The organism is Kribbella sp. NPDC055071 (assembly GCF_053608045.1).
The window spans coordinates 213,320-326,972 of record NZ_JBSGUS010000005.1; the positions used below are offsets into that span (position 1 = coordinate 213,320).

107 protein-coding genes and 1 tRNA gene (2 of these 108 cut by a window edge) are annotated in these 113,653 nt (G+C 68.0%); 78 read left to right on the forward strand and 30 right to left on the reverse strand.

From position 1 onward, the window contains the following. Positions 1-363 carry the 3' portion of a CinA family protein gene (locus ACWF4Z_RS11350; RefSeq protein ID WP_452242872.1) on the forward strand. The gene continues 141 nt to the left of window position 1, outside the view, so 363 of the gene's 504 nt are visible here — the last part of the coding sequence; its start codon lies off the left edge, out of view; its stop codon occupies positions 361-363. A gap of 163 nt (positions 364-526) precedes the next feature. Beyond that, on the forward strand, positions 527-817 hold the full coding sequence (locus ACWF4Z_RS11355; RefSeq protein WP_137254617.1) for a helix-turn-helix domain-containing protein: 291 nt from the start codon (positions 527-529) through the stop codon (positions 815-817). 149 nt (positions 818-966) lie between these two features. Here the strand turns inward: ACWF4Z_RS11355 and ACWF4Z_RS11360 are convergent, their stop codons facing one another. The 3 genes from ACWF4Z_RS11360 to ACWF4Z_RS11370 form a co-directional block, all read right to left on the reverse strand. Beyond that, positions 967-1,428: a DUF4262 domain-containing protein gene (locus ACWF4Z_RS11360; RefSeq protein WP_452242873.1), complete on the reverse strand. Its 462-nt coding sequence runs from the start codon at positions 1,426-1,428 to the stop codon at positions 967-969. 192 nt (positions 1,429-1,620) lie between these two features. Continuing rightward, a complete protein-coding gene (locus ACWF4Z_RS11365) occupies positions 1,621-2,406 on the reverse strand; it encodes a DNA-formamidopyrimidine glycosylase family protein (protein ID WP_452242874.1) in 786 nt (261 codons plus the stop codon). 15 nt (positions 2,407-2,421) lie between these two features. After that, a complete protein-coding gene (locus ACWF4Z_RS11370; protein ID WP_452242875.1) occupies positions 2,422-6,999 on the reverse strand; it encodes an ATP-dependent helicase in 4,578 nt (1,525 codons plus the stop codon). A gap of 121 nt (positions 7,000-7,120) precedes the next feature. Between ACWF4Z_RS11370 and ACWF4Z_RS11375 the strand changes: the two genes are divergently transcribed. Both ACWF4Z_RS11375 and ACWF4Z_RS11380 read left to right on the forward strand, forming a co-directional pair. Beyond that, positions 7,121-8,299 (forward strand): LppM family (lipo)protein, encoded by a 1,179-nt coding sequence (locus ACWF4Z_RS11375; RefSeq protein ID WP_452242876.1) that lies wholly within the window; start codon positions 7,121-7,123, stop codon positions 8,297-8,299. 2 nt (positions 8,300-8,301) lie between these two features. Then, on the forward strand, positions 8,302-8,496 hold the full coding sequence (locus ACWF4Z_RS11380; protein ID WP_452242877.1) for a DUF3046 domain-containing protein: 195 nt from the start codon (positions 8,302-8,304) through the stop codon (positions 8,494-8,496). Between the two features lie 7 nt (positions 8,497-8,503). Here ACWF4Z_RS11380 and ACWF4Z_RS11385 read toward each other — a convergent pair whose 3' ends face one another. Both ACWF4Z_RS11385 and ACWF4Z_RS11390 read right to left on the reverse strand, forming a co-directional pair. Continuing rightward, positions 8,504-9,064 carry a GrpB family protein gene (locus tag ACWF4Z_RS11385; RefSeq protein ID WP_452242878.1) on the reverse strand — a complete coding sequence of 187 codons (561 nt, stop codon included), beginning with the start codon at positions 9,062-9,064 and terminating at the stop codon, positions 8,504-8,506. A 43-nt stretch (positions 9,065-9,107) separates the two neighbouring features. Next, positions 9,108-9,899 (reverse strand): hypothetical protein, encoded by a 792-nt coding sequence (locus tag ACWF4Z_RS11390; protein WP_452242879.1) that lies wholly within the window; start codon positions 9,897-9,899, stop codon positions 9,108-9,110. Positions 9,900-10,148: 249 nt separating this feature from the next. On the opposite strand from ACWF4Z_RS11390, the gene recA reads away from it, so the two are divergent. The 9 genes from recA to rny all read left to right on the forward strand — a co-directional run bounded on the left by recA (position 10,149) and on the right by rny (position 20,262). After that, positions 10,149-11,249: a recombinase RecA gene (gene recA / locus ACWF4Z_RS11395; protein WP_452242880.1), complete on the forward strand. Its 1,101-nt coding sequence runs from the start codon at positions 10,149-10,151 to the stop codon at positions 11,247-11,249. 230 nt (positions 11,250-11,479) lie between these two features. After that, positions 11,480-12,025 (forward strand): hypothetical protein, encoded by a 546-nt coding sequence (locus tag ACWF4Z_RS11400; RefSeq protein WP_452242881.1) that lies wholly within the window; start codon positions 11,480-11,482, stop codon positions 12,023-12,025. A 647-nt stretch (positions 12,026-12,672) separates the two neighbouring features. Next, positions 12,673-13,167, forward strand: coding sequence for a regulatory protein RecX (locus ACWF4Z_RS11405; protein ID WP_452242882.1), 495 nt, complete (start codon positions 12,673-12,675; stop codon positions 13,165-13,167). 215 nt (positions 13,168-13,382) lie between these two features. Then, positions 13,383-14,483, forward strand: coding sequence for a serine hydrolase domain-containing protein (locus ACWF4Z_RS11410; RefSeq protein WP_452242883.1), 1,101 nt, complete (start codon positions 13,383-13,385; stop codon positions 14,481-14,483). Between the two features lie 49 nt (positions 14,484-14,532). Continuing rightward, entirely contained in the window at positions 14,533-15,054 is a 522-nt protein-coding gene (locus ACWF4Z_RS11415) for a pyridoxamine 5'-phosphate oxidase family protein (RefSeq protein WP_452242884.1), read from the forward strand. 280 nt (positions 15,055-15,334) lie between these two features. Then, positions 15,335-16,762: an alkaline phosphatase family protein gene (locus ACWF4Z_RS11420; RefSeq protein WP_452242885.1), complete on the forward strand. Its 1,428-nt coding sequence runs from the start codon at positions 15,335-15,337 to the stop codon at positions 16,760-16,762. Positions 16,763-16,840: 78 nt separating this feature from the next. Continuing rightward, positions 16,841-17,275, forward strand: a complete 435-nt coding sequence (locus tag ACWF4Z_RS11425; protein ID WP_452242886.1) for an MmcQ/YjbR family DNA-binding protein — start codon at positions 16,841-16,843, stop codon at positions 17,273-17,275. Between the two features lie 105 nt (positions 17,276-17,380). Further along, positions 17,381-18,028, forward strand: coding sequence for an Rv0909 family putative TA system antitoxin (locus ACWF4Z_RS11430; protein ID WP_452242887.1), 648 nt, complete (start codon positions 17,381-17,383; stop codon positions 18,026-18,028). A 542-nt stretch (positions 18,029-18,570) separates the two neighbouring features. Then, positions 18,571-20,262 carry a ribonuclease Y gene (gene rny / locus ACWF4Z_RS11435; RefSeq protein WP_452242888.1) on the forward strand — a complete coding sequence of 564 codons (1,692 nt, stop codon included), beginning with the start codon at positions 18,571-18,573 and terminating at the stop codon, positions 20,260-20,262. Here the strand turns inward: rny and ACWF4Z_RS11440 are convergent. Next, complete coding sequence (locus ACWF4Z_RS11440; RefSeq protein WP_452242889.1) at positions 20,243-20,626, reverse strand: nuclear transport factor 2 family protein; 384 nt, start codon at positions 20,624-20,626, stop codon at positions 20,243-20,245. The genes rny and ACWF4Z_RS11440 overlap by 20 nt on opposite strands. A 45-nt stretch (positions 20,627-20,671) precedes the next feature. On the opposite strand from ACWF4Z_RS11440, the gene ACWF4Z_RS11445 reads away from it, so the two are divergent. Next, the gene (locus ACWF4Z_RS11445) at positions 20,672-21,163 is read left to right on the forward strand and encodes an N-acetyltransferase family protein (RefSeq protein WP_452242890.1); all 492 of its coding nucleotides are present in this window, start codon (positions 20,672-20,674) and stop codon (positions 21,161-21,163) included. Here ACWF4Z_RS11445 and ACWF4Z_RS11450 read toward each other — a convergent pair. The 3 genes from ACWF4Z_RS11450 to ACWF4Z_RS11460 form a co-directional block, all read right to left on the reverse strand. Next, the gene (locus ACWF4Z_RS11450) at positions 21,160-21,444 is read right to left on the reverse strand and encodes a DUF6458 family protein (RefSeq protein ID WP_452242891.1); all 285 of its coding nucleotides are present in this window, start codon (positions 21,442-21,444) and stop codon (positions 21,160-21,162) included. The two genes, ACWF4Z_RS11445 and ACWF4Z_RS11450, sit on opposite strands and share 4 nt — an antisense overlap. Before the next feature lie 73 nt (positions 21,445-21,517). Beyond that, positions 21,518-22,681 carry an acyl-CoA dehydrogenase family protein gene (locus tag ACWF4Z_RS11455; RefSeq protein ID WP_452242892.1) on the reverse strand — a complete coding sequence of 388 codons (1,164 nt, stop codon included), beginning with the start codon at positions 22,679-22,681 and terminating at the stop codon, positions 21,518-21,520. 12 nt (positions 22,682-22,693) lie between these two features. After that, the gene (locus ACWF4Z_RS11460; protein WP_452242893.1) at positions 22,694-23,275 is read right to left on the reverse strand and encodes a DUF1707 SHOCT-like domain-containing protein; all 582 of its coding nucleotides are present in this window, start codon (positions 23,273-23,275) and stop codon (positions 22,694-22,696) included. A 139-nt stretch (positions 23,276-23,414) separates the two neighbouring features. Here ACWF4Z_RS11460 and ACWF4Z_RS11465 point away from each other — a divergent pair, with 139 nt between their 5' ends. From ACWF4Z_RS11465 to trxA, 7 genes are all read left to right on the forward strand, one after another. Beyond that, positions 23,415-24,251, forward strand: coding sequence for an FHA domain-containing protein (locus tag ACWF4Z_RS11465; RefSeq protein ID WP_452242894.1), 837 nt, complete (start codon positions 23,415-23,417; stop codon positions 24,249-24,251). Between the two features lie 46 nt (positions 24,252-24,297). Then, complete coding sequence (gene dxr / locus ACWF4Z_RS11470; protein ID WP_452242895.1) at positions 24,298-25,518, forward strand: 1-deoxy-D-xylulose-5-phosphate reductoisomerase; 1,221 nt, start codon at positions 24,298-24,300, stop codon at positions 25,516-25,518. Continuing rightward, on the forward strand, positions 25,515-26,825 hold the full coding sequence (locus ACWF4Z_RS11475; RefSeq protein WP_452242896.1) for a M50 family metallopeptidase: 1,311 nt from the start codon (positions 25,515-25,517) through the stop codon (positions 26,823-26,825). The genes dxr and ACWF4Z_RS11475 overlap by 4 nt, the downstream gene beginning before the upstream one ends. Positions 26,826-26,848: 23 nt before the next feature. Continuing rightward, positions 26,849-28,000: a flavodoxin-dependent (E)-4-hydroxy-3-methylbut-2-enyl-diphosphate synthase gene (gene ispG, locus ACWF4Z_RS11480; protein ID WP_452242897.1), complete on the forward strand. Its 1,152-nt coding sequence runs from the start codon at positions 26,849-26,851 to the stop codon at positions 27,998-28,000. 239 nt (positions 28,001-28,239) lie between these two features. Next, positions 28,240-28,788, forward strand: coding sequence for a nucleosidase (locus tag ACWF4Z_RS11485; protein WP_452242898.1), 549 nt, complete (start codon positions 28,240-28,242; stop codon positions 28,786-28,788). Positions 28,789-28,851: 63 nt separating this feature from the next. After that, positions 28,852-29,220, forward strand: a complete 369-nt coding sequence (locus tag ACWF4Z_RS11490) for a MerR family transcriptional regulator (protein ID WP_452242899.1) — start codon at positions 28,852-28,854, stop codon at positions 29,218-29,220. Beyond that, on the forward strand, positions 29,213-29,548 hold the full coding sequence (gene trxA / locus ACWF4Z_RS11495; RefSeq protein ID WP_452242900.1) for a thioredoxin: 336 nt from the start codon (positions 29,213-29,215) through the stop codon (positions 29,546-29,548). The genes ACWF4Z_RS11490 and trxA overlap by 8 nt, the downstream gene beginning before the upstream one ends. A gap of 35 nt (positions 29,549-29,583) precedes the next feature. Here the strand turns inward: trxA and ACWF4Z_RS11500 are convergent, their stop codons facing one another. Further along, positions 29,584-29,943, reverse strand: coding sequence for a nuclear transport factor 2 family protein (locus tag ACWF4Z_RS11500; protein WP_452242901.1), 360 nt, complete (start codon positions 29,941-29,943; stop codon positions 29,584-29,586). A 122-nt stretch (positions 29,944-30,065) separates the two neighbouring features. Between ACWF4Z_RS11500 and ACWF4Z_RS11505 the strand changes: the two genes are divergently transcribed. The 10 genes from ACWF4Z_RS11505 to ACWF4Z_RS11550 all read left to right on the forward strand — a co-directional run bounded on the left by ACWF4Z_RS11505 (position 30,066) and on the right by ACWF4Z_RS11550 (position 37,820). Next, positions 30,066-30,230 (forward strand): ribbon-helix-helix domain-containing protein, encoded by a 165-nt coding sequence (locus ACWF4Z_RS11505; RefSeq protein WP_452242902.1) that lies wholly within the window; start codon positions 30,066-30,068, stop codon positions 30,228-30,230. Further along, on the forward strand, positions 30,227-30,859 hold the full coding sequence (locus ACWF4Z_RS11510; protein ID WP_452242903.1) for a VOC family protein: 633 nt from the start codon (positions 30,227-30,229) through the stop codon (positions 30,857-30,859). The genes ACWF4Z_RS11505 and ACWF4Z_RS11510 overlap by 4 nt, the downstream gene beginning before the upstream one ends. Then, a complete protein-coding gene (locus ACWF4Z_RS11515) occupies positions 30,856-31,332 on the forward strand; it encodes an N-acetyltransferase family protein (RefSeq protein ID WP_452242904.1) in 477 nt (158 codons plus the stop codon). The genes ACWF4Z_RS11510 and ACWF4Z_RS11515 overlap by 4 nt, the downstream gene beginning before the upstream one ends. An 18-nt stretch (positions 31,333-31,350) precedes the next feature. Beyond that, positions 31,351-32,607, forward strand: a complete 1,257-nt coding sequence (locus tag ACWF4Z_RS11520; protein ID WP_452242905.1) for an MFS transporter — start codon at positions 31,351-31,353, stop codon at positions 32,605-32,607. A gap of 46 nt (positions 32,608-32,653) precedes the next feature. Next, a complete protein-coding gene (locus ACWF4Z_RS11525; protein ID WP_452242906.1) occupies positions 32,654-33,478 on the forward strand; it encodes a GNAT family N-acetyltransferase in 825 nt (274 codons plus the stop codon). Positions 33,479-33,488: 10 nt separating this feature from the next. Beyond that, a complete protein-coding gene (locus ACWF4Z_RS11530; RefSeq protein WP_452242907.1) occupies positions 33,489-33,854 on the forward strand; it encodes a DoxX family protein in 366 nt (121 codons plus the stop codon). 91 nt (positions 33,855-33,945) lie between these two features. Beyond that, a complete protein-coding gene (locus ACWF4Z_RS11535; protein WP_452242908.1) occupies positions 33,946-35,709 on the forward strand; it encodes a proline--tRNA ligase in 1,764 nt (587 codons plus the stop codon). A 38-nt stretch (positions 35,710-35,747) separates the two neighbouring features. Next, on the forward strand, positions 35,748-36,557 hold the full coding sequence (locus ACWF4Z_RS11540) for a sulfite exporter TauE/SafE family protein (RefSeq protein ID WP_452242909.1): 810 nt from the start codon (positions 35,748-35,750) through the stop codon (positions 36,555-36,557). 9 nt (positions 36,558-36,566) lie between these two features. Then, on the forward strand, positions 36,567-37,328 hold the full coding sequence (locus tag ACWF4Z_RS11545) for a methyltransferase domain-containing protein (protein WP_452242910.1): 762 nt from the start codon (positions 36,567-36,569) through the stop codon (positions 37,326-37,328). Between the two features lie 81 nt (positions 37,329-37,409). Continuing rightward, complete coding sequence (locus ACWF4Z_RS11550) at positions 37,410-37,820, forward strand: ester cyclase (protein ID WP_452242911.1); 411 nt, start codon at positions 37,410-37,412, stop codon at positions 37,818-37,820. A 3-nt stretch (positions 37,821-37,823) separates the two neighbouring features. Here ACWF4Z_RS11550 and ACWF4Z_RS11555 read toward each other — a convergent pair whose 3' ends face one another. Further along, positions 37,824-38,954 (reverse strand): cytochrome P450, encoded by a 1,131-nt coding sequence (locus ACWF4Z_RS11555; RefSeq protein WP_452242912.1) that lies wholly within the window; start codon positions 38,952-38,954, stop codon positions 37,824-37,826. A 17-nt stretch (positions 38,955-38,971) separates the two neighbouring features. Next, entirely contained in the window at positions 38,972-39,694 is a 723-nt protein-coding gene (locus ACWF4Z_RS11560) for a hypothetical protein (protein ID WP_452242913.1), read from the reverse strand. Positions 39,695-39,900: 206 nt separating this feature from the next. Here ACWF4Z_RS11560 and priA point away from each other — a divergent pair, with 206 nt between their 5' ends. From priA to ACWF4Z_RS11585, 5 genes are read left to right on the forward strand one after another with little or no spacing between them, the layout of a single operon-like run. Then, a complete protein-coding gene (priA, locus tag ACWF4Z_RS11565) occupies positions 39,901-40,638 on the forward strand; it encodes a bifunctional 1-(5-phosphoribosyl)-5-((5-phosphoribosylamino)methylideneamino)imidazole-4-carboxamide isomerase/phosphoribosylanthranilate isomerase PriA (RefSeq protein ID WP_452242914.1) in 738 nt (245 codons plus the stop codon). After that, the gene (locus ACWF4Z_RS11570) at positions 40,635-42,935 is read left to right on the forward strand and encodes an HAD-IB family hydrolase (protein WP_452242915.1); all 2,301 of its coding nucleotides are present in this window, start codon (positions 40,635-40,637) and stop codon (positions 42,933-42,935) included. The genes priA and ACWF4Z_RS11570 overlap by 4 nt, the downstream gene beginning before the upstream one ends. After that, positions 42,935-44,134, forward strand: a complete 1,200-nt coding sequence (locus tag ACWF4Z_RS11575; protein WP_452242916.1) for a zinc-dependent alcohol dehydrogenase — start codon at positions 42,935-42,937, stop codon at positions 44,132-44,134. Before ACWF4Z_RS11570 ends, ACWF4Z_RS11575 begins: the two co-directional genes overlap by 1 nt. Positions 44,135-44,173: 39 nt before the next feature. After that, positions 44,174-45,754, forward strand: coding sequence for a lactate racemase domain-containing protein (locus ACWF4Z_RS11580; protein ID WP_452242917.1), 1,581 nt, complete (start codon positions 44,174-44,176; stop codon positions 45,752-45,754). Next, a complete protein-coding gene (locus ACWF4Z_RS11585; protein ID WP_452242918.1) occupies positions 45,754-46,686 on the forward strand; it encodes a lysophospholipid acyltransferase family protein in 933 nt (310 codons plus the stop codon). Before ACWF4Z_RS11580 ends, ACWF4Z_RS11585 begins: the two co-directional genes overlap by 1 nt. A 42-nt stretch (positions 46,687-46,728) precedes the next feature. On the opposite strand, the gene ACWF4Z_RS11590 is transcribed toward ACWF4Z_RS11585, so the two are convergent. Continuing rightward, positions 46,729-47,340: an ArsR/SmtB family transcription factor gene (locus ACWF4Z_RS11590; protein ID WP_452242919.1), complete on the reverse strand. Its 612-nt coding sequence runs from the start codon at positions 47,338-47,340 to the stop codon at positions 46,729-46,731. Between the two features lie 83 nt (positions 47,341-47,423). Between ACWF4Z_RS11590 and ACWF4Z_RS11595 the strand changes: the two genes are divergently transcribed. Continuing rightward, the gene (locus ACWF4Z_RS11595) at positions 47,424-48,635 is read left to right on the forward strand and encodes an aminopeptidase (protein WP_452242920.1); all 1,212 of its coding nucleotides are present in this window, start codon (positions 47,424-47,426) and stop codon (positions 48,633-48,635) included. A gap of 70 nt (positions 48,636-48,705) precedes the next feature. On the opposite strand, the gene ACWF4Z_RS11600 is transcribed toward ACWF4Z_RS11595, so the two are convergent. Beyond that, a complete protein-coding gene (locus tag ACWF4Z_RS11600; RefSeq protein ID WP_452242921.1) occupies positions 48,706-50,223 on the reverse strand; it encodes a M1 family metallopeptidase in 1,518 nt (505 codons plus the stop codon). A 128-nt stretch (positions 50,224-50,351) separates the two neighbouring features. On the opposite strand from ACWF4Z_RS11600, the gene hisF reads away from it, so the two are divergent. The 4 genes from hisF to ACWF4Z_RS11620 all read left to right on the forward strand — a co-directional run bounded on the left by hisF (position 50,352) and on the right by ACWF4Z_RS11620 (position 53,770). Continuing rightward, positions 50,352-51,113, forward strand: a complete 762-nt coding sequence (hisF, locus tag ACWF4Z_RS11605; protein WP_452242922.1) for an imidazole glycerol phosphate synthase subunit HisF — start codon at positions 50,352-50,354, stop codon at positions 51,111-51,113. Beyond that, on the forward strand, positions 51,110-51,580 hold the full coding sequence (locus ACWF4Z_RS11610; RefSeq protein ID WP_452242923.1) for a MarR family winged helix-turn-helix transcriptional regulator: 471 nt from the start codon (positions 51,110-51,112) through the stop codon (positions 51,578-51,580). The genes hisF and ACWF4Z_RS11610 overlap by 4 nt, the downstream gene beginning before the upstream one ends. Before the next feature lie 79 nt (positions 51,581-51,659). After that, on the forward strand, positions 51,660-52,172 hold the full coding sequence (locus ACWF4Z_RS11615; protein ID WP_452242924.1) for a MarR family winged helix-turn-helix transcriptional regulator: 513 nt from the start codon (positions 51,660-51,662) through the stop codon (positions 52,170-52,172). Then, positions 52,169-53,770: an MDR family MFS transporter gene (locus ACWF4Z_RS11620; RefSeq protein ID WP_452242925.1), complete on the forward strand. Its 1,602-nt coding sequence runs from the start codon at positions 52,169-52,171 to the stop codon at positions 53,768-53,770. The genes ACWF4Z_RS11615 and ACWF4Z_RS11620 overlap by 4 nt, the downstream gene beginning before the upstream one ends. Here ACWF4Z_RS11620 and ACWF4Z_RS11625 read toward each other — a convergent pair. Then, positions 53,767-55,023: an MFS transporter gene (locus ACWF4Z_RS11625; RefSeq protein ID WP_452242926.1), complete on the reverse strand. Its 1,257-nt coding sequence runs from the start codon at positions 55,021-55,023 to the stop codon at positions 53,767-53,769. The genes ACWF4Z_RS11620 and ACWF4Z_RS11625 overlap by 4 nt on opposite strands. 19 nt (positions 55,024-55,042) lie before the next feature. Further along, complete coding sequence (locus tag ACWF4Z_RS11630) at positions 55,043-55,630, reverse strand: ArsR/SmtB family transcription factor (RefSeq protein WP_452242927.1); 588 nt, start codon at positions 55,628-55,630, stop codon at positions 55,043-55,045. Positions 55,631-55,705: 75 nt separating this feature from the next. Between ACWF4Z_RS11630 and ACWF4Z_RS11635 the strand changes: the two genes are divergently transcribed. Next, on the forward strand, positions 55,706-56,695 hold the full coding sequence (locus ACWF4Z_RS11635) for a sigma factor-like helix-turn-helix DNA-binding protein (RefSeq protein WP_452242928.1): 990 nt from the start codon (positions 55,706-55,708) through the stop codon (positions 56,693-56,695). Here the strand turns inward: ACWF4Z_RS11635 and ACWF4Z_RS11640 are convergent. From ACWF4Z_RS11640 to dacB (ACWF4Z_RS11650), 3 genes are all read right to left on the reverse strand, one after another. Then, a complete protein-coding gene (locus ACWF4Z_RS11640) occupies positions 56,658-57,599 on the reverse strand; it encodes a GNAT family N-acetyltransferase (protein ID WP_452242929.1) in 942 nt (313 codons plus the stop codon). The two genes, ACWF4Z_RS11635 and ACWF4Z_RS11640, sit on opposite strands and share 38 nt — an antisense overlap. A gap of 376 nt (positions 57,600-57,975) precedes the next feature. Beyond that, complete coding sequence (dacB, locus tag ACWF4Z_RS11645) at positions 57,976-59,535, reverse strand: D-alanyl-D-alanine carboxypeptidase/D-alanyl-D-alanine endopeptidase (protein ID WP_452242930.1); 1,560 nt, start codon at positions 59,533-59,535, stop codon at positions 57,976-57,978. A 146-nt stretch (positions 59,536-59,681) separates the two neighbouring features. After that, on the reverse strand, positions 59,682-61,271 hold the full coding sequence (gene dacB, locus ACWF4Z_RS11650; RefSeq protein WP_452242931.1) for a D-alanyl-D-alanine carboxypeptidase/D-alanyl-D-alanine endopeptidase: 1,590 nt from the start codon (positions 61,269-61,271) through the stop codon (positions 59,682-59,684). Positions 61,272-61,537: 266 nt separating this feature from the next. On the opposite strand from dacB (ACWF4Z_RS11650), the gene ACWF4Z_RS11655 reads away from it, so the two are divergent. From ACWF4Z_RS11655 to ACWF4Z_RS11665, 3 genes are read left to right on the forward strand one after another with little or no spacing between them, the layout of a single operon-like run. Next, on the forward strand, positions 61,538-63,652 hold the full coding sequence (locus ACWF4Z_RS11655) for an alkaline phosphatase family protein (protein WP_452242932.1): 2,115 nt from the start codon (positions 61,538-61,540) through the stop codon (positions 63,650-63,652). A gap of 3 nt (positions 63,653-63,655) precedes the next feature. Further along, entirely contained in the window at positions 63,656-64,420 is a 765-nt protein-coding gene (locus tag ACWF4Z_RS11660; protein WP_452242933.1) for an MBL fold metallo-hydrolase, read from the forward strand. After that, positions 64,417-65,025 carry a DedA family protein gene (locus tag ACWF4Z_RS11665; protein ID WP_452242934.1) on the forward strand — a complete coding sequence of 203 codons (609 nt, stop codon included), beginning with the start codon at positions 64,417-64,419 and terminating at the stop codon, positions 65,023-65,025. Before ACWF4Z_RS11660 ends, ACWF4Z_RS11665 begins: the two co-directional genes overlap by 4 nt. Here ACWF4Z_RS11665 and ACWF4Z_RS11670 read toward each other — a convergent pair. Further along, positions 65,011-65,652: a TIGR03085 family metal-binding protein gene (locus ACWF4Z_RS11670; RefSeq protein ID WP_452242935.1), complete on the reverse strand. Its 642-nt coding sequence runs from the start codon at positions 65,650-65,652 to the stop codon at positions 65,011-65,013. The two genes, ACWF4Z_RS11665 and ACWF4Z_RS11670, sit on opposite strands and share 15 nt — an antisense overlap. Positions 65,653-65,808: 156 nt before the next feature. Here ACWF4Z_RS11670 and ACWF4Z_RS11675 point away from each other — a divergent pair, with 156 nt between their 5' ends. Then, a complete protein-coding gene (locus tag ACWF4Z_RS11675; protein WP_452242936.1) occupies positions 65,809-67,656 on the forward strand; it encodes an ABC transporter ATP-binding protein in 1,848 nt (615 codons plus the stop codon). Then, positions 67,653-69,449 (forward strand): ABC transporter ATP-binding protein, encoded by a 1,797-nt coding sequence (locus tag ACWF4Z_RS11680; protein ID WP_452242937.1) that lies wholly within the window; start codon positions 67,653-67,655, stop codon positions 69,447-69,449. Before ACWF4Z_RS11675 ends, ACWF4Z_RS11680 begins: the two co-directional genes overlap by 4 nt. A 96-nt stretch (positions 69,450-69,545) precedes the next feature. Here the strand turns inward: ACWF4Z_RS11680 and ACWF4Z_RS11685 are convergent, their stop codons facing one another. Both ACWF4Z_RS11685 and ACWF4Z_RS11690 read right to left on the reverse strand, forming a co-directional pair. Beyond that, positions 69,546-69,854: a Fe-S cluster assembly protein HesB gene (locus tag ACWF4Z_RS11685; RefSeq protein WP_452242938.1), complete on the reverse strand. Its 309-nt coding sequence runs from the start codon at positions 69,852-69,854 to the stop codon at positions 69,546-69,548. 223 nt (positions 69,855-70,077) lie between these two features. Further along, positions 70,078-71,058, reverse strand: a complete 981-nt coding sequence (locus tag ACWF4Z_RS11690) for a hypothetical protein (protein WP_452242939.1) — start codon at positions 71,056-71,058, stop codon at positions 70,078-70,080. 247 nt (positions 71,059-71,305) lie between these two features. Here ACWF4Z_RS11690 and ACWF4Z_RS11695 point away from each other — a divergent pair, with 247 nt between their 5' ends. Continuing rightward, the gene (locus tag ACWF4Z_RS11695; protein ID WP_452242940.1) at positions 71,306-72,172 is read left to right on the forward strand and encodes a GNAT family N-acetyltransferase; all 867 of its coding nucleotides are present in this window, start codon (positions 71,306-71,308) and stop codon (positions 72,170-72,172) included. Here ACWF4Z_RS11695 and ACWF4Z_RS11700 read toward each other — a convergent pair. After that, complete coding sequence (locus tag ACWF4Z_RS11700) at positions 72,169-73,281, reverse strand: dipeptidase (protein WP_452242941.1); 1,113 nt, start codon at positions 73,279-73,281, stop codon at positions 72,169-72,171. The two genes, ACWF4Z_RS11695 and ACWF4Z_RS11700, sit on opposite strands and share 4 nt — an antisense overlap. Before the next feature lie 37 nt (positions 73,282-73,318). Between ACWF4Z_RS11700 and hisI the strand changes: the two genes are divergently transcribed. The 13 genes from hisI to ACWF4Z_RS11765 all read left to right on the forward strand — a co-directional run bounded on the left by hisI (position 73,319) and on the right by ACWF4Z_RS11765 (position 83,902). Continuing rightward, on the forward strand, positions 73,319-73,648 hold the full coding sequence (gene hisI / locus ACWF4Z_RS11705; RefSeq protein ID WP_452242942.1) for a phosphoribosyl-AMP cyclohydrolase: 330 nt from the start codon (positions 73,319-73,321) through the stop codon (positions 73,646-73,648). Then, positions 73,645-75,138: an anthranilate synthase component I gene (locus ACWF4Z_RS11710; protein WP_452242943.1), complete on the forward strand. Its 1,494-nt coding sequence runs from the start codon at positions 73,645-73,647 to the stop codon at positions 75,136-75,138. The genes hisI and ACWF4Z_RS11710 overlap by 4 nt, the downstream gene beginning before the upstream one ends. Further along, on the forward strand, positions 75,135-75,677 hold the full coding sequence (locus tag ACWF4Z_RS11715) for a Trp biosynthesis-associated membrane protein (RefSeq protein WP_452242944.1): 543 nt from the start codon (positions 75,135-75,137) through the stop codon (positions 75,675-75,677). The genes ACWF4Z_RS11710 and ACWF4Z_RS11715 overlap by 4 nt, the downstream gene beginning before the upstream one ends. A gap of 55 nt (positions 75,678-75,732) precedes the next feature. Next, the gene (locus ACWF4Z_RS11720; RefSeq protein ID WP_452242945.1) at positions 75,733-76,002 is read left to right on the forward strand and encodes an HGxxPAAW family protein; all 270 of its coding nucleotides are present in this window, start codon (positions 75,733-75,735) and stop codon (positions 76,000-76,002) included. 12 nt (positions 76,003-76,014) lie between these two features. Further along, positions 76,015-76,821 (forward strand): indole-3-glycerol phosphate synthase TrpC, encoded by an 807-nt coding sequence (gene trpC / locus ACWF4Z_RS11725; protein WP_452242946.1) that lies wholly within the window; start codon positions 76,015-76,017, stop codon positions 76,819-76,821. A 76-nt stretch (positions 76,822-76,897) separates the two neighbouring features. Next, positions 76,898-78,109, forward strand: a complete 1,212-nt coding sequence (gene trpB, locus ACWF4Z_RS11730) for a tryptophan synthase subunit beta (RefSeq protein WP_452242947.1) — start codon at positions 76,898-76,900, stop codon at positions 78,107-78,109. Next, positions 78,102-78,926, forward strand: a complete 825-nt coding sequence (gene trpA, locus ACWF4Z_RS11735; protein ID WP_452242948.1) for a tryptophan synthase subunit alpha — start codon at positions 78,102-78,104, stop codon at positions 78,924-78,926. Before trpB ends, trpA begins: the two co-directional genes overlap by 8 nt. Positions 78,927-78,933: 7 nt before the next feature. Next, a complete protein-coding gene (locus ACWF4Z_RS11740; protein WP_452242949.1) occupies positions 78,934-79,590 on the forward strand; it encodes an SCO family protein in 657 nt (218 codons plus the stop codon). Then, a complete protein-coding gene (locus tag ACWF4Z_RS11745) occupies positions 79,587-80,072 on the forward strand; it encodes a MauE/DoxX family redox-associated membrane protein (RefSeq protein WP_452242950.1) in 486 nt (161 codons plus the stop codon). Before ACWF4Z_RS11740 ends, ACWF4Z_RS11745 begins: the two co-directional genes overlap by 4 nt. Next, a complete protein-coding gene (locus ACWF4Z_RS11750) occupies positions 80,069-80,776 on the forward strand; it encodes a thioredoxin domain-containing protein (RefSeq protein WP_452242951.1) in 708 nt (235 codons plus the stop codon). The genes ACWF4Z_RS11745 and ACWF4Z_RS11750 overlap by 4 nt, the downstream gene beginning before the upstream one ends. Before the next feature lie 107 nt (positions 80,777-80,883). Then, positions 80,884-81,963, forward strand: coding sequence for a prolipoprotein diacylglyceryl transferase (lgt, locus tag ACWF4Z_RS11755; RefSeq protein ID WP_452242952.1), 1,080 nt, complete (start codon positions 80,884-80,886; stop codon positions 81,961-81,963). Between the two features lie 49 nt (positions 81,964-82,012). Further along, positions 82,013-82,681, forward strand: coding sequence for a VIT1/CCC1 transporter family protein (locus ACWF4Z_RS11760; protein ID WP_452242953.1), 669 nt, complete (start codon positions 82,013-82,015; stop codon positions 82,679-82,681). Between the two features lie 42 nt (positions 82,682-82,723). Further along, on the forward strand, positions 82,724-83,902 hold the full coding sequence (locus ACWF4Z_RS11765) for a hypothetical protein (protein ID WP_452242954.1): 1,179 nt from the start codon (positions 82,724-82,726) through the stop codon (positions 83,900-83,902). Here the strand turns inward: ACWF4Z_RS11765 and ACWF4Z_RS11770 are convergent. Further along, the gene (locus tag ACWF4Z_RS11770) at positions 83,874-84,902 is read right to left on the reverse strand and encodes a 1-aminocyclopropane-1-carboxylate deaminase (protein ID WP_452242955.1); all 1,029 of its coding nucleotides are present in this window, start codon (positions 84,900-84,902) and stop codon (positions 83,874-83,876) included. The genes ACWF4Z_RS11765 and ACWF4Z_RS11770 overlap by 29 nt on opposite strands. Before the next feature lie 54 nt (positions 84,903-84,956). Between ACWF4Z_RS11770 and ACWF4Z_RS11775 the strand changes: the two genes are divergently transcribed. Then, complete coding sequence (locus ACWF4Z_RS11775; protein ID WP_452242956.1) at positions 84,957-85,766, forward strand: hypothetical protein; 810 nt, start codon at positions 84,957-84,959, stop codon at positions 85,764-85,766. Here ACWF4Z_RS11775 and ACWF4Z_RS11780 read toward each other — a convergent pair. Next, positions 85,703-86,557 carry a phosphotransferase family protein gene (locus ACWF4Z_RS11780; protein WP_452242957.1) on the reverse strand — a complete coding sequence of 285 codons (855 nt, stop codon included), beginning with the start codon at positions 86,555-86,557 and terminating at the stop codon, positions 85,703-85,705. The genes ACWF4Z_RS11775 and ACWF4Z_RS11780 overlap by 64 nt on opposite strands. A 275-nt stretch (positions 86,558-86,832) precedes the next feature. On the opposite strand from ACWF4Z_RS11780, the gene gltB reads away from it, so the two are divergent. The 4 genes from gltB (at position 86,833) to pyk (ending at position 96,040) form a co-directional block, all read left to right on the forward strand. Beyond that, positions 86,833-91,371 (forward strand): glutamate synthase large subunit, encoded by a 4,539-nt coding sequence (gene gltB / locus ACWF4Z_RS11785; RefSeq protein ID WP_452242958.1) that lies wholly within the window; start codon positions 86,833-86,835, stop codon positions 91,369-91,371. Further along, entirely contained in the window at positions 91,371-92,837 is a 1,467-nt protein-coding gene (locus ACWF4Z_RS11790; protein ID WP_452242959.1) for a glutamate synthase subunit beta, read from the forward strand. Before gltB ends, ACWF4Z_RS11790 begins: the two co-directional genes overlap by 1 nt. Before the next feature lie 89 nt (positions 92,838-92,926). Then, positions 92,927-94,477 (forward strand): metallophosphoesterase family protein, encoded by a 1,551-nt coding sequence (locus ACWF4Z_RS11795; RefSeq protein ID WP_452242960.1) that lies wholly within the window; start codon positions 92,927-92,929, stop codon positions 94,475-94,477. Positions 94,478-94,588: 111 nt separating this feature from the next. Continuing rightward, entirely contained in the window at positions 94,589-96,040 is a 1,452-nt protein-coding gene (pyk, locus tag ACWF4Z_RS11800) for a pyruvate kinase (RefSeq protein WP_452242961.1), read from the forward strand. Between the two features lie 49 nt (positions 96,041-96,089). On the opposite strand, the gene ACWF4Z_RS11805 is transcribed toward pyk, so the two are convergent. Further along, a complete protein-coding gene (locus tag ACWF4Z_RS11805; protein ID WP_452242962.1) occupies positions 96,090-96,830 on the reverse strand; it encodes a transcriptional regulator in 741 nt (246 codons plus the stop codon). A gap of 47 nt (positions 96,831-96,877) precedes the next feature. Next, positions 96,878-96,952: transfer RNA gene (locus ACWF4Z_RS11810), tRNA-Leu, on the reverse strand. Between the two features lie 74 nt (positions 96,953-97,026). On the opposite strand from ACWF4Z_RS11810, the gene ACWF4Z_RS11815 reads away from it, so the two are divergent. The 7 genes from ACWF4Z_RS11815 to ACWF4Z_RS11845 all read left to right on the forward strand — a co-directional run bounded on the left by ACWF4Z_RS11815 (position 97,027) and on the right by ACWF4Z_RS11845 (position 104,772). Then, a complete protein-coding gene (locus tag ACWF4Z_RS11815) occupies positions 97,027-97,794 on the forward strand; it encodes a transcriptional regulator (protein WP_452242963.1) in 768 nt (255 codons plus the stop codon). Positions 97,795-97,806: 12 nt separating this feature from the next. Then, positions 97,807-98,400: an ANTAR domain-containing response regulator gene (locus tag ACWF4Z_RS11820; RefSeq protein WP_452242964.1), complete on the forward strand. Its 594-nt coding sequence runs from the start codon at positions 97,807-97,809 to the stop codon at positions 98,398-98,400. Between the two features lie 192 nt (positions 98,401-98,592). After that, the gene (locus ACWF4Z_RS11825) at positions 98,593-99,822 is read left to right on the forward strand and encodes a branched-chain amino acid ABC transporter substrate-binding protein (protein WP_452242965.1); all 1,230 of its coding nucleotides are present in this window, start codon (positions 98,593-98,595) and stop codon (positions 99,820-99,822) included. Positions 99,823-99,907: 85 nt separating this feature from the next. Continuing rightward, positions 99,908-101,224, forward strand: coding sequence for a branched-chain amino acid ABC transporter permease (locus ACWF4Z_RS11830; RefSeq protein ID WP_452242966.1), 1,317 nt, complete (start codon positions 99,908-99,910; stop codon positions 101,222-101,224). Further along, complete coding sequence (locus ACWF4Z_RS11835; RefSeq protein WP_452242967.1) at positions 101,221-102,936, forward strand: branched-chain amino acid ABC transporter permease; 1,716 nt, start codon at positions 101,221-101,223, stop codon at positions 102,934-102,936. The genes ACWF4Z_RS11830 and ACWF4Z_RS11835 overlap by 4 nt, the downstream gene beginning before the upstream one ends. Next, positions 102,933-103,940 carry an ABC transporter ATP-binding protein gene (locus ACWF4Z_RS11840; protein WP_452242968.1) on the forward strand — a complete coding sequence of 336 codons (1,008 nt, stop codon included), beginning with the start codon at positions 102,933-102,935 and terminating at the stop codon, positions 103,938-103,940. Before ACWF4Z_RS11835 ends, ACWF4Z_RS11840 begins: the two co-directional genes overlap by 4 nt. A 115-nt stretch (positions 103,941-104,055) precedes the next feature. Continuing rightward, complete coding sequence (locus ACWF4Z_RS11845; RefSeq protein ID WP_452242969.1) at positions 104,056-104,772, forward strand: ABC transporter ATP-binding protein; 717 nt, start codon at positions 104,056-104,058, stop codon at positions 104,770-104,772. 191 nt (positions 104,773-104,963) lie between these two features. Here the strand turns inward: ACWF4Z_RS11845 and ACWF4Z_RS11850 are convergent, their stop codons facing one another. Continuing rightward, positions 104,964-105,704 (reverse strand): DUF554 domain-containing protein, encoded by a 741-nt coding sequence (locus ACWF4Z_RS11850; protein WP_452242970.1) that lies wholly within the window; start codon positions 105,702-105,704, stop codon positions 104,964-104,966. Between the two features lie 116 nt (positions 105,705-105,820). Between ACWF4Z_RS11850 and ACWF4Z_RS11855 the strand changes: the two genes are divergently transcribed. After that, a complete protein-coding gene (locus ACWF4Z_RS11855; RefSeq protein WP_452242971.1) occupies positions 105,821-106,462 on the forward strand; it encodes an N-acetyltransferase family protein in 642 nt (213 codons plus the stop codon). Here ACWF4Z_RS11855 and ACWF4Z_RS11860 read toward each other — a convergent pair. Beyond that, positions 106,425-106,847 (reverse strand): hotdog fold thioesterase, encoded by a 423-nt coding sequence (locus tag ACWF4Z_RS11860; RefSeq protein WP_452242972.1) that lies wholly within the window; start codon positions 106,845-106,847, stop codon positions 106,425-106,427. The two genes, ACWF4Z_RS11855 and ACWF4Z_RS11860, sit on opposite strands and share 38 nt — an antisense overlap. A gap of 101 nt (positions 106,848-106,948) precedes the next feature. Here ACWF4Z_RS11860 and polA point away from each other — a divergent pair, with 101 nt between their 5' ends. Then, positions 106,949-109,651 carry a DNA polymerase I gene (gene polA / locus ACWF4Z_RS11865; RefSeq protein ID WP_452242973.1) on the forward strand — a complete coding sequence of 901 codons (2,703 nt, stop codon included), beginning with the start codon at positions 106,949-106,951 and terminating at the stop codon, positions 109,649-109,651. Positions 109,652-109,739: 88 nt separating this feature from the next. On the opposite strand, the gene ACWF4Z_RS11870 is transcribed toward polA, so the two are convergent. Then, complete coding sequence (locus ACWF4Z_RS11870; RefSeq protein WP_452242974.1) at positions 109,740-110,210, reverse strand: NUDIX hydrolase; 471 nt, start codon at positions 110,208-110,210, stop codon at positions 109,740-109,742. A gap of 254 nt (positions 110,211-110,464) precedes the next feature. Here ACWF4Z_RS11870 and ACWF4Z_RS11875 point away from each other — a divergent pair, with 254 nt between their 5' ends. The 3 genes in view from ACWF4Z_RS11875 to ACWF4Z_RS11885 are tightly spaced (at most 6 nt apart) and all read left to right on the forward strand, a layout consistent with a single transcriptional unit that may run on beyond the window. Next, a complete protein-coding gene (locus ACWF4Z_RS11875) occupies positions 110,465-112,216 on the forward strand; it encodes an extracellular solute-binding protein (RefSeq protein ID WP_452242975.1) in 1,752 nt (583 codons plus the stop codon). A gap of 5 nt (positions 112,217-112,221) precedes the next feature. Then, complete coding sequence (locus ACWF4Z_RS11880; protein ID WP_452242976.1) at positions 112,222-113,136, forward strand: carbohydrate ABC transporter permease; 915 nt, start codon at positions 112,222-112,224, stop codon at positions 113,134-113,136. A gap of 6 nt (positions 113,137-113,142) precedes the next feature. Further along, positions 113,143-113,653, forward strand: partial view of an ABC transporter permease gene (locus ACWF4Z_RS11885; protein WP_452242977.1) — the 5' portion only. 464 nt of this gene lie beyond the right edge of the window; only the first 511 of its 975 coding nucleotides appear in the window; the start codon lies at positions 113,143-113,145; its stop codon lies off the right edge, out of view.

Here is a 113,653-nt window from a genome sequence, read left to right on the forward strand (position 1 = left end):
GTGTCGGCGGTCTACCGAGGCGGTGTGGTCGTCTACGCGACTGACCTGAAGGCCAAGCTTGCGGGCGTGCCTGAGGACCTACTGGCCGCTGTGGGGCCAGTCCATCCGGACACGGCCGCTGCACTGGCCACAGGGGTCCGAGAGCGGCTAGAGGCCACCTACGGGCTCGCAACGACCGGCGTGGCAGGCCCAGACCCCCAAGCCGGTATCCAGGCCGGCACTGTGTACGTAGCGGCGGCCGGACCGGGGTCTGTGCAGGTGCGGAAGCTACAACTGACCGGCGACCGGGCAAATGTCCGCCGGGGGAGCGTAGCGGCTGTTCTGGAACTCGGACTGGCGCTGGTGACGGAAGAACTCGACTGATCGGCGTGTTGAGACCAGCATGGGAACAGGTAGGGCAGACTGGCGCAACGCACCGAAGGTGGACATTGCGAGGAGTAGTGACCCAGCAACGGGTACCGTTGGTTCCTACGGTCGAGCTACCGTGCGTGTAGAAACGACTGGACAGGCGGAAGGGAGAAACCTCATGGTGCTGGTTCGTGGCCTGCTGGGCGACGTCCTGCGGCGTAAGCGGCTGCGCCAGGGGCGCACCCTCCGCGAGGTATCCGCCGACGCCCGCGTCAGCCTTGGATACCTGTCCGAGGTCGAGCGTGGTCAGAAGGAAGCCTCCAGTGAGCTGCTGGCGGCAATCTGCACGGCTCTGGACGTGCCGCTTTCCACGGTCTTCGCCGAAGTGAGCGAGGACCTGGCCCGTGAAGAGGCCCTTGTCCTGGCTCACCCGACGATCGAGCCCGAGGTCGTCGCCTCCGCCGCCTGACCGCCCGCACTCCGTGTAGGCCAGGTGAATCGCACCGACCGGGCATTGGTGAACGTTTGCGAGCCCGGCGTCGGCGCGATGAATGCTGGCGCGTCGTGCTGGCTGGACATATCGCGCGTGTCGCTTGTTGAGAGTGGCGAGCTGACACATCATCGAGAGCCTCCGTCCGGGGTATGGCTGGTCGTTGCCGGCTGAATCAGACCTACGCGGCTCGGCCAGATGAGCTGTAGCGCCGGAATCGGAGGATGGCCCGACTGGCGGAACAGGTAGTTCGCCGTGTAGAGATGCGTCGCCGAATCGGGGAAGCGGAGCAGCTCGGCCGGATCCGGCGGCGGGAAGAACTCGGACAGGTCGTCGCCCTCGTCGAAGACCGCCCCCTCCATCACCGCCCAGGCCAGCGGTTTGATCCCCCGATAGGACCAGTCCGCGTCCGTATCGAAGACGATGATCTCCGGATGCCTCTGCAGGCTGAGCCCGAGGGAGTACGCGAACGCCGGATTACGCCCGCCGTCGCCTTCGACGTACTGCATCGACCAGCCGTAGGTCTGGATGTTCTTCTCGATCTGCCGGATGTAGCCCTCATGGGTCACGCCGCCGCACCTGTCGCACATCGGACTCTCCTCTCACTCGAACAAATGTTCGATACGCCAGAGAAGATATCCGTGTTCCGCCCCGTGGCGGCGTTGTCCACAGGCCAGTTTCGGCGGCCGGAGAGTGAGTCAACGGCCAAGAGGTCAGTCGCCGGCGAAGAGGGGAGCCAACGGCCAACGGTGAGTCGCCGGCAAAGGCCAACAGTGGGGAGTTCAGCTCTCGGGTTGGCAGGCGGGGCACCAGTACGTGACCCGATCCCGGGGTGGCTCGCCGAGCATAGCGGTCAGGATCGTCGTACGGCACCGGCGGCAGGGCTTGCCGGGGCGCTCGAAGACCCAGGACCGCTGGCCGGGCCGGTCGACGCCGGTGCTCACCTGTGCCGCGTTGCGCAGGTTGGCCTTCATCAGCCGTCGGCTGAGGTCGACCGCCGCGGGCACGTCCACTGTGGAGACAGCCCGCCACGGATGCAGACCGAGCAGGAAGCAGACCTCGTTGCGGTAGAAGTTGCCGATCCCGGCCAGATTCCGTTGATCCAGTAATGCCTCGCTGACCGTCCGCTCCGGGTCCGCCTCGACGTTGGCGATCGCCAGGTCGCGATCGAACGACGGCGACAGCAGATCCGGCCCGAGATGGCCGACCACGGTGTCCTCGGCATCGGTCGCGATGAGATCGAGCACTGGCAGCCGATAGCCCACCGCAGTCCACGGTGCCGTCTCGAGAACGGCGCGGATCTGGTGATCAGGTCCACCGTGCCGGCGCTCGCCGGGTCGATACAGATGCCAGCTCCCGTCCATCCGGAAATGACTGTGCAGGGTCAGTCCGCCAGATATCCGCATCAGCAGATGCTTGCCGCGGGCAACAACCTCCAGCATCGTCCGGCCGCTGAGATCGGTCGTGGCCAGCGCGGGCACGCGGAAGTCCGTCCGGATCAGCTCCTGGCCGCCGAGCGCCTGGTTCAGGCGCTTGCAGGCTCTCCAGACGGTGTCTCCCTCAGGCATCGCTCGCGTCCGTCGTCAGGCTCGCAGCCGCAGGCCTCGCGGCGTCGCGTGGAAGCCGGCCTTCGCCAGCGCATCGCCGAACGCCGTGTGCCGAACCTGCTCACCATCAGCGGTCTCCACACTCAGCTTCCCGAGCTGATCGTCCCGGATCGACAAGGCAAGCGCGTCGACCGCAGGCTGCAGCAAGTCCGGATCTTCGGTGAAGCTCAGCACGGTCCGCCCACCACGCTCGACGTACACGATCAGTTGCCCGTCGACCATCACGACCAACGCACCGGCCTTCCGCCCAGGTCGGTGACCACCCGTGCTGTCGCGCTCCGGCCACGGGAGGGCAGCCCCATAAGGGTTGGCAGGATCGGACGCCGCGAGCACGACGGCGCGCACCGTCACGTCCCCCTGACGCCCCGAACCACTCCCGGGCAGCTCAGCCAAGGCCCGCAGCCGATCCACGGCACCGGGCAAGGCGAACTGCGCGGCACCCAAGCCCGCCACGAAGTATCCGCGCCGGCACCGCCCGGACTCCTCGAATGCACTCAGCACCTTGTAGACCGCCGCGAACCCGCCCGGCGTCCGCTCGGTGATCACCGAACCCCGCGTGACGATCCCGTACCGATCGAGCAGCGTCTCCGCGGCCGCATGCGCCCGCCGGGTCGTGTCGGCACTACGGGCCGGAAGCAACGACCATCGTCCACCGGCATTCGGCGGGCCGCTGCGTGATGGCATCGCCGGACGCCCCGGGCGTGACGGACGACCCGGCCGCGCGCGAGGCGTCGTACGACGAACTCGGTGACTGCCACGGCCTCCGCCTACGAGTGAGCGGACCGGCGCGAGGGTGTCATTGGTCAGATGGCCTGCCCAGACGAGATCCCAGAGCACGCCGACCAGCGTCTCGTCATCGACCACACCTGAGGTAGCCCCGACGACATCGCTCAGCTGGCGGAAGAAGAACGCGCCACCACCGGCCAAGGCGTCGAGGACGGCTTGATGGGTCTCGCCGAGCTCGAACGCCGGGTCTGGATCCGGCAACGTCAGGTCGCAGTTGTCCGCGAGGTGCAGCGAGACCCAACCATCGGTCCCCGGCAGCGAACCCGATCCGGCCCAAACCACCTCACCGGTCGCCGTCAGCTCGTCCAGCATCGACGGTTGATATCCCGGCACCCGTGCGGGCAGCACGATCGATTCCAGCGCCGACGCCGGCACCGCGCATCCGGCCAACTGCTCGACCGCACCGAGGAGCACGTCGTACCCCCGGCCGCGGCTGCTCGTGATGCCCTGCCATGCGGGCAGGAAGCGAGCGAGCGCCGACGGATCGACCGGCTCGACCTCCTTCCGCAACGCAGCCAGCGACCTGCGCCGAAGCAATCGCAAGACCTCGCTGTCGCACCACTCCAACGCGATCCCGCCTGGCAGGAACTCACCCTCGACCACGCGTCCCGCCGCGCCGAGCCGCCGCAGTGCATCCGTGACGACAGCGACGCCGATCCCGAGATTCGTCGCGAGATCGATGGCCCGGAAGGGACCGTGGGTCCGCGCGTACCGGGAAACCAGATCGCCGAGCGGGTCAGCGACGGGCTCGGCATGCGCCTCCGCGACCCCGGGCGGGAGTGGCACACCGAGTGCGTCGCGCAGCCGAGCCACGTCCTCGACGACTGCCCAACGATGCTCACCGGCGATCCGGACCCGCACGACCCGGCGAGCCGACGCCAAGGACGTCAACCACGACTCAGCATCGGACCCGTCCACACAACGCTGTGATGCCTCTGACAAGGACAGCGGGCCGACCATCCGCAGTACGTCGAACAACCCTTCGGCATCCCGCGCCCGACGATCCTCCGCGAGCCTCTGCAGCTCGGCCTCGGTCCGCAGCACGACCTCCGCGTCGAGGAGCTCGCGCAGCTCGGTCCGCCCGAGCAGCTCCGCGAGCAGACTCTGGTCCAACGACAAGGCCGCTGCGCGTTTCTCCGCGAGCGGACTGTCGCCCTCGTACATGAACGCGCCCACATACCCGAACAGCAAGGACTTCGCGAACGGCGAGGCCTCCGACGTCTCCACCTCGACCACCGAGATCCGCCGTTCGCTGATCCCGGTGAGCAGATCCTTCAACGCCGGCAGGTCGTAGACGTCCTGCAACACCTCGCGCAGGGTCTCGAGCACGATCGGGAACGAGCCGTACTTACTTGCCACGCTCAACAGTTGCGCCGATCGCTGACGCTGCTGCCACAACGGTGACCGGCGACCCGGATTCCGCCGCGGCAAGAGCAGGGCTCGCGCGGCGCACTCGCGGAATCGCGCGGCGAACAGGGCTGATCCGCCGACCTCGGTGGTCACCAGATCCTCGATGTCCGCCGGATCGAACAGCACCAGCTCCGCGCCGGGCGGCGCCTCGTCGGTCTCCGGCAACCGCAGCACGATCCCGTCATCGCCGGAAACAGATTGCGCATCCATCCCGTACCGATCGCGCAGCCGCGCGGCGATCGCCAGTGCCCACGGCCCGTGCACCTGACCGCCGTACGGCGAGTGCACGCAGACCCGCCAATCACCTAGCTCGTCGCGGAACCGCTCCACCAGGATCGTCACGTCATCAGGGACTCGGCTGGTCGCCTCGCGTTGCTCGGCGAGATACGAGACCAGGTTGTTCGCGGCGTACTCGTCGAGGCCCGCGGTCCGCGCGCGCTCGATCGCCTTGCCCGCAGGAAGCGACGCCATCTTCCGCACGAACGCGCCGGTCGCCGCGCCGAGCTCGGCCGGTCGACCGACCGCATCGCCCTTCCAGAAGGGCAAACGTCCCGGCTGTCCGGGCGCGGGGGAGACCAGGACCCGGTCGTGCGTGATGTCCTCGATCCGCCAGCTCGATGCGCCCAGCGTGAACACATCCCCGACGCGCGACTCGTACACCATCTCCTCGTCGAGCTCGCCGACCCGGTGGTTGGTCGACTCGCCGACGAGGAAGACGCCGAACAGTCCGCGGTCCGGAATCGTCCCGCCGCTCGTCACCGCCAGGCGTTGTGCTCCTGGCCGTCCGGAGATCTCGCCACTGACCCGATCGAACACGATGCGCGGTCTCAACTCGGCGAACTCGTCCGAGGGATACCGACCGGACAGCATGTCCAGGACTCCGTCGTACGCAGATCGCGGCAGGGTCGCGAACGGCGCACACCGCCGGACCAAGGCGAACAGCTCGTCGACGTCGATCGAATCCAGCGCGACGATCGACACGATCTGTTGCGCCAGGACATCGAGTGGATTGGCCGGGATGTGCAGGCTCTCGATCAGCCCGTCGCGCATCCGCTGGACGACCACGGCCGTGTCGATCAGATCGCCACGGAACTTGGGAAACAGCACGCCGCGCGACACCGCACCGACCTGGTGACCGGCGCGGCCGACGCGCTGCAGACCGCTCGCAACAGACGGCGGTGCCTCGACCTGGATGACCAGGTCGACCGCGCCCATGTCGATGCCGAGCTCGAGGCTGCTCGTCGCGACCACGCAAGGCAGCCGGCCGGACTTCAGATCAGCCTCGATCAGCGCTCGCTGCTCCTTGCTCACCGAACCGTGGTGCGCCCGCGCGATCAGCGGAGGCGCCGCCAGTGATGCGCCGGACTGAGCCATGACCTGCGCCGGTGAACCCTCGACGGCCAGCTCGAGCTCGGCGCGCTCGGCGGCAATCTCGTTCAGCCGGGCGGTGAGGCGCTCGGCCAGGCGGCGCGAGTTCGCGAAGACGATGGTCGACTTGTGCTGCTCGATCAGGTTGAAGACATGCTCCTCGACATGCGGCCAGATCGAGGCGTGCCGCGGCGGCCCCGCGGCGGATCCGGATGTCTCGATCTCCGTGCTCGCCAGCTCGGCCATGTCCTCGACCGGCACGACAACGCTCAGGTCCCACTGTTTGGTGAACTTCGGCTGCACGACAGTCACCGGCCGCTCGCCACCCAGGAAGCGCGCCACCTCCTCGACCGGCCGCACGGTCGCCGACAGGCCGATCCGCTGCGCCGGCTTCGGCAGCAGCGAGTCGAGCCGCTCGAGTGTGAGCGCCAGATGCGCACCCCGCTTGGTCCCCGCGACCGCGTGCACCTCGTCCACGATCACGGTCTCGACGCCGCGCAACGACTCTCGCCCCTGCGAGGTCAGCAACAGAAAGAGTGATTCAGGAGTAGTGATGAGTACGTCGGAAGGCCGCGTCGCGAACCTTCGGCGTTCGTTGGCAGGTGTATCGCCCGATCGCACCGCGACCTCGACGTCGATCGGCGCCTCGCCGAGTCGCCGCGCGGTCTCCCGGATCCCGATCAGCGGAGCCCGGAGGTTGCGCTCGACATCGACCGCGAGCGCCTTCAGCGGCGACACGTACAACACCCGGCAGCGCAGCTTCGGATCGTCCGGTGGCGGGACCGTGGCCAGCCGGTCGAGTGCCCAGAGGAAGGCCGCCAGCGTCTTGCCCGAACCGGTCGGGGCGACCACCAGCGCGTCCCGGCCGGCGGTGATCGCGTCCCACGCCTCGAGCTGGGCCGGGGTGGCCGCCTCGAAAACGTCGCCGAACCACGCCCGGGTCGCGGGCGAGAACCGGCTCAACGCGCTGGTCTTCTTCACGCTCTCCATCTTGCCGGGTCGCGCCGACAGTTTTCATCGACCCTTGATCGCGTACGTCGATCGCCCGCTGTGAGCAGGCGCTTTCCGTCCGATGCCGAGGTTGTCCCCGTCGTCTGGAATGATCGGCGCCATGATGAACCGCGTACGAGCAGCGCTCGTCGTCGTGGCGTGCCTGGTCGCCCTGACCGGGTGTGTCGAGGTCGACGCCGATCTCAAGATCGGGTCGAACGAGACGGTCTCGGGCAACATGAAGATCGGCGTCGACAAGCAACTGCTGCAGTCCAGTGGCGAGTCGCTCGACAAGGTCCGGAGCCAGATCGAGCAGGGGATCAAGCAGACCACCACCGACGGGGTGACCTGCAAGCCGTTCGAGGACGACAGGTTCGTCGGTTCCGACTGCAGCTTCGAGGGCGTCCCGTTCGACAAGTTGGCAGGGACAAGCGCCGGCGGTGTGACGGTCCACAAGGACGGTGACAAGTTCGTCGTAGCGGTCAAGGGCTCCAATCTCGGCAGTGCGCCGGCCGGCACCCAGCCACAGGTGAACTTCAAGATCACGATGCCGGGCAAGATCCTCGAGCACGACGACGGTGCCGCGATCAGCGGGCGGACCGCGACGTACGACAGCCTCGACAAACTGGGGAAGATTTCGTTGACGTCCGAAGCGGGCAGCAGTTTCCCGGTCTGGTTGCTCGTCCTCATCATCGTGTTGGTGCTGCTGGTGGCGGGTGGCGTCGTGTTCTACGTGCTCCGCAGTCGCAAGGCCAAGGCCCAGCAGGGATACGGGCAGTACCCGGGTCAGTATGGGCAGCCGGGGTATGGGCCGCAGCCTGGTTACGGTCCTCCGGGCGGTCAGTACCCGGGACAGCCCGGGCAGTACGGCGGACAACCCGGTCAGTACGGCGGACAGCCGGGCCAGTACCCGGGTCAGCCTGGGCAGGCGCCGTACCCGGGTGGTCCGGGTGGACAGCCGCAGTACCCTGGGCAGCCTCAGCCACAGCAGGGTCCGGACCAGTGGGGTCCGCAGGGCCAGCCGCCGCAGCAGGGGCACGGTGGCTGGGGTCCGCAGCCGGGCCAAGGTCAGGGACAGGGCCAGCAGCCTGGGCAGCCGCCGCACGGATCACCGTACGGTCAGCAGCCACCGCAGCAGGGCGGTTGGGGACAGCCACCACAAGGCGGGCCGGCGGCGCCTCAGCAGGGGCAACCGCCGCAGCAGCCGGGTGGTCAGCAGGGACAGAGCGGCCAGCAGAATCAGGGCGGGCAGCAAGGACAGGGTGGTTGGGGACAGCCTCCGAAGGACGACAACGGGTAGGCATGAGACTGACGGAGTTCTGGGACCGGATGGATCGACATCTCGGTACCGCCTATGCACGCACCTGGGCCGAGACCCAGGTCGTGCAGGGCCTGAATGGCCGCACGGTGAACGAGGCTCTGGCCGATGGCGAATACCCCAAGACCGTCTGGCGCGCCGTCTGGGCGCACCTCCAACTTCCACCCAACGAACGCTGAAGCCGGCTCAGGCGATCCAGCCGGTTCTGGTGGCCCACTCCTCGGCCGGAAGGTAGATGAGGTCGCAGACCGGATCCTTCAGATCGGTGTAGTCGCCGATGTCGAGCTTCAGGCTCGCGGCCTGCCGCTTGAAGCTGCCGTACGCCTGAGCGGTCTCGGGATGACTGCGCAGATAGTCCCGAAACAGCAATGCGTAGCGGTGGTTGGCGCGACCGGCCACCCGGATGTGCAGGTTCACCTTGCGGCGGTACATCGGCTCGACCACCAACCGCTTCACCCACTGCGAGTTGTCGGCAGGTAGCCCGGGGACCGGGTGATCTCGTCTGGGTGGGCGGACGTCCCACTCCGCGGCGACCATGCGCTCCACGACCTCGTCCAACTCGGGTTCCGTTGCGACGGTCACCTGCATATCGATGATGTCCTTGGCCGGCAGGCCCGGTACCGAGGTCGATCCGATGTGGTCGACCCGCTGCGCCGACTCACCCAGCAGGCCGCGGACCACCTGCGCGGTCTTCTCGTACTGTGCCGGCCAACTGTCGTCCGGTCGGGCGATGACGATCCCACTCATGCCGAGATCATCCCAGGACCGCGCCTCGAGACCCAGCGCTTCGTCAGACCGGCTTGATCCGGAACGCGCCGGTGGTCAGTAGGTCTGCGGCCTCGTACGCGGCTTTACGGATGGCTTTGCGCTCGTCGAAGAACCCACCGACCACGCCGATCGCCGGAAGCTTGCCGAGGAGTCGTGCGCCGATACTGCCGCGCGGCCTGTCCTCGAAGACCTCACCGAGCCCTCCGAACAGCTTGCTGATCCGCCACACCAACCGGACGCCCTTACGCAGGCCGGCCTCCTCGGACTCGTCTCCGAACCCCAACTGTTGCGCGACATCCTGGCCGGCCGCGGTCGGGTCGTCGTACTTGAGTACGTCGTCCGGCGTGATCGGACGGTCGGTGAGTACCCGTGCGATGACCGCCGTACGGTCGGCATGCGCTTCTACGCCGTACTCGCGGCACACGGCGCCGATCACCATCGCCTGGACGGTCGCGCCGAGGGTGTCCTTGATCGGCAGCCGGTCGGCCGCCGCACCGCTGATGCGGGGGAGACCCGCGACGACGGCGGCGAATCCGCCGAGGCGTTCGACCCACCAGTCGCAGCGCTTGGCCAGCGGTAGCGTCGGCCACTCGGTGTGCCCAGGCACCTTCATCTGCAGCACCCGGTCGATCGCCAGGATCAGGCCCTTCTCGGCGAGGTTGGGTTGCTCCTGTGCGGAGTACTCGGTCAAGATGCTGCGGATACCGAACGGGTCCTGGGTGCGCAGTGCGTCGAGTACGGCGTCGAGGCCGAACTCGACCCGGCTGAGGGCGAGGACGACGGCGGAGTCGGGGACGTCGGGACGCTCTGTCACGCCCGTCAGCGTAGGTAGTCGGCGGTCCAGGACGGCTGACGGGGCAGGTTCGGCGTGTCACTTGCGATTCGAACACGTGTTCGGGATAGTTTGGCTCCTGAAGGTGCGCCGCACGGCGGAGTTGTCCACAGATTCGAAGTGGCTGCGAAAACTGTCCGACGTGATGGATACCTTCTCTGGCGACACGAGAAGTCCTCCGGGCGGCTGGGACAGCGGCCCCGATTATGAGATGGGTCAGGTGGCAGTCACATGGCTGGTGCAGCGGCGAGTACGGCGAGTACGGCGAGTGCTGAGCGCGCGGCGAGTGATCGCGAGAAGGCGCTGGCGACCGCGCTGACGCAGATCGAGCGGCAGTGCGGCAAGGGTGCGGTGATGCGCCTGGGCGAGCAGGGCAAGGCGCCGGTCGAGGTCATCCCGACCGGGTCGATCGCGCTCGACATCGCGCTCGGGATCGGCGGGTACCCCCGCGGCCGCGTGGTGGAGATCTACGGTCCGGAATCCTCCGGTAAGACCACGGTCACCCTGCATGCGATCGCGAACGCCCAGCGCGCGGGTGGCATCGCCGCCTTCATCGACGCCGAGCACGCCCTCGACCCGGAGTACGCGCGGAACCTGGGCGTCGACACCGACGCGCTGCTGGTCTCGCAGCCGGACTCCGGTGAGCAGGCGCTGGAGATCGCCGACATGCTGATCCGCTCCGGCGCGGTCGACATCGTCGTGATCGACTCGGTGGCCGCGCTGGTGCCGCGCGCCGAGATCGAGGGCGAGATGGGTGACAGCCACGTCGGTCTGCAGGCCCGGCTGATGAGCCAGGCGCTGCGGAAGATGACCGGTGCGGTCAGCGGGACGAACACGACCGTGATCTTCATCAACCAGCTGCGCGAGAAGATCGGCGTGATGTTCGGCTCCCCGGAGACCACGACCGGTGGTAAGGCGCTGAAGTTCTACGCGTCGGTGCGGCTGGACGTCCGCCGGATCGAGTCGCTGAAGGACGGCACCGACGTGGTCGGCAACCGGACCCGCATCAAGGTCGTGAAGAACAAGGTGGCCCCGCCGTTCAAGCAGGCCGAGTTCGACATCATCTACGGCCAGGGCATCAGCCGCGAGGGCAGCCTGCTCGACCTCGGTGTGGAGCAGGGCTTCGTCCGTAAGGCCGGCGCCTGGTTCACCTACGAGAGCGACCAGCTCGGTCAGGGCCGGGAGAACGCGCGGAACTTCCTGCGCGACAACCCTGATCTGGCCAACGAGCTGGAGAAGAAGATCCAGGAGAAGATGGGCATCGGCGCGACCCTCGACCAGCCGGCTGCCGATGCAGCCAAGGCCAAGGCCGAGGTCGACGTCGACTTCTGATCGACTCCCCGTGAGCTCCGATCGACCCTCCGCGGACGGCAGCGTCCCCCGGCCACCGGCCGACGACGCTGCCCCCGCGGCACTCTCCCTACCCCACGCCGACCGCCTCGCCCTGGCCCGAAAACTCCTCGCCCAGGGCATGGCCGAGTCCGCGTCCACACCTCCCACACAACGTAAACCCAAAGCCACCGCGCCCGCCCCCACGCCGGAAGCTGATGCAACGCGCGGCCGTGGACCTCGCACGTCTGACAACCGCCGTACTCGCGGTGCCGACACGGCAACCGACAACAGCCGTGACCACGGTCGCGGCGTTGGCGACGCTGCCAACAGCAGCAGTGCTCGTGATGCTGGAGTTGGCGTTGCAGCTGACAACCGCCGTGGCCACGGTCGCGGTGATGGTGCTGCGGCTGATGACGGCGATGCTCGTGGAGTTGGTGCTGCAGGTGACAGCGGGCGTGCTCGTGATGGTGGAGTTGGCGCTGAGTGGGGTGGTGATGGCGGCTCTGAGCGTGGGAGTCGTCGTACTCGTGGGCGGAGTTCGAGTGCGAGGTCTGCTGACCCTTGGGGTGATGCGGACGACGCCCTGCCTGATGATGCGGCGGCGTCACGTCCGCGGGCGGGCAGAATCCGGCGAACTGCCGGTGCGGAGGATCCGTGGGGTGATCTGGCCGAGTCATCGACGACGCGATCCGCGTCTGCCGCACGTACCGCCGAGCGTCTCGCGCAAGCACAAGCGTTCGCCGAGGACTCACCTGAACCGACCACACCCCAACTAGTTGATCCCTGGGGAGACGCGGCCGCCGCACCGGCCGACAATCCGTCAGACAGGAGGGCGGCCGAAGGACATCGGGCTGACGTCCGCCCAACCGTAGACGAGCGGGCAGACGCGCCTACCGGGGTGTCTCCCAGTTCGGATGAACGGGCGGGCGCACGCCAGGCAGACGAGCACGCGGACGCGGATGCGTCGCACTCGGCAGCCCGCCAGGCAGCTGCGGGTGAACAGGTCGGAGCGCCGGCTGGGTCACGTTCGGTGGTGCGTCGGTCCGCGCATGAGCAGGCGGGCGCGCCGACTGCGTCGGATCCGGCGGTGGGTCGGGCGGCGGATAGGCAGGCGGGTGGTTCGGTTGCGTCCGAGCCGGCGGTTGGGCGGGCGGCGGTGCGTCGTGGGCAGGCGGGTGCGTCGGGAGATGAAGGCTTGGGGGATCAGGCCGTTGGGGCTGGGGGGCCGGGGCGGTCTGCTGACGGTGTTACGCGGCGGGGTGGGAGTGGCAGCGCTGGTCGGGGTGGGAGTGCCGCGTCGGGTGGGAGTGGGAGTGCTGGGCGGAGTGGGAGTGCTGGGCGGGGTGGGGTTCGGCGGCGGGGGTTTGGGGATGGGGGGCGGGGACGGCGGGATACGCCGGAGGAGGTGGGGGATCCGGCGGCGGTGGCTCGGACGATTTTGTTGGACAAGTTGAGTGGGCAGCCTCGGACGCGGGCTGAGTTGGCGGATCTGCTGGCTGAGCGGGAGATTCCCGACGAGGTGGCCGATGAGGTGCTCGACCGGTTTACCGAGGTCGGGCTGATTGACGATGCGGCGTTCGCCAACGCATGGGTTGAGTCGCGGCATCGCGGGCGAGGGTTGGGTAAGCGCGCTCTGGCTCAGGAGCTTCGGCGTCGTGGGGTGGACGACGAGCTGGCGCGGGATGCGTTGGACGAGTTGGATCCTGAGCAGGAAGAAGACACGGCCCGCGCGCTTGTCCGCCGCAAACTGAAGTCGATGCGGTCACTCGATCGTCAGGTCGCCATGCGCCGGCTGCTCGGCATGCTCGCGCGCAAGGGGTATCCCGGCGGTCTGGCCATGACGATCATCAAACAAGAACTGGACACCAACCACGAGGAGTTCCCCCTCCTCGACCCCTCAGGCATCGAACCCGACTAACTCGCGACCTCCGGGATGTTGGATAGGTGACGGCCTCGCAGCCCCAGCCGGCTGAGCGAGCTGTCGGATCACGTGGCTGGCGGGTTATTCGGTGTCTGGGGGTGTGCCGGGTGGCTCGTGAGCCCGGAGTGTGTCGAGACTGGCCGATCAGTTTCGACGTTAGCTCTGACAGGCGGTTGCGGCGATCGGCACGTTGGGATGGGGACCTTGGAGACATGGAGATGAGTGAGGTACAGGAGCGGATTCAGCGCCATATCGATGCACTGGTCGCTGCCGGTACCGAGACCGGCGTGCAGGTTGCGGTGTATCGAGAAGGCGCGCTGATTGTCGACGCCGTTGCCGGCATGGCCGACGCGGCGACCGGGCGAGCGCTTACGTCTCGGACACCGATCTTCAGTTTCTCGACGGGCAAGAACGTGGCGGCCACGCTTGCGCATGTGCTCGTCGCGAAGGGACTTCTCGACTACGACCGACTGGTGACGGACCTCTGGCCCGAGTTCGGTGTCAGCGGCAAGGGGACGGCCACATTGCGGCACGTGCTGACCCACACGGTGGGTCTGCCGGCGATGCCGCGTGAAATTACCCCGAGTGAAATTCCCGACTGGGCAAGGGTTTGTAAGTCACTGGCCGGCGCAGCGCCGCGCTGGCGGCCGGGCGCTGCCACGGGGTATCACTCCTACACGTTTGGCTTCCTGGTCGGCGAGCTGGCCCGCCGGGCGACCGGACAATCCATGAGCGAACTGTTGCGCGAGTGGATCACGACGCCGCTCGATATCGAAGGCGAACTTTACTTCGCCGCTCCACGGGAGTCGCTGCCGGAGTTGGCACGCCTCGAGCAACAAGCCAGCGACTGGTCCGCCGACGCGGACGCGGACGATGATGCGATTCTCGCTCCGTGGGAAAGGCAGCCGAGTGCCGATTTCGGGAACGCGGAGCAGATCCTGCGTGCCGACATACCCTCGGTGGGAATTGCTACGGCCCACGGGCTGGCGGCGATGTACAACGCCGTACTGCGGGGTGATCTCTTCGACTCGGAGCGGTTGGCAGAGCTGTCCGGGCTTGCGTTCGAGGGTACGGACCAGGTCTTCGGCAACCCGGCACGGATGGCATTGGGCTTCCCGATCGGCAGGATCGGCGCACCGGCCGAGGAACATTCCGTGGCGTTCGGCTGGCCGGGCGGCGGCGGGAGCTATGCCTACGCGGACCCCGCCCGCGGAATCGCCTTCGCACTCACGAAGAACCGGCTCGTCCCGACGTTCGACACCGTGCTGTCGGTCAGCGCGCTGCTCGCCGACTCTCTCGCCGAGACCCGCTGAGCCTCACCGCGAGCACCCTGGCCAGATTCGCAACGATCGGAGGAACAACATGCCGACTGGTAGCCCGACCGCGCTCAACCTCACCCTCACGTTTTCTTCGCCAGGCGCCACGCCGACACCGTGGGAAGCGACGGACTGGGCTCTGCGCAGGATCCGGAAATTCCAGCTGTGCACCGTACGTCGAGACGGTCGCCCCCATGTGACACCGGTGGTCGCGATCTGGGCATCCGGCGCAATGTGGTTCACCACCGGAGCCGACGAGCAGAAGGCCAAGAACCTCGACGCCAATCAGAGTTGCGCGCTGACAGCTGGAACAGGCACCCTGACCGGCACCGACTACACCATCGAAGGTACTGCGAGTGCAGTCGTCGATCAGGAGACCAGAGAGGCTGCAGCGACCGCGTTCGAAGACACCTATGGCTGGGAATTCACCGGCGAGGACGGGACCTGGAATCAACTGGGGCAGGCCATTCGCACCGGAGGCGCCCGGCTGTACCGTGTCCAGCCCGACAAGGTGTTTGCCTTTGTCATCGGGAACGAGTCGTCCCAGACCCGCTACCGGTGGGCCTGAGCTCGGCAGGCGCGTGGTTGACGGCGCCGAGGTGGCTTTTCGGCGTGGGGGCGCGGATTTCCTGGATGCTTGCCGGGTCAGGGCGTTCTGGCGGGGTCTGCATCGTTGGTAAGGGCTGTCGGCAACGGGATTAGGGGAGGCTTGGCTTGTTCATCTGGGGGGAAGGTTGTGCTTGGAAACTCGTTCAGCGGCGTTGGGGTGCGGGGCGGGTGGAGGACACCTTCGAGGCGGAATGTCGGTGGTCGGAATCACCGCCTACCCTCCCGAGAGGTTCCGCCCGATGTCCGACTTTTCCCGCCGCCGCTTCCTTGGTGGCGCTGCCGCGTCCGCCAGCCTCGGCGCTGCCGCTGCCCTCATGCCCGCGAGTGTGCAGAAGGCGCTCGCGACCCCGCCGCCGCGGCCGGCCCGGCTGCACGACATCAAGCATGTCGTGATGCTGATGCAGGAGAACCGTAGCTTCGACCACTACTTCGGGACCTTGTCCGGAGTGGCCGGCTTCGACGACCCGCAGGTGATCAAGCTGTCCACCGGCCGCAACGTGTTCCATCAGCCCGATGTCGAGAATCCGGACGGCTACCTGCTGCCGTTCCACCTCGACACCCACTCGACCAACTCGCAGGCGATCCCGTCCACCAGCCACGCGTACTCGGTGCAGCACCAGGCGTGGAACGGCGGCAAGATGGACGCCTGGTTGCCGGCCCACCGCGCGGCCGACAAGGCCAACGGGCCGTACGTCATGGGCTACTACACCCGCGACGACATCCCGTTCCAGTACGCGCTCGCCGACGCCTTCACGATCTGCGACCAGTACTTCTGCTCGGTCCAAGGCCCGACCTGGCCGAACCGGCTGTACTGGCAGACCGGCACCGTCGATCCGGGCGGAACACTCGGCGGCCCGATCACCTCGAACTCGCTGCCGAACGGCGCCTACCGGTGGACGACGTACGCCGAACGCCTCGAGGCGGCCGGCGTCAGCTGGAAGGTGTACCAGGACTCGGTCGGTCTGGGCAGCTACAACATGCTGCCGCACTTCAAGCAGTTCCAGGATGCCGCTCCCGGGACTCCGCTGTACGACAAAGGTATGAAGGTGTCGTCGCTCGGACAGTTCGAGTACGACGCTCTGCACGACCAACTGCCCGCAGTGTCCTGGCTGATGACGGCAGGCGGTGTGTCCGAGCACCCGAAGGAGATGCCGGCCGCCGGAGCGGACTTCGTTGCCTCGAAGATCGGTGCGATCGCGGCCAACCCGGATGTGTGGAAGAAGACCGTCTTCATCCTGAACTACGACGAGAACGACGGACTGTTCGACCACGTCGTTCCGCCGACCGCCCCGGCGGGGACGCCGGACGAGTACGCGCTCGATCTGCCGATCGGCGGCGGGTTCCGGGTGCCGTGCATCATCGTGTCGCCGTGGACGGCCGGTGGTTGGGTGAGCAGCCAGAAGTTCGACCACACGTCGGTGGTGCAGTTCCTGGAGAAGCTGACCGGCGTTCGCGAGACCAACATCAGCCAGTGGCGTCGCCGGACCTTCGGTGACCTCACGTCCGTCTTCCGTCAGAACCACACGGCCAAGCCGCCGCTCCTCCCGGAGACCGGTTCCCGGCTGAACCTGGCGACCTACGAGACCGCGCAGTTCCCGGCGCCGACGTTCCCGGGTGCCGCTCAGGTTGTACCGCACCAGGAGCGCGGCACCCGCCACCGCCTCTGACAGACGGGTAGCAAGTGACCAGGCGATCGCCCCATCGCCTGGTCACGGCACGCTCTCCGCGGAGTAGCGTGCTGGGGCATGGCGACCCTGGAGGACGTGGAGCGGCTCGTCGCGGCCCTCCCCGAGACCGTTGAGGCGACGCGGTGGGGCAGTCGGACCTGGATGGTCGGCGGCAAGGCGTATGCGTGGGAGCGTCCGTTCAGCAAGGCCGATCTGAAGCGTTTCGGTGCCGAGACTCCGCCGGACGAGCCGATCCTGGCCATCCGGGTAGAAGATCTCGCCGAGAAGGAAGCGGTCCTGGCCGAGCGGGCGAACGACGGCTTCTTCACGATCGCGCATTTCGACAACTATGCCGCCGTACTGCTCGAGCTGGAGCGGGTGCCGGTCGACGTTTTGCGTGAGGCGTTGCTGGACGGCTGGCTGGTCTTCGCACCGCCGAAACTGGCCGAATCCCACCTCGTCGCGACGGAGAGTGACCGGACTCGGAGGGGTGCGCGCGGCGAGGGGCGTTGACGGGTGAGTCGTGACGGTGTGTTATCCGAAGTAGGGCCGGTGTTGTGACCGGTCCGTAGGCTGGGCATTTCCGTCGATCCGCCCCTGACACCGCGGAGGGTGCACATGAACGATTTCCAGGAACAGGCGAAGAACTGGCTCCGGAATGTCGTCAAGCAGAACCCGGACAAGATCAAGGCCGGCGTGGAGAAAGCCGGCGACCTGATCGACAAGCAGACCGGGGGGAAGTACGCGGAGAAGGTCGACAGCGTCCAGCAGAAGGTCGGCAACTTCGTGGACTCCCAAACCTCCGAGACCCCGGACGGCCAAACCCCAGAGCCGCAAACCTCGGAGGCACCGACCCCCGGGGCAGAGCCCGAGTCGGCGGCCGGTACGGCGTCCGCCCCGTCCGATGGTCCAAGTGAGGCCGAGTCGGCCGGCGCGACCACGCCGACCGGAGACGGAGCCGTGGTCGGCGGCGAAGCCCCCGACCCGTCGTCCAGCCCGGCGAACTCGGCCGGCTCCGGCACCGAAGGCGCCGCCACGGGCAGCACCGCCACCGGCAGCACTGCAAGCCAAACCGAAGCCGGCACCGGCAGCGCCGAGACCGGCAGCACGACAGGCCAAACCGAAGCCGGCACCGGCAGCGCCGAGACCGGCAGCACGACAGGCCAAACCGAACCCGCCACCGGCAGCGCCGAGACCGGCAGCACTGCTGGCCGAACCGAAGCCGACGCCGAGTCGGACGGCGGATTGCCAGGCCCGCGTCCGTAGTCTGCAGCTCACTGCCCGTCAGCGTCGCCCTGGGCTGTTGCCTGCCCGGGGCGATGTCTTTGTGGAGTAGACCACTCGACGCGCTGGTCACGATGTCCAAGAGCGGCGGGGTGTGGACGAGTGTCCGTCTTGACCGGGTGGTAGGGCGCGCCTAGCCTCGGGATCAAAGGGATCTCTCCACCTGACGGTGGCGGACATAGCACCGGCGGGCCGGTAGTTTCCGGCCACCGGCCGGAAAGAAGACACGAAACCAACGCTCGACCGAGCTGAAGGCAGGACGACGGCGGCTCGTAGCGTCGTCGGATAGGCGGCATCGCGACGGATGGATCCGGCGGTGGCGGCGATCGTGCGCAGCGTTCGTGGGTGCTGCATACCCAGGACGAAGCACGATCGGTCCGACCGACGCATCCACGCCGCAGCGCATGCATCGGCTGCACCGGAACGCAGGTGAAGCCGTCTCCTCGACCGTAAGAGTGGCGAGTCCCTTCGACCGACGCCAAAGTCGCGCCTGGGTGCGGGACTCGAGAAGAGGGGAGACGCCGATGTCACTGGTGGCCATGGCTGCAGCGACGTCCCTAGGGCTGTCCCTGATCGGACTGCTGATCGCCGGCTTGCTGGCCTGGATCGGCTTGACCCTCTCCCGCCGCAAAGCCGCGGACAGTTCCGCGGCGGCCGCGTCCGCGCAGCTCGAGGCCGCTCACGTGGCCGCCGGCGCCAAGTCCGCGGCCGAGCTCGTCCGGCGGCAAGCCGAGGAATCGGCCGCCGTCCTGCAGGTTCGGGCCGAGGCAGCCGAACAGCGCGCCGAGGAGATCCGCCGGGCCGCGGAGGATCGAGCCTCGGAGGTACGGCGCGAAGCCGAGCAGCGAGCCTCCGACGTACGGCGCGAAGTCGAGGCCGAGGCGCAGTCGATCCGCGACGATCTGCGGGAGCAGCGGCTCGAGATGGAACGGCGTGAGCATCGCCTGACCGAGCGTGAGGAACGGCTGGACGAGCAGCACCGCTCGATCGAGGAACGCCACACCGAGCTCACCACCCAGATCGGCGAGCTGGAGCAGCGCAAACAGGAGATCAAGGACCTCGAGGACGAGCGGAGAAGGATCCTCGAAGGCGTCGCGAACCTGACCACCGAGCAGGCCAAGGCCGAGCTGGTCGCCTCGATCGAGACCGAGGCCAAGCGGCACGCCCACACGATCGTCCGCGAGATCGAGCGGCAGGCCCAGGACGAGGGCGAGATCAAGGCCCGCAAGATCATCACCGGCGCGGTCCAGCGGCTGGCGTCGGAGCAGACCAGCGAGTCGGTCGTCTCGGTCGTCCACCTGCCGAGCGACGACATGAAGGGCCGGATCATCGGCCGCGAGGGCCGCAACATCCGGTCGTTCGAGCAGACCACCGGCGTCAATCTGATCATCGACGACACTCCGGAAGCGGTGCTGTTGTCCTGCTTCGATCCGGTCCGGCGGGAGACGGCGCGACTCACCCTGGATTCGCTCGTCCTGGACGGCCGGATCCATCCGAGCCGGATCGAGGAGATCTACGAACGCAGCAAGGCCGAGGTGGCCGAGCTGTGTCAACGCGCCGCCGAGGACGCGATGGCGGAGGTCGGGATCACCGACCTGCACCCCGAGCTGATCCGGACCATGGGCCTGTTGCGCTACCGGACGTCGTACGGGCAGAACGTGTTGAAGCACCTGATCGAGTCGGCGCACATCGCCGCGATGATGGCGGCCGAGCTCGGGCTGGATCCCAAGCTGTGCAAGCGCGGCGCGTTTCTGCACGATATCGGGAAGGCGCTCACGCACGAGTCCGAGGGCAGCCACGCGATCGTGGGGGCCGAGCTGGCCCGCAAGTACGGCGAGAACTTCGACGTCGTGCATTGCATCGAGGCGCACCACAACGAGGTCGAGGTGCGTACGGTCGAGGCGGTGCTGACACAGGCCGCGGATGCCGTGAGTGGTGGTCGGCCGGGCGCGCGGCGCGAGTCGCTGGAGGCCTACGTACAACGGCTCGAGCGGCTCGAGGAGATCGCGATGCACCACGACGGCGTGGAGAAGGTGTTCGCGATGCAGGCCGGGCGAGAGATCCGGGTGATGGTGCTGCCGGACGCGGTCGACGACATCGCCGCGCAGGTGATGGCGCGCGACATCGCCAAGCAGGTCGAGGAAGAGCTGACCTACCCAGGGCAGATCCGCGTGACCGTCGTGCGCGAGTCGCGGGCTACTGAGGTGGCGAAGTAGCGTACTTCGCCCGCCACGGCGGCGGATCGAACGGAGCACCGTAGATGCGGGTCTCCCGCGCGATCCGCCCGTCGCGGAACTCGACGACGTTCGCGACGTAGTAGACGTCACCGCCGTAGTCCGACCGCCCCATGACGACGAAGTGATCGCCCGCGCCGGTGATGCGCAGGATCTGGATGTCCGGCGGCGACGGGTACTCCCGCTGCATTTCCCGCATCACGTCCCGCCCGACGATGCGCTCACCCGACTGCGGCATCTCCAGTACGTAGTCGTCGGCACGCAGTTCGTGCTCAGCCTCGGCCGACAATGCCAACTGGCCGTCGGCCGGCCACAACCGCTGCAGTAGTTCACGATTCCGGTCCATGATTTACAGTCGCGCCAAGTCTTCAACCAGCCTTAAAGTCGCCGGATGGAGATCAGACCTGCCACCGCCGCCGATGTCGACCGGTTGATCGCCTCGTTCGCCGAACACCCCGGATCCCAGCATCACGTCCGTGGTCGTTGGGACACCCAACGCAACGGCGACGGCCTCTACCTGATCGCCGATCGCGACGGCGAGATCGTCGGCCAGACGATGGTCCTGCGCGCGTCGAAGTACGCCGAGGTCCGCGCCGCCGACGACCCGGCCGAGATCAACGGTCTGCATGCCTACGTCCAGAACCAAGGCGTCGGTACGGCGCTCATCCGCGCCTGCGAGCGGGTTGCCACCGACTGGAACCGCGCAGCCATCGGCCTAGGCGTCGGCCACGACAACCCCGAAGCCCGCCGACTCTACGAACGCCTCGGCTACCAACTCTGGTCCGGTCCAGCCGTCACCGACACCTGGACCGAACAAGACGCCGCCGGCACCGTCGTACGCACCCATAACGACCTCTGCGACTACCTCGTCAAGGCGCTCTAGCGGTCCTCGCGCAGGTGGCTCGGGGTGACATCGATGGTTTGGTTGGCCACCCGCTCGGGCGGGGTGGTGTTGTACTGGTGTTCGACCTCCGGCTTGATGACGCTGATCTCCTCGCGGCGGCGCGGGTTGGCCAAACGGTACGAAAGCCAGATCCCGGCCGCGCCGGCCAGCATGATGATGATCCCGAGGGCGGTCAGGTTCAGCGTGTCGGACGTATCCCGGACAGCGAAGGCGATGACCGCCCCCAGCGCCATCAGCGCGATTCCGGCCCCGATCCGCATACCTGCTCCTCTCCGAACTACTCGCAGTAGCTGATTTCACCCCCTGTGCCCAGAGTGAGCCGGCTGTATGCGCTCAGCGGAAAGCAGGATGGCCGGTCAGAGCCTGGCCGATGACGAGCTGATGCACCTCGGAGGTGCCCTCGTAGGTGAGGACGGACTCGAGGTTGTTGGCGTGCCGCATGATCGGGTACTCGCCGCTGATGCCGTTCGCGGCCAGGATCGTCCGGCATTCGCGCGCGATCGCGATCGCCTCGCGGACGTTGTTCAGCTTGCCGACCGAGACCTGCTCAGGGCGGATGGTGCCCTTCTCCTTGAGCCGGCCGAGGTGGACGGCAAGCAGGATGCCCTTGTTCAGCTCGACGGCCATGTCTGCGAGCTTCGCCTGCGTCAGCTGGTACGCAGCCAACGGCTTGTCGAACACGAGCCGCTCACCGGCGTACGAGATCGCCGTCTCCAGACAGTCCCGCGCCGCGCCCATTGCGCCGAAGATGATGCCGAACCGCGCCTCGTTCAGACACCCCAGCGGCCCCGACAAACCCTGTGCCTCAGGCAGCAGAGCCGATCCCGGCAACCGCACGTCCTCGAACACCAACTCCGACGTCACCGAAGCCCGCAACGACATCTTCTGCTTGATCTCGGGCGCCGAGAACCCAGGAGCAGACGTCGGTACGACGAAGCCGCGCACCCCCTCGTCCGTGCGCGCCCAGACCACGGCCACGTCGGCCACCGAGCCGTTCGTGATCCACATCTTCGAGCCGTTCAGCACCCAGTCGTCACCGTCGCGGCGAGCGTTGGTGCGCATGCCGCCCGGGTTCGAACCGAAGTCGGGCTCGGTCAGCCCGAAACAGCCGATCGCCTCGCCGGCCGACATCCGGGGGAGCCACTCGTTCTTCTGCTCGTCGCTGCCGTACTTCCAGATCGCGTACATCGCCAGCGACCCCTGCACCGAGACCAGCGACCGCATCCCCGAGTCGGCCGCCTCGATCTCCAGACACGCCATCCCGTAGGCGACCGGACCGACGCCGGCACACCCGTACCCGGTGAGGTGCATCCCGAGGAACCCGAGCGCCCCCAGCTCCTTGGCCAACTCGCGGGCCGGAATCGTCGCCGTCTCGAACCACTCCGGCAGCGACGGCCGCAACCGTTCGTCCGCGAACCGCCGCGCGGCCGTCCGGATGTCGACCTCCTCTTCGGTCAGCAGCGAGTCGACATCCACGAGGTCCAGCGAAACGGTCATAGGGCAACTAGATCATTTCGAGTACCAAGGCCACCACCAGCGCCGCTTGCGCGGGTGGCGGACGACGATGCTGCCGTGGCGAGCCTCTCCGGTGACGTGCAGCCGGACTCCACCAGGACGAGGGGCGACAGCCTTGTTCTTCGCCTGGCTGTGGATCATGTCGACCTGATCGATGTCGACGCTCCAGCCCTCGGGGATGATCATCACCACCGAGCTGTGCTTGGCGTGCGCGTCGATGTGGATCTGCTGCCACTGCACAACCGCATCGGTGAAGTCGAGCTTGACCGACGAGTGTTCGGCGATCGCCGTCAGCTTCTCCGGGACCGTCCAGGCGCCCTCACGCTTCTGTGCGCTGTGCTTCGCCCGGAGCGTCAGCTCCTGCGAGCTGCCGCCGCCGTGCGCGATCGGGACCAGATCGGCCGTCACATTTCGCAGCTCGAGCTGCGTCTTCGCGGTGTAGATCTGGCTCAGGCGCTCGTCCAACTCCTCGAAGTCCAACCGGCCGTCGCCGTGCGCTTCCTGCACCACAGCGGCGGCCCGCTCGCGGTCGTGGTCAGATGCCCGGCGCTCCGGCGGCTGCTGCTCCAGACTCATGCGCCAACGGTAGCCCTGCGACAGGTCCCAGCAGAACCGACACGGGACCGCACCCAGCGGCCGGCCCGGGCACAGCCGCGGCACACCGGGTTGCGTCGTACCGGAGTCGTCGTTCCGGGATACTGATTGGCCGGGGGTGATGATGGAGCCGACGACTGGATTTATCCGCGCCGTGGTGGGGGACGTTGCCTTCATCTTCGGCAAGGGGATGGTGAACGGGTTCTTCCTGGCTCGTCGCAAGGACAGGTCGGGGGAGCCGCAGCTCAACGTCCTGGTTCGCTCACACGGTCAGTACATCCCGTTGTCTGTCCCCACCGGCACAGTCCCAGCGGTCGACCGGCTGCTTGGTCTCGACGAGGTGCGTCCGGCGCCACTGCTGACTGTGGAGTTCACTCCGGGCGATACCGGCGCCGAGGCGCATCTGACTGCCCACAACCCGGTGCTGGTCACGATCACCGATGTGAGCCACGAGTACGACGCACTCGTGCTGACCACCTCTCTGGGCGGTGCGGCGTACGCACAACTGCCTCCCGGCTACTACCACGTCTCCGCTGTGGTCATCGACGAGTTCGACGACCTCCTGCTTGCGTACGGCACTCAGCACAACCTGCATGTGGACAAGGGCGACGACCTCATCGTCTCGCTGCCGATCCGGACCGCGGGAGTGACGGAGATCGCAGCTGCGCTCGAGGCTGGGTCGCAGCCCGTCCTCGTGGGTCCGGAGGGGGACGTCGTACCGCTGCTCGATCTGGTCCGGATCGGGCGGGCGCCGGACTCTGACCTGATTCTGGAGAGTCCTGAGGTGAGCCGGCACCACGCGGAGCTGCTGCGGATCGATGCGGACAGCTACGAGGTGCGGGATCTCGGATCGACCAACGGGACCCACGTGAACGGCGTACAGGTCGAGACGGCGATGGTCCGGGACGGGGACGAGATCCGGCTCGGGACCCTCGCCCTGCGGCTTTACATTGCGTGAAGGCACCAGATCGTCACAAGCGGTGCACACCTGGAACAATGGCGCCGTGAATCCGCGCACCGTCGTCATCCTCGGCTCGACCGGCTCGGTCGGTACTCAGGCCCTCGAGCTGATCGGGCGCAATCGGGACCGGTTCCACGTGCTCGCGCTGAGTGCCGGCGGCGACAACGTCGGGCTGCTCGCCGAGCAGGCGCTGGAGTTCGCGGTCGAGGTGGTGGCGGTGGCGAAGGCCACGGCGGCTCAGGACCTGCAGTTGGCGTTCTATGCCGAGGCGCAGCGGAAGGGCTATGCGCAGGGCGAGTTCAAGATCCCGAAGATCATCACCGGACCGGATGCGTCCAGCGAGGTCGCGGCGATGCCGTGTGACGTGGTTCTCAACGGCATCACCGGTTCGGTCGGTCTGCGGCCGACGCTCGCGGCCCTGGATGCGGGGAACACGCTTGCCCTCGCGAACAAGGAGTCGCTGGTCATCGGCGGCCCGATCGTCACCCGCCGGACGAAGCCCGGGCAGATCGTGCCGGTCGACTCCGAGCACAGCGCGATCGCCCAGTGTCTGCGGGGCGGATCGGCCGACGAGGTACGCAAGCTGGTGCTGACCGCGAGCGGGGGACCGTTCCTCGGCCGGCCCCGGAGCGAGCTCGCCGACGTCACGATCGAGCAGGCGCTCGCGCACCCCAACTTCGCGATGGGGCCGGTGGTCACGATCAACTCCGCGACCCTGGTCAACAAAGGACTCGAGCTGATCGAGGCGCACCTGCTGTTCGGGATCCCGATGGACCGGATCGAGGCCGTCGTCCACCCGCAGCAGGCGATCCACTCGATGGTCGAGTTCACCGACGGAGCCACCATCGCCCAGGTCGGCGTACCGACGATGACGGTGCCGATCGCGCTCGGACTCGGCTGGCCCGACCGGATACCGGACGCGTCGCCGCCGTGGAGCTGGGCCGAGGCGAGTACGTGGCAGTTCCTGCCGCTCGACGACGAGGCGTTCCCGTCCGTGCAGCTCGCGCGCGAGGCCGGGAGCCGGGGCGGGACCGCTCCGGCGGTGCTCAACGCCGCGAACGAGGTCTGTGTGCAGGCGTTCCGGGAGGGCCGGCTGCCGTTCCTCGGGATCGTCGACACCGTGGCCCGGGTGGTGACCGAACACGACGTACCCTCGTATGAGGAACTGTCCGTCGACGACGTACTCGCGGCGGACAGCTGGGCTCGCGCGCGGGCCCGCGAACTGACCGCGACCGACCAGCGCCAGGAGACCACGAAGGCATGACCGCGCTTCTCACCGTCCTCGGGATCGTTCTCTTCGTGGCCGGCATCCTCATCTCGGTCGCGCTGCACGAGCTCGGCCACATGCTGCCCGCCAAAGCCTTCGGGATGAAGGTCACCCAGTTCTTCGTCGGCTTCGGCCGTACCGTCTGGTCCACCAAGCGCGGCGAGACCGAGTACGGCTTCAAGGCGATCCCGGCCGGTGGTTTCGTCCGGATCATCGGGATGATGCCGCCCGCGAAGGGACAGGACCCGACGAAGGTTCGCAAGGCCAACACCGGGCCGATCCAGTCGATGGTCGAGAACGCGCGCAGCGCCGAGTTCGAGACGATCGCGCCCGAGGACGACGGCCGGCTCTTCTTCCAGAAGGTGTGGTGGAAGAAGCTGATCGTGATGGCCTCCGGCCCGCTGGTCAACGTCGTGATCGCGTTCGTGCTCTTCGGCGGTCTGTTCATGCTGTACGGCGCCAACGTCGCGCAGACGACCGTGGCGACCGTGACCGACTGTGTGATTCCTGCCTCACAGGCGACGACGGATCGCAAGTGCGTGGACACCGACAAGGTCTCACCGGCCAAGGAGGCCGGGTTCCAGGTCGGCGACAAGATCGTCTCGTTCAACGGCACGTCGATCAGCAGCTGGGACCAGCTCACGCCGCTGATCCGGGCCAACACCGACAAGCCCGCCACGATCGTTGTCGAGCGCAACGGTGAGCAGCAGACCCTGCAGACCCACACGATCGTGAACCAGGTCCAGGACGAGGCCGGGTCGGACAAGTTCGTCTCGGTCGGCTTCCTCGGGGTGTCGCCGCAGATGAAGGTCGAGCGGCAGAACTTCGGGTTCGTCGTCGACAAGATGGGCGAGCTGACGGTCGCGACGGTGAAGGCCATCGGCAACTTCCCGCAGAAGCTGGTCGGCGTGGCCAAGTCGATCGGCGGCGGTACTCGCGACGAGGACAGCCCGATGAGCGTGGTCGGCGCCAGCCGGGTCGCCGGCGAGATCGCCTCGAACCAGTCGCTCACCGGCGGCGAGCGGGTCGCGTTCCTGGTCTCGCTGCTCGCCTCGCTGAACCTCTTCCTTGCCCTGTTCAACTTCATCCCGCTGCTGCCACTGGACGGCGGGCACATGATCGGCGCGATCTGGGAAGGGATCCGGCGCGGCCTGGCCAAGCTGTTCGGCCGGCCCGATCCCGGGTACGTCGACGTCGCCAAGCTGCTCCCGATCGCGTACGTCGCGGCCAGTGTGATCGTGGTGATGGGCGTCCTGCTCGTCATCGCCGACATCGTCAACCCCATCAAGCTCTTCAACGGCTGACCCTCACCAACGGTTAAGGACTCATGAGCATCAACCTGGGCATGCCCGCGCTGCCTCCGCCGACCCTCGCCCCGCGCCGCAAGACCCGCCAGATCAAGGTGGGCAAGGTGCTGGTGGGTGGGGACGCGCCGGTCTCGGTGCAGTCGATGACGACCACGAAGACGCACGAGGTCAACACGACGCTGCAGCAGATCGCGGAGCTGACGGCGGCCGGCTGCGACATCGTCCGGGTCGCCTGCCCGCGGCAGGAGGACGCGGACGCGCTGCCCGAGATCGCGAGGCACTCGCAGATCCCGGTGATCGCGGACATCCACTTCCAGCCGAGCTACGTCTTCGCCGCGATCGAGGCGGGGTGTGCGGCGGTCCGGGTGAACCCGGGCAACATCCGCAAGTTCGACGACCAGGTCAAGGAGATCGCGCAGGCCGCGAAGGATCACGGGACGTCGCTGCGGATCGGGGTGAACGCGGGCTCGCTGGATCCGCGGCTGCTGCAGAAGTACGGCAAGGCGACGCCGGAGGCGCTGGCCGAGTCGGCCGTCTGGGAGGCGTCGCTGTTCGAGGAGCACGACTTCCACGACTTCAAGATCTCGGTGAAGCACAACGACCCGGTCGTGATGGTCCGTGCGTACGAGATCCTGGCCGAGCAGGGTGACTGGCCGCTGCACCTCGGCGTGACCGAGGCCGGACCCGCCTTCCAGGGCACCATCAAGTCGTCGGTCGCGTTCGGCGCGCTGCTGTCCAAGGGCATCGGGGACACCATCCGGGTCTCGCTGTCCGCGCCGCCGGTCGAGGAGGTCAAGGTCGGCCTGCAGATCCTGCAGTCGCTGAACCTGCGCGAACGCAAGCTCGAGATCGTCTCCTGCCCGTCCTGCGGCCGCGCCCAGGTCGACGTCTACACGCTGGCCGACCAGGTCTCCGCCGGCCTTGAAGGCATGGAGGTCCCGCTCCGCGTCGCGGTCATGGGCTGCGTCGTCAACGGCCCCGGCGAGGCCCGCGAGGCCGACCTCGGAGTGGCCTCCGGCAACGGCAAGGGCCAGATCTTCGTCAAGGGCGAGGTCATCAAAACCGTCCCGGAATCAGCCATCGTAGAAACCCTCATCGAAGAAGCCATGCGCATCGCCGAATCCATGGAGTCAACCGGCGAGTCCGGCGAACCCACCATCAGCGTCGGCTGACCAACCGGATCCGGTATATGGCGAGCGGCGACGTACAGAGCTGGGAGCACGCGAGCGACCAGGAACGACGTGAGCCAGCTGGTGGACAGGGCACGACGCGCATCCACTGAGGTGGACGGACGTGTGCCACTCATGAAGTCGGTCGAGGGGTCTCCTGGCACGCTTGAGTGTCGGCACACATCGCCCGGGGCTGGTGGTTCTTGAGTGGCGGGGGTCCGGTCGCCGGATAATCTTTGCGGGTGACTGAGTATCTGGTGGTGAGTGCTGTTCGGGGCGAGGCTCGGTATGTGCCGGACGGGCTGCCGGTGGTGATCACCGGGGTAGGGAAGACTGCGGCGGCGGTGGCAGTTGCCCGGGCGCTGGCTGGTCGGGACACGACTGATCTGACGGTGCTGAACATCGGGACCACCGGGGCGTTGCGGGATGGCCTGGCTGGGGTGTTTCTGCCGAGCAGTGTGATCAATCACGATCTGAATGTGGATGCGATCCGGGCGATCGGGTTGGATCCGCAGGACGAGTTGGCGATCGAGGGTGGGGACGGGACGGTGCTCGCGTCGGGAGACGTGTTCGTGGCCGATCCCGACGTACGGGCGCGGTTGGCCGAGCGGGCGCAGCTCGTCGACATGGAGGCGTACGGCGTGGTCTACGCCTGCCGCGAGTACGGCGTACCCGTGCGGGTCGTGAAGCACGTCTCGGACTCCGCCGACCAGGCCGCGCTCGACTGGCCGAGCCTCGTCGACACCAGCGCCAAGGCGTTGGGGGAGTGGGTCACCAAGTACGTCGCCTGACCCGTACGCTGGGCTTGACCTTGACCCTGGGGGCAAGGTTTAGGTTCGGGTGAAGGAGGCGGGATGCGGATCAGCGATCTGGCGGCCGAGGCCGGTGTGACGGTCAAGGCGGTGCGGTACTACGAGGCGCAGGGCTTGCTGAAGCCACGCCGGGAGTCGAACGGATACCGCGCGTACGACGCCGGCGACGTCGACGTCGTCCGCGAGGTGAAGGCGCTGCTGAGCCTCGGGCTGACCGCGGAGCAGACGTATCCGTTCATCGAGTGTCTGCGGGCCGGCAACGAACGGGCGGATGTCTGCCCGGCGTCGCTGACGGCCTACCGGACCCGGATCGCGGACGTGGATCGGCGGATCGCCGAGCTCACCGACCTGCGGGCCCGGCTGACCGACCTCCTGACCGATGCCGAGACCTGGAGGACAAGACATGACTGAACTGCAGAGCGTCGACGAGACCACGTTCGACGAGCTGGTGCTGCGGTCGGACAAGCCCGTGCTGGTGGACTTCTGGGCCGAGTGGTGCCCGCCGTGCCACCAGATCGCCCCGGTGCTCGCCCAGATCGGTGCCGAGCGCAACGATCAGCTGACGGTCGTGAAACTCAACGCCGACGAGAACCCGACGATCGCCGCGCGCTACCGGGTGATGGCGATGCCGACGCTGATCCTCTTCCACCACGGCGAGATGATTTGGGCCGTCGTCGGAGCCCGGCCCAAGGCCAGGCTCCTCAAGGAACTCGACGACGCCCTACTCGCCGCCGTCTGACGCGGGGCGAGCCCGCCGGCATTCGGCCGGCGGGCTCATCCGATCGCCGACTGCTGGTGGAAGACGATCAGCCACTCGCCGCTCTCGTCGTTCCACACACTCGTCGCGTACGACGGAAGCTCGACCTCGTTACCGTTGACCAGCGCCACCACGTCGACCCGGTAGCTCACGATCGCCGTGTGCTCGTCGACCTGGATCACCCGCTCCTCGGAGCGATCGGTCGTCACGTACGGGTTGTGGTTCGCCTGGATCCCCGGGACGATCGCGGCCTTGTCCATCACGCCGTACTTGCTCACCACCACGGCGTCCTCGCGCAGCCGCTGCGCATAGAAGTCCCCGTTCCCCTTCCGGTTGGCCTCCCACATCCGCTCCTCGAGCCCCTGCAACTCCTCCACCACTGACACCTCAGCCCCTCCCTACGACTGGTCACCGCCCTGCGCCGAACATAGCCCCCACCCCTGCCACCAACCTGTCAGGTGGTTGACGATTAGGTATCTAGGATGCTAGCAATATAGCCATGGTGGGTGATGGTGACAAGAAGGTGCAGTTCAACGTGTATCTGCCGGCTGGGTTGGTGCGGCGGGTGAAGCACAAGGCGATCGACGAGGCGGCGAGTTTGTCGGCGCTGGTCGAGCAGGCCCTGACCGAGTATCTGGACAAGCATGGGGAGGCCCGCGGATGAGTGTGGTGATTCGGCCGTTGCGGTTCACGGCGGATGTGGAGGCGATGCGCGCGTTCCTGGAGACGCTCGGACTGCGGTCGCGGATCGAGTCCGAGCGCGGCGGCTGGGTGGAGCTGTTGACCGGTCACGGCATGGTCGCGCTGCATGACGCGGCCAGTAGTTCGACGGGTGGGCAGCCTGGGCAGACCACGCTGGCCTTCGAGGCAAGCAAGCTCGACGAGCTGAAGGATCGGCTCGAGCGGGCCGGGTTCACCGATGGCACGGTCTTCGACGAGGCGTACGGCCGGGTCTTGTCGGTGACAGCGCCGAACGGCGTCGTGATCTGGATGGACGAACACACCGACGACCGCTACGGCTACACGCTGCACGACGCGAGCCCGGACCCCCGCTGGTCGGTCACGCCGTACCTGACCGGCGCGGACGAAGCGGCCTGGCGTCGTTTCCTCGACGCGATCGGAGCACCGGACGTCGTACAGTTCGGCCCGCCCGACGGCCCGTTCACGGTCCGCCTCGATCTGACCACCACCGAGGGACTCGACGAGATCCAGAGCCGCGTTCCCGGGCAGCGATCCGCCGACACCCTGGAATTCACGGATCCCGACGGTCAGCCCCTGGTCGTGCACGGATGATCCGGAGGGCTGAGCTGACAGAAATCGAGGCGGTCCGGCAGATCGGCCTGACGACGTGGCCGGTCGCGTACGCCGGTCTCGCCTCGGACGAGTTCATCGCCGACGGCCTCGCGCAGTGGTGGTCGGCGGAGGTCGTGGAGCGAAGCATCCGCACCGGCATCACGTTGGTCGCGGACGCCGGTGACGAGCTCGTCGGCATGGTCGGACTCGGTCGCGAGGGCGACAGTTGGGTGATGTGGAAGCTCTACGTGCTCCCCGATCACCAGCGCTCCGGCATCGGCAAAGCCCTGCTCGACGCCGCGATCAAGGCCCTTCCGGCCGGTACGACGGAACTCCTGCTGGACGTCCTGATCACGAACGAAGCCGCGATCGCCTTCTACCGCGCCAACGGATTCGTCGAGGCCGCCAACACGCCAGACCGCGAGCTGGGCGACGAATTGATGTGGATGGCCATTGACCTCGAGGCGGGCTGAGGTTGCAGGATGCAGGTCATGACGACGCGGCTGCGTGACGACCCGGACTTTCGGCGGTACTGGTTGGCGCGGGCGTTGTCGATCACCGGGTCGATGGTGACGGCGATCGCGTTGCCGGTGCTGGTGTATCGGCTGAGTGGGTCGACCGTGCTGACGGCGTTGGTGACGGCGCTCGAGGCCGCGCCGTACCTGGTGGCCGGATTGTTCGCCGGGGCGCTGGCCGATCGCTGGAACCGGCGCCGGACCATGGTGACCGCGGACCTGGTGAACGCGGTGCTGATCGGATCGATCCCGGTCGCGCACCTGCTCGGCGTACTGACCGTCGCGCACGTGCTCGTGATCGCGTTCACCGTGCAGGGCGTCTACACGTTCTTCGACGGCGCGAACTTCGGCGCCCTGCCGGTTCTCGTCGGCCGCGCCCGCGTCGCCCAGGCGAACTCGGCGGTCTATACGGCGTCGAGCCTGATCGAGCTTCTCGTCCCGCCCGCCACCGGCCTGCTCCTGGCGGTGCTGAGCCCGGCCAGCCTCCTGACGCTCGACGCGTTGAGTTTCGTCTCGTCCGCCCTGGCCGTCCGCGGGATCGTCCGCGCGATGTCCGAACAGCGCGACGGCCAGCCGCCGCTGCGGCCGAAGGTGATCTTCGCCGACATCGCCGAAGGGGTCCGCTATCTGGTCCGTCATCCCGGTGTCCGGACGATGACGATCGTAGGGAGCCTGCAGTCCTTCGGTGGCGGTGGGTTCATGGCCCTGATCGTGGTGTGGTGCGACCGCGTCCTGCACATCGGTACGTCGGGACTCCGGTTCGGGCTCGTGTGGGGGGTGTGGGGGATCGGTGGCCTGATCGCCGCGGTCGGCCTGCCGCGCCTGTTGAAGCGGTTCCCGCCGGCGGCGATCACGCTCTACGCGTTGCCGGTGTCCGCGCTGCTCGGCGTGCTCACACCACTCGCGCCGAACTGGGTCATGGCCGCGATCGCCTTGCTGGTCTGGGGTTCGGCGTACGTGCTGGTGATCGTCAACGCCGTGTCCTATCGCCAGCAGGTCACGCCGGAGAAGCTCCAAGGCCGAGTCAACACGGCCGGACGGATGCTGTCGTGGGGTGTGGGGTGGACGCTCGGCGCGGTCGCCGGCGGTGTCCTCGGCAAGGCGGTCGGTATCCGGTCCGGCATGGTGCTGATGGGGCTGACCATCTTCGGCGGAGTCGCGGTCGCGTGGACCTCACCCTTGCGCCGGACCGCGGCCGGTCACGACCCGGAGGCGGACCCGGCGACGGTTTGACCGCCCCTTACATGCCGAACCGATAATCATCCGCTAGGTTCTGCCCGTGGGCGTACGGGTTCTCGGTCCTCGTGACCTCGCGGCGGCGCGTGCGGTCATCGCTCGCGATCCGGTCGTGAACGTGTTCGTTGACAGCCTCGTGCAGGCCTCCGGGCTCGACCCGCGCCGCGGCGCGGAGGTCTGGGGGTACGTCGAGGACGGCGCCGTCGAGGCACTGTGCCACGCCGGCGGAAACATGGTGCCGGTCGGCGCGGATGACTCGGCGCTGCGCGCGTTCGCGGCGTACGCGCTGCGCCGTGGCCGCAACTGTTTCCAGATCCTCGGCCCGGCCCGCGAGGTCGACCAGCTGTGGACGGTCCTCGAACCGCACTGGGGTCCGGCCCGCGAGGTGCGCGACAACCAGCCGTTCATGGTGATCGAGGGCTCGCCGCTGATCGCACCGGACCCGCTGGTCCGCGAGGTGGAGCCGGTGGAGCTGCCGATCCTGTATCCGGCGTGCGTGGCGATGTACACCGAGGAGGTCGGCGTACCGCCGCAGACCGGACCGGACGGAACGTTCTACCGCTCGCGGGTGGCCGAGCTGATCCGGGCCGGGCGCGCGTTCGCGCGGATCGAGGACGGCCGCGTGGTCTTCAAGGCCGAGGTCGGTTCGGTCGGTACGGGCGTGTGCCAAATCCAGGGGGTCTGGGTCGACCCGGAGTTCCGCGGCCGCGGGTTGGCCGGATCGGGGATGGCCGCGGTCGTCGAGCTGGCCCGTCAGATCGCGCCGGTCGTGACGCTGTACGTGAATGCCTTCAACCTGCCGGCCAGAGCGGCGTACGAACGCGTCGGCTTCCGCACCATCGAAACCTTCGCCACGATCTTGTTCTAAGCTCCACCGCATGGCATCGCGAAGCACCAAAGGCCTGGCCGTGCTCTTCGGCGTGCTCGGGACCTTGCATTTCGTCAAACCCGAGCCGTTCGAGCGGATCGTGCCGAAGCTGCTGCCGCGGAAGAAAGAACTCGTCTATGCGTCCGGCGTGGCCGAATTGGCGTGTGCGGCCGGGCTGTTGCACCCGCGGACCCGCCGGGTGGCCGGGCTGGTCAGCGCCGGGCTGCTCGTCGCGGTCTTCCCGGCGAACGTGCAGATGGCGGCCGATGTGCGCGCCAAGGGCTCCCGGACCCAGCAAGCGATTGCCTATGCGCGTTTGCCGTTGCAGCTGCCGTTGATCCGCTGGGCGCTCAAGGCCGCCCGCGAGCCGCGTTGAACCCCTGTGGATAACGTGGTGAGAGCATCACCACCGGACCGATATTCTTGCTGATGTCCAGTTCCCGATTTTTGCCTGCTTGGAGACTCCCGTGATTTTGCGCATGTCGTCGCTGTTCCTTCGCACCCTTCGCGAGGATCCGGCGGACGCGGAGGTCCCGAGCCACAAACTGCTCGTCCGCGGCGGGTACATCCGCCGCGCCGCGCCCGGCATCTACACCTGGCTGCCGCTGGGCCTGAAGGTGCTGCGCAACGTCGAGAACATCGTCCGCGACGAGATGAACGCGATCGGCGCGCAGGAGCTGATCTTCCCGGCGCTGCTGCCCCGCGAGCCCTACGAGGCGACCGGCCGCTGGACCGAGTACGGGCCGAACATCTTCCGCCTCAAGGACCGCAAGGGCGCGGACATGCTGCTCGGGCCGACGCACGAGGAGATGTTCACGCTGGTCGTGAAGGAGCTCTACTCGTCGTACAAGGATTTGCCGCTGTCGATCTACCAGATCCAGAACAAGTACCGCGACGAGGCCCGCCCGCGCGCCGGTGTGCTGCGTGGGCGCGAGTTCGTGATGAAGGACTCGTACTCGTTCGACGTCGACGACGACGGTCTCGCGAAGTCCTACGAGCTGCACCGCCAGGCCTACATCAACATCTTCGACCGCCTCGGCTTCGACTACGTGATCGTGAAGGCGATGTCGGGCGCGATGGGTGGGTCGCGCTCGGAGGAGTTCCTCGCGATCGCGGCGAACGGCGAGGACACCTTCGTCCGTTCGCCGGGTGGGTACGCCGCCAACGTCGAGGCCGTCGTGGTCCCGCAGTCGGCGCCGGTCGACGCGTCCGCTGTGCCCGCGTCCGAGGTGGTCGACACTCCGGAGACGCCGACCATCGACACGCTGGTCGACGCTCTGAACGCGAAGCACCCCCGCACCGACGGGCGCGAGTGGACCGCCGCGGACACGCTGAAGAACGTGCTCGTCATGCTGGTGAACCCGGACGGCACGCGCGAGCCGCTGGCGATCGGCGTGCCGGGCGACCGGGCGATCGACGAGAAGCGGCTCGGCGCGCAGGTGGAGCCGGCCGAGGTCGTCGCGTTCGAGGAGGCCGACTTCGAGAAGCACCCGACACTGGCCAAGGGCTACATCGGCCCGGGCGTGCTCGGCTCGGAGAACGCGTCGGGCATCCGCTACCTGCTCGACCCCCGGATCGCCGAAGGGTCGGCGTGGGTGACGGGTGCGGACAAGTCCGGCTTCCACGTGATCAACCTCGTGTACGGGCGTGACTTCGGTGCCGACGGCACCATCCAGGCCGCCGAGGTGCGCGACGGTGACGAGGCGCCGGACGGTTCGGGTCCGCTGTCGAGCGCGCGCGGGATCGAGATGGGCCACATCTTCCAGCTCGGCCGCAAGTACGCCGAGGCCCTCGACCTCAAGGTGCTCGACCAGAACGGCAAGCTCGTGACGGTCACGATGGGTTCGTACGGCGTCGGTGTCACCCGTGCGGTGGCCGCGATCGCCGAGGGCAACCACGACGAGCTCGGCCTGGTCTGGCCGCGCGAGGTGGCGCCGGCCGATGTCCATCTCGTTGCCACCGGCAAGGATTCCGCGGTCTTCGAGAAGGCCGCCGAGATCGCCACGGAGCTCGAGGCGCGCGGTCTGACCGTTCTGTACGACGACCGCGAGAAGGTCTCTCCGGGGGTGAAGTTCAAGGATGCCGAACTCCTCGGTGTCCCGACCATCGCCGTGGTGGGCAAGGGCCTGGCCGACGGCACCATCGAGGTCAAGGACCGCCGCTCGGGCGACCGCACCGACGTCCCGGTCGCCGACGTCGTCGATCACCTGTTCCACACTGTCCGCGACTGATCAGTGAGGTCCCTCTCATTCAGGCATGTAAGGGTTGAATGGGAGTATGGCCTTACCTGATCATCGGGGCCGTGCCTGATGTGTCGCTGTTGACCCTGCTGTTCCTGGTGATCGCGGCGTTCGCGGCCGGCTGGATCGATGCGGTGGTGGGTGGCGGCGGGTTGCTGCAGTTGCCGGCGATGCTGCTCGGCCTGCCGAACGCGTCGCCCGCCCAGATCCTGTCGACCAACAAGATCTCGTCGTTGTTCGGGACGACGACGAGCGCGGTCACGTTCGGGGTGAAGGTTCGGCCGGACCGCAAAACCGTGCTGCCGTTGGCGATTCTGGCCGGGATGGGAGCCGCGGTCGGTGCGCTGGTGGCGACCAGGATCCCGATGACGTGGTTCAAGCCGATCGTGTTGGTGCTGCTGGTCGCAGTGGGGATCTACACCGCGTTCAAGCCGTCGCTGGGTGCGCGGACCGCGTTGCGTTTCGACGGGCGCGATCACTACGTCGCCGCGAGTGCGATCGGCGTACTGATCGGGTTCTACGACGGCGCAGTCGGGCCGGGCACCGGGTCGTTCCTGATCTTCGCGCTGGTCGGCTTGCTCGGGTACAACTTCCTGCAGGCCAGTGCCAAGGCGAAGATCGCCAACGTGGCCACGAACCTGGGCGCCATCATCATCTTCGCGCTACACGGCGCTCCACTCTGGGGCCTCGGCTTGATCATGGGCGCCGCCAACATGCTCGGCGGTCTCCTCGGCGCCCGTACGGCGGTGGCCCGCGGCAGCCGCTTCGTTCGCATCATCTTCCTGGTCGTCGTGTCGGCCCTGATTGTTCGTCTCGCGTACGACGTCTTCCACGGCTAAGGTCCGTGCATGGTGGACTATGACGGTCGGATGGGCAGTGTTTACACCTCCGGGCGCGGGATGGCCCCCGATGAGGTTCGACGGTGGACTGCGGCGCTCGCGGCGTACCTGCCGGCGGAGAGGCCGCTGCGCATCCTCGATCTCGGCAGCGGCAGCGGGCGCCTGACTCCCGGTCTGGCTGAGGAGTTCCAAGGACCCGTGTACGGCGTGGAGCCGTCGGATCGGATGCGTGGGCTGGCCGAGACGAGCGCCGCGCATCCGCGGGTGACCTACCTGAAGGGCGCGGCGGAGGAGATTCCGTTGCCTGAGGCATCGGTTGACGCCGTACTCATGTTTCTGTCGTTCCATCATTTCCCCGATCAGCTGAAGGCGCTGTCCGAGGTCAGGCGGGTGCTCGTGCCCGGGGGAGTGGCGTTCCTGCGGAGCCAGTTCGCGGACGTGATGCCGGATCTGTTCTGGTACGACTATTTCCCGTCCGCGCGCGAAGTCGACGCCGGGATGTACCTGTCCGTCGCCGATGCGGCGGACCTCGCCCGCACCGCCCGACTACTGGCGGCCGATGAACCGGTCTGGGTCAGCACAGAGCAACCGCGGACCCTGCGCGAGAGCTACGAGCGGCTGAAGCTCAGGGCGTTGTCGACGTTCGAGCACCTCCCGCCGGACGAACTCGACCCGGGCTTCGAGCAGTTCGCCGCGGACGCCGCGGCCGACCCCGACCGCCTTATGCCGGTCCACCCGGCGGCAACGCTGCTGCTCAGGCGTCCCAGCTGACGGCCCGATGAAGTGCGCCGTGAAATGCCTGGGAAATGCCGTTGCCGCAGACTCGGGCTGACCAGGACAGAGGGGGAGTCGATGAGCACCGAAGCGAACAAGGCGCTGATACGGCGGTTCATGGACGAGGGACTCGCGGGTCGTACGGAGGTCTTCGACGAGATCTGCGCGCCGGACTTCGTGAATCACGCCGCACCGGCGCGGCGGCAGGGGATCCAGGGAGTCAAGGACGTGGTCGCCTTCTCGTTGCGGCTGCAGCCCGATCAACGGTGGGTCGAGCAGCACCTGATCGCCGAGGGCGATCTGGTGGTCCTGTACGGCGTGCGCGCCGCCACCTGGAAGGGGACGGAGTTCCGGGGCATCCCGACGCCGGAGGGGCCGGTGTCGGTCGAGTTGGCGCACATGTTCCGGGTGAAGGACGGCCTGATCTCCGAGCACTGGGCCGTCCGGGACGACCTCGGCATGATGCAGCAGCTCGGCGCGCTGTCCTGAGGGTCAGGCGTCCCAGCTGACGTTGAGGGCCTGCGGTTTGCGGAAGACCAGGCCTCGGGGTGGTGGGGAGTCCGGGTTGAGGCGGAGGCCGGGGAGGCGGAGGACGGCGGCGACTGCGGTCAGGGTTTCCAGGCGGGTCAGGTGCATACCTAGACAGATGTGCGGGCCGCTGGCGAAGGCGAGATGGCGGCGGGCGTTCGGGCGTCGTACGTCGAAGTCGTCCGGCGACTCGAAGACGGCCGGATCGCGGCCGGCGCCGGCCAGGGAGACGGTGACGAGGTCGCCCCGGTGGATGGTGGCGCCGGCGAGCTCGATGTCGCGGGTGGCGTAGCGGTCGACGACGGCGGCGGCCGGTTCGAGGCGGAGGGATTCCTCGATCGCGTTGGGGAGCAGTGCGTCGTCGGCCAGGACGAGGTCGAGTTGGTCCGGGTGGGTCAGCAGGTGCCAGAGCGCGTTGGTGATCATCCCCTCGGTGGTCTCGATCCCGCCGAACATGAGTACGGCGGCGTTCGCCACCACCTCGTCCACCCCAAGTCCGGCCTGCGCGGCCGCCGCGACCAGCGAGTCCGACGAGTCGATGCCCGAGGCAACATGGTGGTGCAGCAGCCGGAACGCCGCGGCGCCCTCGGCCGTCACCTCCCGCCCGGCCGCCACTCCGGTGACCGAGTCGGAGATGGCGGTGTACCACTCCAGCACCGTCGCGGCCGAGGCCGGCGGGAGCCCGAGCGACAACGCCACCACCGCAACAGACAACGGCCCGGCCACCGTGGTCCGCAGGTCAGCCTCCGCTTGACCGGACGACGCCGGCTGGATCGCCGCCATCAGCTCGTCGACCGTCTGGCGAACAGGCTCGACGAACCGGCGACGAGTCTCGGCGAGCGTGAACGGCGACTCGAACGGATCGCGATGCGCGGCATGCGCGGCACCGTCCAAGGAGAGCATCGACGGCCCGACCACTCGAGCCGTCGAGAACCGCGGATCGTCGACGGTGAAGGTCTCCGGATCCCGCAGTACCTCCATCGCCAAGGCCCGCGACGCCACCACCCACCCGCCAAGCGCTTCCACCCACCCAATCGGCCGCAGCGCGGCCAAGGCAGGGTGAGGATCCCGCTCGAGCTCGGTCACAGTGATCACGAGCCCGAGCGTACGGACTAGAAGGCACCGACCACCTTGAAGGTGCTGTCGACGAAGATGTGGTGCGGCCAGTTCACGCCGATGTAGTGCACCTCGTACTCGCCGTTGCTCAGCTGCACCACGCGGTCGACGACACCTCCCGGATAGGCGAGCAACGCAGCCTCGGTGGCCTTGTTGGCGGCGGTTCCGCTAACGATCGTGCCCTCGCCCTCGGTGTAGTTCGCCGGGATCGCACCGACGTTCTTGGCCGCACTCGGTGCGCCCTGCTGGAACGGAACCACTCCGGCCGCCGTGGATGCCGTCGTACTCCCGCTGTCGGCCGCCTCCACGATCACCTGCGTTGCCGTGATCGTCGTCCCGCTCGCCGTTCCGAGGACGAGGACGGTCGTGCCTTTCGTGACAGCGCTCGCGGTGGTCGAGGTCGTCCCGTTGAGGTACGTCGTCGACGCCGAGGACGTGATGGTGACCTGTTGTCCGCCGGCGGTCGTCAGCGTGAAGCCCGAGCTGGACACGGTGTCGACCGTGCCGAGTGAACCTCCCGCGGCTGCGGCCGACCGGGCGTTGGATCCGCCACCAAGACCGCCACCACCCTCTGGCCCGGGCCGCTGTGCTGTCGAGGACGACGACGGCGAGGCAGCAGGCGTTGACGTGGTGGACGACGAGCAAGCGGCGGTGACGCCGAGCACAGCGGTCAGTAGACCGGCGACGGCGATCCAGCGTCGGGATCGTTGGGTTTTCACGATGAGACTCCTCTGTAGTGGGCGACAGAACCGAGCCTGCCGCGCGTTCTTGGGAGGTCTCTGCGGGTCACCTGGGAGCCAGCTGCGAGCGTGTTTTCGGGTAAGACCACTAAGCATGCTGGTATTGCTGAGACAGATTGGATCTCAGTGATTCAGCGGGGCAGCGGGTTACGAAACCGACAGGAACGCCCTCTAGGGTGTGCCCCATGTCAGAGATCCTGCTACTGCTGCCTGCCGTGGATGTGGCGGACGGACAGGCCGTTCGACTGGTGCAGGGAGAGGCCGGGAGCGAGACGTCGTACGGCGATCCGCTGGCGGCGGCGATGGCCTGGCAGGATGCCGGGGCGGACTGGATTCACCTCGTCGATCTCGACGCCGCGTTCGGCCGGGGCAGCAACCGTGAGCTGCTCGCCGAGGTGACGGGCAAGCTGGACGTCCAGGTCGAGCTGTCCGGCGGCATCCGCGACGACGACTCCCTCGCGGCCGCTCTCGCGACCGGCGCACGCCGCGTCAACATCGGGACGGCGGCGCTCGAGGACCCGGAGTGGTGCGACCGGATCATCCAGCAGTACGGCGACCGGATCGCGATCGGACTCGACGTCCGCGGCCGGACCCTGTCGGCGCGCGGCTGGACCAAGGACGGCGGCGACCTGTACGAGGTGCTCGAGCGGCTCGAAGCAGCCGGCTGCGAGCGGTACGTCGTCACCGACGTCACCAAGGACGGCATGCTGCAAGGTCCGAACCTCGACCTGTACCGCGATCTGTGCGCGCGCACCGACAAGCCGATCATCGCCTCGGGCGGCGTTTCCAGCCTGGACGACCTGAAGGCACTCGCCACGCTCGTCCAGGACGGCGTGGAAGGCGTCATCGTGGGTAAGGCCCTGTATGCCGGTGCCTTCACCCTGACCGAGGCACTCGAACTCACGCGTGGAGGCGACCAGTGAGTCTGGCCGACAAGCTCAAGGACAAGAAGGTCCTCGTCACCGGCGTGACCGGGTTCGTCGGCGAGGCCCTGCTGCACCGCATCATCGGTGACCTGCCCGGGACGACCGTGGTCGCGATCATCCGCCCCAAGGGCTCGCTGACCGGCACCGACCGGATGGCGCAGCTGCTGCGGAAGGACATCTTCAAGCCGTTCTACGGCGAGGGCACCGAGTACGCCGATGCCGACGCGCTGAGCAGCGCGCGGATCCAGGTGATCGACGGCGACATGGCCGACGTACCCGAACTGCCGACGGATCTCGACATCGTCGTGCACTGTGCCGGTGACGTCAGCTTCGACCCGCCGATCCACGAGGCGTTCACGACGAACGTGCTCGGCACCAAGAGCCTGCTCGAGCGGATCGACGAGAGCCGGCAGGGGACCGACCGCCGGATCCACTACGTGCACATCTCCACCGCCTACACCGCCGGCCGTCGCCGCGGCGCGATCCCCGAGGCACCCGTCGACCACACAGTCGACTGGCGGGTCGAATCCGAGGCCGGGATGGCGATGAAGGCCCGGATCGAGGAGCAGTCCCGCTCTGCGGCAATGCTGTCCAAGTTCCGCAAGGAGTCCGAGAAGCTGCACCGTCGCGCCGGTCACCTGACCGCGGCCGCCGACACCGAGCGCCGCCGCAACGAGTGGGTCGCGAAGAAGCTGGTGGAGACCGGCACCGAGCGCGCCCGCAGCCTCGGCTGGACCGACTGCTACACGTTCACCAAGGCGCTCGGTGAGCGCGTGGTGGAGGAGTTCTCCGGCAGGCTGCCGACCTCGATCGTCCGGCCGGCCATCATCGAGTCCGCGCTCCAGAGCCCGCACCCGGGCTGGATCGAGGGCTTCAAGATGGCCGAGCCGCTGATCCTGGCCTACGGTCGCGGCGAGCTCCCCGAGTTCCCCGCGAGTCCGGACTCGGTGATCGAGATCATCCCGGTCGACCACGTGGTCGGCGCGATCTGCGCGGTGATGGCGACCGAGCCGGAGCTGAGCAAGCCGGAGTACTACCACATCGGCTCCGGCTCCCGGAACCCGTTGACCTTCGAGCAGTTGTACGCCGGAGTCCGCGAGTACTTCTCCAAGCACCCGTTCGACCTGGGTGAGCGCGGCGCGGTCCGGCTGCCGGTCTGGAAGTTCCCCGGCGGCGACTCGGTCGAGACGATGCTCAGGTACGGCGAGAAGGCCCACAAGATCGCGGACCGGATCATCACGACCGTGCCGCGCAGCGAGCGGGTCCGCAAGTACGCCCGTGAGCTGGACGTGCAGAAGCGCCGGCTCGACTTCCTCCGCCGCTACATGGATCTGTATTCCGAGTATGCGCAGGCCGAGCTGCAGTTCATCGACGACAACGTGCTCGCGTTGCACAACGCGCTCGAGGGCGACGACAAGGAGAAGTTCGCCTGCGACACCGCGGTCGTCGACTGGCAGTACTACCTGCAGGAGTTGCACTGCCCGAGCGTCACGGAGTCGATGCGCCGCCTCGACGTCGTACGGAAGAAGCGGAACAAGGCGCTGGCCGAGTCCGCCGGTGTGCTGAAGAAGGTCGAGCCGAACCAGGATTCGGAGATCATCGCCGCGTTCGACATGGACGGCACGCTGCTGTCGTCGAACGTGATAGAGACCTACCTGTGGATGCGGCTGCCCGAGCTGGACAGTCACCAGCGGGTCGGCGAGGTCGGCCAGATGCTGCGCCGGCTGCCGAAGCTGATCTCGGCCGAACGCAAGGACCGCGGTACGTTCCTGCGCACGATCTACCGCCGGTACGAGGGCGCCGACCTTGAAGAACTGAACCGCATCGTCGACGAGATCCTCGCCGAGCACGTGCTCGAACGCCTGAGTGGCGCCGCGGTACGACGGATCCGTGAGCATCGCGCGGCCGGGCACAAGACGATCCTGATCACCGGCGCGGTCCGGCCGCTGACCCGGCCGCTCGAGCCGCTGTTCGACGAGATCATCGCCGCCGAGCTGGCGGTCGACGACCGCGGCCGCTGCACCGGCTACCTGTCCGGACCGCCGCTGGTCGGTGAGTCCCGCGCCGCGTGGATCAAGCATCGCGCCCGCGGGACGAACATCGATCTGTCCAAGTCCTACGCGTACGCCGACAGCCACTCGGACCTGCCGATGCTGGAGACGGTCGGCAATCCGGTCGCCGTCTCGCCGGACGTGTCGCTGTTCCGGGCCGCCCGGGCCGCGCGGTGGCAGATCGTCGACTGGAAGACCCCGTCCACCTCGTCCCGACTGGAGATTCCTGGGGTGAACGCTTAATGATGCTCGCGCTGGAGATGTACCGATCGCCCGCCAAGTTCCTTGCGGCGAAGGCGGTCGGTGGCCGGATCCCCGGCATCCTGACCGGACCGGCCGCGCCGTTGCGCCTCGTCACGATCAACGAGCCGAAGGCCGAGCGGGAGGGGTGGGCGCGGATCCGCCCGATCCTGTCCGGGATCTGCGGCTCCGACCTCGGCATGGTGACCGGCTCGACCAAGCTGTACTTCTCCGCGGTCGTGTCGATGCCGTTCGTCCCCGGCCACGAGGTCGTCGGCGAACTGCTCGACGACTGCGAGGACCTGCCGAAGGGCACCCGGGTGGTGATGGACAGCGTCCTGACCTGCGCGGCTCGCGGTGTCGAGCCCTGCGAGGGCTGCGCCTCCGGCCACACCAACCGATGCGACCGGATCACGGTCGGCCACGTTGCGCCGGGTCTGCAGACAGGATTCTGTCGCGACACCGGTGGCGGCTGGGGCAACGTGATGATCGCGCATCGCAGCCAGCTGTACGCCGTACCCGAGGCACTCACCAACGAGCGGGCCGTGCTGGTCGAGCCGTTGGCCGGAGCGGTGCACGCGGCGCTCCGGGCGAAGGTGGAGCCGGGCCAGTCGGTCTTGGTGAGTGGTGCAGGTGCGGTCGGCCTGTTCGCCACCCTCGCACTGCGCGAGCTGACCCAGGCCGGACGGATCACGGTTGTCGCCAAGCACCCGAAGCAGCGCGAGCTGGCGCGGGCGTTCGGTGCCAGCGACGTGGTCGCTCCGGATGAGGTGTTCCGTGGCGTCCGCCGCGCGACCGGGGCCTTCCGGCTCAAGCACGACTTCGGATCGGGCGAGTTCCTGCTCGGCGGCGTCGACGTGGCGGTCGATGCAGTCGGCAGCAAGGACTCGATCGACACCGTGCTGCGGGTCACCAAGGCTGGTGGCCGGGTGTTGCTGTCCGGGATGCCGGCCAGCGGCGCCGACCTGTCGCCGGTGTGGTTCCGCGAGCTCGAGGTGACCGGCACCTACGCCTCGGCCCGCGAGGAGCCGAACGGGCGCCCGGCGTTCGAGACCGCACTGGATCTGGCCGCCCGGGCTCCACTGGACGGCATCGTCGGTGCGACGTACCCGCTGTACCGCTGGCGCGAGGCGATCGACCACGCGCATTCGGCCGGCCGACTCGGCACGGTCAAGGTTGCTTTCGATGTGAGGGCCTCATGAGGGCGCTACAGAACGACGTACGACGAGAGAGGTTCTGACATGTCTCGGCCAGGGTTTGTGCTTGAGGTGGACGACCGCACTCCGCCGCTGCTCGTGCACAACGGTGAGGGTTTCCTGCTGGAGCGCTTCCCGCTCGGCACCCGGGTGGTGTACCCGCCGGAGGCGCTTCCGCCGGTGCGGGACGTCGAGGAGGCGATCCAGAACGCGCTGCTCAACCCGCTCGAGTCCGAGCCGCTGCCCGAGCTGCTGTTCGCCGGGATGCGGCTGACGATCGCGTTCGACGACATCTCGATCCCGCTGCCGCCGATGAAGAAGCCGGACATCCGGCAGCGCGTCATCGAGGCGGTGCTCGAGCTGGCCGCGGCCGCGGGAGTCGACGACGTCGAGCTGATCTCGGCGAACGCGCTGCACCGCCGGCTCACCCCGAACGAGCTGCGCGACATCGTCGGCGAGCGGGTGTTCCGCTCGTTCTACCCCGACGGCAAGCTCTACAACTTCGACGCCGAGGACGCCGCGGCCCTGACCCACCTGGGCCAGACCAGGCATGGCGAGGACGTCGAGATCTCCAAGCGGGCGGCCGAGTCCGACCTGCTGGTCTACGTGAACGTGAACCTGGTGGCGATGGACGGCGGCCACAAGTCGACGTCCATCGGGCTGGCGTCGTACAAGTCGCTGAAGCACCACCACAACAGCCACACGATGATCAACTCGCGCTCCTTCATGGACCACAAGCGGTCCAAGATGCACGAGTCGGCCTGGCGGATGGGCGAGGTGCTGACCGAGCACGTCAAGGTCTTCCAGATCGAGACGACGCTGAACAACGACATCTTCGGCGGGCCGCTGGAGTTCCTGCAGAAGCGCGAGTGGGAGTGGTCGCTCAAGGACCAGGCCTCGATGCTCGGCACCAAGCGCGCGCTCGCCGCGGCGCCGACCCGGGTCCGGCACAAGATCTTCACCGACGTCCGGTCGAACTACGGCCTGACCGGGATCAACGCCGGCAAGATCGAGCCGGTGCACGAGAAGACGATCGAGAACGTGCACCGCCAGCACATGGTCGAGGTCCAGGGCCAGTCCGACGTCGCGATCATGGGCGTGCCGTTCATCGGCCCCTACAACGTGAACTCGGTGATGAACCCGATCCTGGCCGCGTGCATGGGGCTCGGCTACTACTTCAACTCCTACCGGGGCAACCCGATCGTCCGCAAGGACGGCGCGGTGATCCTGTACCACCCGGTGGACTACGAGTTCAGCCAGCTGCACCACCCGTCGTACGTCGACTTCTTCGAGGAAGTGCTGTCGGAGTCGACCGACCCGGCCACGATCGAGGCGAAGTTCGAGAAGCAGTACGCCGAGGACCCCTGGTACATCCACCTATACCGGACCTCGAACGCGTACCACGGCGTGCACCCGTTCTACATGTGGTACTGGATCTCCCACGCCCTCGACCACTGCGGCGACATCGTCTGGGTCGGCGCGAACCGCAAGACGGTCGAGCGGATGGGCTTCCGGTCCGCGTCGACGCTGTCGGACGCGCTCGAGATGGTCAGCCACTCGGTCGGCCGGTCGCCGTCGATCACCTTCCTGCACAACCCGCCGCACCTGCTCGCGGACGTCCGCTGATGGGCACGAGCCTGGTGAAGTTCAGCCGGGAGACCGTCAAGGACGTCCGGCAGGTCGCGCGCGGGTGGCGGTGGGGCCGGCGCCCGCAGGTGCCGCGGTCGGCCGAGCCGTACGTGATCCCGAAGGAGGCCCCGGTCTTCCCGACGAAGTGGGCCCGGACGCCGGCCGCGATCGCGGTCCGCGACTTCCTCCAGAAGGGACCGCTGAACGCGATCCTGAACTTCGAGGTCAACCCGCAGGTCAGTGGGCTGGACTCGTTGCTCAAGCTGGACGGTCCGGCGATCATCGTCGCGAACCACTCGTCGCACCTCGACACCCCGTTGCTGCTGCTGTCGCTGCCGGACGCGATGCGGCGCAAGACCGCGTTCGCCGCCGCCGCGGACTACTTCTTCGACACCTGGTGGCGGGCCGCCGGCTCGGCGATCGTGTTCAACACGTTCCCGATCGAGCGGCGCGGCGGCAACATGAGCTCCACGCCCGGCGACCTCCTCGCGGAGGGCTGGAACGTCGTCGTCTTCCCGGAGGGGACGCGGTCACCGGACGGCTGGATCCAGCGGTTCCGGATGGGCGCGGCCTACCTCGCCGTCGAGCATGACGTGCCGGTGATCCCGGTCGGCATCAAGGGCTCGTTCGCCGCGATGCCCCGCGGTCGCGGCTGGCCGGTGCCGGGCCGTCCGACCGTCGCGGTCCGGTACGGCGATCCCGTCCGGCCGGCCGAGGGGGAGAGCGCCCGTGACTTCGCGCCGCGGATCGCCGCCGCGGTCTCGGCGCTCCTCGACGAGGAATCGACCACTTGGTACCAGGCCAGACGCCGCGCCGCCATCGGCAGCTCGCCCTCACAGTCCGGCCCCGACGCGGCCCGCTGGCGCCGGGTCTGGGAGTCGACCCGCCCGGTTCCACCGGCCGGCAGCAAACGCCGCGCCTGGAAGTGACAAAGGGGCTGTAGGCACCTAGATGGTTGCCTACAGCCCTTATTACGTGGCGGCCGGCTCGGTGACGGCGTACCAGCCGATCAACAGCTGCACGGGAATGCCGTCGGGGTCGTCGTCCTCGAGCGCGTCGAACTCGGCCTGCAGCGCGAGCAGCCGGCGCCGGAACTCGGCCGCCCGGTGGCGGCTCACGTTGGCTACCATGCCGCGCCCGACGAGCAGCCCGAGGGGTGTCTCTGCCTCCGCGCCGATCGGGACCCGCCCGGCACTCAGGTTGGCGACCAGCTCGGTGCGGAACTCGCCGAACAGTGCGGACAGCGTGCCGGCGAACTCCCCGGACCCCGCCTCGTCCGTGACCAGCTCGCGGCTGATGGCGAAGTCCAGCTGGGCGGTCTGATACCGCTGCTCCTGAATGCCGGACACCAGCCGGGTCCCCGCCACCCGGATCAGCTCGGCCGCCTCGAGTTGCTTGAGGTGGCGGTAGAGCTTCGTCTGCGGCTCGCCGAGGGCGGCCGCCAGCTCCTTGGCCGACATCACCGGCGGAGCCGAGCGGTCGCCGCTCATCAGCAGGCGCAGGATCCCGACCCGCGTCGGGTCCGACAACGCGCGCATCGTCTCCACGTCGGTGATGGCCCGGACCGGCTGCGGCTCCAGCATGATGACCTCTTTCCGTTTACGCCTTGCGCAATGTTCGCACATCTGTCAATGTTCACGCCAACGTGAATAGAGCGGAGTCGAGGATGAACAACGAACTGCTGGAGCGCTTCGCCGACCTGGTCGTTCGCGTCGGCGTGAACGTGCAACCGGGCCAAGGCGTGGTGATCACCGCCGACGTCGCCGAGGCCGAGGTGACCCGGCTGGTCGTCGACAGCGCCTACCGGGCCGGCGCGCGCTGGGTGGAGGTGCTCTGGTCGGATTCCGTCGTACGCCGGTCCGATCTCGCGTACGCCGACCTCGAGACGCTGACCGCCGACCGGCCGTGGGCGCTGGAACGGACCCGAGCTTGGACCGACGACGGGATCGCCTCGATCGCCGTGGTCGGTTCGACGGATCCCGAGCTGTACGCCGGGATCGACTCCGCCCGGCTGGCCGCCGTACGGAGACAAGAGCTGACGGCCCGGCAGCAGGCCGTGATGAGCGGGCGGTGGCGATGGACGGTCGTGGCCGCGCCGAACGCTCAGTGGGCCACCCAGGTGTACGGCGAGCCGGACGTCGACCGGCTGTGGGACGTGGTCGCCCGGGCGATGCGACTCGATGAGGCCGATCCGGTTGCGGCCTGGCGGGAGCGGTCGGCAGCTCTCGCGGCGCGTTGTGCGGCGCTCGACGCGCTGCAGATCAGCGAGCTCAGGTACGTCGGCGACGGGACGGATCTGACCGTCGGACTGCTGCCCGACTGTCGGTGGACCGGCGGTTCGCTGACCGACGAGGCCGGTGTCGTCTACCTGCCCAACATCCCGACCGAGGAGGTCTTCACCAGCCCGGACCGACGGCGGGCGGACGGTGTGGTTCGGCTGACGAAGCCGGTCGTGATCTCCGGTCAGCTGGTCGAGGGGCTGCGGCTCACGTTCGCGGGCGGCCGGATCACGGAGGTTTCAGCCACGACCGGCGAGGACCTCGTCCGCGCGCAGCTCGACACGGACTCGGGCGCCCGCAGTCTTGGTGAGGTGGCCCTCGTGGACAAGGAGTCCCGGATCGCGCAGACGGGCGTCGTCTTCCACAACACCTTGTTCGACGAGAACGCGGGCTGCCATGTCGCCTGGGGCCAGAGCTTTCCCTTCGCTGTCGAGAAGGGTCTGGAGCTGACCCCCGACGAGCGCTACACCCTCGGCCTCAACAACTCGACCGTCCACACCGACGTCGTCGTCGGCGGCGAAGGCCTGACGGTCACGGCCACGACCCCGAGTGGTCCCGTCGTCCTGCTGGACAACGACACCTGGCTCCCCGCCTCCTGACCTCAGCCGCCACCGGAAAGGGGGCTGCGGAAAGGGGGCTGCAGGCAACCAACCGCAGCCCCCTTCGTCATCAGCTGTCGTAGCGGTCGTTCTGTACGTTCACAGTCCGCAGAGCCTTGGCGGTCGGCGGGGTGATCGTCCAGTCCGGGTGGTTCGGCATCGGAGGCTCCTTGGTGCCGTAGAGCCAGTCCTCGAGGAAGGGCCGGACCGTCTTGTCGCCGCTGATCCTGGTGGCCAGCGCGATGTAGTCCTCGGTGGTGGCAGAGCGGTTCTTGTAGGTGCGCAACCAGGCCAGCTGGATCCGGTTGAACTTCTCCACGCCGATCTTCTCCGAGAGCGCGTAGAGGGTCAGAGTGCCACCGGTGTAGCGGATGTCGTCGAACAGGTGGGCCGCGTTCGGCCTCGCCACCGGCCCCGACTTGGCGCGCCAGATGTCGCCGTTCCCGTACGTCTCCTTCATCCGGTCGACCATGGTTGTCTTGCCGTGGCTGTCGGTCCAGCCGCGCTCGTACTGGTAGAGGAACGAGTAGTAGTTCGCGTTGCCTTCGTTCAGCCAGAGGCTGCCCCAGTCGCCCGGCGAGACGCTGTTGCCGAACCAGCTGTGTGTGAGCTCGTGCACCATGTGCGTGCCGATCTTGTTCTCCGGCTGCTTCAGATAGTTCGGCTTGTACAGCGTGAGGGTCTGCGTCTCCAATCCGGTGAAGTCGAAGGCGTCCGACGCGTCCGAGTTCGCCGGCAGCAGGCCGTACGCCTCGAACGGGTAATTCCCCAGGCGCGCCTCCAACCAGCCGAGCTGTCCTTTGGTCAGGTCCAACGCCGGTGTGAGATCCGCCAGCCGCGCTTTCGGTACGACGTCCCGCAGCCGCGCACCGCCCGCCGTCGTGCCGTGGTCGACGATGGCGAAGTCACCCACGGAGATCTGCACGAGCTCGGTCGGCATCGGCGACCGAGAGACGTACGTGAACGTCGTACTGCCGTCAGGGTTGGCGTGCTCGCCCACCTGGTCGCCGTTCGCGACACCGATCGTGCCTGGGGGAGCGGTGACCTTGAAGGTGTAGAAGGCCTTGTCGGACGGGTGGTCGTTGCACGGGAAGACGGTGTGGCCGACGTCTGGCTGCGGCGCCGTACTGAATCCGTCCGGGGTGGCCACGAACCCGCCCAGCGGTGGCTTGAGCCGGCGCGGATCCGCCTGGTAGTGAACCTTCACCGTGAACGACGTCCCGATCCGGCGAGCCGGCGTGATCGCCAACTCGTGGCCGTCCTGGGCATACGTCGCGGGACGGCCGTCGACGTCGACGGACTGGATGTCGAGCCCGTAGGAGTCCAGGTTGAACGCGGACAGGTGCTGGATCGGGCGGGCGGTCATGGTCATCGTCGCATCGATCAGCTTCGTCGAGGCGTCGTACGTCATCTCGATCAGGTAGCGCTCGGCCTGGTAGCCGCCGTTGCCGAGGCCGGGGAAGACGGTGTCCCCGACTCCCGGGGCTCCCGGCGTACCGGGCTCGGCGACGGCTGGGACCACGGCGGCGGTGGACAAGAGAGCCAGGCTCGCCGTGGCCACGACGAGCCGGCTGATGGTCGTGTGCATCGGACCTCCACTTCGGGCAAAGGGAGACGGACCCCCTCCTCTTACAGAGACACGGCAGTCGGGTCACGGGTTGTGAAGTTCGGAGGTATTCAGCCAGACGTAAATAGCGGCTTCGGTACCCTTGCCGCGTGAGCCTTGCCGTGCGTGTGATCCCCTGTCTGGACGTCGATGCCGGACGCGTGGTCAAGGGCGTCAACTTCGCCGACCTGCGCGACGCCGGTGATCCGGTCGAGATGGCCCAGGTGTACGACGCCGAGGGCGCCGACGAGCTGACGTTCCTCGACATCACCGCGTCCTCGGGTTCGCGCGAGACGACGTACGACGTGGTCGGGCGGACCGCTGAGCAGGTGTTCATCCCGCTCACCGTGGGCGGCGGGGTCCGCGAGGCCGCCGATGTGGACCGGCTGTTGCGGGCCGGCGCGGACAAGGTCGGTATCAACACCGGCGCGATCGCGCGGCCCGAGGTGATCCGGGAGATCGCCCACCGCTTCGGCAACCAGGTGCTCGTGCTGTCCCTCGACGTACGGCGGTCCGCGGAGCAGCCGAGTGGGTTCGAGGTGACCACGCACGGCGGCCGGAAGTCGGCCGGGCTGGACGCGATCGAGTGGGCCCAACGCGCGTGTGAGCTCGGCGCCGGCGAGATCCTGCTGAACTCGATGGATGCCGACGGCACCAAACAGGGCTTCGACCTGGAGCTGATCCGGGCGGTTCGGGCGGTGGTCGACGTACCGCTGATCGCGAGCGGGGGAGCGGGGGATCCGTCGCACTTCCCACCCGCGGTGGAGGCGGGGGCGGACGCCGTACTCGCCGCCAGCGTGTTCCACTTCGGTGACTTCCGGATCGCCGATGTCAAGAAGGCGTTGCGCGACGCCGGGGTCGTGGTTCGGTGAGCTCGCCGGTGCACGCCGAGCACTCCGAACAGATGGTCGCCGATGTCGAGCAGCAGCTGTCCGCGTTGTTCCGCCGGGCCCGGTCCGCGTCGCTGCGGCTGGCGCGTCGGGTCCATCCGGAGATGGATGCGGCCGGCTACGCGCTGATTTCGCAGATCGAGCTCGGTACGGCCGGTGGCGGCGCCGGCGTCCGGGCCTCCGACGTCGCGCAGGCGCTCGGCCTGGACAAGTCCACGGTCAGCCGCGGCATGACCCAACTGGAGAATCTCGGCCTGATCGAGCGCATCGGCGACCCGGACGACGGGCGTGCTCGCCTGCTCCGCCTGACCACGACCGGCGCCGAGCGGTACGACGCGATGCGGGCCCAGCGCCAGACCGAGTTCCGCGCGATCCTCGACCGCTGGAACCCGACCGACCTGGCCGACCTCGGCCGCCTGCTCTCCCGGCTCAACGACGACCTGAGCTGATCATCACGCAACGTCACCAGTAGGGCGCACTCCGAGCATATGGTTGCAGAAACCAACTATCTGGACGTATAGTTGGGTTATGCAACTAGCCCAGCAACCCCACGTCCCAGGGGTGGAACGGGACACCGTGACACAGGAGGTCATCGAAGGGGTCAGTTCGCTGATCCGGGCCGTCCGATGTGTCGAACACAGGCACCTGATGCCGGACGCCGGTCTGCGGCGTTCCGACGCGAGCGTGCTCAAGATCTTGATGAAGGACGGCGAGCAGCGCGGCGGTGAGATCGCCGTGAAACTCGGCGTCGATCCGTCGGTCGTGAGCCGGCAACTGACCGCCCTCGAGGCCGACGGACTGGTGAGCCGTCGGCCGGACCCGGCCGATGCCCGGGTCGGGCTGGTCAGCATGTCCGAGCACGGCCGAGCCCAGCTGGAGGGCATGTACGCGTCCTACACCCAGCATCTGCGCGCCGCCTTGGCGGACCTCGACGACGAGGCGATGCTCGCCGCGGCAGACACCATGCAGCGGGTCGCGCTCGCCATCACCGAGGTCAACAAGTCGGCCGTGAGGCGAAATCAATCGACTGGAGAACGATGACTGTCACCGAGACCCGGACGCAGGTGCCCACTGCGCCGGAACTCACCCACCGCGAGATCCTCGAGATATTGATCGGGCTGCTCGCCGCGCTGTTCACGGCGATGCTGAGCTCGACGATCGTCAGCAACGCCCTGCCGACGATCATCGCCGACCTCGAAGGCACCCAGACGCAGTACACCTGGGTCCTGACCGCGAGCCTGCTGGCCACCACCGTGTCCACCCCGATCTGGGGCAAGCTCGCCGACCTGATGAGCAAGAAGCTGCTCGTGCAGGTCGCGATCTCGGTGTTCGTGATCGGCTCCGCACTGGCCGGTCTGTCCCACACCGTGCCGTTCCTGATCGGTGCCCGCGTCCTGCAGGGTCTCGCGATGGGTGGCCTGATGGCGCTGGCGCAGGCCATCATCGGCGCGGCGATCCCGCCCCGCAACCGCGGCCGGTACTCCGGCTACATGGGTGCGGTGATGGCGGTCGCGACCGTGAGCGGCCCGCTCATCGGTGGCGTCATCGTCGACACGTCCTGGCTGGGCTGGCGCTGGTGCTTCTACGTCTGCGTCCCGCTGGCCGTGATCAGCTTGGTGATCCTGCAGAAGTACCTGCACCTGCCGACCTTCAAGCGCAAGGTCCAGATCGACTACCTCGGCGCGATCCTGATCAGCATCACCGCCAGCCTTCCGCTGCTGTGGGTGACCTTCGCCGGCACCGACTTCGACTGGGTCTCCTGGCAGTCGGCGCTGTTCGTCGGCGGCACGCTGGTCTTCGGTGCCCTCGCCGTACTGGTCGAGAGCCGGACGGCCGAGCCGCTCGTCCCGCTGAAGGTCGTGCGCAAGCGGACCACCTCGCTGGCGATCGTCGCCAGCGTCGCGGTCGGGGTCGCGATGTTCGGCAGCGCGCTGTTCCTCGGGCAGTACTTCCAGATCGCCCGCGGCTACAGCCCGACCGAGGCCGGCCTGCTGACGATTCCGATGATGCTCGGCTCGTTCATCGGGTCGATCGGCTCGGGCCAGATGATCACCCGCTACGGCAAGTGGAAGCGGTACCTGGTCAGTGGCGCGATCCTGCTCGTGATTGGTCTGGTCCTGCTCGGCACGATCGACCACACGACGCCGTACTGGTACGTCGGTCTCGGCATGCTGGCCATGGGTCTCGGCATGGGTATGACGATGCAGAACCTGGTCCTCGCCGTACAGAACACCGTCGACGTCCGGGAGATCGGCGCGTCGAGCGCGACGGTCTCGTTCTTCCGCAGCCTGGGCGGTGCGGTCGGCGTCGCGGTCCTGGGTGCTGTACTCGCGGCCCGGGTCAAGGACCTGATCATCTCCGGACTTCTCTCCGGACCTGGTGGAGCCGAGGCCGCGCGGAAGCTGCAGGAGGGCGGATCGGGCACCAGCCTGCTCGACGTCAACCACCTGCCGCCGCAACTGGCCGCGCTGGTGCGGATGTCGTACGGCGACGCGACCGGCCGGATCTTCCTGATCGCGGCGGCCTGCGCCGTGGTCAGCCTGGTCGCGGTCCTCTTCATCAAGGAGGTCCCGCTCCGCAAGACCGTCGCCAAGGTCGACGACATCGAGGACCTGGCCGACCGCGCGGTCCACGACTAGAACTCAGGCGGTTCCAGCCCATCGAGCCGATGGGTGCGCAGATTGGGTGAACCGATCAGCCAGAGCACGGACAACAGGCCGCCGGCGGCGGAGACGAGGAGGGTTTCGCGGACACCGATCCAGGTGCCGAGGAACCCACCGACGACCGCGCCGAGCGGCCTGATCCCGTAGTTGATGCTGCTGTACGCGCCGGAGACCCGGCTGCGCATGTGGTCGTGCGTGACCGCGGCCTGCATCGAGTTGTTCGGGATGTCGAAGCACATCACGGCGAAGGTCCCGACGAACATGCCGGCAGCCAGCACGGCCGCCCGGACCGGCTCCGGCCCGCGGGCGAGCAGTACCAGGGCCATCGCGCCGGGGAAGATTACGGCTCCCGCCGCGATCAGGCGCCCGGCCCCGAAGATCCGGCTCAGCCGTGCGGCGGAGATCGCGCCGAGCAGTCCGCCCGTCGAACCGATCCCGAAGGCAACGCCGATCGTGCCGGCCGAGAGCCCGAGGTCGCGGCTGGCGAACAGGACCAGCAACGCCATCCCGACAAAGTTGAAGAAGTTCACGGTGGTCGAGCACGCGAGACTGCGGCGCAGGTAGGGATGCTTCAGCAGATAGCGCATCCCCGCCCGAGCGCGGGCGAGCAGTGGCTCCTCGGTCTCGTCGGATCCGCCCGGTGTGACGTCGAGACGGCTGATCCGGGCGGCCGAGAACAGGAACGACAAGGCGTCGACGACGATGGCCACCGGCGCGGTCAACCACTGCATCAGCAGTCCGCCGATGGCGGGACCGCCCATGAACGAGATCGACCGGGTCGACGAGAGCTTGCTGTTGGCCTCGAGGAACTGATCCCGTCCGACCAGCCGCACGAAGAACGACGCGTAAGCAGTTCCGAACACGACGCCCGCGATACCGGTCAGGATCGCGATCACGTACAGCTGGCCGAGCGTGAGCACGCCCAGCCAGTACGCCACCGGAAGCGTCAGCAGCAGGACCGTCCGGGACAGGTCGGCTGCGATCATCAGGGGCTTCTTGTTCCGGCGCTGGTCCACCCACGTGCCGATGAACAGCGACACCAGGTTCGGTCCCCAGACGGCCGCGGTCAGGAAGCCGACCTGGCTGGGGGAGGCGTCGAGCATGGTGACGGCGATCAGTGGCAAGGCCAGCTCGGTGATGCGGTCGCCGAACTCGGACACGCCCTGCGCGGACCAGAAGGCCCGGAAGCGGCGGTCCCGCCAGAGACTGGTGGCGGACAAGGTACTCACAGGCGGTTCCCCCAGGGTTTCAGGTAGTTGCTTCGGGCAACGTGATGCGCAGGTAGCGGACGGACCGGGCCCCGTCCGGCGTCTCGCCGGCGTCGCGGCGCTGGACGTACGGCGTGAGCACCTGCTCGATCGCGGTCTCGATCGCCGCGGCCTCGGCCGGCGTGACCTCCAGCCGGGTGTTCGCCGACAGGGCCACCCGAGCCCACTCGGGATCGAGCTGAGGCTCGGTCTCGGCGATCCAGTGCTGCGCTGCCTCCAGGGCTTGTTTCATCATCTGGGCCTGCAACTGCCGACCCGCTTCCAGACCCTCGGCGGTGTCCGGCATGGCGATCCTGAACCCGCGGGCGACCGCGCTCCACCAGCGTTGGCGCCGATCGGTGCCGCTGGGCGGAGGCCCGTCGACGACCAGGCCGAAGCTCGCGAGGTGCCGCAGGTGCCAACTGGTCACCGACGGCGAGGCGCCCACGTGCTCCGAGAGCTGGGTGGCCGTGGCCGGGCCGTTCTTCTGCAGCCAGGACAGCGCGGCGAGCCGGACCGGGTGGGCCAGCGCCCGCATGGCTTGCGGGTCGGTGACCTCGAAATCGCCGTACGGATTTCTGAGAGACATGTTTCGAGAGTAATCTCTCAGATCTCTGGAACGCAACCTCTGTCGCTGGCGCGGGGACGGCGGGACACTGGCCCCGTGCGGGACGACAGCGACCCAGCGGCGGACATGGCTGCCCTCTACCGGCAGACCTGGCCGCGGCTGATCGGCGTGCTGGTGTCGATCGGGGGATCGCCCGACGACGCGGAGGCGGTGGCGCAGGACGCGTACGTGCAGCTGCTCGGCCGGTGGGACGCGATTCGCCGGTACGACGACCCGGAGGCGTGGGTCCGCGCGCTTGCCGTGCGGACGATGATCGGCCGGCTGGGCCGGCGGACGGTCACCCGGGCGGTCGTCGTACTGCACGACGTGCTGGAGTTGCCGGTCGAGCAGATCGCCGAGGAGCTGCAACTCGCGACCCGGACGGTCGAATCCCGGCTGGCCCGGGCCGAGCGATCGCCGGCGGAGTTGGCCGAGGATGTGGCCGCGTGCACGCCGGATGAGGCGCCTCCGGTCGAGGACGTCGTACAGGCCGTCAAAGAACGACGGCGGCGGCGGTACGTCGTGTCAGCCGCGGCTGCGGCGGTTGTGGTCGTGGCCGGCATCGCCGCTGGTCTGAGTCTCCCGAGGGCCGAGATCGAGCCGACGATCGGGCTCGAGATGTCGGCGTACCTGGTCGACGGGCCGGCGCCGCAGCAGTACAAGCTCGGTACGACGGTGGTGCTGTTGCGCGGCGAGATCGCGGTGACCTCCGCGCGAGTGGATCCGGAGCACTTGTCGGTGCTGACCGTCGGGGTCGAACCCGATGAGGTCGCCATCGAGCCGTGCCTGCCGAACACGGTCGTCCGGATCCTGTCCCAGGACGCGTACTCGGTCCGGATCGCGGCGTACCGGTACGGCATCGACGCGGACCAGAACGACGGTCACCAGTGCACGAGCCCGGGGCCGGCGCCGACCACTCTGCAGCTCGACCTGCAGAGCACGGTCGGGAACCGCACGGTGTACGCGGGCAGCAACGGTGAGCGGGTCGTACTGAAGGGACGAAGCTGTCTCAAGCCAGCTGGATCGTTCGCCGCCAGATGTCGCTGATCAGGTCGGGGCGCATGCCGACCGCGGTGTAGAGCGCGACGGCCGGCGTTGGGTTGCTGCTGTCCACGTGCAGGATCGTGCCGGACCGGCCGGCGGTCGCGTCGACCGCGAACGCGTTGTGTAGCAGGAACTTGGCGAGCCCACGGCCCCGAGCCGACGGTACGACGGCGAGCCGGCCGACGTACCCGCAGTTCTCGGTGCTGACGAAGTTGTCGTTGCACTCGGTCATGGCGACGCCCCGTCCGTCGAGCTCGACCGTCGTCAGCTGCGACCAGTCGAACGTCGACCGGCTCTCCCGCGACTCCACCCACTCCTCGAACGGTCGCGGCAGCGCCCCGGGCTGCTCGGCGAAGGCGTCCATCAGTACGCCGTGTGCCGCCCGCCGACTCGCCTCATCCGACGCCCCGCGCCGCAGCACCACGTCGTCCGGAACCGCGGGCGGCGGCACCGGCCCGTCGAAGGTGATCCGCATCCGCTGCACCGACGTACCAATCGCATATCCGCGCGCCGCAAGGAGATCCGGCAGCAGCCGATCCTGCCGAATCACGCCCACTTTCAGGACGACCTCGCCCCGACCCATCTCCCGAGCTCGGCGTTCGGCCTGGTCGAGCAGCCAGCCCACGATGTCTGGGTTGGTGCTCAGGATGTCAATGTCCACGTGGGTTCCGCCGGCGATCGCCACCGCAACCGCCGACCCGGCGAACCCGCCGTCCGGTCCAAGCACGACCCAGCCATCGGTGGCGAGGTTGACCCCGGGATCGCGCAGATAGTTGGCCACGTCCTCCGGACTGTGCTTCGCAAACCCGAGCAGCGCGGAGGTGTACGCCGCAGACTCCGCGGCAATCACCTCCGCATCCGCCAACACCATCGGTCGAAACGTGTGCCCGGCAGGCAGAGCGCTCATGCACCCCATCGTGCTGAACCACCGCCCTACTGTCGAACCGATTCGAGCCCTTCTGCTCGGTAGGTGGGTAGCGCGGGAGATCAGACACAGCTCCGCGGCGACCGCGTTGGTTGCCACCTACGGGACGTAGGGGCGCTTGGGTGTGATCACGTCGGCGGGTCGTGGGGTGCGGTTGCGGCCGCATACCGGTTCTTTCCGGAAGAAAACGGGCGCATATCGACCAGAAGTTTCCGCAGATACGGCGCCGAGGCGCTCGGGTGATTCGAGTCGTGGATATCGGCGCGGCTTCCCGGCCTGTCGCCAACCCCGATCCACGACTCGACGCCTTGTCCGCTGACCCATCGGGTGTCGGGTCAGTGGGACACGAGAGCCGGGTTTAGCAGGTTTTGGTTCGTTCCGGGTCGCAGGTGGTTTGGGTGGTCTTCAGGTTGTTGACGGCTGCGGGTGGGGTCTGGTCGGACCAAGAGGCGAGGGTTACGCCTACCGCGTCTTCGATCGAGACCGGGCTGGACAGGTAGTTGTTGCTGATCATCGAGAAGACCAGCTTGCGGCCGTCCTTGGTGGATACGTAGCCGGAGAGGGCGGTGACGCCGGTGAGTGAGCCGGTCTTGCCGTGCAGGTTGTTGGCGGCGGGTGTGTTCCGCATCCGGTTGCGCAGCGTGCCGCCGGTGAAGCGATCCGGGTTGCCGGCGATCGGCAGGGCGTTGTACCACTGCTGGAACCACGGCTCCTTCTGGGCGCCGATGAGTACGTCGGTCACCGCATCGGCGGTCACGTTGACCTTCCGGGACAGGCCGGAGCCGTCGGAGAGCCGGATCCGGCTGGTGTCGACGCCGAGGCTCTTCGCGTAGTCGGTGACTACGCCGAGTCCGGCCGGCCAGCTGCCGTCGGCGTCGACGACCGCGCCCATCGCCTTGACGAGCGTCTCGGCATGCATGTTGTTCGACAGCTTCAGGAACGGCGTGAGCAGTTCGCCGACCGTCATCGACTCGTCCCGCGCCAGCCGGGTCGCGCTGGTCGGCGTGGTCGCGTTCTTGATCCGGCCGTGGACCGAAATGCCCTGTGCGGTGAGCGCCCGGCGGAACACGTCGGCGGCGTACAGCTCGGGCTCCCAGACGGTGATCCAGTCCTGCTCGACCGAGGATCCGAGTGGCATCGAGCCGCTGACCCTGACGACGTTCGTGCCGTGGTCGCGGTCGACGTTGACCGTGTTCGACGTACCCACGGCGCCGGTCGTCGCGGTGTTGATCACCTTGAGTACGCCGTTCGCCGGGACCGTGTTCAGCTTCAGGGGAGCCCCGGCCTTGGCTCCGGGCAGGCTTTCGATGATCGCGGTGCCGGAGTCGTAGTCGGTGTTCGGGGCGAGCGTCAGCGCGGAGATCTGGGCGCTGTAGTAGAACGGCTCGTCGTCCCAGGACCAGGTGTCGCCGAGGCGGAGGTGGTCGAAGTAGGAGTCGTCCGCGATCAGGTCGCCGTCGACCCGCCGTACGCCGGCCGCTTTGAGCTGTTCGGCCAGGCCGGCGTAGTCGGATTCGAGTGCGGTCGGGTCGCCGTAGCCCTTCAGATAAAGGTCTCCGCGGAGCTTCCCGCCACGGACGGGTGCGGTGGCGAGCACATCGGTGTGGAAGCGGTACGACGGACCGAGCACGTGCATCGCGGCCGTGGAGGTGAACAGCTTGGTGTTCGACGCGGGCAGCAGCCGCTCGCCGCCATTCCGGTCGTACAGCGTCTCGCCGGTGGTCGCGTCGCGGACCACGAGCCCGACCTGCGTCCCGTCGTACCGGCTGTTGGTCAGCAGCCCGTCGAGGCGCTGCTGCAACGCGGTCTCTTGCACTGCCGCGGTAGGCGATTGCACCACCACACCACCGACCGTGGCGGCCAGAGCGGCTACCGCGGCGACCAACCCACGCCCCGACACTCTCGGTAAATGACTCACGAGACTCTCCCTAAACCCAGGCGGAAAACTACTAGCCCGGAGTCTCCACCTCGCCGGGCCCGGGGTCCAGGGATTGTGCCGGTCGGACCAGATAGCAGTACGGCGGTCATCCACCCGTCGTGGCTGACCGCCGTACTGTCAACGGACTATCGAGTACTACAGGGTGCCTTGGTCCACTCGCTGTCGCACGCGCTCTGCGAGGTGCGGAAGCTGTCCGGCGAGACCTTCGCCGGGGCCGCCTGGTCGGACCAGGACGCGAGCGTGACGCCGACGGCGTCCTCGATCGAGCGCGGGCTGGTGATGTAGTTGTTGCTCAGCATCGAGAACACCAGCTTGCGGCCGTCCTTGGTGGTCACGTAGCCCGAGAGCGCCGAGGCGCCGGTCAGCGAGCCGGTCTTGCCGTGCAGATTGTTCGCGGCCGGCGTGTTCTGCATCCGGGTGGCCAGCGTGCCGCCGATGAGCGGCGCGGGGTTACCGGCGATCGGCAGCGCGTTGTACCACTGCTGGAACCACGGCTCCTGCTGTGCCGCGATCAGCAGGTTGGTGATGGCATTACCGGTCAGGTTGTCCTTGCGGGTCAGACCGGATCCGTCCGAGATCCGGATCGTGCTGGTGTCGACGCCCTGGCTCTTGGCGTAGTCGGCGATGACACCGAGCCCTGCTGCCCAGGTCCCGCTGTTCTTGGCCACGACGCCCATGGTCTTGACCAGCGTCTCGGCGTGGATGTTGTTCGACTTCTTCAGGAACGGAATCAGCAGGTCGCCGAGCGGCATCGACTCGTCCCGGGCGAGTTGCTTGGCCAGCGCCGGGGTGGTGGCGTGACAGATCTTGCCGCTGACCGTGATGCCGACCGCGGCGAGTGCCTTCCGGAACACGTCGGCCGCGTACAGCTCCGGCTCCCAGACGGTCGTCAACGACTGCGTGACCGCCGCGCCGAGCGGGACAGAGCCGGTCACGCGGACGACGTTCGAGCCGTGGTCGCGCTGGACGCTCAGCGTCTTGGCCGAGCCGGCCGAGCCGGTCGTCGCGGTGTTGACGAGCTTGAGCGTGCTGTTCGCGGGCACCATCGTGAGCGCGACCGGGGCACCGGCCGTCGCGCCGGGCCGGGTCTCGACGATCGCCGTCCCCGTGTCGAAGTCGGCGTCCGGCGCGAGCGTCAGGGCCGAGATCTGGGCCGCGTAGTAAGCCGGCTCGTCGTCCCAGCCCCAGCTGTCACCGAGGCGGACGCTGTCGAAGTACGAGTCGTCCGCGACCAGGTCACCGTCGACATGCGTCACGCCGGCCGTCGCGAGCTGCTTGGCCAGCGAGGCGTAGTCGGATTGCACGGTGGTCGGGTCGCCGTACCCCTTGAGGTACAGGTTGCCGTGGATCGTGCCGCTCTCCACCGGGTTCGCCGACAGGACGTCGGTGTGGAACGTGAACGTCGGGCCGAGGACGTGCATCGCGGCAGTCGACGTGAAGAACTTGACGTTCGAGGCGGGCACCTCGCGGTCGCCGCCGTTGTGGTCGTACAGCGTCTCGCCGGTGGTCGCGTCCCGGACCACGAGACCGACCTGTGAGCCGACGTACCGACTGTCGTTGAGCAGGCCGTCCAGAGTCTCCGGCAGCGTGGACGCCTGCGTCTGTGCCTCAGCCGCGCCTCCGGTCGACAGCGTCACCACACCACCGACGACGACGGCCACCGCGGTCGCGGCGGCGATCAACCCCCGCCTCGACACCCTCGGCAGATAGCTCACAAAGACTCCTTCAGCTCAGGTTCGGTTCAGCAAGATGCGTTCCGCACCCTACGACGCACAGACGGCCAGCCCCGTCACACCGGTTGCACCGGTGGAAGGGTTTCGACCAGCGTCGAAACCCTTCTGGATCAGGGATCTGCCCGGCCGCACCCGGGTGCCGACCCGGGAACAACCCGTTCGCTGCGTGGCGCGGTGGCGCCGGGGTGGGCCGCGCCTCGTAGTCTCGGTACAGCACAGCGGGACCGACGGGGAGCACGATCCATCAGATGGCGAAACCACCAGAGCAGGTGACCGGGGACCGGCGACGCCGGCGGCCGGTCTGGCTCGACCTGCGCCGTACCGGCCGGGGCATCGCGGCGATGCTGTACGGCGGCCTCGCGTCGCTGATCACGCTCGTGATCACGTTCTGGACCTTGCCCCAGATCAGTAGCGACGGGCGGCTGCCGATCTTCCGGCTGGTGGTGCTGCTCGCGGTCTTCAGCGTGGTGATGCGCTGGATCCTGGCCGGGATCGCGGTCCTGATCGGCTCGATCGGCGTGCTCGTCGGCGGCCTGCTGTCGCAGTTCGCGGTCGTCTACCTCGGCATCACCATCGACCCGGGCGTGCACCTGCACGGCGGCGTCGAGGCGCCGCTGCTGGTCGCGATCGTGATGTCGTCGGTGAGTGCGTTCGTCGGCTGGGTCGCGTACGCCGGGAGCGACGACGCGTACGTCGCCGAGGTGATGCGCGTCGTACGGCGCAGAGCCCGCAGAATCGAGGCCGCACCGAAGACCGGGATGCTGATCATCCAGATCGACGGCCTGGCCGCACCTCTGCTGAACTGGATGGTCCTGGCCGGCAACCTGCCGAATCTGGGTGGCTGGATCCGGGACGGGAAACACTCGATGGTCCCGTGGTACACCGGCGTACCGGCGACCACACCGGCCAGCCAGGCCGGCATTCTGCATGGCGGGTCCGGGCAGATCCCGGCGTTCCGGTGGTACGAGAAGGAGTCCGCCCGGTTGATGGTGACGAACCGGGCCCGGGACGCCGCCGAGATCGAGGCGCGCATCTCGACCGGCCGTGGACTGCTCGCCGACGGCGGCGTGAGCATCAGCAACAACTGGTCCGGCGACGCGGACAAGTGCGAACTCGTCTTCAGCCGGGCCGCCCTGCCGAACAGCCGCAGCCGCGGCTACGTCCGCTTCTTCTCCAGCCCGCAGGGTGCCGCGCGCGGTCTCATCCTGTGCGTCGGCGAGATCGTGAAGGAGCTGCATCAGGCCAGGCGCCAGCGGGTCCGTCACCTGGTGCCGCGGGTCAAGCGCGGTGGCGGATATGTCTTCCTGCGCGCGATCACGAACGTCCTGCTGCGTGACCTGAACGTCTCGCTGATCACCGACGAGCTGGTCAAGGGCACCCCGGCGATCTACTGCGACTTCGTCGACTACGACGAGGTCGCGCACCACGCCGGCCCGACACGGCCGGAGTCGCTGCAGACTCTCGAGGGCCTGGACCGGGTCCTCGGTGCGCTGCAGCGGATCATCGACATCCTGCCGCACTCCTACGAGATCGTCGTACTGTCCGATCATGGGCAGAGTCAGGGCTCGACCTTCCACCAGCGCTACGGCCGGACCCTCACCGAGGTCGTGGACGACCTGGTCGACACCACCAAGGAAGCGGTCTCGGCGGTCGGCAAGACCGAGGGCTGGGGTCCGGTGAACGCGTTCCTGACCGAGCTGTCGCTGCGCCGGAGTGTGGCCGGAACGGTCACCCGAAAGGCCCTGCACAGCAAGTCCGGGCGCGGTGAGGCCGAGCTCGGCCCGAAGGACTGCGAACCACCGGTCGGCGCCGACGAGCAGATGGTGGTCACCGCGTCGGGCAACCTGGCGCTGATCTACCTCGCCACCACGCCGGGCCGGGTGCCGCTGGAGGAGATCGAGCTGCTGCACCCGAAGCTCATCCCCGGTCTGGCAACGCATCCCGGGATCGGGTTCGTCGTGGTCGACTCGCTGGCCGAAGGACCGGTCGCGATCGGGAAGGCCGGGGTGCAGGTGCTGCGGTCCGGCCGCGTCGAGGGTGCGGATCCGCTCGCGCCGTACGGTCCCTTGGCACCGGCGGCGCTGCTGCGGCAAGCCGAGATGCCACACATCGGGGACGTCGTGGTGGTCAGCCGGATGGACGACTACACGCATGAGGTCGCGGCGTTCGAGGAGTTGGTCGGCTGTCACGGCGGCATCGGCGGCTGGCAGACCGACGCGGTCCTGGTGCACCCATCGCGTTGGGAGCTGAAGGAGCCTCCCGTAGGCTCCGACGAGGTACATGAACTTTTGATCAGCTGGCTGGACAAGCTCGGCCAGCGCAAGGATCAGGAAGAACCGATCGAGTCGAGCGTGGAGGCCTGAAGCGTGCGGATCACCTGGTGGGGGCACGCCACTACCACTATCGAGGCGAACGGCACGCGGCTCCTCACGGACCCTGTGCTGACCTCACGCATCGCGCATCTCCGCCGGCGCCGCGGACCCGCTCCGAGCTCGGAGGCCGGGCGGTGTGACGCCGTACTGGTCTCACATCTGCACGCTGATCACCTGCACGTCGCCTCGCTGACCAAGGTCTCGCCGGACGCCGCTCTGGTCGTGCCGCGTGGTGCGGCGAAGCTGATCCACCTGCACGGTGGCGCCGCGTACTCGGACCGTTGCATAGAGGTTGCCCCCGGCAACCAGGTGAAGATCGGCTCGCTCGAGATCACCGCGGTCACGGCCCACCACGACGGCCGTCGGCTGCCCTGGTCGGCCCACACGGGACCGGCGCTCGGGTTCCGGGTGGAGGGTACGCCGAGCGTCTGGTTCGCCGGTGACACCGACCTGTACGACGGATTGGCCGCGGAGGCCGGCCCGGTCGACCTGGCCCTGGTGCCGGTCGGCGGGTGGGGTCCGTCGCTCGGACCGGGGCACCTGGATCCGGTCCGCGCGGCCGAGGCGGTTCGCCGGGTCGAGGCCCGAATGGCGGTGCCGGTCCATTTCGGGACGTTCTGGCCGATCGGGCTCGACTGGGTCAAGCCCGAGCTGTTCTTGCCGCCGGGGGAGCGGTTCAAGATCGCGATGGCCGACGTCGATCCGGCCGTGAAGGTCGAGCTGCTCGCGCCGGGCGAGTCGACCGAGGTCAACCTATGAGCGGGGACGCGCGGTTCGATCTCTGGTACTTGTTCGCGCTGGCCGGTGCCGTCCTGATCGGCGCGGTCCTGCCGGTGCTGCCGACGGGTGCGGCGGTCTCGGCCGGTGCCGTGCTGGCCTCGCACAGCAACCCGATCGGGCTCGTCGGTGTGCTCATCGCCGGTGCGGGTGGTGCGTACGTCGGAGATCTGATCGTGTACGCCGGGTGCCGGTTCGGCGGCGAGCGGCTGGCCAAACGGATCGGTTGGCTGCGCGACAACGCCTCACTGGACGCACTCCGCGATCGCCTCGCCGAGCACGAGATCGGGGTGCTGCTGACCTCCCGGCTGATCCCCGGCGGCCGGGTCCCGGTGCTGCTCGCGGCCGGGCTGGCCGGGTACAAGTGGGAGCGGTTCGCGATCGTCGACCTGGCCGCGTCCTCGTTGTGGGCGGCGGTCTACATGGCGATCGGGCTGCTCGGCTTCGCGTTGTTCGACAAGCCGTGGCAGGGCGTGCTGGCGGCGATCGTGCTCGTCGTACTGACCACAGTGGTCAGCAGCCTGATCCAACGGGCCCGGCACAAGCACGCCGCCGCCGCCAAGGCGTCGGAGTCACAGGCCGAATGACGCGCCGGTGAGCCGCTCGATCGCGTCCGGGCTGCCGTCGAGCTGGACGTCCGCGACCTGTTGCCGGCCGGAGCAGAACAGCACCAGCTCCCCGGCCTGACCGGTGACCGTCACCGAGCCGCGCTCGGTGGTCCGCTTCGCGGTTGTCGACGTACCGTCCGGCAAGGTGAGCACGACCCCGGTCGGCGCCTTCCGGAGCATCGTCTTGGCGGCGAGCTTCAGGCCCTTCCAGAGGGCTTCGGACTGCCCGTCCGGCAAGGTGCGGACGTCGTACGTCGGTTGCGCCCGGCGGACGTCCTCGTGGTGGATGAAGTACTCGCTCGTGTTCAGTTGGTGACCGAGCTTGGGCAGCGAGTAGATCGTGAATCCGGGCGGGCCGTTCCGGACCTTGTCGACCACCTCGGTGAAGCTGTAGCGCTCCTTGGCCCGCTTCATCCGGCGTTCGGTCGTATCCGCGAGCGCCGAGATCATGATCCCGGGCCCGGCCAGCGGATCGGCCTCCCGGACATAGAGATGGACGGCGAGATCGTAGGTGTCCCATCCCTCACACAGAGTGGGCTGATCGGGACCCAATTGATCGAAGAGGTCACACAGAGCGAGTCGTTCCACCCGGCTGTAGTCGGTCACATCTCGATCGTAGCCACCAAGTACGAGCGACTCCCGATTTGGTCGGTTCCGACCGGAACAAGACACCGGACCCGGGCGCCGGAGTGGCAGAATGTCAATCGTTGTCATGCCCGAGTTCTGTGTACGCACCTGACTGTCCTGGAGAGCGTCTTGCCCATGCCGAAAGTTCCCGACAAGGGCAGCGTCACTCGGCGAGGGCTGGCGGTGCTGCGGGTCGCGATCTGGGAAGAGCCGCGGATCTTCGCGCTGTCGGTGGTGGCCGGCGCGCTGTACGGCGCGATGACCGTCGCCGGTGGTTGGGCCTTGGGCTGGTCGACCGACCATGTGCTCCGGCCGGCCTTCGACTCCGGGCGGACCACCTCCGGCGCGATCGCGACGCTGATCACGCTGTTCCTCGGGATCGCGATCCTGAACGCGATCGGTGTGGTCGGGCGACGGGTCGGGGCGGGAGTCATGCAGTTCCGGCTGCAGGCGACGTACCGGCGCCGGGTCACCCGGCAGTACCTCAAGCTTCCGCTCGAGTGGCACCACCAGCACTCGACCGGCATGTTGCTCTCGAACGCCAACGCGGACGTCGAATCGACCTGGTTCGTGATCGCGCCGCTGCCGATGGCGATCGGTGTGCTCGCGATGCTGGCCTTCGCGACCGCCGCGATGTTCATGGCCGATGCTTGGCTCGCGCTGGTCGGCTGCCTGGTGTTCCCACTCGTGTTCGTCGCGAACGTGATCTTCCAGCGGTACCTGCAGCCGCTCGCTACTCGCGCGCAGCAGCTGCGCGCGGACGTGTCCGAGGTTGCGCACGAGTCGTTCGACGGCGCGCTGGTGGTGAAGACGCTGGGCCGGGAGGCTGCGGAGACCGAGCGCTTCCGGACTCCGACGTACCGACTGCGGGACGCGAACATCGCGGTGAACAAGGCCCGAGGCATGTTCGACCCGGTCATCGACGGATTGCCCCGGCTGGGTGTGCTGGCGGTGCTACTGGTCGGTGTCGGCCGGGTCCGGTCGGGCGGCGCCGACGCGGGTGACGTGGTGCAGGTGGCCTTCTTGTTCACGCTGATCGGCTTCCCGATCCGGGCGCTCGGCTGGGTCCTCGGTGAGCTGCCGCGGTCGGTTGTCGGCTGGGACCGGATCCAGCGGGTGCTCACCGCCAAGGGCGGGATGGAGTACGGCGACGCCACGTTGACTTCGCCAAACGCGGCCCGGCTGCAGGTGGGCGACGTACGGTTCGGGTATCTGCCGGGGCGTGACGTGCTGGCCGGGCTCGACTTCACCATCGAGCCGGGGCGAACCATCGCGATGGTCGGCCCGACGGGTGCCGGGAAGTCCACGATGACGACGTTGCTGATGCGGCTGATCGATCCTGAGCACGGCGCGATCAAGGTCGACGGTGTCGATCTGCGGAGGCTCGCGCGGGACGAGTTGGCCGGGTCGGTTGCGCTGGTGGCCCAGACGGCGTTCCTGTTCGACGACACGATCCGCGGCAACATCACGCTCGGCGGTGACTACAGCGACGACGACGTCTGGGACGCGCTGAGGATCGCCCAGGGCGACGGCTTCGTGAAGGAGCTGTCGCACGGCCTGGACACCAAGGTCGGCGAACGCGGTACGACGCTATCTGGTGGCCAACGGCAACGAATCGCACTGGCGCGGGCGCTGGTACGGCGACCTCGCTTGCTGATCCTGGACGACGCGACCAGCGCGGTCGACCCGCAGGTCGAGGCGCGGATCCTGGCCGGCCTGCGTTCGGCGGTTCAGGGCGCCCAGGCCGCGACGACCGTCCTGGTGATCGCGTATCGCAAGGCGACGATCTCGCTGGCCGATGAGGTGCTCTTCCTCGACGACGGCCGGATCGCCGCTCAGGGCAGGCACCTGGAGCTGCAGGAGAGGTCGGCCGCGTACCGCGACCTCGTCGATGCCTACGAGAAGGACGCCGAGCGCCGACTGGAAGAGGCGGAACTCGAAGCCGAGCTGGACGATCTCGACGCGGAAGGAGCATCCGCATGAGCGGGATTGAGGCTAGTCGGCTGGATCACGGGGACAACGCAAGTGGGTTGGACACCCTGCGGCAGGGGTTGAAGGTGTCGCCGGAGTTGGCCAACGGCTGGGTGGTGACGATGATCCTGGCGATCGTGATGACGGCCGGGCGGATCGTCGTACCGGTTGCTGTTCAGCAGACGATCGACAAGGGGCTGACGCGCACGGGCGGCCCGGATATGTCGTATGTCGCGTGGATGTGCGCGGTCTGCGCGGTGGGTGTGGTGGTGACGGCGGCCGCGGCGTACCTGACGACCGTGCGGCTTGCGATCAACTCCGAGCGCGGGCTGGCCACGATGCGGATCAGGGCGTTCCGTCACGTGCACGACCTGCCGGTGCTGACCCAGAGCACCGAACGCCGGGGCGCGCTGGTCAGCCGGGTCACGTCGGACGTCGACACGGTGTCGCAGTTCCTGCAGTCCGGTGGACTCCTGTTCCTGGTCAGCATCGGGCAGATGCTGCTCGCCAGCGTGGTGATGTTCTTCTACTCGTGGCAGTTGGCGCTGGTGGTGCTGATCTGCTTCATCCCGCTGTTCGCGAGTATCAAGTACCTGCAGCGGGCGATGTCCTCGGCGTACGGCGTGGTCCGCGCGAAGGTCGGCGAGATGCTGTCCGCGATCGCCGAACCGGTCGTCGGCGCGCAGGTGGTCCGCGCGTACGCGATCGAGAAGCGGACGCAGGACCGGATCGACGCGTCGATCGAGAGCTACCGGCGACAGGCCACGAAGGCGCAGACGATCACCGGAGCGACGTTCTCGATCGGTGGTCTCGCGGCCGGTCTGGCCAACGCGGGTGTGCTGACCGCGGGTGTGCTGCTCGGTGTGGACAAGCAGGCGACGCTCGGCGAGATCCTCGCGTTCATGTTCCTGGTCGCGCTGTTCTCGGATCCGGTGCAGATCGCCACTCAGGTGCTGACCGATGCGCAGAGCGCGTTCGCCGGCTGGCGACGGGTGCTCGGCGTGATCGCGACACCGGCCGATGTGGTGGACCCGGGGGAGTCGGGTGTGAAGCAGCCGCGGGGGCCGATCACGGTCGAGTTCGACGACGTGGACTTCGCGTACCCGGAGGGCGAGTTGGTGCTGCGGGATGTCGACGTACGCATCGAGCCGCACCGGCGGGTCGCGGTCGTGGGCGAGACCGGATCGGGCAAGACGACGTTCGCGAAGCTGTTGACGCGGTTGATGGATCCCACCGACGGGTCGGTCCGGCTGGACGGGGTGGATGCGCGGGAGATCTCGTTCGAGTCGCTGCGGGAGCGGGTTGTGATGGTGCCGCAGGACGGGTACCTGTTCGACGCGCCACTGTCCGAGAACGTGCGCTTCGGACGTCCCGAGGTGACGGACACTCAGCTACTCGCGGCGTTCGAGTCGCTTGGGCTGACGGACTGGCTGGAGTCGTTACCGGACGGCCTGGAATCGCCGGTCGGGCAGCGGGGTGAGTCGATGTCGGCGGGTGAGCGTCAACTGGTCGCTCTGGTCCGGGCGAACATCGCGGACCCCGATCTGCTTGTTCTGGACGAGGCGACGTCGGCTGTCGACCCCGGCACCGAGGTGCGGGTGAACGCCGCGCTGGAGCGGCTGATGGCCGGACGTACGTCGGTCACGATCGCCCACCGGCTGTCGACAGCGGAAGCGGCCGACGAGGTGCTGGTCTTCGACAACGGTGAGATCGTCGAACGCGGTCCGCACGCGGAGCTGGTCGGTGCCGGCGGTGTGTACACGCGACTGCACGACAGCTGGATCGCCCAGAGCAGCACGATCTAGATCGGCGGACGGCCGGGACCCAGGGAGGGAGGGTCCCGGCCGCGCGCCCGTTCAACTGGTCAGACCGGGGTCATCCGGTCCGGCCAGGCCGGCTGGTCAGACCGGTGCCGTGCCGTTGGCGCCCGCCTGCGGCACCAGCAGGAACTCGACACTGCCCTTGTCGTCGACTGCCGCGTCGAGAACCTTGTCGTCCAGTGCGTTCGCTGCGTTCTGCTCGAGGAACACCCGCGCACCGGCTTCCTCGACCACCTGGTCACCAGGCCGCGGCGCCTCCGTCGTGGTCACCGCAAGCGCCGGATCCGCCGGGTTGTCCTGCGAGATCCGCACTCCGGCTCCGTCCGGCGCGCCCTCGACCCCAGTGATGCTCTTGATCACCAGCGTCGCGTTCTCAGTCAGGGTAAGCACAACAACTCCAAACGTCAGACATCATCGAGCCCACCCCGTGCCCGATCCCCCCACCCCCAAACAACACACCCCCCGCCCCCCGGCCCCCGGCGTACTGCCATGTCCGACTTTGTGCACGCAGTCCGTACGGCGGAGCCTCGGGGACACGGATCTCGTGCACAAAGTCGGGAAGACCGAGCGGCGTCGGGGGGTGGGCTGGCGGGGTGGGCTGGTGGGGGTGGGGTTAGGCGGCGGTGCGCCAGGTGGGGGGAGGGCCGGTACGGCGGGATCCGCGGTCGAAGGCGGCGTGAAGGCGGCGGACGAGGTCGTCGGGGCGCAGTACGGCGTCCTCCCAGCCGAAATGGACGAGTTCGAGGCCGTGATCCGCGAGTTGCTGATCACGGACGAACGCCCGGCGGAGCAGCCAGCGGCGCTCGCTCGACGTCGGCGCCTCGAACTTCTCGAGTCCATCGGCCTCGCCGACCGTGCGGAACTCCGGCCACCAGAAGTCGACCCGGTACGGCGACCAGCCGCTGCCGCCACCGATCTGCGCCTGAAGGATCGGAGCCGGCACGCCCTTGTCCGCGAACATCACCCGGGAGTACGACTCCAGCGCTGACTCGGACCGGGGGTCCCCGAGAGCGACCGCCGCCCGCGCCTTGTGCACACCGGGCCAGCGGTACTGGCGGTCCAGTACCGCATCGAGATCGGCCCGCGACACGGATCCGCGCAGAGCGTGGTCGACGGTCACGATCGACTGCCGGGGTGGGAGCTCGCGCGCGATGTCCACCGTGGTTCGCGCGTCCGATGTCAGCCACAGACCGCGGTACAACTGGAGGTCTTCTGCGGTGAGCCCTGCCTTGCGGAGTACGACGTCGTCCCGTAGTTGGTTCCGTCGGCGACCTGGTTCGCAAGTCAGCCACATCTGGTTCACCGACGTTCGGTGGTCTTGGTTCGTCCAGACGAGCAGCCCAGTCAGTTCGGCCGCAGTGAAATGGCTGATGACCGACCGCGGATGCGCTGCCTGGGCACACGCAGCGACTGCGTGCCGGACGTCGAGGCCCCCGGTGACGTACCGTGCGTGCGCGTGGTGCAGCTGACCCTTGCGCACCAACCGCTCGATGTCGTACTTGCGCAGCCCGAGTTCCTTGAGCTCCTCGTGCCTCAACGGTCTGGCCCATCGGTCGATCAACCGCCTCCGCACCTCGTCCCCGAGCCTCTCCATCCCCCAATCCTCGCCGAACCACCCCCCTGCCCGCCCCCTCCGCCCCGCGACCTGTGGACAACCCGACTTTGTGCACCAGATCCGTACTTTTGCGGGTCTGTCGTACGGATCTGGTGCACAAAGTCGGTTCTCAGAGCGGCCGCCGTCCCGCGGGCCGGGTCGGGGGCCGGGGGCGGGGGTGGGGGCCCGGGGGTGGGCGTGGCGGGTCGGGCGGGGGGCGGGGTGAGTCGTGGTGTGGGATGGAGTGGTGACTATCGAATTGACGACTCCTGAGGTCGAAGGTCTGGGCGAAGCGGTCGGCGCGCTGCGGGAGTGGCAGCGGGAGGGGGGTCCGATTCAGCTGCACCCGGGGGATCTTGGCTGGTTCTGGCGGTTCGGTGCGGAGGTGACCGCGGCGGCGACGCGGATCTGGCGGCGGGACGGGGAGATCGTCGCGGTCGGGTTGCTGGACGATCCGGAGTTGTTGCGGATCGCGATTGCGCCGGACGCGGTGCAGGACGAGGAGTTGGCGGAGCGGTTGGTCGCTGATGCGTCTGCGCCCGAGGCCGGCGTACTGATCGAGGGCAAGGTGTACGTCGATGCTCCGGTCGAGGCTCTGGTCCAGGGTCTGTTCGTCAAGGCGGGCTGGGAGCCTGGGCAGCCGTGGGTGCCGTTGCGGCGGGATCTGGGTGCGGCCGTTCCGGATCCTGGGTTGCGGGTCGACGTCATTGGTGCCGAGGAGGCGCATGAGCGGACCGGGGTCCAGCGGGCGTCGTTCGACGGGTCGACGTTCACGGACGCGCGGTGGCACGCGATGGCCGACGGCGTGCCGTACGACGACGCCCGCTGCCTCGTCGGTCGTAACCAGTTGGGTGAGTCCGTGGCAGCCGTGACGATCTGGTCAGCTGGTGCGGGGAAGCCGGGATTGTTGGAGCCGATGGGCGTGCACCGGCTGCACCGCGGTCGTGGCTACGGCCGCTCGATCACGCTCGCGGCAGCAAAGGCGTTGCAGGAGCTGGGGTCGTCCAGCGCGGTGGTGTGCACGCCGGCGTTCAACGTCGGCGCGGTCGCCACCTACCAGGCGGCAGGCTTCGAGCCCTTCGGCGAACTACGCGACCTGGTCCGCAACCCCTAGTGCCCCGCGTCGGCCGCGCGCAGGACCCGGCGGATGTTGCCGTTGGCAAGCTTCGCCAGCTCCGCGTCGCTCCAGCCGTCGTCGGCCAGAGCAGCGAACAGCATCGGGTATGAGGCGACGTCCGGGAGCTCGGCGGGGAAATCGGGGCAACCGTCGTAGTCCCCGCCGATGCCGACGTGGTCAACGCCCGCGACCTCGCGGACGTGGTTCACGTGCGCAACCACGTCCGCCACCGTGACGTCGGGCGCCGGCGTGCCGTACAGCTCGGCGACCTTGGTCCGGTCCGCAGGCTTCATCGGGTCCAGCCCCTGATCCTCCGCGACCGACCGAGCGTCCTCGACCCAGTCCGCGAACGCCTTCGAGACGAACGGTGGAACGAACGTCACCATGCAGACCCCGTCGTTGCGGGCCAGCGTTTCGAGCACGTCGTCCGGCACGTTCCGCGGTACGTCGCAGATCGCGCGCGCCGAGGAATGACTGAAGATGACCGGCCTGCTCGTCACCCGCAGCGCGTGCCGCATCGTGTCCGGTGAGACATGGGAGAGATCGACGAGCATGCCGATCCGGTTCATCTCCCGGACGACCTCCTCGCCGAAGTCGTTCAGGCCGCCGAGCACGGGCGCGTCGGTCGCCGAGTCCGCCCAGGACACGTTGTGGTTGTGCGTCAGGGTCATGTACCGCACGCCCAGCGCGCGCATCAGTCGCAGCACACCGAGCGACTCGCCGATCGAGTGGCCGCCCTCCATGCCCATCAACGAGGCGACCCGTCCAGCCGCGAGCGCCGCGTCGACCTCGTCCGCCGACGCCGCGAGCTGCAGGGCCGATGGGAATCGCTCGACCAGCCGCCGGACGAAATCCAGCTGCTCGAACGTCCGCCGGACCGCGTGCTCGTCCTGCGGCACCCACAACGACCAGAACTGTCCACCGACGTGACCAGCCCGCAGCCGCGGCAGGTCCGTGTGCAGCTCAGGGACCGAACCACTCAGGTCATACGCATCCAGGTCGTACTCGCAGAGCTCGTAGAACGCGATCGGCAGATCGTTGTGCCCGTCGATCACCGGATGCGCGCCCAACAGTTCCTGGACTCGTTCGCTGTTCTGGACTCCCATGGTCAGGACCGTACCTCTCATCGGGGACAATGGGTGGGTGAGCATCGACGAGCTGACCTTCGACGCGGCCGGGTTGATCCCGGCAGTGGTGCAGCAGTACGACACGCGCGAGGTCCTGATGGTGGGCTGGATGAACGCCGAGGCGGTCCGACGGACCGTGGAGACCGGCCGGAGTACGTTCTGGTCGCGGAGCCGCCAGGCGTACTGGGTGAAGGGCGAGACCAGCGGCCATCGTCAGCACGTCAAGGAGATCCGCGTCGACTGCGACGCCGACACCCTGCTCCTGCTCGTCGACCAGGAAGGCCCGGCCTGCCACACGGGCACCCGCAGTTGCTTCGAGCACGGCGAGATCGAGGTCAAGGCATGAACTCACCGGACCTCGAGACCTTCCGCGACTACGCCAAGGACCGCCGGGTCATCCCGGTGACGCGGCGGCTGCTGGCCGACGCCGAGACGCCGATCGGTGTCTACGGCAAGCTCGCGGCCGAGCGCGTGGGCACCTACCTGCTCGAGTCGGCCGAGAACGGCGGGGTCTGGTCGCGCTACTCGTTCATCGGCGTCCGGTCCGCCGCGACCCTGACCGAGCGGGACGGCCAGGCAGTCTGGACCGGCAACCCACCGGTCGGCCTGCCCAAGACCGGTGACCCGCTCGAGGCGCTCCGCGAGACGCTCGAGATCCTGCACACGCCCCGGCTGCCCGACCTGCCGCCACTGACCGGCGGCATGGTCGGCTTCCTCGGGTACGACGCCGTCCGCCGGCTGGAACGGTTGCCGGACTCAACGACCGACGACCTCGGCCTGCCCGAGCTCACGTTCCTGTTCGCCACCGACCTGGCCGCGCTCGACCACGAGACCGGCGAGATCTGGCTGATCGCGAACGCGGTGAACTGGGACGACTCCGACGAGCGCGTCGACGAGGCGTACGCCGATGCCGTCCGCCGGCTCGACGCGATGGAGGCCGATCTGGCCAAGCCGACCCCGTCGTACGTCGTCCGCGCGGACCGGACCGCGCAGCCCGACCCGCACCGGCAGCGCTCGAGCGCGGAGTATCGCGAGGCGGTCGAGCACGCCAAGGAGGAGATCCGGGCCGGTGAGGCGTTCCAGATCGTCGTGTCCCAGCGGTTCGAGCTCGAGACCACCGCGAGTGCCCTGGACATCTATCGGGTGCTCAGAAGGTCGAATCCGAGCCCGTACATGTACCTCGTCCGCCTGGACGGCTTCGACATCGTCGGCTCCAGCCCCGAGGCGCTGGTCAAGGTCACCGACAACAAGGTGATCCTGCACCCGATCGCCGGCACCCGCCGCCGCGGCGCGACGCCGGAGGAGGACCACGCGCTGGAGCAGGAGTTGCGCGCCGACGCCAAGGAGCGCGCCGAGCACCTCATGCTGGTCGACCTCGGCCGTAACGACGTCGGCCGCGTCTGCGCGCCCGGGACGGTCGAGGTCGTCGACTTCATGGACGTCCGGCGGTACAGCCACGTCATGCACCTGGAGTCCACGGTCACCGGTCAGCTCGCGGCCGGCAAGACCGCCTTCGACGCCCTCACCGCGGCCTTCCCGGCCGGAACGTTGTCAGGGGCACCGAAACCTCGGGCGATGGAGATCATCGACAAGCTCGAAGTGACCCGACGCGGCGTGTACGGCGGTGTCGTCGGCTACCTCGACTTCGCCGGTGACGCCGACACCGCGATCGCCATCCGGACCGCGGTCCTGCGCGGATCGACGGCGTACGTGCAGGCGGGCGCGGGCATCGTCGCCGACTCCGACCCGGCCTCGGAGGATGCGGAGTGCCGCACCAAGGCCGCCGCCGTCCTGAACGCGATCGCCGTCGCCGGAACGTTCAGCGAAGTCGTATGAAGCCACAGCGAATCGTTGACCTCTGCACCGTGCTGGCGTTGGCCCTGCTCGCAGTATCGGCCTACCTGACCTGGTCCGCGGCGGATCCGGGCAGCGGTCGCCCAGTCGTCAACTTCAACGGCTACACGGTCTCCAAGGCGCCCGTCACGCTCGCGCTCGCCTCCGTGGTCGCCGTGGTCTGCACAAAGCTCGCAGGTACGGCGTTACGCCGCGTGCTGGGCGCATTGGTGCTGCTGATGGGCGTCGCCGCGATCGGCGTGGCACTTCGAGTGCGGCCCGACGTTGACGAGCTGAGCCGGATCCGGCCGGAGCTGAGCCAGGCGGTGACCGATCGAGTCACTCTCGACGGTGGCCCGGCGCCCTGGTTCGCGCTGGCCGGGGGAGTGGCACTGGTCGCCGCGGGCCTCATCGCCGTACTGACCGCTCACCGGTGGCGAAGGGCTACCGCGCGGTACGAGCGTGATCCGGCCGTGGCGGCGACGGATCAGGGCGCCGATCAATGGAAGGCGATCGACGCGGGACAGGACCCAACTGTCTGAACTTGGCGGGCTACCGCCACAATAGGACGGACGACGACGAGGAGTGGCGCTGATCATGGACAATACGACTGCCGATCAAGTAGCGACGCGGGAGAGCGAGGACGCTTCCCACGATCTGCCCCACGATCTGCACGGCAACAGCCCGGCGGCGTGGACCGCGGTGGTCATCGTTCTGGTCGCGTTCACGGTCGGCGCGATCGCGATGGTGCTCGGTCCGAACTGGGTGCTGTTCTGGATCTCGGTCGGCATCGCCGTGGTGGGTGCGCTGGCCGGTAAGGTCATGCAACTGCTGGGCTTCGGGGTCCCGCACGACGACGACCACTGAGGGGCGACGGACATGACTGTGCTTGACGACATTCTCGCTGGGGTCCGTGAGGACCTGGCGGAGCGCCAGGCGCGGGTCAGCCTGGACGACCTGAAGCAGGAGGCCCAGCGCAAGCCCGACGCCAAGGACCCGATGCCGGTGTTCCGCGGTGACGGGATCGCGATCATCGCCGAGGTGAAGCGGTCCAGCCCGTCCAAGGGCGAGCTGGCCGAGATCACCGACCCGGCCGCGCTGGCCGGTGAGTACGAGGGCGGTGGGGCCGCGGCGATTTCGGTCCTGACCGAGAAGCGCCGGTTCAACGGCAGCCTCGACGACCTGCGCGCGGTCCGTGGCCGCGTCGACGTACCGGTGCTGCGCAAGGACTTCATCGTCTCGTCGTACCAGCTCTGGGAGGCCCGCGCGGCCGGCGCCGACATGGTGCTGCTGATCGCGGCCGCGCTGGAGCAGGAGGCGCTGGTCTCGCTGATCGAGCGGGCCCACTCGATCGGGCTCTGCCCGCTGGTCGAGGTCCACGACGAGGAGGAGACCCGGCGTGCGGTGGACGCCGGAGCTCAGCTGATCGGTGTGAACAACCGCAACCTGAAGACGCTCGAGGTCGACCGCGACACCTTCGCCCGGGTCGCGCCGACCATCCCGGCCAACCTGGTCCGGGTGGCGGAGTCCGGGGTTCGCGGGCCGCATGATGTAATCGAGTTCGCGCGCGCCGGGGCCGATGTCGTCCTCGTCGGTGAATCCCTGGTGACCGGCCGCGATCCTCGCGCCTCGGTCGCCGACCTCGTCGCCGCCGGATCGCACCCCGCCATCCAGCAGCGGCACTGAACTTCCCGGCCGGTCCAAACGGCACGGGGCCGTAACTCTCCCGTGCCGTCTGGGCCGGGATCGGAAGGTTTGTCGGATGAGTACTGTGCTGCCCGACCAGCTCGGGCACTTCGGCCGTTTCGGCGGCAGGTTCATGCCGGAGGCGCTGATCGCGCCGCTCGACGAGCTCACGACGGCGTGGCGCGAAGCCATGGCCGACCCCGAGTTCACCGGTGAGTTCGACCGGATGCTGCGCGAGTACGCCGGTGTCCCGAGCCTGTTGTACGACGCCACCCGGCTGTCCGAGGTGGCCGGCGCGCGGATCCTGCTGAAGCGTGAGGACCTCAACCACACCGGCGCGCACAAGATCCGCAACGCGCTCGGCCAGGCGTTGCTGACCAAGCGGATGGGCAAGACCCGCGTCATCGCCGAGACCGGCGCGGGTCAGCACGGCGTCGCCACCGCGACCGCGTGCGCCTACCTGGACCTCGAGTGCGTCGTCTACATGGGCGAGGTCGACACCGAGCGGCAAGCGCTGAACGTGGCCCGGATGAAGCTCCTCGGCGCCGAGGTGATCCCGGTCACGACCGGCAGCCGGACGCTGAAGGACGCGATCAACGAGGCCCTGCGCGACTGGGTCGCCAGCGTTGACAAGACCCACTACATCCTCGGTACGGCGGCTGGTTCGCACCCGTTCCCGGCGATGGTGCGTGACTTCGTCCGCGGCATCGGCGACGAGGCGCGCGCCCAGTCCCTCGAGCTGCTCGGCAAGCTGCCGGACGCCGCCGTCGCGTCGGTCGGTGGCGGGTCGAACGCGATCGGCCTGTTCGCCGCCTTCATCGGTGACGAGGACGTGAAGCTGTACGGCATCGAGCCCGGCGGCGACGGGTTCGAGACCGGTCGGCACGCAGCCACGATCACGGCCGGGCAGGTCGGCGTACTGCATGGTGCGCGGTCGTTCCTGTTGCAGGACGAGGACGGGCAGACGATCGAGTCGCACTCGATCTCGGCCGGTCTGGACTATCCCGGCGTCGGGCCCGAGCACGCATGGCTGGCCGAGACCGGGCGGGCGTCGTACCGACCGATCACGGACGCCGAGGCGATGGAGGCGTTCAAGCTGCTGTCCAGGACCGAGGGCATCATCCCGGCGATCGAGTCCGCGCACGCGGTCGCGGGTGCGGTCGACATCGCCAAGGAGTTGGGGCCGGAGGCAACCATTCTGGTGAACCTCTCCGGTCGTGGCGACAAGGACATGGACACCGCCAGCAAGTGGTTCGGCCTGATCGACTCCGGAGCGAGCAATGAATGAGGTGGTTGCCCTCGGCAAGGCCGGGGCCGCGATCCGGAAGGCGAACGACGAGGGCCGCGGTGCCCTGATCGGCTACCTGCCGGCCGGGTTCCCGACGTACGACGGTGGCATCGACGGGATCAAGGCGATGATCGACGGTGGTGCCGACGTCCTCGAGATCGGTCTGCCCTACAGCGACCCGGTGATGGACGGTGTCACGATCCAGCGCGCCACCGAGACTGCTTTGGCCGGTGGCCTGCGGACCCGTGACGTGCTGAGCACGGTCGAGAAGGCCGCGGCGTACGCCGATGTGCCCGTGCTCGTGATGACGTACTGGAACCCGATCGAGCGGTACGGCGTGGACCGGTTCGCGGCTGACTTCGCCGGGGTCGGGGGAGCGGGGCTGATCACGCCCGACCTGATCCCGGACGAGGGCGCGGAGTGGATCACGGCCGCGGACAAGCACGCGCTGGACAAGGTCTTCCTGGTCTCGCCGTCGTCGACCGACAAGCGGATCGCGATGACCACGGCCTCGTGCCGTGGCTTCGTCTACGCGACCGCGGTGATGGGCGTCACCGGGGCGCGGGACAAGCCATCCGACCTCGCGGCCCCGCTGGTGGCCCGGACGAAGTCGGCGACCGGTCTACCCGTCGGTGTCGGTCTCGGCATCTCGAACGGCGACCAGGCGGCCGGTGTGGTGGCGTTCGCGGATGCGGCGATCGTCGGCGCGGCGCTGGTCAAGGCCCTCGGGGACGGCGGCCCGGCCGCGGTCCGCAAGCTCACCGAGGACCTGGCCGAAGGCGTCCGCCGGGAACCTCGCTCGTCCGTTGATCGTTAGAACCGCCGTGAGTCGAACCAGGAACGCCGCCCTGCTCTTGGCGGCGGTGGCTCTGCTCGCTTTAGCGGGCTGTGCCGGTAAGCAGGAGAAGGCGGACAACCCCGGTGGTGCGGTGATCCGCACCACGCAGGACCCCAACGGGCTGCGCGGGGCGACGCTCGACCGGCCGTATTCGATGCCCGCGGCAACCCTGACCGACACCGGCGGGAACGCGTTCAACCTCGTCACGTCGACGAAGAAGCCCGTCACGCTGGTGTTCTTCGGTTACACGAACTGCCCCGACGTGTGTCCGACCGTGATGGCCGACGTCGCGTCCGCGCTGACCAAGCTGGACCAGTCGGTGCGGGACCAGGTCCAGCTGCTGTTCATCACGACCGACCCCTCGCGCGACACCGGTCCGGTGATTCGCAAGTATCTGGACCGTTTCGACCCGTCATTCATCGGACTGACCGGTTCGCTGGATTCGATCAAGGACATCGCGAAGGCCGTCGGCGTACCGGTGGAAGGGATGCAGAAGCTTCCCTCCGGTGGGTACGAGGTCGGCCACGGCGCTCAGGTGATCGGCTTCGGCAAGAACGACAAGGCGAACGTGCTCTGGTTGTCGAACGCCGCGATCGGTGACCTGGCGCACGACTTCGGGAAGCTGGTCGAGGACAACCAGTGAACCGACGGCCCTGGTTCGGATGGGTCTCGCTGGTGGCGCGGTTGGTGCTGGGCGGCGTGATGCTGGTCGCCGGCGCGCTGAAGGTGACCGATCCGGAGACCGCCGCCCAGGCGGTCCGCGCGTACGAGCTGTTGCCTTCCGCACTGGTGGAGCCGGTGGGCTGGGGTCTGCCGTTCCTGGAGATCGCGATCGGGTTGCTGTTGATCGTCGGCTTCGGTGTCCGCGCCGCAGCGGTGGCCGCGGGTGTGTTCCTGCTCGTGTTCATCGCGGCCGTGGGTTCCGCGTGGGCTCGTGGGTTGTCGATCGACTGCGGCTGCTTCGGCGGCGGTGGTCAGGTCGCGCCCGGTGAGGCGAAGTACCTGCAGGAGATCCTGCGCGACCTCGGCCTGCTGCTGCTCGCAGCGTGGCTGTGGTTGAACCCCGCCAGTAAATTCTCACTAGAACCCGATCAGCATGTCCCGACAGGAGTCACCGCGTCGTGAGCAGTTCCAAAACCCCCGTGAATCCGCTGGCGCCGCAGCAGAAGCGCCGGATCTCGCCGGGGATCATCGTGGCGATCGTCCTGGTGCTGGCCCTGGCCGGCGGCGTCGGCGTGCAGTACTGGCGTGGGCACTCCAAGGTCTCGGTGAGCCCGACCGGCCAGGTCGAGCCGGCCGTCATCACCGGGCCGGGGACCGCCGGCAAGGGCGTGACCGTCGGCACCGAGGGCGCCAAGGCGAACATCGACCTGTACCTGGACTTCCGCTGCCCGCACTGTGCCGAGTTCGAAGAGCAGACCGGCGCGACCATCGACAAGCTGGTCCAGGACGGCACCGCCACGCTGACCTACTGGCCGCTGGCCTTCGTCAACCCGAACGCCTCGCCGCGGCTGGCCAACGCGTTCGCCGCGGCGGCCGCGAGCGGCAAGGCGCTCAGCTACGCCGACGAGATGTACGGCGACTTCTCGAAGTCCTGGACCACCGACCAGCTGATCGAGCTGGGCAAGCAGTTGGGCGTCAGCGACGCCAAGTTCCAGCAGGCCGTGCAGAACAACACGTACGGCGGTTGGCTCGACAGCGTCTCGAAGGCGGCCGACGACCGGGGAGTGACCGGCACGCCGACGGTCTTCGTCAACGGCAAGCAGCTCGACCCGAAGCAGCTGACTCCGGACGGCCTGCAGCAGGCCGTCGACGCGATCGCGAGCTGAGGGCGAGATGGCGACGTACGACGTCACGCTGGACAGGTATTGGGTCCCCATCGTGACCATGCGTTCCTGGCCGTGGTCCGGTGGGTCGAGTAGCGTCTCCCCTTGCCATGTCTAGTCTGATTCCCGCCGTGATGGTCCCGGCGTTCATCCCCAGCCCGAGCCAGGGTGTCTGGCACGTCCTCGGCCTACCGATCCGCGCGTACGCGTTGTGCATCCTGGCCGGCATCTTCGCCGGGTACTGGCTCGGCCGCCGCCGGTGGGTCGCCCGCGGCGGTGCGCCGACGGTGCTGGCCGACATCATGTTCTGGGCCATCCCGTTCGGGTTGGTCGGCGCCCGGATCTACCACGTCGTCACCGACGCCGAGCTGTACTTCGGCGCGGGCAAGCACCCGATCGACGCGCTGAAGATCTGGCACGGCGGCCTCGGCATCTGGGGTGCGGTCGGCTTCGGTGCGCTCGGCGCGTGGATCGCCTGCCGGCGGGCCAAGGTGCCGTTCCTCGCGGTCGCGGACGCGATGGCGCCCGGGATCGCGCTGGCGCAGGTGTTCGGCCGGTTCGGCAACTACTTCAACCAGGAACTCTTCGGCAAGCCGACGACGCGGCCGTGGGGCCTGGAGATCTCGCCCGAGCACCGCCCGGACGGGTACGCCGATTTCGCCACCTTCCACCCGACGTTCCTGTACGAAGCGATCTGGAACCTCGGCGTGATGGCGCTGGTGATCCTGGTCGGCCGTCGCTACAAGCTCGGCCACGGCCGCGCCTTCGCCCTGTACGTCGCCGGCTACACCGCCGGCCGGGCGTGGATCGAGAACATGCGCATCGACACCGTCAACCACTTCCTCGGCCTCCGGCTGAACGTGTGGACGGCGATCATCCTGTTCGTCCTCGCCGTCGTGTACTTCGTCATCAGCGCCCGCAAACGCCCAGGCATCGAAGACATCTCCACCGGCCCCGCCGCCGGCAAGCCGACCGACGCGACGCCTGCAACCGCTGATGCCGCGGAGGCTGAGGCCGAGGACGACTCGCCTGCCGAGGCTGACACCAAAGATCCGGACGCCGAAACAACTGATCCCGAGACTTCGGAATCTGAGACAACCGACCCGGTGGTGGATCCGGACGCGGAAAAGCCTAAGGTTGAGGTTCAATCCACCAAGGGTTCTGATCCAGTAGACGGGTCTCGTGACTGAAGTTCCTGGCGTATCGGCTGAGCATCATGGGGATCACACTCACCGTGATGTGAATGGTGGATGGCTGCGGCCGGCCGTGTTCGGCGCCATGGACGGGCTGGTCTCGAACTTCGCGTTGATCGCGGGCATGGACGGCGGTACGGCGTCCGGCTCCCAGGTGATCGTGCTGGCCGGGCTGGCGGGTCTGGCCGCGGGTGCGTTCTCGATGGCGGCGGGGGAGTACACCTCGGTCGCCTCCCAGCGTGAGCTCGCCCGCGCCGAGATCGAGATCGAACGCAGGGAGATCGAGCGTCACCCGGTCGACGAGGAGATCGAGCTCGCCGAGACCTACCGCGCCAAGGGCCTCGACCCGGATCTGGCCGGCAAAGTCGCGAAGCAGTTCCACACGAACCCGGAGCAGGCCCTCGACGAGCACGTGCGCGAAGAGCTCGGCATCGACCCCAACGATCTGCCGAAACCGCTGATCGCGGCCGCGTCGTCGTTCATCTGCTTCGCGGTCGGCGCGTTCATCCCACTGCTTCCGTACCTGCTCGGCGCGGGCAGCGTCATACCGGCTCTGATCATGTCGCTGACCGCGCTCTTCATCTGCGGCGCGGTCGTCTCCCGCGTGACCAGCCGCTCCTGGTGGTACTCAGGCCTGCGCCAACTCCTCCTCGGCGGCCTCGCCGCAGCCCTCACCTATTTCGTCGGCACCCTGGTAGGCCCCGGCATCGGCTGATCGCGGCCGTTTCGCGTCGCCGTCCGGGGGTATCGGCTGGAGATGACGGCGGATGAGCGGACTGGCGGGCTGGTGCGGTACCTGACGGTAGCCACTGCCATGCGGGTCGCCAACGACGGCGCGGCGGTCGGCCTGGCGCTACTCGCCTACGATGTGCTGCCCGTGCGAGCCTCGACCATCGCGGGTCTGATGGTCGCCGCGCTCATCACGCCGCACCTGACCGGTCCCTGGATCGGGCGCCTTCTGGCCGGCCGACGTGACACCAGGCCGCTGCTGGCGATCATGTTCATCGGGTACGGCGTCGCCGTGGCATCGGCCGCTTTGCTGCTAGGGCGCGCACCCAATGCCGTCGCGGTCCTGGCGGCGCTCGCTGCGGGATGTGCGGGCCCCTTTCTCGGTGGTGGCTTGACGAGCCGGCTGCCAACGAATGCGACGCGAGCGATGGCGCTGGACAGCGCGACCTGGGGAGTCGCGACCGCGGCCGGCCCCGCCGTGGCGGCGGCGCTGGCTCTGACGATCGGATCGAGGATCGCCCTGCTGCTGTTTGCCGTCACAGCTGTTGGCGCCGGTCTGCTCGTCTTCTTACTGCCCGCAGCGCCCGGCCGCCAGGGCGTGCCTCTCGTACTCCGGACAACGGAGGTTGTCCGGCTCGTTCTCGTCTCGCGGTTACTCGTCCGGGCTGTCGCGGCGGCCGGCCTCGCCGGGGTGGGGATGGGCACCTTGCGAGTTGCCGCGCCGCTGCTCAGCGAGGAGCTCGATCGCTCCGCGGCGCAGGGTGGTGTGCTGATCGCGCTGTATGGGGCGGGCAGTCTGGGCGGAAGCCTGGCGGTGGCCGCCTTCCGGGTCCCTGGGAGGCCGGATCGGGCCGCCGCGGTTTGCCTCGGCTTGATGGCACTCACAATCCTCGGAGCTGCTGAGGCTCCGTCGTATCCGGTCGCACAGGTCTGCTTCGTGCTGTTCGGACTGGCGAACGGCCCGTTCATCGCCGCCACACTCCAAAGCTGTCTGCTCCATGCGCCACCTGTCGCCCGGACCCAGGTGCTCATCCTGGCTTCCAGCATCCGCGTGCCGACTGCCGCGGCATCCGGTGTGCTGGCGGGCTTCGCCGGTGGTGCTGGTGGCGATTCCATCCTGATGGCTGCCGCACTGGCACTCGCCCTGGCCGCGGCGGCGGCCGCCTTCCTCCGACCGATCAGTCCGGCATCGGCTGAGTGTGGGTGAAGAGCCCGGTGTACGCGTTGAGAGCGGGTTGACCGCCGAGGTGGGCGTAGAGGACGTTGGAGTTCGCCGGGATCTCGCCGTTGCGGACAAGATCGACCAGACCAGCCATCGACTTCCCCTCGTACACAGGGTCGATGATCATGCCCTCGAGCTGTCCGCTCAGCCGGATCGCGTCCATCGTCGACTCCACCGGGATCCCGTACTCGTCACCGGCCCACCCCTCGAGGACGACGATCTCCTCGTCGTCCAACGTCCGCCCGAGCCCGATCAGCTCCGCCGTCGCCCGCGCGATCCGCGCGACCTGGTCGTGCGTCTCCTGCAGCTTCGCGCTCGCGTCGATCCCGATCACCCGCCGCGGCCGCTCCTGCCCGGCGAACCCCGCGATCATCCCGGCCTGCGTCGACCCGGTCACCGCGCACACCACGATCGTGTCGAAGAAGACCCCGAGCTCACGCTCCTGCTGCTCGACCTCATAGGCCCACTGAGCGAACCCGAGCCCGCCGAGCTTGTGATCCGAGGCACCGGCCGGGATCGCGTACGGCGTCCCTCCGCGCGCCTCGACGTCCGCGAGAGCGTCCTTCCAGCTGTCCTTGAACCCGATCCCGAACCCGGACGGGTCCAGCCGCACTTCGGCACCCATGATCCGGCTCAGCATGATGTTCCCGACCCGGTCGTTGAGCGCGTCCGGCCAGTTGACCCAGTTCTCCTGGACCAGAACGGCCTTGAGACCCACCTTCGCCGCGACGGCCGCGACCTGGCGGGTGTGGTTCGACTGATACCCACCGATCGACACGAGCGTGTCGGCACCCTGGGCCAGCGCGTCCGGGATGAGGTACTCCAGCTTCCGCGTCTTGTTCCCGCCGTACGCGAGTCCCGAGTTGCAGTCCTCGCGCTTCGCCCAGATCCGGGCCCCACCGAGATGCGCGCTCAACCGATCCAGTGGATGCACCGGGCTCGGCCCGAACACCAACGGATACCGCGGAAAGTCACCCAGTCCCATCCGATCCTCCACAAACTCGCTCGCCCGACGCCGGGTCCTGACTACTCTCCTCAGGTGTTCCCCAGCGAGATCGACGTTCTCCCGGCCACGTACCTCGACCAGCTCGGCACCATCTTCGCCCGCTTCGGCGCCGACACGCAGGATTCCGGCAATGTCTCGTACGGCGTCCAGACCGCCACCGCTAGGTACTTCGTCAAGACCGCCGGCGACCCCGACGACACCGCACCGTACCTCGACTTCGACGGCCGCACCGGCCTCCTCCGCACTGCGGCCCAGCTGGCCGAATCCGTTGCCCATCCGGTCCTCCCGATCCTGCACGCGGTGATCGAGTCACCCGCCGGTCCGATCCTCATCTACGAATGGCGCACCGGCGAACACCTCGGCACCAACCGCGACGACCCGGCCAGCGCTCATCAACGCTTCCGCGCCCTCCCACCGGCTGAGATCCTCGCGGCCCTGGACGCGCTCTACGAGCTGCACGCGAAGCTGGACGCCGCCGGCTGGGTCGAGGGAGATTTCTACGACGGCGCCCTGCTCTACGACTTCACCACCCGGCAACTCACCGCGATGGACCTGGACACTTACCACCGGGGTCCGTACCGGAACACGATGGGCCGCATGTTCGGGTCCACCCGCTTCATGGCGCCGGAACAGCTTTCGCTCGGTGCCCCGATCGACACCCGGACGACGGCGTACGTCCTGGCCCGGGCCGGCGAGCTCTTCTTCCCCGAGCCACCGGACCCATTCCGAGCTGTGCTGCAGGAGGCGACCACGGCCCGCTTCTCGAGCTTTCGTGCGTTCTACGATGCTTGGGTGACGGCTTCGGCCATGACGTCCGAGAGCCTCAGCAATCGCTCGACGTGATCGCCGGGGTCGGGTTGGCCGAGTGACCAGGCGGCCCGCGCGACGAGAGTGACGGCCGTGATCAGGACCGTGCCTCGTCGTACGACGGGTGCCGGCCAGCTGGACGCGCTGCCGCGCTGGTAGGCGGTGAGAAGCTCGTCGATCGGGTGGTCGGTGGACAGGAGTAGGTAGGCGAGGTCGAAGCCCAGTGGGCCGATGCCGAACTGTTCCCAGTCGGTCGCGATCACGTGGTCGCCGTCGCGACGCAGGAGGTTCCCGGGATGCGCGTCGCCGTGGATCACCTGCTGGGGCAAGCGATCCAGCTCCGCCATCACGTCGGAACGCCGTACCCACAATTGCTCGCAGTGGTGCCTCAACGCGGCAGGCAGGTCTGCGGACAGCAGCGGCGTCCACCCGCCACGCCGCTCGTCGTTGGCCAGCCGGTCCCGCAGGATCCGATCCGCGAACCACTCGGCCGGCTCGAATCGGCTCACGCCGAACTGCCCCAAGGCGTCGGCGAGCTCCACCGGCTGGACGAACCCCGGATCAACCGCGACCGTCCACACCGTGATCCCGTCGGCGTCGCGATCGACCTTCAGACAGTGGGGAGCGCGCAGCCCAGCGGTTGTCTCGACCAGCCCGCTGCCCGCGACCTCGGCCTGCCGCCGCCAGTACGCATAGTGATTCGGCTGCTCGACCCCGGGCAGCAGCCGCTTGGCGACCAACCCGTCCGGAGTCCGCCAGACTCCGCCGTTGGACACCCCGGTCCCCGCGGTGAGAGGGATCCAGTCGCTCTCCGGCTGCCATTCCATCGGTGCAGATCTATCACCCGACGAGCTCAGGTCGCGGTCAGATCTCGGCAGGTGAATTTCCGGGCTTCACAGGTGGTTGCCACGGCACTTGACTGGGAAGATAGGGCCAGTAGTGAGCGCTTGCTTACTGAGCGTGAGTAGACGCGGTTTCAGGGCGTGCTGCGGTGGGACGGGAGTCCATCTGTTGGGCGTCATGAGGTAGTCTCGGGACTCCCGGCTTGGGCCAATGTTGTCCCGCGGCCAGTTGTTGACCGTAGGACGACGGGAGCCCCTGAATGTTTGGTCGCCCCCCCATCTTTGACCGGCTCCGCCCGAGCGAGGGTCTCTACGACGGACGCCACGAGCACGACGCGTGTGGTGTCGCTTTCGTCGCGACTCTGACCGGTGAACCGAGCCACGACATCGTGGCCAAGGCTTTGACCGCCCTGCGTAATCTCGAGCACCGTGGCGCCTCCGGTGCCGAGCCGGACTCCGGCGACGGCGCCGGCATCCTGATCCAGATCCCGGACGCCTTCTACCGCAAGGTGTGTGACTTCGAGCTGCCGGTGCAGCGCGGGTACGCAACGGGTATCGCGTTCCTGCCCGCGGACGCCGACGACGCGGCGAAGGCGATCAACCGGATCGAGGAGCTCGCCGCCGAGGAGAAGCTGACCGTCCTGGGCTGGCGGGACATCCCGACCAACCCGGACCTGCTCGGGAACACCGCGCGTTCGGTGATGCCGACGTTCAAGCAGCTGTTCGTGGCCGCGCAGGCGGGCCGCGTGCTCGGCCTGGCGCTGGAGCGGATGGCGTTCCGGCTGCGCAAGCGCGCCGAGAAGGAGACCGAGACCTACTTCCCGTCGTTGTCGGGGCGGACCATCACCTACAAGGGGATGCTCACCACCGACCAGCTGGACAAGTTCTTCCCCGAGCTGACCGACCCCGACTTCGCTTCGGCGATCGGCGTCGTACACAGCCGGTTCTCCACGAACACGTTCCCGTCCTGGCCGCTGGCCCACCCGTACCGGTACATCGCCCACAACGGTGAGATCAACACCGTCCAGGGCAACCGGAACTGGATGCGTGCCCGGGAGGCGTTGCTCGACAGCGACCTGATCCCCGGTGATCTCGAGCAGCTCTACCCGATCTGTACGCCGGGAGCCTCGGACTCGGCGTCGTTCGACGAGGTGCTCGAGCTCCTGCATCTCGGCGGCCGTTCGCTGCCGCACGCGATGCTGATGATGATCCCGGAGGCCTGGGAGAACGCGGCCACGATGGATCCGAAGCGTCGCGCCTTCTACGAGTTCCACTCCACGCTGATGGAGCCGTGGGACGGTCCGGCGTCGGTCGTCTTCTCCGACGGCACCAAGGTCGGCGCCGTGCTGGACCGCAACGGCCTGCGCCCCTCGCGGTACTGGGTCACCGAGGACGGTCTCGTCGTCCTCGCCTCCGAGGCCGGTGTCCTCGACATCGACCCGGCCACTGTCACCGAGAAGGGCCGGCTCGAGCCGGGCCGGATCTTCCTGGTCGACGTCGCGGCGCACCGGATCATCACCGACGCCGAGGTGAAGAACGCGCTCGCCGCCGAGCACCCGTACGACGAATGGCTGCACGGCGGCCTGATCCGGTTCGAGGACCTGCACGAACGCGAGCACGTCGTCCACAGCCACGCTTCGGTGTCCCGCCGCCAGCAGGTGTTCGGGTACACCGAGGAGGAGCTGCGCGTCATCCTCACCCCGATGGCCCGCGCCGGTGCCGAGCCGATCGGCTCGATGGGCACCGACACGCCGATCGCCGTACTCAGCGACCGGCCGCGGCTGCTGTTCGACTACTTCGCGCAGCTGTTCGCCCAGGTCACCAACCCGCCGCTGGACGCGATCCGCGAGGAGCTCGTCACCTCGCTGTCGGCCTCGCTGGGCCCCGAGGCGAACCTGCTCGACCCGAGCCCGGCGTCCTGCCGTCAGGTGGTGCTGCCGTTCCCGGTGATCACGAACGACGAGCTCGCCAAGCTGCGGCACATCAACCTCGACGGCGACATGCCGGGCCTGGCCACCACGGTCCTGCGCGGTGTCTACGACGTCGAAGGCGGGGGAGATGCGCTCCGGGTCCGGCTGGCCGAGATCTGCGCCGAGGCCGACGAGGCGATCCGTGCGGGTGCCCGCATCCTGGTGCTGTCCGATCGCCACTCCAACGCCGACAGCGCGCCGATCCCGTCGCTGCTGCTGACTGCCGCGGTTCATCACCACCTGGTGAGGGAGAAGACCCGCACACAGGTCGGTCTCGTGGTCGAGGCCGGCGATGTGCGCGAGGTGCATCACGTCGCCCTCCTGATGGGGTACGGCGCGGCCGCGATCAACCCGTACCTCGCGCTGGAGTCGGTCGAGGACCTCTGCCGCCAGGGCACGTACCTGCCCGGGATCGAGCCCGAGCAGGCCGTGCGCAACGTGGTGAAGTCGCTCGGCAAGGGCGTACTGAAGGTCATGTCGAAGATGGGTGTCTCGACGGTCGCGTCGTACACGGGCGCCCAGATCTTCGAGGCGAACGGGCTGTCGCCGTTCCTGGTCGACATCTACTTCACCGGTACGTCGTCGCGGATCGGCGGCGTCGGCCTGGACACGATCGCCGAGGAGGTGCGCCGGCGGCACCTGCGGGCGTACCCGGCCGACGGGATCGTGGCCGCGCACCGCAAGCTCGAGATCGGTGGGGAGTACCAGTGGCGGCGTGAGGGTGAGCCGCACCTGTTCGACCCGGACACGGTCTTCCGGCTGCAACACAGCACCCGGACCGGGCGCTACGACATCTTCAAGCAGTACACGGCCCGCGTGAACGAGCAGTCCGAGCGGCTGATGACGCTACGCGGCCTGTTCGGCCTGAGCTCCGACCGGCCGTCGATCCCGATCGACGAGGTCGAGCCGGTCAGCGAGATCGTCAAGCGATTCTCCACCGGCGCGATGAGCTACGGCTCGATCAGCGCCGAGGCGCACACCACGCTGGCGATCGCGATGAACCGGTTGGGCGGCAAGTCCAACACCGGCGAGGGCGGCGAGGACTCCGACCGGCTGCACGATCCGGTCCGCCGAAGCTCGATCAAGCAGGTCGCGTCCGGGCGCTTCGGCGTGACCGCGGAGTACCTGACGAACTCCGACGACATCCAGATCAAGATGGCGCAGGGGGCCAAGCCGGGTGAGGGCGGTCAACTGCCCGGCAACAAGGTCTACCCGTGGGTGGCGAACACCCGGCACTCGACCCCGGGTGTCGGCCTGATCTCGCCGCCACCGCACCACGACATCTACTCGATCGAGGATCTGGCCCAGCTGATCCACGATCTGAAGAACGCCAACCCCTCGGCGCGGATCCACGTGAAGCTGGTCTCCGAGGTCGGCGTCGGCACGATCGCCGCGGGCGTTTCGAAGGCGCACGCGGACGTCGTACTGATCTCCGGGCACGACGGTGGTACCGGTGCGGCGCCGCTGACGTCGCTGAAGCATGCCGGTGGTCCGTGGGAGCTCGGCCTGGCCGAGACCCAGCAGACCCTGCTGCTGAACGGGTTGCGCGACCGGATCGTCGTACAGACCGACGGTCAGCTGAAGACCGGGCGGGACGTGGTCATCGCGGCGCTGCTCGGTGCGGAGGAGTACGGCTTCGCGACCGCGCCGCTGGTCGTGTCGGGCTGCATCATGATGCGGGTCTGCCACCTGGACACGTGTCCGGTCGGGGTCGCGACCCAGAACCCGGTGCTGCGGGAGCGGTTCTCCGGCAAGCCCGAGTTCGTGGTCAACTTCTTCGAGTTCATCGCCGAAGAGGTCCGGGAATACCTTGCTGAGCTGGGGTTCCGGACCCTGGAAGAGGCGATCGGCCATGCCGACGTGCTGGACATCGAGCGCGCGGTCGACCACTGGAAGGCCGACGGGCTCGACCTGTCGCCGATCCTGCACGTGCCCGCGCTGCCGGAGGGTGCTTCCCGGCACCAGACGATCAAGCAGGACCACGGCCTCGACAAGGCGCTCGACAACGAGCTGATCCGGATCTGTCAGCCGGCGCTGGACAACGGCGAGCCGGTGCGGGCCCAGCTGGCGATCCGGAACGTGAACCGGACCGTCGGCACCATGCTCGGCCACGAGATCACCAAGCGGTACAAGTCGGCCGGCCTGGCCGACGGGACGATCGACCTGACCTTCACCGGGTCGGCCGGCAACTCGTTCGCCGCCTTCGTCCCGCGCGGTGTCACCCTGCGACTCGAGGGTGACGCCAACGACTACGTCGGCAAGGGGCTGTCCGGTGGGCGCGTGGTGATCCGGCCCGACCGCAAGGCCCGGTTCGACGCGGCCGACCAGATCATCGCCGGCAACGTCATCGCGTACGGCGCGACCTCCGGCGAGCTCTTCATCAGTGGTGGCGCAGGGCAACGGTTCTGCGTCCGGAACTCCGGCGCCACCGCGGTCGTCGAGGCCGTCGGCGACCACGCCTGTGAGTACATGACCGGCGGGCGCGTCGTCGTACTGGGCGCGACCGGCCGGAACTTCGCCGCGGGCATGTCGGGCGGCGTGGCCCATGTGCTCGACCTGGACCGCGCCCTGGTGAACCCGGAGCTGGTGGACCTGCTCCCACTCACCGAGGACGAGTCCGACCTGTTGGAGGACCTGGTCCGGCGCCACCACGAGGAGACCGGCTCGGAACGGGCGGCGAAGCTGCTCGCCGACTGGGAGGCGGCCGGTCCGCGATTCACGACGGTGTTGCCCCGCGACTACGCCCGGGTGCTGGCGGCCAAGGCGGCCGCCGAGCGGGACGGGCTGGACGAGGACGCGACCACGCGAGCGATGATGGAGGCCATCTGATGGCTGATCCGAAGGGATTCCTCACCACCCAGCGTGAGGTCGCCGAGCGGCGGCCGGTCGACGAACGGGTGAAGGACTGGAAAGAGGTCTACCCCGGTGGGCCCGGCAAAGCGCTGCTGCCGATCATCACCCAGCAGGCCGGCCGGTGCATGGACTGCGGTATCCCGTTCTGCCACAACGGTTGCCCGCTGGGCAACCTGATCCCGGAGTGGAACGACCTGGTCTGGCGCGAGGACTGGTCGAGCGCGATCGAGCGGTTGCACGCGACCAACAACTTCCCGGAGTTCACCGGCCGGTTGTGCCCTGCTCCGTGCGAAACCTCGTGTGTGCTCGGGATCAACCAGGACCCGGTCACGATCAAGAACGTCGAGGTCGCGATCATCGACAAGGCCTGGGAGTCCGGCGACGTCCGGCCCCAGCCGCCGGAATGGCTGACCGGCAAGACGATCGCGGTCGTGGGCTCCGGGCCGGCCGGTCTGGCCGCCGCGCAGCAGCTGACCCGCGCGGGTCACACCGTCGCGGTGTACGAGCGGGCCGACACACCCGGCGGCCTGCTGCGGTACGGGATCCCCGAGTTCAAGATGGAGAAGCTCCAGGTCGACCGGCGGATCCAGCAGATGAAGGACGAGGGCACGGTCTTCCGGTCCGGCGTCAACGTCGGCGTGGACGTGACCGGCACCCAGCTCAAGCAGCGGTACGACGCGGTCGTGATCGCCACCGGGTCGACGGCGGCTCGGGACCTGCCGGTGCCGGGCCGCGAGTACGGCGGCATCCACCAGGCGATGGAGTACCTGCCGCAGTCGAACCGGGCCGCGCTCGGCAAGCCGCCCGCGGACCAGATCGTTGCCACCGGCAAGGACGTCGTCATCATCGGTGGCGGTGACACCGGAGCCGACTGCCTCGGTACGGCGCACCGCCAGGGTGCCCGTTCGGTGACCCAGCTGGAGATCATGCCGCGGCCCGGCGATGACCGCCCGGCCGGACAGCCGTGGCCGACGTACCCGATGATCTACCGCGTCGCCTCGGCGCACGAGGAGGGTGGCGAGCGGGTCTACTCGGTCTCGACCGTCAACTTCGAGGCCGATGCCGACGGCAACGTCTCCGGGCTGAACCTGGTCGAGGTCGAGTTCAAGGACGGCAAGTTCGTGCCGGTCGAGGGCACCGAGCGGACCATCCCGACCCAGCTCGTGCTGCTCGCGATGGGCTTCCTCGGTCCCGAGCGCGAAGGGTTCCTCGAGCAGCTCGGGGTCGAGCTCGACGAGCGCGGCAACGTGAAGCGCGACAAGAGCTACCAGACCTCGGTCGAGGGCGTCTTCGCCTGCGGTGACGCCGGTCGCGGTCAGTCCCTGATCGTCTGGGCCATCGCCGAGGGCAGGTCCTGCGCGAACGGCGTGGACACCCTGCTCACCGGGTCGTCCACGCTGCCGACTCCCATCCCGCCGACCGCCCGCCCGCTGGCGGTCTGATCCGGTCCAGACCTTGGGCACCCACCGAAAGACGCAGCCACGCATGGTCGGTCGGTGCCCGAGGTCGCGGGCTTGGATAGGTTGGGTGCGTGGTTAGGCGGCTGGTGACCAAGGCGCGGCTGCGGGCGATCGCCCCGTGGGCCGCGCTGACTGTGGTCTGGCTGGTGACCAGCGTGACCGTCGGGTTGCTGGGGTTCGTCACCGACAGCGAGCGCGTGACGATCGGGGCGCACGCGGCGAACATCTCACCGACCTTCGACGGGTACGCCACCCTCGACCTCGGCGCGGTGCTGCCACGCTTGCGGATCCCCAGCGGCACGCCGGGCGGCATCGGCCTGAACGTCGATGTCCAGGAGACCGATGCGGACAACCTGACCGAGCTGCTCAACCGGGACGCCCTGATCGCGTCCCAGCCGGACGGTGAGATCGCCCGGATCCAGCAGGTCGTCCAGGAGATGGCGGTCGACAACGCCGTCGCGGGCGCGGGATCCGGTCTGCTGGTGGTGGTACTGGTCGCGACCGTCTGGACGATGATCGGCGTACGACGGCGCCGCGAGCTCTGGCATCTCGTCCACCGGCACGAACGGCGGGTCGAGCACCGGGCGATCGTCGTACTGGTGGCGATGTTGATCACGATCGCCTCGATCTTCGGGCCCGGACGGATGCGGCAGGCGGACGTGACGCCGACCGAATGGCAGCCGCTCGGACAGCTGCTACCGCAGTTGACGCTCGATCCCCGGTTGAAGAACGTGCAGGTCGCGTCCGGGTTCTCCACCACCGGCGGGATCGGGATCATCCGGACCGCGGTCGAGACGTACGACCGGTCGACGGAGTTCTACGGCAAGCTGAAGGACAAGGTCAGCACGGTCAAGGACCAGCTGCACGTGCCCAGCGAGAACGAGACGGTCGCGCTGCTCGTGTCGGACCGGCACGACAATATTGGTATGGACCCGTTCTCCGCCGAGGTGGCGAAGGCGGGCGGCGCGAAGCTGCTGATCGACGCCGGTGACGACTCCTCGTCCGGGCAGGGCTGGGAGGTGTTCAGCATCAACTCGCTGCGCGAGCACTTCAAGGACTTCAAGGTGGTCGCGGTGGCCGGCAACCACGACGCCGGCGGCAACATCGAGAACGCGATGCGCAAGAACGGCTTCACCGTGCTGGACAGCAAGCCGGTCGAGGTGGACGGGATCCGGTTCCTCGGGGACAGCGATCCGACCAAGACCGGTCTGGGCAGCGCGGACATGCCCGGCGACGAGACGACGGGGGAGCAGTCGAAGCGGCTTGCGGACGTCGCCTGCGAACAGCCGGAGGACAAGCGGATCTCGACGTTCGTCGTCCACGACCCTTCGTCGGCCGTCGACACCGCGGCCCGGGGGTGCGCGACGCTGCTGTTGTCCGGTCATTTGCATCACCAGGTCGGGCCCGAGCACCGGGTGGTCGACGGTCGCGCGGTGACGACGTACACGAACGGGACGACCGGGGGAGCGGCGTACGCGTTCGCGCTGGGCTACACGTTGCGGCGGCCGGGCGAGATCGCGCTCGTGACGTACCAGAAGGGTCTGCCGGTCGGCCTGCAGACGGTGACCGCGGAGCTCACCGGAGACATCACGGTCGGGGCCTACACCCCCTTGCCTTCTTGACGATTCGGTTGCCGCGTCAGGCGTCGTCCGCAATCGTCGTCGGCTGTTCACGGGCTGGTAAGGGGGGTGGACCAGCGGACGCAGTGGTGTGCAGGAGTAGGGTTTTGTGACGTGCGTCGCGCAAAGATCGTTTGTACGCTCGGCCCGGCTACGGCCGCCCCCGAGCGCATCCTGGAACTTGTCCAAGCCGGTATGGACGTGGCTCGTCTCAACCTGAGCCACGGTGCCCATGCCGAGCACGAGCGGATCTATCAGCGGATCCGCACTGCCGCCGCGGAGACCGGCAAGAACGTCGGCATCCTCGTCGACCTGCAAGGCCCGAAGATCCGGCTGGCGGAGTTCGCCGAGGGCAAGGCCACGTTGACCTACGGCGAGCGTTTCACCATCACCACCCGTGAGGTGCCTGGTGACGCGACCATCTGCGGTACGACGTACGACGGCCTGCCCGGCGACGTGAATCCTGGTGACCAGCTGCTGATCGACGACGGCCGGATCGCGCTCGTGGCCGAGGAGGTGACCGCGACCGACGTGATCTGCCGCGTCACCGTCGGCGGCCCGGTGTCGAACCACAAGGGCATCAACCTGCCGGGTGTCGCGGTCAGCGTGCCGGCGATGTCCGAGAAGGACGTCGAGGACCTGCGCTGGGCGCTGCACCTGCCGGCCGACATGATCGCGCTGTCGTTCGTGCGGGATGCGGCCGACATCCAGCTGGTGCACAAGATCATGGACGAGGAGGGGCTGCGGCTCCCGGTCGTGGCCAAGATCGAGAAGCCGCAGGCGGTCGCGAATCTCGACGAGATCATCGAGGCCTTCGACGGGTTCATGGTGGCCCGCGGTGACCTCGGTGTGGAGCTCCCGCTCGAGGAGGTCCCGCTGGTCCAGAAGCTGATCATCGACCAGGCCCGGCTGAACGCGAAGCCGGTGATCGTCGCCACCCAGATGCTGGAGTCGATGATCTCCTCGCCGCGCCCGACCCGGGCCGAGGCGTCCGACGTCGCGAACGCCGTACTCGACGGTGCCGACGCGGTCATGCTGTCCGGCGAGACCAGCGTCGGCCGGTTCCCGATCGAGACCGTCAAGACGATGGCCCGGATCGTGGAGTCGACCGAGGAGCACGGCCTGGGCCGGATCGCGGAGATCCAGTGGGAGCCGAAGACCAAGGGCGGTGTGATCGCCCGCGCGGCCGCGGACGTGGCCGAGCGCCTCGAGGCGAAGTACCTGGTCGCCTTCACCCAGTCCGGCGACACCGCCCTCCGACTGGCCCGCTACCGCACCGAGATCCCGGTCCTCGCCTTCACCCCGGTCCCGTCGGTCAGCTCCTGGCTCAGCGTCGTCTGGGGCATCGAGACGCACATCGTCCCCACCGTCGACCACACCGACGAAATGGTCCGCCAGGTAGACCAACGCCTGCTGGAACTGGGCAAACTCCACAAGGGCGACCTGGTGGTCATCGTCGCCGGCTCCCCACCCAGCCTCCCCGGCTCCACCAACGCCCTCCGAGTCCACCGCATGGGCGACGCCATAGAAGGCATAGCCCCCGCCTACCGAACCCCCAACCCGTAACCACCCGCGGGTAAGGCGGACAGCCTCCGGGCTGTCCGCCTTCGTCTATCTAAGACTTCGGCCCGATGAATTCATCGAGCCGCACGACTGCCTCGCGCCGTGCGACTGACAGCGCGTTCCGCCGAGGCATACGCCAGGGGATGTCCAGCCGGTCGAGCGCCTCCTGGCACAGCCGCATGATGTCGGCCGACTCGTTGGAGAACTGGTAGCGCGGGTAGTCGTACCGCTTCGGTACGCCGCCAACCGTTCGAACAGCCCAGTTCGCCACCCGGCAGCCATCGGAGTCGAACAGACCGCGCAGAAACAGTTCGGGGCACTCGGCAACGATCTCGCGCTGCCAGCCCGCCAGCTCGATCGGGCGAAGATGCTTGGGTCCGCTGCCATGCTGCGGGAACAGACACGGCCAGTGCTTCCAGTACGACACGACTGACGTGTACCCGACCGCCTGAACCCGGTGGACCGGGCGAGACGGATGTACGACGAGGACCGCCGCCTCGGCCTCGTCGATCAGCCGCGGATACTTGTCGTCACACGCGATCCAGACGTCTCTTCGATGCTTGGACAGACACCCGTCGCCCAGATAGAGCCCCAGCAGATGCGCGTACGACGCCGCAGGCAGCTTCCCGTTCGTGCACCGAGGACAACCACTCGGGTAAGGCTGACGGTCTGTACGGTCCCGCCAGTCACGCAGCGTAGCCCGAGCCACCCCAAGCCGCTTGCTGACCGCATTGAGACTCTCACCACCAGCCATCGCGACCCGCGCGGCCGCCCGCATCTCCTCGTCGTACACATCACGAGCTTCGCACCCACGACCGACAGATTCCGGTCGGCTATTTGTGCCCTGGGTGGGACTCGAACCCACACTGTATGGTGTTTGAGACCATCATCTCTGCCGGATTGGATTACCAGGGCTTCTGCGTCGAAGATCTTAGCCTAGCGGGCCGGTCGATCAGCAAATTGTCGATAGGTGTTGGCAACCTGGTGGTATGCCTCAGTTCAGGTCGCGGGAGACGGTGGAGTCGGCGTTGGAGATGTCCGACGCCGGCGTACCTGATCGGGTCAACGCCGAGATTCATGGCGTTGCGCTGCAGACGATTCGGACGTGGCGGCGGCGCTATCAGCTTGAGGGGCGTACGAGGGGTGGCAACCGGGGGACGCCGTGCCCGCGGTGTGATGGGGCGGAGCTGGACGAGGCGGCGTATGCCTTGCTGTTGGGGTGGTATCTGGGTGATGGCTCGATCGCGCGTGCGCGGCGGGGTGTGTTCACGCTGCAGATCGCGAATGACCAGAAGTATCCGGAGCTGAACCAGGAGATCGCGGCGACGATCAAGCTGGTGAAGCCGAATGCGAGCCCGTGCCTGCGGGGTGGATCGGCTGCGATCCGGATCGAGGCACGGTGGAAGCACTGGCCGTGTGTCTTTCCGCAGCACGGACCTGGCCGGAAGCACTTGCGGAAGATCGAGCTCGAAGACTGGCAGCGGGAGATTGTTGCCAAGTACCCCGAACAGTTGTTGCGGGGGCTGTTCCACTCCGACGGGTGCCGCGCGCACAACTGGGCTCGCAAGGCTGGTGGCAAGCGGTACGAGTACCCGCGGTACCTGTTCTCCAACAAATCGGACGACATCCTGCGCATCCTCACGGACGCGTTGGACGTGCTTGGCATTCCGTGGCGGCGGTCACGCTGGGATGTGGTTGCGGTGAGTCGGAAGGAAGGGGTTGCGGCGCTCGACACGTTTGTGGGGGCCAAGAGCTGATCGGGGGTCGATATGGTGTGCGGTGTGACTGCTAAGCGTGTGGTGATCGCTGAGGACGAGGCTCTGATTCGGATGGATCTGGCCGAGATGCTGGCCGAGGAGGGGTACGACGTTGTCGGGCAGGCGGGGGACGGTGAAGAGGCCATCCGGCTGGCCACCGAGCATCGGCCCGATCTGGTCATCCTCGACGTGAAGATGCCGAAGCTGGACGGGCTGAGCGCGGCGGAGAAGATCGCCGGCGAGCGGATCGCGCCGGTGCTGATGCTGACGGCGTTCTCGCAGCGTGAGCTGGTCGAGCGGGCCCGCGACGCCGGTGCCATGGCGTACCTGGTGAAACCGTTCTCCAAGGCCGATCTGCTGCCCGCGATCGAGATCGCCGCGTCCCGCTACGTCGAGCTCGCCGAGCTGGAGCGTGAGGTCGCCGACCTGTCCGAGCGGCTGGAGACCCGCAAGCTGGTCGACCGGGCCAAGTCGATCCTGCAGACGAAGTTCGGCCTGTCCGAGCCGGACTCGTTCCGGTGGATCCAGAAAACCGCAATGGACAAAAGAGTTTCCATGCGCCAGGTCGCGGAGTTGGTTGTTGACGAGGCGGGCGGTAGCGACTGAATTACTCTGTGTTGACAGGGCCTGAGCGCGCGTACAGCAATCACCGATACCCATGCTGCTTACCGCTGTAACGACCTCACAACACACGCTCCGTCACATCGCCGGATGGGCTCACTGAGGTCTAACCTGCGGATGCTCGCGGCAAACGCGGGAGTCCGGGGATCGCCGGGCTTTGCAGACATTGGAGGAACAGTGCACCAGCGTTCCGTAGTAAGGGTCGGCGCGTCGCTGATCGTTGCGTCGTTGGCCCTGACCGCGTGCGGTTCGCGCAGTGGCGACGACGCCGGGGGAAGCTCGGGCAGCGCGACGAAGACTGCCAAGATCGGTGTGATCGCGCCTCTGTCCGGAGACCTGTCCGCCCTGGGTCTGGGTATCCAGCACTCGGTCGAGCTGGCCGTGAAGCAGGCCAACGACTCGAACGCGATCCCGGGCTGGAAGCTCGAGGTTGTGCCGAAGGACGACGAGGCGAAGCCGGACCCGGGTAAGAACGGTGCGACCGCGCTCGCGGGTGACCCCGACGTCATCGGCGTGGTCGGCACGCTGAACACCAGCGTCAGCCAGCAGGTCCAGCCGGTGCTCGCGCCGAAGAACATCGTCCAGGTCTCGCCGGCCAACACCGGCCCCGGCCTGACCCAGGGCGCGAACTGGCAGACCGACCCGAAGCGTCCGTACGCGAGCTACTTCCGTACGTGTACGACCGACGCGATCCAGGGTCCGTTCGCGGCGCGCTACCTGTACGAGACCGCGAAGATCACCAAGGTCGCCACGATCCACGACAAGCTGGCCTACGGCCAGGGTCTGGTCGGCACCTTCACCGAGGAGTTCAAGAAGCTCGGCGGCACCGTCGTCGCGGCGCAGACGATCAACCCGGACGACTCGAACTACCAGGCTGTCATCTCGGCGATCAAGCCGTCCGCGCCGCAGGCCGTCTACTACGGTGGCCAGTACCCGCAGGCCGGCCCGCTCTCGCAGCAGATGAAGGCCGCCGGCCTGAACATCCCGCTGATGGGTGGCGACGGCATCAAGGACCCGAAGTACATCACCCTGGCCGGTAAGACCAGCGACAACGACCTGTCCACCTCGGTCGGCGCCCCGACGGACTCGACCGAAGCCGGCAAGAAGTTCCTCGCCGACTACAAGGCGGCCGGTTACAAGGAGGACTCCGCGGCGTACGGCGGTTACTCCTACGACGCGGCGAACACGATCATCAACGCGCTCAAGACGTCGCTGAAGGACGCCAAGGACGTCGAGTCCGCGCGGCAGGCGACGGTCGATGCCGTGGGCAAGGTTTCGTTCGACGGCGTGACCGGTAAGGTCGCGTTCGACCAGTACGGCGACAGTACCGCCAAGGTGCTGACTGTCTACAAGGTTGCCGGCGGCCAGTGGGCCACCGTGGAAACCAAGGACTTCGCCGCCAAGTAAGCAGAGTCGACCTGATGTCTCGGGGGTGGGAGCGGATCCTCCCACCCCCGAGGCGTGTCACAACTGAGGCAGATGGGAGGTCGACGTGGACCAGTTCTTCCAGCAGCTCGTGAACGGGCTGACCCTTGGGTCGCTGTACGCCCTGATCGCGGTCGGGTACACCGTCGTCTACGGCATCGTGCAGCTGATCAACTTCGCCCACGGCGAGGTGTTCATGATCGGTGCGTTCGGCGCACTGACCACATACCTGTTGTTCTTCGACGGCAAGACCGACGTCTGGATCCTGCCGATCATGATCGTCGGTGCCATGATCGCGTCGGTCGGTACGGCGGTGTTGATGGAACGAGTCGCGTATCGTCCCCTGCGAAACGCGCCCCGGCTCGCACCGCTGATCACGGCGATCGGCATTTCCGTGTTCCTGCAAGAGTTCATCCGCCTGTTCTACGAGCGTCCGGGCTGGACGGTTGTGGTGTTCGCCGGCCTGGCCGTTGCCATCGGCTACTTCATCGGTGCCCGGCAGGCGAAGGTGAATCTGAACAACCCGGTCACCAAGTGGTACGACCGCGCCCCGCTGATCGGTTCCATCGGTGGCGCCATCGTGCTGTGGATCGTCGTCCGGCTGCTCGACCGGGACGTCAGCGTCCTGCTGGTTCCGGGTGTGATCGTCCTCGGCGCGATCGTCGGTACGGCGGTCGGCCTCGCCGGCGGCCTGGTGTCGCGCCGGAAGGCGCGCGCCGAGGTCAAGTTGCCGGTGATCGCGGTCGCGGCGGTGACCACGGCCGTGGCAGCCGAGCTGGGCTGGGTGATCTTCAAGGAGATCATCACCAGCATCGAATGGCCCACCGCCAAGCAACGCATCCCGTTCCCGCAGCTCGACGTGGTCACCGGTACGGCGATCAACGTCGGCGGCGTGACGATCCAGCGGTCCGCGATCTTCACCATCGCCGCGCTCGTGGTCTGCGCGATCGTGCTCTGGTTCTTCGTCAACCGGACCCGGCTCGGCCGCGGTATGCAGGCCGTCTCGCAGGATCCGGACACCGCCCGGCTGATGGGCATCAACGTCGACCGGATCATCGTGGTCGCGTTCGCGCTCGGCGCCGTCCTCGCGGCGATCGCGGGTGTCTCGCAGGGTCTGCAGAACAACAACATCGACTTCCGGATGGGCTTCCTGGCCGGTCTGAAGGCGTTCACCGCCGCGGTGCTCGGTGGTATCGGCAACATCTACGGCGCTGTGGTGGGTGGTCTGGTCCTCGGCGTCGTCGAGGCGATGGCCACGCAGTACATCCCGGGCCAGTTCGGTGGTGGCACCTGGAAGGACGTGTGGGCGTTCGTCATCCTGATCCTGGTCCTGGTGTTCCGGCCGCAAGGTCTGCTCGGCGCGAGGGTGGTGGACAGGGCATGACGGATGTCAAAGCTCCTCCGGCGGCACCGGAGGCTCCGGCGCAGCCGCCGAACAAGGCGATCGCCTGGCCGCTTGGTCTGGCCGGCGTGGTGCTGGTCGTCCTCGGTTCGTTCCTGTCGTGGAGCTACGACAAGACGATCCTGAACGACCTGTCGATCGACTTCTATCCCGGTGGTCTGCAGATCCTGGCGATCATCATCGCGGTGCTCGCTCTCGTCCTGCTGCTGGCCGAGAAGGGCCCGCTGCGGAAGCTGGGCGCCTGGCTGGACGCGACGCTCGGGCTGCGCATGCTCGGCACCGGGCTCGCGCTGTACATGGTGCTGGTCCTGGTCGCGATCTCCACCGAGTCCGACGGCCTGATCAACGTGAACCCGGGCGGCTACGTCGCGCTCGTGGGGGCGCTGGCGCTGGCTGTCTCGGGCTGGATGCTGCCGTTGCGGCAACTGCGGGACATGAGCGAGGCGAGGTCGCCGAGCTGGGTCGAGATCCTCTCGATCGCGGTCCTGATGGCCGCGGTGCTGTTCGTCGCGGCGTACGCACTCGGTCTGCAGGACGCCTGGTCGTTCATCCTGTGTCTGGTGTTCGTCGCCGTCGTGGCGACGGCGTTGTTCCGGACCGGGACGCTGACCTGGATCGGTCACGTCGCGCAACGCAACAAGAAGGTCCTCACGCTGGCGGCGTTCGTGGTCGCGTTCCTGTTCCCGTTCACGCAGAACGGGTCGGACGCGAACATGTCGATCGCGAACCAGGTGCTGATCTTCGGCGCGACCGCGATGGGCCTGAACATCGTCGTCGGTCTGGCCGGTCTGCTCGACCTCGGGTACATCGCGTTTCTCGGAGCCGGTGCCTACACGGCCGCCACCCTGTCGACCTCGGCGTTCGCCACCATCGGGTGGAAGCCGCCGTTCCTGGTCGTGGTCCTCGTCGGTGCGTGTGTGTCCGCGATCCTGGGTCTGATCATCGGTACGCCGACACTGCGCGTGTCGGGCGACTACTTGGCGATCGTGACGCTGGGCTTCGGTGAGATCTTCCGGTTCTCGATGGGCAACCTGGACGGCAACAACGGCCCGAACCTGACCAACGGGCCGAACGGCATCCCTGGTATTCCCGACCTGCAGATCGGCGGGTTCAACTTCGGCAGCGAACATGTGGTCGCGGGCATCGACCTCGGCCGGTTCTCGAACTACTACTTCCTGCTGCTGATCCTGATCGGTTTCGTCATCCTGGTCTTCTCCCGGCTGAACAACAGCCGGATCGGCCGTGGCTGGGTGGCGATCCGGGAGGACGAGAAGGCCGCCGAGGCGATGGGCGTGAACGTCTTCGGCCTGAAGCTGCTGGCGTTCGCGGTCGGCGCGTTCCTGGCCGGACTGGCCGGCACGATCAAGGCGCACCAGGATGCCGCGGTCAGCCCGGACCAGTACCAGTTCCTGGAGTCCGCGTTCCTGCTCGCCGCGATCGTGCTCGGTGGTATGGGCACCATCGCCGGTGTGTTGCTCGGGGCAACGATCCTGAAGCTGCTGCCGGAGAAGCTGCGGTTCTTCTCGGAGTACCGGCTGCTGATGTTCGGTCTGCTGCTGGTGCTGATGATGCGGTTCCGGCCGGAGGGCCTGGTCGCGAGCAGACGCAGACAGCTGGAGTTCCACGAGGAGGACGAGGCGCTGGCCGTCGCCGTCGAAGAGGAACGCCTCATCGTCGCTGAGGAGGCGAAATGACCACCGTTCAGGATGAGGTAACCCGGGCCGGCGTGACCGATGCGGTCGTGCTCGAAGCCACCGGTGTGACGATGCGGTTCGGCGGTCTGCTGGCGGTGAACAACGTCAACCTCAGCGTCCGGCAGGGCGAGATCGTCGGTCTGATCGGCCCGAACGGTGCCGGCAAGACCACGTTCTTCAACTGCCTGACCGGCCTCTACCGGCCGACCAGCGGTCAGGTCCGGTTCGCGGCCTCACCGCCGCCGAAGCGGGAGCGGCGCTCGTTCCGGTACTACCTGACCGGCTTCTGGTTCCGGCAGATCAAGGAGGTGGCGCTGCTCCCCGACAACGTCGGGCTCACGCCGCCGGTTGCGAGCGAGCTGGGCCCGCTGCCGCCGAAGCCACGCGCGGTGGTTCGGGCGGGGATGGCCCGGACGTTCCAGAACATCCGGCTGTTCGCGAACATGACCGCCCTCGAGAACGTCATGGTCGGCCGCTACTGCCGCACCAGTTCGGGCGCGCTCACCTCGATCCTGCACGGACCGAAGTTCCGGTACGAGGAAGCGGCGACCCGGAAGCGGGCGCAGGAGTTGCTCGAGTTCGTCGGGCTGGGCAAGTCTGCCGAGCACCTGGCCCGGAACATGCCGTACGGCGACCAGCGGCGGTTGGAGATCGCCCGTGCCCTGGCCACCGACCCGAAGCTCATCCTGCTGGACGAGCCGACGGCCGGGATGAACCCGCAGGAGACCCGGCAGGCCAGTGACCTGATCTTCAAGATCCGGGACTCGGGTCTGGCCGTCGTGGTGATCGAGCACGACATGCGGTTCATCTTCAACCTCTGTGACCGGGTGCTCTGCCTGGTCCGTGGCGAGGGTCTGGTGGAGGGCACGCCGGCCGAGGTGCAGTCCGACCCGCGGGTGATCGAGGCCTACATCGGCACCGGTGAGGACGACGACGAGGATGTCGACGTCCAACCCGCCCGCGTCCAGGACACGACGATCGCCGACACGGAGGACCAGTCATGACCGTGTTGATGTCACGCCTCCGGCGCGGCGAGTCATCGGGCTTTTACTCCCGGGCTTCCCTCGTCGTTCCAGTCGCTTCGCTCCCTCCACTCCTCAGTCCAGTCCGGGAGGCCCGATGACCGCGATGCTCGAGGTGCGTGACCTGGAAGTTGCCTACGGCAAGATCGTTGCGGTGAAGCGGATCAGCTTCAGCGTGGAGCAGGGCCAGGTGGTCTCGCTGATCGGTACGAACGGTGCCGGCAAGACCACCACGCTGCGGACGATCTCCGGCCTGCTCCGGCCGTCCTCGGGCGAGATCCTGTTCCAGGGTGAGCGGATCGACCACGTGGCCGCGCACGACATCGTCGCGCGCGGTCTGGCCCACTCGCCGGAAGGGCGGCGGATCTTCCCGAAGCTGTCGGTCGAGGAGAACCTGCTGCTCGGCGCGTTCGCCCGCAAGGATCCCGCGGGCGTGCGGTCCGACCTGGCCGCGGCGTACGAGCTGTTCCCGATCCTGGGCGAACGACGTAAGCAGCCGGCCGGGACGTTCTCCGGCGGCGAGCAGCAGATGCTGGCGATGGGCCGGGCGATGATGAGCCGGCCGAAGCTGCTGATGCTGGACGAGCCGTCGATGGGTCTGTCGCCGATCATGATGAAGCGGATCATGTCGACCGTGACCGAGTTGCAGCGCCAGGGCACCACGATCCTGCTGGTCGAGCAGAACGCCCAGGCAGCATTGAAACGAGCCGACTTCGGCTACGTCCTCGAGGTCGGCCAGATCGTTCTGTCCGGCACCGGCCGGGACCTGCTGGTCAACGACGAGGTCCGCAAGGCCTACCTCGGCGAAGACTGACCCCTCCGCCCCACCACCATTTGGCTGGCAGACCCACCAAATTCGCTGGCAGACCCACCAGATGCGGGGTTTGTGACCCTGAACCAGGGTCACAAACCCCGCATTTCCCTGGCTGGCCAGGGAAATGCGGTCGGGGTGTGATGTGTGGTGGTGAGCGAGGTGGGGGTGGGGGTAGGGGTTTGGGGGTGGAGTCAGTTGCGGATGACGACGAGCAGCTGAACCAGCAGTGGGGCGACGATCAGGGCGGGGAGGAGGTCGGCGACGGCGACCTGCTTGATCTTGAGCAGGCGCAGCGCGACACCGATCAGCATCACGCCGCCGGTGGCGCCGAGCGCGGTCACATGTGCTTCGGGGAGTACGTCGCCCAGCACCGCACCGACCGCGGTCATCAGGCCTTGGACGACGAGCACGACCAGAGCTGACGCGGCGACGCCCCAGCCGAACGACGCGGCGAACGCGATCGAGGTGAATCCGTCCAGGACCGCCTTCAGGAACAGCTGATCCGCACCCCGGCCGAGTCCGTCGGACAACGCGCCCAGGAACGTCAGCGGCCCGACGCAGAACACCATCGAGGCGGACACGAATCCCTCGACGAACTTGCCTTCGCCCTCGCCGCGGTCGAACCGGTGCTGGATCCAGGCGCCGAATCCTTCCAGCCGCTGCTCGATCCGCAGCAGCGAGCCGATGATCCCGCCGATCAGCATCGCGCCGAGCACGATCAGGATCGGGGCGCTGTCGCCGACGGCGTCGCTGAGCGCGTCGTCGCCGACCGTGAGCGCCGACGAGATCGCTATCAGCAGCGTGACCAGACCGATCGCATCGGTGACCAGATCGCGGGTCCGGTGACTGAGCCGGTGGCCGATGAGTACGCCGAGTACCGACCCGACAAGCACCGTCGCGACGTTCACGACGGTGCCGATTCCGATGAACAACCCTGTCTCCGATCGCCTGCTTTTGCAACGGCCCGCCGAGGGCCTACTGTTGCGCGAGGACGAGCGTATCCGCCGTCTTCGTTCACCTCGGGGGTGGACCGGACCAGGAGGTCGCTGTGGCATCAGCCATCGAGGTGAGGGACGCCCGGACGGGGGATGCCGCCGCCTTGGTCGCGCTGTGGCGCGAGTTGAGTACGGCGGGTGGACACCCGTCCCGCCTGCCCGCGACGCCGTCCGAGGCCGCCGTAGAGGTTGCCGTCAGCAAGCACCTGGACGACCCGTTCGGCCGGATGCTGGTCGGTGAGTTGGACGGCGAGGTGCACGGGATGGCCTACCTGCGCCGGACCGCGATCAGCCCCCTGCACGAGGACCTGACCGTCACCGTCGAGTTCCTGCACGTCAGTGACCCCGCCCGCCGGCACGGTCTGGGCAAGGCCCTGATCGCCGAGGCCGTTGGCTGGGCCGAGCGGGAGAACTGTGCGCACCTGGCCGCGGTCGCTCCGGCCATCGCCCGCGAGGCGAACCGTTTCCTCGCGCGGTTGGGTCTCGGTCAGGCCGGCGTGCTGCGGTTCGCGACCACGCACACCGTGCGCCGGCGCCTCGCCGCCGAGCACGCGCCGAATCTGCTCGCCCTGCTGTCGTCCCGCCGTTCCGTGGCGGCCCGGCGCGCCCAGCTCGCCCGCCCGCTCCCCGCGACCGTGCCGCCGCTGAGCGACGAGGTCACTTACCCGGCGGAGCCTGAATCAGCTGGCACGTGATCCGGGCCGTGCAGACCCGCTTGTCCCGGTCGTCGGTGATGACGATCTCGTACGACGTCGTCGTTCGGCCGAGGTAGATCGGGGTCGCGACGCCGGTCACCGTTCCTTCGCGGACCGCGCGGTGGTGGGTGGCGTTGATGTCGACACCGACGGCCACCTTGTCGTGGGTCGCGGCGTGCAGGGCCGATCCGATCGATCCGAGGCTCTCGGCCAGGACGCAGGACGCGCCGCCGTGCAGCAGCCCGTACGGCTGGGTGTTGCCCTTGACCGGCATGGTCGCGACGACTCGCTCCGGCGACGCCTCGCTGACAACGATGCCCATCAGGTGGATGAGCGTCCCGTCGATCTGCATGCCCGGACCCAGGCTCGTGCTGTCATCTGTCACAGGGGCACACTACCTTCGCGGTGTCGGGGATGCGCGGGGTAAGAACTGTCCGTGGGAACCACTAGAGTCGGTGTGTGGCTCCAGATACCAACACTTCGACGATGACCAAGGATGCTGCCGTGGCAGGCACGGGCCGGCCGCGGATCCTGCTGCTGGACGGGCACTCGCTGGCCTACCGGGCGTTCTACGCGCTCCCGGTGGAGAACTTCTCCACCACCACCGGCCAGCACACCAACGCGGTGTACGGGTTCACCTCGATGCTGATCAACATGCTCCGCGACGAGCAACCGACGCACATCTGCGTCGCGTTCGACGTGTCCCGCAAGACCTTCCGCTCCGAGCAGTACGCCGAGTACAAGGCCGGCCGGTCGAAGTCGCCGGACGAGTTCAAGGGGCAGGTCTCGCTGGTCAAGGAGGTGCTGGAGGCGCTGCGGATCCCGACCACCGAGATCGACGGGTGGGAGGCCGACGACATCCTCGCCACGCTCGCGACCCAGGCCTCGGAGCAGGGCTTCGAGGTGCTGATCAGCAGCGGTGACCGAGACGCGTTCCAGCTGGTCAGCGACGACATCACGGTGCTGTACCCGAAGCGCGGCGTCTCCGAGATCGCCCGGATGGATCCGGCCGCGGTCGAGGAGAAGTACGGCGTGACCCCGCAGCTGTATCCGGATCTGGCCGCGCTGGTGGGGGAGCAGAGCGACAACCTGCCGGGCGTGCCCGGGGTCGGTCCCAAGACGGCCGCCAAGTGGCTGAACCAGTTCGGCTCGCTGAACGACGTGATCGACCGGGTCAACGAGATCAAGGGCAAGGCCGGTGAGTCGCTGCGCGAGCACCTCGCCGACGTGATCCGGAACCGGCAGATCAACGAGCTGGTTCGCGACCTGACCCTCGATGTCACCGTGGACGACCTGGTCCGGACGCCGTGGGACCGGGAGAAGGTGCACACGCTGTTCGACAGCCTCGAGTTCCGGGTGCTGCGCGAGCGGCTGGTCGCCGAGCACGAGGAGGTCGACGCGACTGTCGACCACGGGTTCGAGCTGCAGGGCGTGCAGCTGAAGCCCGGTGAGGTCGCGGCCTGGCTCAAGGAGAACGTGAACACCGGCGAGCGCGTTGGCGTCGCGGTGCAGGGCAGCTGGGGTCGTGGCACCGGCGAGATCACCGGTCTGGCGCTGGCGAACACCTCCGGCGCGGCAGCCTGGTTCGACCCGACGGTGCTGACGCCCGACGACGACGCGGCCTGGCAGGCGTGGCTCGCCGATCCCAAGCAGCCCAAGGCGTTGCACGACGTCAACGGTCCGCTCCTCGGGTTCCTGGAGCTCGGCTGGACTCTGGGCGGCCTGAGCTCCGACACCCAGCTGAGTGCGTATCTGGTCCGTCCCGACCAGCGCTCGTACGACCTGGCCGACCTGACCGTGCGGTACCTCAAGCGCGAGCTGCGCAACGAAGAGGTGGAGAACGGTCAGCTCAGCTTCGACGACGTCGAGGGTGGCCCGGCCGCGGATCACACCATGCTGCGGGCCCGCGCGATCGCCGACCTCGCCGACACGCTCGATGTCGAGCTCGAGAAACAAGCAGGGACGGCGTTGCTCGCGGACGTCGAGTTGCCGCTGATCGACGTGATCGCGGGGATGGAGCGCGACGGGATCGCGGTCGACCGGCCGTATCTGGAGCAGCTGGAAGAGCGGTTCGCGACCGGAGTGCGGGAGGCCGCGACGGCGGCGTACGAGGTGATCGGCAAGGAGATCAACCTCGGATCGCCCAAGCAGTTGCAGGTCGTGCTGTTCGACGAGCTGCAGATGCCGAAGACCAAGCGGACCAAGACCGGCTACACCACCGACGCGGATTCGCTGCAGGCGCTGTTCGAGAAGACCGAGCATCCGTTCCTGGCGTACCTGCTGGCGCACCGGGACGCGACCCGGCTGCGGCAGACCGTCGAGGGGCTGCTGAAGACGATCAGCCCGACCGACGCGCGGATCCACACCACGTTCAACCAGACGATCGCGGCGACCGGGCGGCTCAGCTCGACCGACCCGAACCTGCAGAACATCCCGATCCGGACCGAGGAGGGCCGCCGGATCCGGCAGGCTTTCGTGGTCGGCGAGGGATTCGAGTCGCTGATGTCGGCCGACTACAGTCAGATCGAGATGCGGATCATGGCGCACGTGTCCGAGGACGAAGGGCTGATCTCCGCGTTCACCTCGGGGATGGACTTCCACTCGGTGACGGCGTCGCGGGTCTTCTCGGTGGAGCCGTCCGAGGTCACGCAGGAGCAGCGGGCCAAGATCAAGGCGATGAACTACGGCCTCGCGTACGGGTTATCGGCGTACGGGCTGAGCCAGCAGCTGAAGATCGGCGTGGACGAGGCGAAGGGGTTGATGGACGAGTACTTCGAGCGCTTCGGCGGCGTCCGGGACTACCTGCGCTCGATCGTGATCGACGCCGGCAAGACCGGGTACACCGAGACGATTCTGGGCCGCCGGCGGTACCTGCCGGACCTGACCAGCGACAACCGCCAGCGCCGCGAAATGGCTGAGCGGATGGCGCTGAACGCACCGATCCAGGGCTCGGCCGCCGACGTCATCAAGATGGCGATGCTGAAGGTCGATGCGTCGCTGCGCTCGTCCGGCCTGAAGTCACGGATGCTCCTCCAGGTCCACGACGAACTGGTCTTCGAGATCGCCCCCGGCGAACGCGAAGCCCTCGAAGAGCTGGTCCGCCGCGACATGGGCGCGGCAGTCGACATGACCGTGCCCCTGGACGTCTCGATTGGCGTCGGCCGAACCTGGCACGACGCCGCGCACTAAGCACAGCTCTACGCCGAGCGCCGACTGCCTATCGCGGTCGGCGCTCGGTGCGGTTCAGGTCTAGGTGCAGTTCGGGTCTAGGTGCCGTTCAGGTGAGGTATGACGGTGGCGAGTCGGGGGAGAGGGCTCGCTGGATGAAGCGCAGTTCTTCGTCGCGCAGCGGTGGGAGGTTGTCGAGGGGCCACCAGCCGACAGCGAGGGACTCGTCGTCGTTGACCTTCGGTTCGCCGCTCAGAGGGCGGCACTGGAAACAGAGGTCGAGGAACTGGACCTGGTCGCCGTTCGGGTAGGTGTGGGGCGGGAACGACTCGACGTTGAGGAGGCGTTCGACCTCGGCTTCGACTGCCGTCTCCTCGCGGATCTCGCGGGCGAGCGCCGTGGCGGGTTGTTCGCCGGGTTCGAGGATGCCGGCGATCAGGGACCAGCGGCCGTTGTCGGCGCGCTGGACCAGAAGCACCTCGTCGTGGTCGTTCAGGACGACGGCGGTGACGCCGGTGAGCCAGAGCAGGTCGTGCCCGATCTTCTCGCGCAGCTCGAGGATGAACTTCGGGGTCGCCATGCCCAGAACCCTACCGAGCCGGCCTTCGCGACCGCCGCGACGCCGCGTCCAGTCCGGGCGGACTTAGTTTCCGCAAGCAAGTTGGCAGCCGATCCGCAAGTGTTAAACGTTAACTCCGCAAAATGCGGACAGTAGTCGGTTGATTCCGCACGGTCTCCACGAGCCCTTCCGGACGCCTGTCTTCTATGCCATCCTGCCCATTCAAAGATCCGAGATCCTATCGGATATCCCATATCTGTGTATCGGGAGGCGGGATGCACCACACCCTGGGAACGGCAGTACGGCGGCGGTCGTTACTGGCCGGCGCGCTCGGAGTCGCCGCGGCCGGCGGCACCGGAGCGTTGAGTGGTTGCAGTTCCGGCGAGGCGGCAACCGGCGCCTCGCCCGAGAGCCTGAGTGCCCCACCGGTCCCGCTCGGCCAGAAGCGGACCGGGATCAACTACCCACCCGGCTATGTCGGGCCGGTCGCGCGCAAGCAGACCACGATCGTCAGCGAGCCGACCACCTTCACTGTCGTCGTCCCGCAGAGCCTGGTGGTCGGCGACTGGGCGAAGAACGAGTTCACCCACTGGATGGAACAACAGACCGGGATCCGGATCCAGTGGCGTCAGGTCGCCGGCGACGGCAAGAACGCCGAGACGATGACGAAGGTCAACGCGATGATGGCGGCCGGCGACATCCCGGACGCCTTCCTGGGCATCTCCTTCACCCGCTCACAGCTCTACCTCTACGGTTCCCAGAATCTGTTCGTCGACCTGACGCCGTACCTGGACAAGTACGCGCCGAATCTCCAGCAGGTGATGACGGACTACGCCGAGGCGCGCAAGCTGATGGTTGCCCCGGACAAGCACATTTACAGCTTCCCGGACATCAACGACTGCTACCACTGCCGCGCGTCGAACGGCCGGGCGCTGCTCAACACCGACTGGCTCGGCAAGGTCGGCCTGGCGATGCCGACGACCACGGACGAGTTCCGCGAGGTGCTGACGGCGTTCAAGCAGGCCGATCTCGCGGGTGGTGGAAAGACGATCCCGTTCGGCGGCTACAAGGACGCGGCGCTGGACACGTACTTCATGAATGCGTTCCTCTACAACCCCGGCGAGCCGTGGCTGGTCGTCAACGACGGCAGGGTCGAGGCGACGTACGTCAAGGACGAGTGGCGCGAGGGGCTCAAGTATCTGCGCGGCCTGTACGCCGACGGCCTGCTGGCCAAGGACATCTTCACCGCGAACGAGGACCAGATCAAGCGGTACGGCGACAACCCGGGCGGGCCGGTCCTGGGTGGCGCACGCGTCTATTACTGGGGCACGCTGATGACGCTGGACCTGGTGGATCCCAAGGCGCGGTGGCGGCAGTACGAGACGATGTCACCGCTCAAAGGCCCGAACGGCGTCCAGGTCGCGCCCTGGAACTATCTCGGCGTCGGTCTCGAGGTCGCCACGCTCGTGGTGACGCGCAAGTGCCGCCGCCCGGATCTGCTCACCCGCTGGGCCGACTACCAACTCGATCTCGAGGTCGTGCTCCGCTCGTACGCCGGTCCCGATTTCCGCTGGTCGGCCAAGGGCGACAAGGGGATCAACGGCAAGCAGTCGATCTACGGCTACGACTCGTGGAACACCGATGCCACCAAGGGCAAGACCTGGGACCAGTACGGCGTGATGTACCGCTCGGGCGACTTCCGCCTGGCCGAGCGGGTCAACCCACAGCGGCCCACGTTCGAGTCCCCGCTGTACGAGCAGACCAGGGATCACCTGTTCGCCTTCAGGCAGCCGATGGACCAGCAGTTCCCGCCGGTCACGTTCGAGGCCGATCAGGCCGCGCAGGACGCCGAGATCGGCCTGAACCTCAAGGGCGAGGTGACCTCGTCGCTCGCGGGCTTCGTCACCGGCAAGCTCGATCCGAGCGACGACGGGCAGTGGCGCGACTACACCGACCGCATCACCAAGATCGGCTTGAAGCCGTATCTGGAGATCCAGCAGGCCGCCTACGAGACCTATCAGGGGTGACCGGGATGGCAACCATGACCACCGGTGCACCGGCTCCGGTCCAGGAGACGCGGTCCGACCGGATCGTGATGATCTGCAACTACACCGCCCTCGGCCTCTTCACTCTGGCGGTCCTCTATCCGTTGATCTATGTCCTCAGCGCATCGCTCAGCGATCCGAAGAACGTTGTCTCCGGCAAGGTCTGGCTCTGGCCGGTCGGCTTCAGCACCGACGCGTTCACGGCCGTCTTCGACTACGACTCGATCGTCAGCGGCTTCAGCAACTCGGTGATCTACGCGATCGGTGGCGCGCTGATCGCCACCGCGCTGACCCTGCTCGCGGCGTACCCGTTGTCCCGCAAAGGCTTGCCGGGCAAGGGGATCATCATGGCCTTGTTCGTGTTCACGATGATGTTCAGCGGCGGCATGATCCCGACCTATCTGGTCGTCGACCGGCTCGGCCTGCTCAACACGCGCTGGGCGATCATCCTGCCGGCCGCGCTCGCGGTCTGGAACATGATCATCACCCGCACGTACTTCCAGTCCACGATCCCCGACGAGCTGGTCGAGGCGGCGAAGGTCGACGGCTGCACCGACTTCGGGTTCTTCTGGCGGATCGTGCTGCCGCTGAGCAAGCCGATCATCGCGGTCAACCTGCTCTTCTACGCCGTCGCCCAGTGGAACTCCTGGTTCAGCGCGCTGATCTACCTGACCAACGAGCACCTGTTCCCGCTGCAGATGGTGCTGCGCCAGATCCTGATCCAGAACCAGTTCGACCCCTCCCAGGTCCGCGACACCGCCGAGCTGATCAAGATGAAGGAACTCCAGGAGCAGCTGAAGTACTCGCTGATCGTGATCGCCACCATTCCGCCACTGCTGATCTACCCCTTCGTGCAGAAGCACTTCGTCAAGGGGGCCATGGTCGGCTCGTTGAAGGGCTGACCCGCCATGGCCACCGAAACTCTGGTACGAACCACGCCCGCGCACAGCTCCAGCAAGCCGGCCAAGCACGCCGTCGCGCTGCGCATCCGGATCCGGCGCAACTGGCAGCTCTACGCGATGCTGGCCCTGCCGCTGATCTGGTTGGCGCTGTTCGCCTACTGGCCGATGTACGGCGCGATCATCGCGTTCAAGGACTACAACGTCGTCGACGGCATCATCGGGAGTCGGTGGGTCGGCTTCAAGTACTTCGAACGGTTCGCCGAGTCCTACCAGTTCTGGCGGCTGATCAAGAACACGTTGATCCTCCAGGGTTACGAGCTGTTCGCGACGTTCTGGCCGCCGATCCTGCTGGCGCTCGGGCTGAACATGGCCCGCCGCCGGTGGTACCGCCGTTCGGTCCAGATGATCACGTACGCGCCGCATTTCATCTCGACCGTGGTCGTGGTGGGCGTGATCGTGGTGATCGTCGACCCGAACAGCGGCGTACTGAACCAGTTCCTCGGCCACCTGGGGATCG

Coding starts and splice junctions, on each gene's coding strand:
- ACWF4Z_RS11355 (WP_137254617.1), top strand. CDS start 527: ATGGTGCTGGTTCGTGGCCTGCTGGGCGACGTCCTGCGGCGTAAGCGG.
- ACWF4Z_RS11360 (WP_452242873.1), bottom strand. CDS start 1,428: ATGTGCGACAGGTGCGGCGGCGTGACCCATGAGGGCTACATCCGGCAG.
- ACWF4Z_RS11365 (WP_452242874.1), bottom strand. CDS start 2,406: ATGCCTGAGGGAGACACCGTCTGGAGAGCCTGCAAGCGCCTGAACCAG.
- ACWF4Z_RS11370 (WP_452242875.1), bottom strand. CDS start 6,999: ATGGAGAGCGTGAAGAAGACCAGCGCGTTGAGCCGGTTCTCGCCCGCG.
- ACWF4Z_RS11375 (WP_452242876.1), top strand. CDS start 7,121: ATGATGAACCGCGTACGAGCAGCGCTCGTCGTCGTGGCGTGCCTGGTC.
- ACWF4Z_RS11380 (WP_452242877.1), top strand. CDS start 8,302: ATGAGACTGACGGAGTTCTGGGACCGGATGGATCGACATCTCGGTACC.
- ACWF4Z_RS11385 (WP_452242878.1), bottom strand. CDS start 9,064: ATGAGTGGGATCGTCATCGCCCGACCGGACGACAGTTGGCCGGCACAG.
- recA (WP_452242880.1), top strand. CDS start 10,149: ATGGCTGGTGCAGCGGCGAGTACGGCGAGTACGGCGAGTGCTGAGCGC.
- ACWF4Z_RS11410 (WP_452242883.1), top strand. CDS start 13,383: ATGGAGATGAGTGAGGTACAGGAGCGGATTCAGCGCCATATCGATGCA.
- ACWF4Z_RS11415 (WP_452242884.1), top strand. CDS start 14,533: ATGCCGACTGGTAGCCCGACCGCGCTCAACCTCACCCTCACGTTTTCT.
- ACWF4Z_RS11420 (WP_452242885.1), top strand. CDS start 15,335: ATGTCCGACTTTTCCCGCCGCCGCTTCCTTGGTGGCGCTGCCGCGTCC.
- ACWF4Z_RS11425 (WP_452242886.1), top strand. CDS start 16,841: ATGGCGACCCTGGAGGACGTGGAGCGGCTCGTCGCGGCCCTCCCCGAG.
- ACWF4Z_RS11430 (WP_452242887.1), top strand. CDS start 17,381: ATGAACGATTTCCAGGAACAGGCGAAGAACTGGCTCCGGAATGTCGTC.
- rny (WP_452242888.1), top strand. CDS start 18,571: ATGTCACTGGTGGCCATGGCTGCAGCGACGTCCCTAGGGCTGTCCCTG.
- ACWF4Z_RS11440 (WP_452242889.1), bottom strand. CDS start 20,626: ATGGACCGGAATCGTGAACTACTGCAGCGGTTGTGGCCGGCCGACGGC.
- ACWF4Z_RS11445 (WP_452242890.1), top strand. CDS start 20,672: ATGGAGATCAGACCTGCCACCGCCGCCGATGTCGACCGGTTGATCGCC.
- ACWF4Z_RS11450 (WP_452242891.1), bottom strand. CDS start 21,444: ATGCGGATCGGGGCCGGAATCGCGCTGATGGCGCTGGGGGCGGTCATC.
- ACWF4Z_RS11455 (WP_452242892.1), bottom strand. CDS start 22,681: ATGACCGTTTCGCTGGACCTCGTGGATGTCGACTCGCTGCTGACCGAA.
- ACWF4Z_RS11460 (WP_452242893.1), bottom strand. CDS start 23,275: ATGAGTCTGGAGCAGCAGCCGCCGGAGCGCCGGGCATCTGACCACGAC.
- ACWF4Z_RS11465 (WP_452242894.1), top strand. CDS start 23,415: ATGATGGAGCCGACGACTGGATTTATCCGCGCCGTGGTGGGGGACGTT.
- ACWF4Z_RS11475 (WP_452242896.1), top strand. CDS start 25,515: ATGACCGCGCTTCTCACCGTCCTCGGGATCGTTCTCTTCGTGGCCGGC.
- ispG (WP_452242897.1), top strand. CDS start 26,849: ATGAGCATCAACCTGGGCATGCCCGCGCTGCCTCCGCCGACCCTCGCC.
- ACWF4Z_RS11490 (WP_452242899.1), top strand. CDS start 28,852: ATGCGGATCAGCGATCTGGCGGCCGAGGCCGGTGTGACGGTCAAGGCG.
- trxA (WP_452242900.1), top strand. CDS start 29,213: ATGACTGAACTGCAGAGCGTCGACGAGACCACGTTCGACGAGCTGGTG.
- ACWF4Z_RS11505 (WP_452242902.1), top strand. CDS start 30,066: ATGGTGGGTGATGGTGACAAGAAGGTGCAGTTCAACGTGTATCTGCCG.
- ACWF4Z_RS11510 (WP_452242903.1), top strand. CDS start 30,227: ATGAGTGTGGTGATTCGGCCGTTGCGGTTCACGGCGGATGTGGAGGCG.
- ACWF4Z_RS11515 (WP_452242904.1), top strand. CDS start 30,856: ATGATCCGGAGGGCTGAGCTGACAGAAATCGAGGCGGTCCGGCAGATC.
- ACWF4Z_RS11520 (WP_452242905.1), top strand. CDS start 31,351: ATGACGACGCGGCTGCGTGACGACCCGGACTTTCGGCGGTACTGGTTG.
- ACWF4Z_RS11530 (WP_452242907.1), top strand. CDS start 33,489: ATGGCATCGCGAAGCACCAAAGGCCTGGCCGTGCTCTTCGGCGTGCTC.
- ACWF4Z_RS11540 (WP_452242909.1), top strand. CDS start 35,748: ATGGGAGTATGGCCTTACCTGATCATCGGGGCCGTGCCTGATGTGTCG.
- ACWF4Z_RS11545 (WP_452242910.1), top strand. CDS start 36,567: ATGGTGGACTATGACGGTCGGATGGGCAGTGTTTACACCTCCGGGCGC.
- ACWF4Z_RS11550 (WP_452242911.1), top strand. CDS start 37,410: ATGAGCACCGAAGCGAACAAGGCGCTGATACGGCGGTTCATGGACGAG.
- priA (WP_452242914.1), top strand. CDS start 39,901: ATGTCAGAGATCCTGCTACTGCTGCCTGCCGTGGATGTGGCGGACGGA.
- ACWF4Z_RS11575 (WP_452242916.1), top strand. CDS start 42,935: ATGATGCTCGCGCTGGAGATGTACCGATCGCCCGCCAAGTTCCTTGCG.
- ACWF4Z_RS11580 (WP_452242917.1), top strand. CDS start 44,174: ATGTCTCGGCCAGGGTTTGTGCTTGAGGTGGACGACCGCACTCCGCCG.
- ACWF4Z_RS11585 (WP_452242918.1), top strand. CDS start 45,754: ATGGGCACGAGCCTGGTGAAGTTCAGCCGGGAGACCGTCAAGGACGTC.
- ACWF4Z_RS11590 (WP_452242919.1), bottom strand. CDS start 47,340: ATGCTGGAGCCGCAGCCGGTCCGGGCCATCACCGACGTGGAGACGATG.
- ACWF4Z_RS11595 (WP_452242920.1), top strand. CDS start 47,424: ATGAACAACGAACTGCTGGAGCGCTTCGCCGACCTGGTCGTTCGCGTC.
- ACWF4Z_RS11600 (WP_452242921.1), bottom strand. CDS start 50,223: ATGCACACGACCATCAGCCGGCTCGTCGTGGCCACGGCGAGCCTGGCT.
- ACWF4Z_RS11615 (WP_452242924.1), top strand. CDS start 51,660: ATGCAACTAGCCCAGCAACCCCACGTCCCAGGGGTGGAACGGGACACC.
- ACWF4Z_RS11620 (WP_452242925.1), top strand. CDS start 52,169: ATGACTGTCACCGAGACCCGGACGCAGGTGCCCACTGCGCCGGAACTC.
- ACWF4Z_RS11630 (WP_452242927.1), bottom strand. CDS start 55,630: ATGTCTCTCAGAAATCCGTACGGCGATTTCGAGGTCACCGACCCGCAA.
- ACWF4Z_RS11640 (WP_452242929.1), bottom strand. CDS start 57,599: ATGAGCGCTCTGCCTGCCGGGCACACGTTTCGACCGATGGTGTTGGCG.
- ACWF4Z_RS11655 (WP_452242932.1), top strand. CDS start 61,538: ATGGCGAAACCACCAGAGCAGGTGACCGGGGACCGGCGACGCCGGCGG.
- ACWF4Z_RS11665 (WP_452242934.1), top strand. CDS start 64,417: ATGAGCGGGGACGCGCGGTTCGATCTCTGGTACTTGTTCGCGCTGGCC.
- ACWF4Z_RS11675 (WP_452242936.1), top strand. CDS start 65,809: ATGCCGAAAGTTCCCGACAAGGGCAGCGTCACTCGGCGAGGGCTGGCG.
- ACWF4Z_RS11680 (WP_452242937.1), top strand. CDS start 67,653: ATGAGCGGGATTGAGGCTAGTCGGCTGGATCACGGGGACAACGCAAGT.
- ACWF4Z_RS11690 (WP_452242939.1), bottom strand. CDS start 71,058: ATGGAGAGGCTCGGGGACGAGGTGCGGAGGCGGTTGATCGACCGATGG.
- ACWF4Z_RS11700 (WP_452242941.1), bottom strand. CDS start 73,281: ATGGGAGTCCAGAACAGCGAACGAGTCCAGGAACTGTTGGGCGCGCAT.
- ACWF4Z_RS11710 (WP_452242943.1), top strand. CDS start 73,645: ATGAACTCACCGGACCTCGAGACCTTCCGCGACTACGCCAAGGACCGC.
- ACWF4Z_RS11715 (WP_452242944.1), top strand. CDS start 75,135: ATGAAGCCACAGCGAATCGTTGACCTCTGCACCGTGCTGGCGTTGGCC.
- ACWF4Z_RS11720 (WP_452242945.1), top strand. CDS start 75,733: ATGGACAATACGACTGCCGATCAAGTAGCGACGCGGGAGAGCGAGGAC.
- trpC (WP_452242946.1), top strand. CDS start 76,015: ATGACTGTGCTTGACGACATTCTCGCTGGGGTCCGTGAGGACCTGGCG.
- trpB (WP_452242947.1), top strand. CDS start 76,898: ATGAGTACTGTGCTGCCCGACCAGCTCGGGCACTTCGGCCGTTTCGGC.
- trpA (WP_452242948.1), top strand. CDS start 78,102: ATGAATGAGGTGGTTGCCCTCGGCAAGGCCGGGGCCGCGATCCGGAAG.
- lgt (WP_452242952.1), top strand. CDS start 80,884: ATGTCTAGTCTGATTCCCGCCGTGATGGTCCCGGCGTTCATCCCCAGC.
- ACWF4Z_RS11765 (WP_452242954.1), top strand. CDS start 82,724: ATGACGGCGGATGAGCGGACTGGCGGGCTGGTGCGGTACCTGACGGTA.
- ACWF4Z_RS11770 (WP_452242955.1), bottom strand. CDS start 84,902: ATGGGACTGGGTGACTTTCCGCGGTATCCGTTGGTGTTCGGGCCGAGC.
- ACWF4Z_RS11780 (WP_452242957.1), bottom strand. CDS start 86,557: ATGGAATGGCAGCCGGAGAGCGACTGGATCCCTCTCACCGCGGGGACC.
- gltB (WP_452242958.1), top strand. CDS start 86,833: ATGTTTGGTCGCCCCCCCATCTTTGACCGGCTCCGCCCGAGCGAGGGT.
- ACWF4Z_RS11790 (WP_452242959.1), top strand. CDS start 91,371: ATGGCTGATCCGAAGGGATTCCTCACCACCCAGCGTGAGGTCGCCGAG.
- ACWF4Z_RS11815 (WP_452242963.1), top strand. CDS start 97,027: ATGCCTCAGTTCAGGTCGCGGGAGACGGTGGAGTCGGCGTTGGAGATG.
- ACWF4Z_RS11820 (WP_452242964.1), top strand. CDS start 97,807: ATGGTGTGCGGTGTGACTGCTAAGCGTGTGGTGATCGCTGAGGACGAG.
- ACWF4Z_RS11835 (WP_452242967.1), top strand. CDS start 101,221: ATGACGGATGTCAAAGCTCCTCCGGCGGCACCGGAGGCTCCGGCGCAG.
- ACWF4Z_RS11840 (WP_452242968.1), top strand. CDS start 102,933: ATGACCACCGTTCAGGATGAGGTAACCCGGGCCGGCGTGACCGATGCG.
- ACWF4Z_RS11845 (WP_452242969.1), top strand. CDS start 104,056: ATGACCGCGATGCTCGAGGTGCGTGACCTGGAAGTTGCCTACGGCAAG.
- polA (WP_452242973.1), top strand. CDS start 106,949: ATGACCAAGGATGCTGCCGTGGCAGGCACGGGCCGGCCGCGGATCCTG.
- ACWF4Z_RS11870 (WP_452242974.1), bottom strand. CDS start 110,210: ATGGCGACCCCGAAGTTCATCCTCGAGCTGCGCGAGAAGATCGGGCAC.
- ACWF4Z_RS11875 (WP_452242975.1), top strand. CDS start 110,465: ATGCACCACACCCTGGGAACGGCAGTACGGCGGCGGTCGTTACTGGCC.
- ACWF4Z_RS11880 (WP_452242976.1), top strand. CDS start 112,222: ATGGCAACCATGACCACCGGTGCACCGGCTCCGGTCCAGGAGACGCGG.